At 70.3% G+C, this 111,746-nt stretch carries 108 protein-coding genes (2 of these 108 cut by a window edge); 70 read left to right on the forward strand and 38 right to left on the reverse strand.

The features are described from left to right. The 17 genes from RAMLITH_RS19375 to RAMLITH_RS19450 all read left to right on the forward strand — a co-directional run. Positions 1–79, forward strand: partial view of a DmsC/YnfH family molybdoenzyme membrane anchor subunit gene (locus tag RAMLITH_RS19375; RefSeq protein WP_168109097.1) — the final stretch only. 776 nt of this gene lie to the left of the window's left edge; the window shows 79 of its 855 coding nt (coding positions 777–855); the start codon falls outside the window, past its left edge; it ends in the stop codon at positions 77–79. Between the two features lie 120 nt (positions 80–199). Then, complete coding sequence (locus RAMLITH_RS19380) at positions 200–1,468, forward strand: phenylacetate--CoA ligase family protein (RefSeq protein ID WP_238344292.1); 1,269 nt, start codon at positions 200–202, stop codon at positions 1,466–1,468. Between the two features lies 1 nt (position 1,469). Continuing rightward, positions 1,470–1,940, forward strand: a complete 471-nt coding sequence (gene hcrC / locus RAMLITH_RS19385) for a 4-hydroxybenzoyl-CoA reductase subunit gamma (protein ID WP_168109099.1) — start codon at positions 1,470–1,472, stop codon at positions 1,938–1,940. After that, the gene (gene hcrA, locus RAMLITH_RS19390; RefSeq protein WP_168109100.1) at positions 1,937–4,303 is read left to right on the forward strand and encodes a 4-hydroxybenzoyl-CoA reductase subunit alpha; all 2,367 of its coding nucleotides are present in this window, start codon (positions 1,937–1,939) and stop codon (positions 4,301–4,303) included. The genes hcrC and hcrA overlap by 4 nt, the downstream gene beginning before the upstream one ends. Continuing rightward, positions 4,303–5,283 (forward strand): 4-hydroxybenzoyl-CoA reductase subunit beta, encoded by a 981-nt coding sequence (gene hcrB, locus RAMLITH_RS19395; protein WP_168109101.1) that lies wholly within the window; start codon positions 4,303–4,305, stop codon positions 5,281–5,283. The genes hcrA and hcrB overlap by 1 nt, the downstream gene beginning before the upstream one ends. Before the next feature lie 33 nt (positions 5,284–5,316). Then, a complete protein-coding gene (gene gltA, locus RAMLITH_RS19400; protein ID WP_202883302.1) occupies positions 5,317–7,656 on the forward strand; it encodes an NADPH-dependent glutamate synthase in 2,340 nt (779 codons plus the stop codon). Positions 7,657–7,665: 9 nt separating this feature from the next. Further along, positions 7,666–9,834, forward strand: coding sequence for an AMP-binding protein (locus RAMLITH_RS25560; RefSeq protein WP_202883303.1), 2,169 nt, complete (start codon positions 7,666–7,668; stop codon positions 9,832–9,834). Next, positions 9,831–10,616 carry an enoyl-CoA hydratase-related protein gene (locus RAMLITH_RS19405; protein ID WP_202883304.1) on the forward strand — a complete coding sequence of 262 codons (786 nt, stop codon included), beginning with the start codon at positions 9,831–9,833 and terminating at the stop codon, positions 10,614–10,616. The genes RAMLITH_RS25560 and RAMLITH_RS19405 overlap by 4 nt, the downstream gene beginning before the upstream one ends. A 31-nt stretch (positions 10,617–10,647) precedes the next feature. Further along, on the forward strand, positions 10,648–11,394 hold the full coding sequence (locus RAMLITH_RS19410; RefSeq protein ID WP_168109102.1) for an SDR family NAD(P)-dependent oxidoreductase: 747 nt from the start codon (positions 10,648–10,650) through the stop codon (positions 11,392–11,394). A gap of 28 nt (positions 11,395–11,422) precedes the next feature. Beyond that, positions 11,423–12,241 carry an enoyl-CoA hydratase family protein gene (locus tag RAMLITH_RS19415; RefSeq protein WP_168109103.1) on the forward strand — a complete coding sequence of 273 codons (819 nt, stop codon included), beginning with the start codon at positions 11,423–11,425 and terminating at the stop codon, positions 12,239–12,241. After that, the gene (locus RAMLITH_RS19420; RefSeq protein ID WP_168109104.1) at positions 12,241–12,822 is read left to right on the forward strand and encodes a TRAP transporter small permease; all 582 of its coding nucleotides are present in this window, start codon (positions 12,241–12,243) and stop codon (positions 12,820–12,822) included. Before RAMLITH_RS19415 ends, RAMLITH_RS19420 begins: the two co-directional genes overlap by 1 nt. After that, positions 12,819–14,150, forward strand: a complete 1,332-nt coding sequence (locus RAMLITH_RS19425; protein WP_168109105.1) for a TRAP transporter large permease subunit — start codon at positions 12,819–12,821, stop codon at positions 14,148–14,150. Before RAMLITH_RS19420 ends, RAMLITH_RS19425 begins: the two co-directional genes overlap by 4 nt. Positions 14,151–14,199: 49 nt before the next feature. Continuing rightward, on the forward strand, positions 14,200–15,243 hold the full coding sequence (locus RAMLITH_RS19430; protein ID WP_168109106.1) for a TRAP transporter substrate-binding protein: 1,044 nt from the start codon (positions 14,200–14,202) through the stop codon (positions 15,241–15,243). A gap of 16 nt (positions 15,244–15,259) precedes the next feature. Next, positions 15,260–15,568 carry a DUF2249 domain-containing protein gene (locus RAMLITH_RS19435; RefSeq protein WP_168109107.1) on the forward strand — a complete coding sequence of 103 codons (309 nt, stop codon included), beginning with the start codon at positions 15,260–15,262 and terminating at the stop codon, positions 15,566–15,568. Continuing rightward, positions 15,565–16,851 carry a hypothetical protein gene (locus RAMLITH_RS19440; RefSeq protein ID WP_168109108.1) on the forward strand — a complete coding sequence of 429 codons (1,287 nt, stop codon included), beginning with the start codon at positions 15,565–15,567 and terminating at the stop codon, positions 16,849–16,851. Before RAMLITH_RS19435 ends, RAMLITH_RS19440 begins: the two co-directional genes overlap by 4 nt. Before the next feature lie 67 nt (positions 16,852–16,918). Beyond that, positions 16,919–17,398, forward strand: a complete 480-nt coding sequence (locus tag RAMLITH_RS19445) for a hemerythrin domain-containing protein (protein ID WP_168109109.1) — start codon at positions 16,919–16,921, stop codon at positions 17,396–17,398. Positions 17,399–17,409: 11 nt separating this feature from the next. After that, entirely contained in the window at positions 17,410–18,426 is a 1,017-nt protein-coding gene (locus RAMLITH_RS19450; protein ID WP_168109110.1) for a GNAT family N-acetyltransferase, read from the forward strand. Between the two features lie 133 nt (positions 18,427–18,559). On the opposite strand, the gene RAMLITH_RS19455 is transcribed toward RAMLITH_RS19450, so the two are convergent. Together RAMLITH_RS19455 and RAMLITH_RS19460 are read right to left on the reverse strand one after the other, a co-directional pair. Further along, positions 18,560–20,329: an MFS transporter gene (locus RAMLITH_RS19455; protein ID WP_168109111.1), complete on the reverse strand. Its 1,770-nt coding sequence runs from the start codon at positions 20,327–20,329 to the stop codon at positions 18,560–18,562. 74 nt (positions 20,330–20,403) lie between these two features. After that, positions 20,404–20,601, reverse strand: coding sequence for a hypothetical protein (locus RAMLITH_RS19460; protein WP_168109112.1), 198 nt, complete (start codon positions 20,599–20,601; stop codon positions 20,404–20,406). A gap of 230 nt (positions 20,602–20,831) precedes the next feature. Here RAMLITH_RS19460 and RAMLITH_RS19465 point away from each other — a divergent pair, with 230 nt between their 5' ends. Further along, positions 20,832–22,223 (forward strand): FAD-dependent oxidoreductase, encoded by a 1,392-nt coding sequence (locus tag RAMLITH_RS19465; RefSeq protein WP_168109113.1) that lies wholly within the window; start codon positions 20,832–20,834, stop codon positions 22,221–22,223. Positions 22,224–22,403: 180 nt separating this feature from the next. Here RAMLITH_RS19465 and glgC read toward each other — a convergent pair whose 3' ends face one another. From glgC to RAMLITH_RS19485, 4 genes are all read right to left on the reverse strand, one after another. After that, positions 22,404–23,651 carry a glucose-1-phosphate adenylyltransferase gene (gene glgC, locus RAMLITH_RS19470; protein ID WP_168109214.1) on the reverse strand — a complete coding sequence of 416 codons (1,248 nt, stop codon included), beginning with the start codon at positions 23,649–23,651 and terminating at the stop codon, positions 22,404–22,406. A 136-nt stretch (positions 23,652–23,787) separates the two neighbouring features. Further along, complete coding sequence (locus RAMLITH_RS19475) at positions 23,788–24,414, reverse strand: DedA family protein (RefSeq protein ID WP_168109114.1); 627 nt, start codon at positions 24,412–24,414, stop codon at positions 23,788–23,790. Between the two features lie 52 nt (positions 24,415–24,466). Then, positions 24,467–24,730, reverse strand: a complete 264-nt coding sequence (locus RAMLITH_RS19480; RefSeq protein ID WP_168109115.1) for a hypothetical protein — start codon at positions 24,728–24,730, stop codon at positions 24,467–24,469. A 178-nt stretch (positions 24,731–24,908) separates the two neighbouring features. Continuing rightward, positions 24,909–27,146, reverse strand: a complete 2,238-nt coding sequence (locus RAMLITH_RS19485; protein ID WP_420376927.1) for a PhoX family protein — start codon at positions 27,144–27,146, stop codon at positions 24,909–24,911. Between the two features lie 172 nt (positions 27,147–27,318). Between RAMLITH_RS19485 and phnC the strand changes: the two genes are divergently transcribed. The 3 genes from phnC to phnE are packed head-to-tail and all read left to right on the forward strand — an operon-like array spanning position 27,319 to position 30,008. After that, the gene (gene phnC / locus RAMLITH_RS19490) at positions 27,319–28,191 is read left to right on the forward strand and encodes a phosphonate ABC transporter ATP-binding protein (protein WP_168109116.1); all 873 of its coding nucleotides are present in this window, start codon (positions 27,319–27,321) and stop codon (positions 28,189–28,191) included. Between the two features lie 48 nt (positions 28,192–28,239). Next, on the forward strand, positions 28,240–29,205 hold the full coding sequence (gene phnD / locus RAMLITH_RS19495) for a phosphonate ABC transporter substrate-binding protein (protein WP_168109117.1): 966 nt from the start codon (positions 28,240–28,242) through the stop codon (positions 29,203–29,205). An 8-nt stretch (positions 29,206–29,213) separates the two neighbouring features. Then, positions 29,214–30,008 (forward strand): phosphonate ABC transporter, permease protein PhnE, encoded by a 795-nt coding sequence (gene phnE, locus RAMLITH_RS19500; protein WP_420376928.1) that lies wholly within the window; start codon positions 29,214–29,216, stop codon positions 30,006–30,008. A gap of 28 nt (positions 30,009–30,036) precedes the next feature. On the opposite strand, the gene RAMLITH_RS19505 is transcribed toward phnE, so the two are convergent. The 3 genes from RAMLITH_RS19505 to RAMLITH_RS19515 are packed head-to-tail and all read right to left on the reverse strand — an operon-like array spanning position 30,037 to position 31,773. Further along, positions 30,037–30,483: a GNAT family N-acetyltransferase gene (locus RAMLITH_RS19505; protein ID WP_168109118.1), complete on the reverse strand. Its 447-nt coding sequence runs from the start codon at positions 30,481–30,483 to the stop codon at positions 30,037–30,039. Beyond that, positions 30,467–31,036 (reverse strand): phosphonate metabolism protein/1,5-bisphosphokinase (PRPP-forming) PhnN, encoded by a 570-nt coding sequence (locus tag RAMLITH_RS19510; protein ID WP_168109119.1) that lies wholly within the window; start codon positions 31,034–31,036, stop codon positions 30,467–30,469. The genes RAMLITH_RS19505 and RAMLITH_RS19510 overlap by 17 nt, the downstream gene beginning before the upstream one ends. Further along, the gene (locus tag RAMLITH_RS19515; protein WP_168109120.1) at positions 31,033–31,773 is read right to left on the reverse strand and encodes a DUF1045 domain-containing protein; all 741 of its coding nucleotides are present in this window, start codon (positions 31,771–31,773) and stop codon (positions 31,033–31,035) included. Before RAMLITH_RS19515 ends, RAMLITH_RS19510 begins: the two co-directional genes overlap by 4 nt. A 101-nt stretch (positions 31,774–31,874) precedes the next feature. On the opposite strand from RAMLITH_RS19515, the gene phnG reads away from it, so the two are divergent. Genes phnG through RAMLITH_RS19550 form a run of 7 tightly spaced genes read left to right on the forward strand, consistent with a single transcriptional unit; the run spans position 31,875 to position 37,616 of the window. Then, on the forward strand, positions 31,875–32,330 hold the full coding sequence (gene phnG, locus RAMLITH_RS19520; RefSeq protein WP_168109121.1) for a phosphonate C-P lyase system protein PhnG: 456 nt from the start codon (positions 31,875–31,877) through the stop codon (positions 32,328–32,330). Then, positions 32,327–32,941 (forward strand): phosphonate C-P lyase system protein PhnH, encoded by a 615-nt coding sequence (gene phnH / locus RAMLITH_RS19525; RefSeq protein ID WP_168109122.1) that lies wholly within the window; start codon positions 32,327–32,329, stop codon positions 32,939–32,941. Before phnG ends, phnH begins: the two co-directional genes overlap by 4 nt. Further along, positions 32,926–34,053, forward strand: coding sequence for a carbon-phosphorus lyase complex subunit (locus RAMLITH_RS19530; RefSeq protein ID WP_168109123.1), 1,128 nt, complete (start codon positions 32,926–32,928; stop codon positions 34,051–34,053). The genes phnH and RAMLITH_RS19530 overlap by 16 nt, the downstream gene beginning before the upstream one ends. Continuing rightward, complete coding sequence (locus RAMLITH_RS19535; RefSeq protein WP_168109124.1) at positions 34,053–34,949, forward strand: alpha-D-ribose 1-methylphosphonate 5-phosphate C-P-lyase PhnJ; 897 nt, start codon at positions 34,053–34,055, stop codon at positions 34,947–34,949. The genes RAMLITH_RS19530 and RAMLITH_RS19535 overlap by 1 nt, the downstream gene beginning before the upstream one ends. Before the next feature lie 11 nt (positions 34,950–34,960). Further along, positions 34,961–35,752 (forward strand): phosphonate C-P lyase system protein PhnK, encoded by a 792-nt coding sequence (gene phnK, locus RAMLITH_RS19540; protein ID WP_181956449.1) that lies wholly within the window; start codon positions 34,961–34,963, stop codon positions 35,750–35,752. An 11-nt stretch (positions 35,753–35,763) separates the two neighbouring features. Next, entirely contained in the window at positions 35,764–36,480 is a 717-nt protein-coding gene (gene phnL, locus RAMLITH_RS19545) for a phosphonate C-P lyase system protein PhnL (protein WP_168109126.1), read from the forward strand. Beyond that, positions 36,477–37,616 carry an alpha-D-ribose 1-methylphosphonate 5-triphosphate diphosphatase gene (locus RAMLITH_RS19550; protein WP_168109127.1) on the forward strand — a complete coding sequence of 380 codons (1,140 nt, stop codon included), beginning with the start codon at positions 36,477–36,479 and terminating at the stop codon, positions 37,614–37,616. Before phnL ends, RAMLITH_RS19550 begins: the two co-directional genes overlap by 4 nt. Before the next feature lie 33 nt (positions 37,617–37,649). Here RAMLITH_RS19550 and RAMLITH_RS19555 read toward each other — a convergent pair whose 3' ends face one another. Then, positions 37,650–38,729, reverse strand: a complete 1,080-nt coding sequence (locus RAMLITH_RS19555) for a patatin-like phospholipase family protein (RefSeq protein WP_168109128.1) — start codon at positions 38,727–38,729, stop codon at positions 37,650–37,652. Between the two features lie 486 nt (positions 38,730–39,215). On the opposite strand from RAMLITH_RS19555, the gene ppk2 reads away from it, so the two are divergent. After that, positions 39,216–40,121 (forward strand): polyphosphate kinase 2, encoded by a 906-nt coding sequence (ppk2, locus tag RAMLITH_RS19560; protein WP_168109129.1) that lies wholly within the window; start codon positions 39,216–39,218, stop codon positions 40,119–40,121. Positions 40,122–40,151: 30 nt separating this feature from the next. Here ppk2 and RAMLITH_RS19565 read toward each other — a convergent pair whose 3' ends face one another. Next, positions 40,152–40,688, reverse strand: coding sequence for an inorganic diphosphatase (locus tag RAMLITH_RS19565; protein ID WP_168109130.1), 537 nt, complete (start codon positions 40,686–40,688; stop codon positions 40,152–40,154). A 204-nt stretch (positions 40,689–40,892) separates the two neighbouring features. Here RAMLITH_RS19565 and RAMLITH_RS19570 point away from each other — a divergent pair, with 204 nt between their 5' ends. The 8 genes from RAMLITH_RS19570 (at position 40,893) to RAMLITH_RS19605 (ending at position 47,036) form a co-directional block, all read left to right on the forward strand. After that, positions 40,893–41,240, forward strand: coding sequence for a hypothetical protein (locus RAMLITH_RS19570; protein ID WP_168109131.1), 348 nt, complete (start codon positions 40,893–40,895; stop codon positions 41,238–41,240). Between the two features lie 2 nt (positions 41,241–41,242). Next, complete coding sequence (locus RAMLITH_RS19575; RefSeq protein WP_168109132.1) at positions 41,243–41,713, forward strand: hypothetical protein; 471 nt, start codon at positions 41,243–41,245, stop codon at positions 41,711–41,713. 236 nt (positions 41,714–41,949) lie between these two features. Then, positions 41,950–42,960, forward strand: coding sequence for a M14 family zinc carboxypeptidase (locus RAMLITH_RS19580; protein WP_168109133.1), 1,011 nt, complete (start codon positions 41,950–41,952; stop codon positions 42,958–42,960). Next, entirely contained in the window at positions 42,957–43,724 is a 768-nt protein-coding gene (locus RAMLITH_RS19585) for an alpha/beta fold hydrolase (protein WP_168109134.1), read from the forward strand. The genes RAMLITH_RS19580 and RAMLITH_RS19585 overlap by 4 nt, the downstream gene beginning before the upstream one ends. 89 nt (positions 43,725–43,813) lie before the next feature. Further along, positions 43,814–44,638, forward strand: coding sequence for a GNAT family N-acetyltransferase (locus RAMLITH_RS19590; RefSeq protein WP_168109135.1), 825 nt, complete (start codon positions 43,814–43,816; stop codon positions 44,636–44,638). Then, positions 44,639–45,499: a UDP-2,3-diacylglucosamine diphosphatase gene (locus tag RAMLITH_RS19595; protein WP_168109136.1), complete on the forward strand. Its 861-nt coding sequence runs from the start codon at positions 44,639–44,641 to the stop codon at positions 45,497–45,499. Then, positions 45,496–46,584 carry a glycosyltransferase family 4 protein gene (locus RAMLITH_RS19600; RefSeq protein WP_168109137.1) on the forward strand — a complete coding sequence of 363 codons (1,089 nt, stop codon included), beginning with the start codon at positions 45,496–45,498 and terminating at the stop codon, positions 46,582–46,584. The genes RAMLITH_RS19595 and RAMLITH_RS19600 overlap by 4 nt, the downstream gene beginning before the upstream one ends. After that, on the forward strand, positions 46,575–47,036 hold the full coding sequence (locus RAMLITH_RS19605; RefSeq protein ID WP_168109138.1) for a SixA phosphatase family protein: 462 nt from the start codon (positions 46,575–46,577) through the stop codon (positions 47,034–47,036). The genes RAMLITH_RS19600 and RAMLITH_RS19605 overlap by 10 nt, the downstream gene beginning before the upstream one ends. On the opposite strand, the gene RAMLITH_RS19610 is transcribed toward RAMLITH_RS19605, so the two are convergent. The 3 genes from RAMLITH_RS19610 to RAMLITH_RS19620 all read right to left on the reverse strand — a co-directional run bounded on the left by RAMLITH_RS19610 (position 47,033) and on the right by RAMLITH_RS19620 (position 50,227). Further along, complete coding sequence (locus tag RAMLITH_RS19610; RefSeq protein ID WP_181017796.1) at positions 47,033–47,473, reverse strand: hypothetical protein; 441 nt, start codon at positions 47,471–47,473, stop codon at positions 47,033–47,035. The two genes, RAMLITH_RS19605 and RAMLITH_RS19610, sit on opposite strands and share 4 nt — an antisense overlap. Before the next feature lie 74 nt (positions 47,474–47,547). Further along, entirely contained in the window at positions 47,548–49,017 is a 1,470-nt protein-coding gene (locus tag RAMLITH_RS19615; RefSeq protein ID WP_168109139.1) for a Ppx/GppA phosphatase family protein, read from the reverse strand. 73 nt (positions 49,018–49,090) lie between these two features. Continuing rightward, a complete protein-coding gene (locus RAMLITH_RS19620; protein WP_168109140.1) occupies positions 49,091–50,227 on the reverse strand; it encodes an ABC transporter substrate-binding protein in 1,137 nt (378 codons plus the stop codon). A gap of 159 nt (positions 50,228–50,386) precedes the next feature. On the opposite strand from RAMLITH_RS19620, the gene pstS reads away from it, so the two are divergent. The 9 genes from pstS (at position 50,387) to thiE (ending at position 59,190) form a co-directional block, all read left to right on the forward strand. Continuing rightward, positions 50,387–51,424: a phosphate ABC transporter substrate-binding protein PstS gene (gene pstS / locus RAMLITH_RS19625; RefSeq protein WP_168109141.1), complete on the forward strand. Its 1,038-nt coding sequence runs from the start codon at positions 50,387–50,389 to the stop codon at positions 51,422–51,424. 147 nt (positions 51,425–51,571) lie between these two features. Then, positions 51,572–52,537, forward strand: a complete 966-nt coding sequence (pstC, locus tag RAMLITH_RS19630; protein WP_168109142.1) for a phosphate ABC transporter permease PstC — start codon at positions 51,572–51,574, stop codon at positions 52,535–52,537. Next, positions 52,534–53,433, forward strand: a complete 900-nt coding sequence (pstA, locus tag RAMLITH_RS19635) for a phosphate ABC transporter permease PstA (protein ID WP_168109143.1) — start codon at positions 52,534–52,536, stop codon at positions 53,431–53,433. The genes pstC and pstA overlap by 4 nt, the downstream gene beginning before the upstream one ends. A gap of 16 nt (positions 53,434–53,449) precedes the next feature. Continuing rightward, positions 53,450–54,220: a phosphate ABC transporter ATP-binding protein PstB gene (gene pstB / locus RAMLITH_RS19640; protein WP_168109144.1), complete on the forward strand. Its 771-nt coding sequence runs from the start codon at positions 53,450–53,452 to the stop codon at positions 54,218–54,220. 284 nt (positions 54,221–54,504) lie between these two features. Then, the gene (phoU, locus tag RAMLITH_RS19645; protein WP_168109145.1) at positions 54,505–55,209 is read left to right on the forward strand and encodes a phosphate signaling complex protein PhoU; all 705 of its coding nucleotides are present in this window, start codon (positions 54,505–54,507) and stop codon (positions 55,207–55,209) included. A gap of 7 nt (positions 55,210–55,216) precedes the next feature. Then, positions 55,217–55,945 carry a phosphate regulon transcriptional regulator PhoB gene (gene phoB, locus RAMLITH_RS19650; RefSeq protein ID WP_168109146.1) on the forward strand — a complete coding sequence of 243 codons (729 nt, stop codon included), beginning with the start codon at positions 55,217–55,219 and terminating at the stop codon, positions 55,943–55,945. A gap of 6 nt (positions 55,946–55,951) precedes the next feature. Continuing rightward, positions 55,952–57,280, forward strand: a complete 1,329-nt coding sequence (gene phoR / locus RAMLITH_RS19655) for a phosphate regulon sensor histidine kinase PhoR (RefSeq protein ID WP_168109147.1) — start codon at positions 55,952–55,954, stop codon at positions 57,278–57,280. A gap of 432 nt (positions 57,281–57,712) precedes the next feature. After that, positions 57,713–58,546, forward strand: a complete 834-nt coding sequence (thiM, locus tag RAMLITH_RS19660) for a hydroxyethylthiazole kinase (RefSeq protein WP_168109148.1) — start codon at positions 57,713–57,715, stop codon at positions 58,544–58,546. A gap of 8 nt (positions 58,547–58,554) precedes the next feature. Further along, positions 58,555–59,190 (forward strand): thiamine phosphate synthase, encoded by a 636-nt coding sequence (gene thiE / locus RAMLITH_RS19665; RefSeq protein ID WP_168109149.1) that lies wholly within the window; start codon positions 58,555–58,557, stop codon positions 59,188–59,190. Between the two features lie 5 nt (positions 59,191–59,195). Here thiE and RAMLITH_RS19670 read toward each other — a convergent pair whose 3' ends face one another. Beyond that, positions 59,196–59,699: a tetratricopeptide repeat protein gene (locus RAMLITH_RS19670; protein WP_168109150.1), complete on the reverse strand. Its 504-nt coding sequence runs from the start codon at positions 59,697–59,699 to the stop codon at positions 59,196–59,198. Continuing rightward, positions 59,696–61,306 carry a hypothetical protein gene (locus RAMLITH_RS19675; RefSeq protein ID WP_202883305.1) on the reverse strand — a complete coding sequence of 537 codons (1,611 nt, stop codon included), beginning with the start codon at positions 61,304–61,306 and terminating at the stop codon, positions 59,696–59,698. The genes RAMLITH_RS19670 and RAMLITH_RS19675 overlap by 4 nt, the downstream gene beginning before the upstream one ends. A gap of 293 nt (positions 61,307–61,599) precedes the next feature. Here RAMLITH_RS19675 and RAMLITH_RS19680 point away from each other — a divergent pair, with 293 nt between their 5' ends. The 3 genes from RAMLITH_RS19680 (at position 61,600) to RAMLITH_RS19690 (ending at position 63,870) form a co-directional block, all read left to right on the forward strand. Further along, a complete protein-coding gene (locus RAMLITH_RS19680) occupies positions 61,600–62,112 on the forward strand; it encodes a DUF4396 domain-containing protein (RefSeq protein ID WP_168109151.1) in 513 nt (170 codons plus the stop codon). Positions 62,113–62,173: 61 nt separating this feature from the next. Next, positions 62,174–62,776 (forward strand): TetR/AcrR family transcriptional regulator, encoded by a 603-nt coding sequence (locus RAMLITH_RS19685; RefSeq protein ID WP_168109152.1) that lies wholly within the window; start codon positions 62,174–62,176, stop codon positions 62,774–62,776. Between the two features lie 203 nt (positions 62,777–62,979). Further along, positions 62,980–63,870 carry an alpha/beta hydrolase gene (locus RAMLITH_RS19690; RefSeq protein WP_168109153.1) on the forward strand — a complete coding sequence of 297 codons (891 nt, stop codon included), beginning with the start codon at positions 62,980–62,982 and terminating at the stop codon, positions 63,868–63,870. A gap of 10 nt (positions 63,871–63,880) precedes the next feature. Here the strand turns inward: RAMLITH_RS19690 and RAMLITH_RS19695 are convergent, their stop codons facing one another. From RAMLITH_RS19695 to RAMLITH_RS19710, 4 genes are all read right to left on the reverse strand, one after another. Beyond that, positions 63,881–65,017, reverse strand: coding sequence for a DNA topoisomerase IB (locus RAMLITH_RS19695; RefSeq protein WP_168109154.1), 1,137 nt, complete (start codon positions 65,015–65,017; stop codon positions 63,881–63,883). Positions 65,018–65,134: 117 nt separating this feature from the next. Next, positions 65,135–65,767: a class I SAM-dependent methyltransferase gene (locus RAMLITH_RS19700; RefSeq protein ID WP_168109155.1), complete on the reverse strand. Its 633-nt coding sequence runs from the start codon at positions 65,765–65,767 to the stop codon at positions 65,135–65,137. A gap of 57 nt (positions 65,768–65,824) precedes the next feature. Next, a complete protein-coding gene (locus RAMLITH_RS19705) occupies positions 65,825–66,820 on the reverse strand; it encodes a CvpA family protein (protein ID WP_168109156.1) in 996 nt (331 codons plus the stop codon). A 105-nt stretch (positions 66,821–66,925) separates the two neighbouring features. Beyond that, entirely contained in the window at positions 66,926–68,017 is a 1,092-nt protein-coding gene (locus RAMLITH_RS19710) for a LacI family DNA-binding transcriptional regulator (protein ID WP_168109157.1), read from the reverse strand. Positions 68,018–68,246: 229 nt separating this feature from the next. Between RAMLITH_RS19710 and RAMLITH_RS19715 the strand changes: the two genes are divergently transcribed. The 8 genes from RAMLITH_RS19715 (at position 68,247) to RAMLITH_RS19750 (ending at position 77,378) form a co-directional block, all read left to right on the forward strand. Beyond that, positions 68,247–69,659, forward strand: coding sequence for an ABC transporter substrate-binding protein (locus RAMLITH_RS19715; protein WP_168109158.1), 1,413 nt, complete (start codon positions 68,247–68,249; stop codon positions 69,657–69,659). Positions 69,660–69,664: 5 nt separating this feature from the next. Beyond that, positions 69,665–70,594 (forward strand): ABC transporter permease subunit, encoded by a 930-nt coding sequence (locus tag RAMLITH_RS19720; protein ID WP_168109159.1) that lies wholly within the window; start codon positions 69,665–69,667, stop codon positions 70,592–70,594. After that, positions 70,591–71,430 carry a carbohydrate ABC transporter permease gene (locus tag RAMLITH_RS19725; protein ID WP_168109160.1) on the forward strand — a complete coding sequence of 280 codons (840 nt, stop codon included), beginning with the start codon at positions 70,591–70,593 and terminating at the stop codon, positions 71,428–71,430. The genes RAMLITH_RS19720 and RAMLITH_RS19725 overlap by 4 nt, the downstream gene beginning before the upstream one ends. Continuing rightward, positions 71,427–72,485, forward strand: a complete 1,059-nt coding sequence (locus RAMLITH_RS19730; RefSeq protein WP_168109161.1) for an ABC transporter ATP-binding protein — start codon at positions 71,427–71,429, stop codon at positions 72,483–72,485. Before RAMLITH_RS19725 ends, RAMLITH_RS19730 begins: the two co-directional genes overlap by 4 nt. A 23-nt stretch (positions 72,486–72,508) precedes the next feature. Next, positions 72,509–74,149: an arylsulfatase gene (locus RAMLITH_RS19735; RefSeq protein ID WP_168109162.1), complete on the forward strand. Its 1,641-nt coding sequence runs from the start codon at positions 72,509–72,511 to the stop codon at positions 74,147–74,149. A gap of 7 nt (positions 74,150–74,156) precedes the next feature. Then, positions 74,157–75,107, forward strand: coding sequence for an SUMF1/EgtB/PvdO family nonheme iron enzyme (locus RAMLITH_RS19740; RefSeq protein WP_168109163.1), 951 nt, complete (start codon positions 74,157–74,159; stop codon positions 75,105–75,107). Next, a complete protein-coding gene (locus tag RAMLITH_RS19745; protein WP_168109164.1) occupies positions 75,088–76,269 on the forward strand; it encodes an anaerobic sulfatase maturase in 1,182 nt (393 codons plus the stop codon). Before RAMLITH_RS19740 ends, RAMLITH_RS19745 begins: the two co-directional genes overlap by 20 nt. A 131-nt stretch (positions 76,270–76,400) precedes the next feature. Next, positions 76,401–77,378: a Bug family tripartite tricarboxylate transporter substrate binding protein gene (locus tag RAMLITH_RS19750; protein WP_168109165.1), complete on the forward strand. Its 978-nt coding sequence runs from the start codon at positions 76,401–76,403 to the stop codon at positions 77,376–77,378. Positions 77,379–77,538: 160 nt separating this feature from the next. Here the strand turns inward: RAMLITH_RS19750 and RAMLITH_RS19755 are convergent, their stop codons facing one another. From RAMLITH_RS19755 to RAMLITH_RS19790, 8 genes are all read right to left on the reverse strand, one after another. Next, positions 77,539–79,086, reverse strand: a complete 1,548-nt coding sequence (locus tag RAMLITH_RS19755; RefSeq protein ID WP_168109166.1) for a UxaA family hydrolase — start codon at positions 79,084–79,086, stop codon at positions 77,539–77,541. 42 nt (positions 79,087–79,128) lie between these two features. After that, complete coding sequence (locus RAMLITH_RS19760; protein WP_168109167.1) at positions 79,129–80,481, reverse strand: ATP-binding protein; 1,353 nt, start codon at positions 80,479–80,481, stop codon at positions 79,129–79,131. After that, positions 80,478–81,149: a response regulator gene (locus RAMLITH_RS19765; protein WP_168109168.1), complete on the reverse strand. Its 672-nt coding sequence runs from the start codon at positions 81,147–81,149 to the stop codon at positions 80,478–80,480. The genes RAMLITH_RS19760 and RAMLITH_RS19765 overlap by 4 nt, the downstream gene beginning before the upstream one ends. Before the next feature lie 27 nt (positions 81,150–81,176). After that, positions 81,177–81,899 carry a cytochrome b/b6 domain-containing protein gene (locus RAMLITH_RS19770; RefSeq protein ID WP_168109169.1) on the reverse strand — a complete coding sequence of 241 codons (723 nt, stop codon included), beginning with the start codon at positions 81,897–81,899 and terminating at the stop codon, positions 81,177–81,179. Next, positions 81,871–82,344, reverse strand: coding sequence for a diheme cytochrome c (locus RAMLITH_RS19775; protein ID WP_168109170.1), 474 nt, complete (start codon positions 82,342–82,344; stop codon positions 81,871–81,873). The genes RAMLITH_RS19770 and RAMLITH_RS19775 overlap by 29 nt, the downstream gene beginning before the upstream one ends. Before the next feature lie 14 nt (positions 82,345–82,358). Beyond that, a complete protein-coding gene (locus RAMLITH_RS19780) occupies positions 82,359–82,763 on the reverse strand; it encodes a DUF1924 domain-containing protein (RefSeq protein ID WP_168109171.1) in 405 nt (134 codons plus the stop codon). 70 nt (positions 82,764–82,833) lie between these two features. Continuing rightward, entirely contained in the window at positions 82,834–83,187 is a 354-nt protein-coding gene (locus RAMLITH_RS19785; RefSeq protein ID WP_168109172.1) for a hypothetical protein, read from the reverse strand. 88 nt (positions 83,188–83,275) lie between these two features. Further along, positions 83,276–83,512, reverse strand: a complete 237-nt coding sequence (locus RAMLITH_RS19790; protein WP_168109173.1) for a DUF3079 domain-containing protein — start codon at positions 83,510–83,512, stop codon at positions 83,276–83,278. Between the two features lie 205 nt (positions 83,513–83,717). On the opposite strand from RAMLITH_RS19790, the gene glgP reads away from it, so the two are divergent. Next, complete coding sequence (gene glgP / locus RAMLITH_RS19795) at positions 83,718–85,574, forward strand: alpha-glucan family phosphorylase (protein WP_168109174.1); 1,857 nt, start codon at positions 83,718–83,720, stop codon at positions 85,572–85,574. Positions 85,575–85,590: 16 nt separating this feature from the next. Here glgP and RAMLITH_RS19800 read toward each other — a convergent pair whose 3' ends face one another. After that, complete coding sequence (locus RAMLITH_RS19800; protein WP_168109175.1) at positions 85,591–86,100, reverse strand: cupin domain-containing protein; 510 nt, start codon at positions 86,098–86,100, stop codon at positions 85,591–85,593. Positions 86,101–86,203: 103 nt separating this feature from the next. Between RAMLITH_RS19800 and RAMLITH_RS19805 the strand changes: the two genes are divergently transcribed. Beyond that, positions 86,204–86,563 (forward strand): hypothetical protein, encoded by a 360-nt coding sequence (locus tag RAMLITH_RS19805; RefSeq protein ID WP_168109176.1) that lies wholly within the window; start codon positions 86,204–86,206, stop codon positions 86,561–86,563. Positions 86,564–86,569: 6 nt separating this feature from the next. Here RAMLITH_RS19805 and RAMLITH_RS19810 read toward each other — a convergent pair whose 3' ends face one another. The 5 genes from RAMLITH_RS19810 to RAMLITH_RS19830 all read right to left on the reverse strand — a co-directional run bounded on the left by RAMLITH_RS19810 (position 86,570) and on the right by RAMLITH_RS19830 (position 92,907). Then, entirely contained in the window at positions 86,570–88,033 is a 1,464-nt protein-coding gene (locus RAMLITH_RS19810; RefSeq protein ID WP_168109177.1) for an N-acyl-D-amino-acid deacylase family protein, read from the reverse strand. Between the two features lie 103 nt (positions 88,034–88,136). Beyond that, entirely contained in the window at positions 88,137–89,171 is a 1,035-nt protein-coding gene (locus RAMLITH_RS19815) for a Bug family tripartite tricarboxylate transporter substrate binding protein (protein ID WP_238344285.1), read from the reverse strand. A 22-nt stretch (positions 89,172–89,193) separates the two neighbouring features. Further along, positions 89,194–90,357: a M20 family metallopeptidase gene (locus RAMLITH_RS19820; RefSeq protein WP_168109178.1), complete on the reverse strand. Its 1,164-nt coding sequence runs from the start codon at positions 90,355–90,357 to the stop codon at positions 89,194–89,196. Between the two features lie 7 nt (positions 90,358–90,364). Next, a complete protein-coding gene (locus RAMLITH_RS19825) occupies positions 90,365–91,336 on the reverse strand; it encodes a Bug family tripartite tricarboxylate transporter substrate binding protein (protein WP_168109179.1) in 972 nt (323 codons plus the stop codon). Positions 91,337–91,506: 170 nt separating this feature from the next. Beyond that, on the reverse strand, positions 91,507–92,907 hold the full coding sequence (locus tag RAMLITH_RS19830; protein ID WP_168109180.1) for an FAD-binding oxidoreductase: 1,401 nt from the start codon (positions 92,905–92,907) through the stop codon (positions 91,507–91,509). A 166-nt stretch (positions 92,908–93,073) separates the two neighbouring features. On the opposite strand from RAMLITH_RS19830, the gene RAMLITH_RS19835 reads away from it, so the two are divergent. The 6 genes from RAMLITH_RS19835 to RAMLITH_RS19860 are packed head-to-tail and all read left to right on the forward strand — an operon-like array spanning position 93,074 to position 100,304. After that, positions 93,074–95,320, forward strand: a complete 2,247-nt coding sequence (locus RAMLITH_RS19835; protein ID WP_168109181.1) for an ATP-binding response regulator — start codon at positions 93,074–93,076, stop codon at positions 95,318–95,320. A 59-nt stretch (positions 95,321–95,379) separates the two neighbouring features. Then, positions 95,380–96,396, forward strand: coding sequence for a thiamine pyrophosphate-dependent dehydrogenase E1 component subunit alpha (locus RAMLITH_RS19840; protein WP_168109182.1), 1,017 nt, complete (start codon positions 95,380–95,382; stop codon positions 96,394–96,396). Further along, the gene (locus RAMLITH_RS19845) at positions 96,387–97,352 is read left to right on the forward strand and encodes an alpha-ketoacid dehydrogenase subunit beta (RefSeq protein WP_168109183.1); all 966 of its coding nucleotides are present in this window, start codon (positions 96,387–96,389) and stop codon (positions 97,350–97,352) included. The genes RAMLITH_RS19840 and RAMLITH_RS19845 overlap by 10 nt, the downstream gene beginning before the upstream one ends. A gap of 52 nt (positions 97,353–97,404) precedes the next feature. Continuing rightward, on the forward strand, positions 97,405–97,932 hold the full coding sequence (locus RAMLITH_RS19850) for a TRAP transporter small permease (protein ID WP_168109184.1): 528 nt from the start codon (positions 97,405–97,407) through the stop codon (positions 97,930–97,932). After that, positions 97,929–99,227: a TRAP transporter large permease gene (locus RAMLITH_RS19855; protein WP_168109185.1), complete on the forward strand. Its 1,299-nt coding sequence runs from the start codon at positions 97,929–97,931 to the stop codon at positions 99,225–99,227. The genes RAMLITH_RS19850 and RAMLITH_RS19855 overlap by 4 nt, the downstream gene beginning before the upstream one ends. Before the next feature lie 42 nt (positions 99,228–99,269). Next, the gene (locus RAMLITH_RS19860) at positions 99,270–100,304 is read left to right on the forward strand and encodes a DctP family TRAP transporter solute-binding subunit (protein WP_168109186.1); all 1,035 of its coding nucleotides are present in this window, start codon (positions 99,270–99,272) and stop codon (positions 100,302–100,304) included. A 164-nt stretch (positions 100,305–100,468) separates the two neighbouring features. On the opposite strand, the gene RAMLITH_RS19865 is transcribed toward RAMLITH_RS19860, so the two are convergent. The 4 genes from RAMLITH_RS19865 to RAMLITH_RS19880 form a co-directional block, all read right to left on the reverse strand. Beyond that, positions 100,469–100,636 (reverse strand): hypothetical protein, encoded by a 168-nt coding sequence (locus RAMLITH_RS19865; protein WP_168109187.1) that lies wholly within the window; start codon positions 100,634–100,636, stop codon positions 100,469–100,471. Positions 100,637–100,860: 224 nt separating this feature from the next. Then, positions 100,861–101,805, reverse strand: coding sequence for an aldose 1-epimerase (locus RAMLITH_RS19870; protein WP_168109188.1), 945 nt, complete (start codon positions 101,803–101,805; stop codon positions 100,861–100,863). Positions 101,806–101,825: 20 nt separating this feature from the next. Then, the gene (locus RAMLITH_RS19875) at positions 101,826–102,518 is read right to left on the reverse strand and encodes a hypothetical protein (RefSeq protein ID WP_168109189.1); all 693 of its coding nucleotides are present in this window, start codon (positions 102,516–102,518) and stop codon (positions 101,826–101,828) included. Positions 102,519–102,639: 121 nt separating this feature from the next. Beyond that, a complete protein-coding gene (locus RAMLITH_RS19880) occupies positions 102,640–103,551 on the reverse strand; it encodes a glycine reductase (protein WP_168109190.1) in 912 nt (303 codons plus the stop codon). Positions 103,552–103,727: 176 nt separating this feature from the next. On the opposite strand from RAMLITH_RS19880, the gene RAMLITH_RS19885 reads away from it, so the two are divergent. The 5 genes from RAMLITH_RS19885 to RAMLITH_RS19905 all read left to right on the forward strand — a co-directional run. Beyond that, complete coding sequence (locus RAMLITH_RS19885) at positions 103,728–104,912, forward strand: ATP-binding protein (protein ID WP_168109191.1); 1,185 nt, start codon at positions 103,728–103,730, stop codon at positions 104,910–104,912. Further along, positions 104,909–107,938, forward strand: coding sequence for a PAS domain-containing protein (locus tag RAMLITH_RS19890; RefSeq protein WP_168109192.1), 3,030 nt, complete (start codon positions 104,909–104,911; stop codon positions 107,936–107,938). The genes RAMLITH_RS19885 and RAMLITH_RS19890 overlap by 4 nt, the downstream gene beginning before the upstream one ends. Positions 107,939–108,226: 288 nt before the next feature. After that, a complete protein-coding gene (locus tag RAMLITH_RS19895) occupies positions 108,227–109,567 on the forward strand; it encodes an anaerobic C4-dicarboxylate transporter (protein ID WP_168109193.1) in 1,341 nt (446 codons plus the stop codon). 122 nt (positions 109,568–109,689) lie between these two features. After that, the gene (locus tag RAMLITH_RS19900) at positions 109,690–110,202 is read left to right on the forward strand and encodes a hypothetical protein (protein ID WP_168109194.1); all 513 of its coding nucleotides are present in this window, start codon (positions 109,690–109,692) and stop codon (positions 110,200–110,202) included. 195 nt (positions 110,203–110,397) lie between these two features. After that, positions 110,398–111,746: the 5' portion of a methyl-accepting chemotaxis protein gene (locus RAMLITH_RS19905; RefSeq protein ID WP_168109195.1), read on the forward strand. The gene runs 334 nt beyond the window's last position; only the first 1,349 of its 1,683 coding nucleotides appear in the window; its start codon is at positions 110,398–110,400; its stop codon lies off the right edge, out of view.

A 111,746-nucleotide genomic window follows, 5' to 3' on the forward strand; every position in this document is an offset into this window, starting at 1 on the left:
GTTCACCCTCGTCACGCGGGCCGCCTTCAACCAGGGCTTCCGCCTGCCGCACCTGCCGGTGCGGGGCGTGCCGCGCTGACGCGGCCAGAAAAGATTCCAGAACGATCCAGGAGACAACATGGGCGCCCTTTCGAGAGCAGAAACCGGCCAAGGCAGCCACACCGGCGAACGCAGTTACCTGCACGCCGACATCGAGACCATGCCGCGCGAGCAGCTCGCGCGGCTGCAGCTGGAACGGCTGCAGGCCACGGTGGCCAATGCGTACGCCAACGTGGCGCTGGTGCGCCAGCGCTTCGAGTCCGCCGGCCTGCGGCCCGCCGACATCCGCAGCCTCGACGACATCGCGCACCTGCCGTTCACGGTGAAGACGGACCTGCGCGACCAGTACCCGTTCGGCCTGTTCGCGCGTCCGACGCAGGACCTGGCGCGGCTGCATGCCTCCTCGGGGACGACCGGCAAGCCGACGGTGGTGGGGTACACGCTGCAGGACATCTCCAACTGGTCCGACCTCATGGCGCGCTCGATGCACGCCGCCGGCGCGCGCCGCGGCGACATCATCCACAACGCCTACGGCTACGGCCTCTTCACCGGGGGCCTCGGCGCGCACTACGGCGCCGAGCGGCTGGGCGCCGTGGTGGTGCCGATGTCCGGCGGCTCGACCGAACGGCAGGTCGCGCTGATCATGGACTTCAAGGCCCGCGTGCTGTGCGCCACGCCGTCGTATGCGCTGGCGATCGCCGAGGTCGCCGAGCAGCAGGGCGTCGACCTGCGCCAGAGCAACCTGCAGATCGGCCTGTTCGGCGCCGAACCGTGGAGCGCCGCGATGCGCCACGAGATCGAGGAGCGCATCGGCGTCAAGGCCGTGGACATCTACGGCCTCTCGGAAATCATGGGGCCTGGCGTCGCCTGCGAATGCGAATGCCAGGAGGGCCTGCACGGCTGGGAGGACAACTTCCTGTTCGAGGTGATCGACCCGGAGACCGGCAAGGTATTGCCCGAAGGCCAGGCCGGCGAACTGGTGATCACCACGCTGACCAAGCAGGCGCTGCCGATGCTGCGCTACCGCACCCGGGACATCACGAAACTGACCACGCAGCGGTGCGACTGCGGCCGCACCCACGTGCGCATCCTGCGCATCACCGGCCGCAACGACGACATGCTGATCATCCGCGGCGTCAACGTCTACCCGTCGCAGATCGAGTCGGTGCTGGTCGGCCGGCCGCACATCGCGCCGCACTACCAGCTGATCGTCGAGCGCGAAGGCAGCCTGGACAACGTGCGGGTCGAGGTCGAGGTGCTGCCCGGCACGCCCGAGGCCCAGTTCCCCGCGATTTCGCGCGACGTCAGGCACCACATCAAGTCGATGATCGGCATCACCACCACGGTGGCGGTGCAGGCGCCCGGCACCGTCCCGCGCTCGCAGGGCAAGGCGGTGCGGGTGCGCGACCTGCGTCCGAAGGGAGCGTGACATGGCCAAGGAAGTTCTTGCGCTCACGGTGAACGGCCGCGAGCGCCAGGTGGCAGTTCCCGGCAGCGCGCTGCTGCTGGAGGTGCTGCGCGATGACCTCGGCCTGACCGGCACCAAGCAGGGGTGCGACGGCGGCGAGTGCGGCGCCTGCACGGTGCTGGTGGACGGCCAGCCGCGGCTGGCCTGCCTCACGCTTGCCGCCAGCGTGGCGGGCCGCGAGATCGAAACCGTGGAAGGGCTGGTGCGCTCGGGCCGCATGAGCCGGCTGCAGCAGGCGTTCCACGAGAAGCTGGGCACGCAGTGCGGCTTCTGCACGCCCGGAATGATCATGGCGGCCGAGGCACTGCTGCGGCGCGAGCCGAACCCCAGCGAGGCTCAGATCCGCGAAGCGCTCTCGGGCAACCTGTGCCGCTGCACCGGCTACGTCAAGATCATCGAGTCGGTGCAGGCCGCCGCCGGAGTGGCGCCATGAAGCGCGAACCGCACGCGCTCGAGCGGCCGGTCGCGCCGCCCACGCACTCCGTCGGCGAGCGCACCCCGCTGGTCGACGGGATCGAGAAGGTGACGGGGCGGGCCCGCTACACCGCCGACCTGCCGGTGGGCATGGCGCTGGTCGGCCTGATCGGCCGCAGCACCGTCGCCCACGGCCTCATCCGTTCCATCGACGCGTCGCGCGCGCTGGCGCTGCCCGGCGTGCGCGCCGTGATCACCGGCGAGGACTTCTCGGCGCCTTACGGTGTGATCCCGATCGCGCAGAACGAATGGCCGCTGGCCCGCGGCAAGGTGCGCTACCGGGGCGAGCCGCTGTTCGCCGTGGCCGCCGACGACGAGGTGGCCGCGCGCGCGGGCCTGGCGGCGGTGCAGGTGGACATCGACGAACTGCCGGCCCATTTCAGCGCTGCCGACGCACGGGCCGAAGGCGCCGTGCTGCTGCACGACAACAAGCCCGGCAACCTCGAGCGCGAGGTGGTGCAGGACTTCGGCGACGTCGACGCCGGCTTCGGCGAGGCCGACCTGGTGCTGGAACGCCGCTACGAGTGCCCGGAGATCGCGCACGGCCAGATCGAGCTGAACATGACGATCGCGCAGTGGGAGCCCGAGCGCGAGCGCCTGATCGTGCAGTCTGTCACCCAGGTACCGTACTACCTGCACCTGATGCTGGCGCAGACGCTGGGCCTGGACGAATCCCAGATCCGCGTCGTCAAGCCGTTCGTGGGCGGCGGCTTCGGCCACCGCGTCGAGCCGCTCAACTTCGAGATGGTGGCCGCGGCGCTGGCCCGCGCCGCCGGCGGCACGGTGAAGCTGGAGCTCACGCGCGAGGAAGTGTTCCTCACGCACCGGGGCCGGCCGCACAGCGAGATGCGGGTGAAGATCGGGCTGAAGAAGAGCGGCGAGATTACGGCGCTGGATGCGGAGGTGGTGCAGCGCGGCGGTGCCTATGGCGGCTACGGGCTGGTCACCATCCTGTACGCCGGCGCGCTGCTGCACGCCTTGTACAAGGTCGGCGCGGTGCGCTATCGCGGCTATCGCGTCTACACCAACCTGCCGCCTTGCGGCGCGATGCGCGGCCACGGCGCCGTGAACGTCCGCTTCGCCGTCGAATCGCTGCTGGACGAGATGGCGGGGCAGCTGGGGCTCGATCCGTTCGCGTTGCGGCGCGCCAACCTCATCGAGGCGCCGTACCGCACGCTCAACGACCTGCAGGTCAATTCGTACGGACTGCCGCAGTGCCTGGACGCCGTGGAGCAGGCTTCGGGCTGGCACCAGCGGCGCGGCAACTTGCCGCCCGGCCGCGGGCTGGGCCTCGCCTGCTCGCACTACGTCAGCGGCTCGGCCAAGCCGGTCCACTGGAGCGGCGAGCCGCATGCCGTCGTCAACCTCAAGCTCGATTTCGACGGCGGCATCACGATCCTCACGGGCGCCTCCGACATCGGGCAGGGCTCCAACACGCTGCTGACGCAGGTGGTCGCCGAGGTGCTGCTGCTGCCGATGACGCGCATCCGCGTGGTCTCGGCCGACAGCATGCTCACGCCCAAGGACAACGGCTCGTACTCGTCGCGGGTCTCGTTCATGGTCGGCAACGCCGGACTGCGGGCGGCCGAGGGACTCAAGCGAACGCTCGTCGCCGCCGCGGCGAAGAAGCTGGAAGTCACCCCCGACGAGATCGAATGGGGCGGCGAGTCGTGCTGGGTTGTCGGCACCGACAAGGCGCTGACCTGGGCCCAGTGCGTGCAGGCCGCGCTGGCCGAGGACGGGACGATGACCATCAAAGGCACCTGGTCCACGCCGCCCGAGACGCAAGGCGGCAAGTTCCGCGGCGCCGCCGTCGGTTCCACCGCCGGATTCAGCTACGCGGCGCAGGTGGTGGAAGTGCAGGTCGACGAGGACACGGGCGCCGTGCGCGTGGAGAACGTGTGGGTCGCCCATGACTGCGGGCGGGCGCTCAATCCGCTGGCCGTCGAAGGCCAGGTGCAGGGCGCGGTCTGGATGGGCATGGGGCAGGCGCTGCAGGAGGAGACGCAGTACCACGAGGGCCTGCACCTGCGGCCGAACATGCTCGATTACCGGATCCCGACGATCGCCGAATCGCCGCCCATCCATGTCACGCTGGTCGAGAGCATGGACCCGCTCGGGCCCTTCGGCGCCAAGGAAGGCAGCGAAGGCGGCCTCCACGGTTTCCCCCCGGCGCTCACCGCGGCCATCGCCGACGCCCTGGGGCTGCGCCTGAACGCGTTGCCGGTCACCCCCGACCGCGTCTTCGATGCGCTCCAGGAGCGGCGCCGCGAGCGCAAGCGCCAGGCCGCGAAGCGCCAACCCTCGCCGGAGCCAACCTGATGCACGCCCTGCCCGAATTCACCTTGCGCCGGCCGTCGACCCTTGCGGAGGCCGCGGCCCTGCTGGCTGCCGAGCCCGGGGCACGCCTGGTCGCCGGCGGCACCGACCTGCTGCCCAACCTGCGGCGCGGCCTGGAGCGTCCGGCGCTGCTGGTCGATGTGTCACGGCTCGCCGGTTTCGCCGGCTTCGAGGCGCTGGCCGACGGCAGCATGCTGCTGGGCGGCGGCACGACGCTGGCGGCGATCGCCACCGATCCCGCCATAGGCGCACGGCTGCCGGCGCTGGCACAGGCGGCCAACGCCGCCGCCGCGCCGACCCATCGCAGCGCGGCGACGCTGGGCGGCAACCTGTGCCAGGACACGCGCTGCGTGTTCTACAACCAGAGCGAGTGGTGGCGGGCCAGCAACGATTACTGCCTCAAGCGCGGCGGCGACACCTGTCACGTGGCGCCGCAAGGCAACCGGTGCCATGCCGCCTTCAGCGGCGACCTCGCCCCGGTGCTGCTCGCGCTCGGCGCCCAGGTGGAACTGCAATCGCCGACCGCCAGCCGCTGGCTCGCGTTGCAGGACCTCTATCGCGACGACGGCGCCGCCCACCTGACGCTCGGCCGCGACGAGGTGCTGGCCCGGGTGCGCGTGCCGGCGCCGCCGAAGGACCTGCGCAGCGGCTACCGCAAGGCGCGGGTCCGCCAGGCGATCGACTTCCCGCTGGCCGCCGTGGGCATCGCCATGGTGCTGGAGCAGGGCCTGGTGCAGTCGCTGGCCGTCGGCCTGTCCGGCACCAACTCGCATCCGCTCCTGCTGCAAGGCACCGGTGAGCTGGTCGGCCGGGTCGTCGACGACGAGCTGCTGCGCAAGCTGGGAAAGCTGGTGGCGCAGCAGGCGAGCCCGATGCGCAGCACCGTCACGCCTTCGAATTACCGGCGCCAGGTGGCGGCCACGCTCACGCAGCGGCTGCTGCGCGAACTCGCCGCCGGCTGAGCGCTTTTTCTTGCAGACCCGGGAGGGACGACCATGGTCCGCATCGTGCGCCGCGAGCAGTTCTCCGACCAGACCTTCCTGTGGGAGGTCGACGCCCCCGACGTAGCGCAGGCGGCGCAGCCGGGCCACTTCGTCATGCTGCGGCTGGACGAGGAGGGCGAGCGCATTCCGCTCACCGTCGCCGACTACGACCGCGAGCGCGGCACGATCTCGCTGGTGGTTCAGGCGCTGGGCAAGACCACGCGCCAGATGCGCGACGAATTCGGCGAAGGCGACGAGTTCGCCGACTTCGCCGGCCCGCTGGGCCTGCCGCAGCACATAGAACGCGTGGGCCATGTGGTGGTCGTCGGCGGCGGCCTCGGCGTCGCGCCGATCTTCCCGCAGTTGCGCGCGTTCAAGGAGGCCGGCAACCGCACGACCTGCATCGTCGGCTTCCGCAGCGCGGATCGCGTGTTCTGGACCGAGAAGCTGGCGCAGTTCAGCGACGAACTGATCCTGTGCACCGACGACGGCAGCGCCGGGCGCGCCGGCTTCGTCGACGCCGCGTTGCGTGACGTGCTCGCGAAGGAGCATGCCGACCTGGTGGTGGCCATCGGGCCCATGCCGATGATGCACGCCTGCACCGAGGCCTCGCGCCCGTTCGGCGTGCGGACCATGGTGTCGCTCAACACCATCATGGTGGACGGCACCGGCATGTGCGGCTCGTGCCGGGTCACGGTCGGCGGGGAAGTGAAGTTCGCCTGCGTCGACGGCCCCGACTTCAACGGCCACCTGGTCGACTTCAACGAGCTGCACGCGCGCCAGAAGCGGTTCAGGAAGGAAGAGACGCAGGCCAACGAAGACCAGGCGCACGTGTGCAGCCTGGAGGAACTGCTCGTCAAGCAAGGCAAGCGGACCTACAAGAAGTACTCGGCGCTGGAGCGGGTGCAGGTCAGGATGCCGGAGCGCGACGCGGCCGAGCGCGCGGCCTGCTTCGAGGAAGTGAACCTCGGCTACGGCCATGCCGAGGCGCTGCGCGAGGCCGAGCGCTGCATCCAGTGCAGCAAGCCCACCTGCATCGAGGGCTGCCCGGTGCGCATCGACATCCCGACCTTCATCCGGCACCTGATGCTGCGTGACCTGGAAGCGGCGGTGGACACCATCCACGAGTCCAGCCCGTTTCCTTCGGTGTGCGGCCGGGTCTGCCCGCAGGAAAGCCAGTGCGAGGCGCAGTGCGTGCTGGTCAAGGCCAAGATGGAGCCGGTGGCGATCGGCCGGTTGGAGCGCTTCGTCGGCGACAACGCCAGGCCGCGCCCGGTGCAACTGCCCGCCTTCGAGCGCCGCCTCGGCAAGGTGGCGATCGTCGGTTCGGGCCCCGGCGGCCTGGCCGCCGCCGCCGACCTGCTCAAGTACGGCTGCGCGGTGACCGTGTTCGAAGCGCTGCACGTCGTCGGCGGCGTGCTGCGCTACGGCATTCCCTCGTTCCGGCTGCCGCGCGACATCATCGACCGCGAAGTGCAGCGGCTGCGCGACGCCGGCGTGCGCTTCGAGACCAACAAGGTGATCGGCAAGACTTTCACCATCGCCCAGCTCACCGGGGCGATGGGCTTCGACGCCGTGTTCGTGGCGGCCGGCGCCGGGGCGCCCGCGTTCCTGGGCATCCCCGGCGAGTTCGCGGGCCAGGTCTATTCGGCCAACGAGTTCCTCACCCGCGTCAACCTGATGGGCGGCGACCGCTTCCCGTACCGTGACACGCCGGTGGGGCTCGGTGAGCGCGCGATCGTGATCGGCGCCGGCAACACGGCGATGGACTGCCTGCGTGTTGCGCGCCGGCTGGGCGCCGCCGACGTGCGATGCGTGTACCGGCGCTCGGAGGCAGAGGCGCCGGCCCGCATCGAGGAACTGCGCCATGCGCGCGAGGAAGGCATTGCGTTCAGCTTCCTGCATGCGCCGGCGGAGATCCTGCTGAACGAAGAGGGCAACGTGCGCGCGCTGCGGGCCCAGAAGATGGCGTTGGGCGACCCGGACGAACGGGGGCGGCGATCGCCGGTGCCGCTGGGCGAATTCGTCGAATGGGAGTGCGACACCGTGATCTACGCGCTGGGCACGCGGGCCAACCCCATCGTCGGACAGGCCACGCGCGGGCTGGCCCTGGACAAGCGCGGCTACATCGTCGCCGACGAGGCGACGCAGTCCACCAACCTCCCCGGCGTGTTCGCCGGCGGCGACATCGTCACCGGCGGCGCCACCGTGATCCTGGCCATGGCGGCCGGACGCCGCGCGGCGCGCTCGATCGGCGCCTGGCTGCAGCAGGGCAAGGCGACATGGCCGGTGGGCGTCGACGCGGCGCAGGCCTTCACCGCAGGCGCCGGCGCGGTGCCGACAACGACGTGAGGAGACATCATGCAGTGCCCAAAGTGCCATGCGCCGCTCGCGGACGAGAGCGACGGCCGCTACATCTGCTGCGCCCACGCGCCGATGCAGTGGCAGTGCGGCCAGTGCGGCAAGGTGAGCGAAGGCTTCGCCTTTCCCTACGGCAGCTGCCCGCTGTGCGGCGGCAAGCTGGCGCTGCGCCACGATGACCGCACGCCGCCGGCGGACCGCGCGGCGCTCGATGCCGTGCGCATGGCGTTCGAGATCGAGCTGGGCGGCCGCGCCTTCTACCAGCGTGCTGCCGTGGAGACCGCCGACGAGGAACTGAAGACGCTGTTCGGCCGGCTGGCGGTGGTCGAGGGCCAGCACATGGAGACGCTTTCGCGGCGCTACCACGTCGCGATTCCCGAGCATTCCCCGGCCTTTCGCCTGGAGGTGGCGGCGATCTTCGCCGACGTCGACCACCGGCCGCAGGACCCGGACAACCTGTTCCGCATCGCCATCGCGCTGGAGAAGCGGGCGGCCGCCTTCTTCGCTTCACGCGCCGCCGCGGCGCCGGCCGGCTCGGCCGAACAGCGGCTGGCGATCGAACTGGGCGCCGAGGAACGCGAGCACGCCGAGCTGCTCGCCACCGAATACGACCGCTGGCGCGCGCGCAAGCCGGGCCTCTTCAGCGGCGCCGGCCTGCTGGAGGCGGCGCGCAGCCCGCGCGAAGCCGGTGCCGCGGGCGAGCCGCTCAACGCCGCCGCCTTGCTGCTGGCAGGGCAGGACGCGGGGCGCCTGGCGCTGGTCTGCGGCGAGCAGCGCCTCACCTACGGCGAGCTGCGCGACCGCGTCGCACGCGCTGCCGCCGTCTGGCAGTCCAAGGGGCTGAAGCCGGGGGACCGGGTCGCGATCAAGCTGTTCGACGGCGTCGACTGGGTGGTCGCCTTCCTCGGCACCATCTGGGCCGGCGGCGTCGCGGTCGCCGTGAATCCGCAGATCCCGGCGCCGGAGTGGCAGTACATCCTGGAGGAAGCCGGATTCAACGTGATCCTGGCCGAGAACGCCGACGACACGCCGGCACCCTGGCGCGAGCGCGTGATCCTGGTGGAGGAGGGGCGCCATGCCGTCGCCGCCGCGACGCCGGCCCCGCCTCATGCGGCCAACGCCGATACACCGGCGTTCTGGTGCCACTCGTCCGGCACCTCCGGCAAGCCCAAGGCGGTCGTGCATGCGCACGGCTTCGCGCGCGAGATCGAGCGCGTGTCGCGCGAGCGCCTGGGCATCCAGCCCGGCGACCGCCTGTTCGCGACGTCGCGCCTGTTCTTTTCGTACCCGCAGACCAACAGCCTGTTCGCCGGGCTGAAGATCGGCGCCGCGGTGATCCTCGACGCGCGCTGGCCGACGCCGGCATCGGCGGTGGAGACGGTGGAGAAGACGCGGCCGACGATCTTCTTCAGCGTCCCGTCGCTGTACCGCAGCATCCTGCACGCGGGACTGGCGCCGCGCCTCGCCGCCGCCGGCGTGCGGCTGTGCGTCTCGGCCGGCGAAGCGTTGCCGGCGAGCCTGCGCGAGGCATGGCGGCAGGCCTGTGGGCTGCCGATGGCCGACGGCTACGGCGCGTCGGAGACCCTGGTCCTCGTGCTCACCGGGATGGACGGCGACGACGGCCTGCAGCCCTCGCCCGGCGTCCAGGTCCACCCCGCCGATCCCGAGGCCGCAGCCGCCGGCATTCCGACGCGGCTGCGGATCCGGGTGTCGACGCTGGCCCTCGGCTACCTCGACCGGCCGATCGCGCAGGCCGAGACTTTCCGCGACGGCGCCTTCTGCCCGGCCGACCTGTTCCTGCGCACGCAGGGCGGCGGCTGGCGCTTCGCCGGGCGCGAAGACTCGCTGATCAAGATCAAGGGCCGCTGGGTCAACCTGGTGGAGCTGGAAGAAAAGCTCGCTGCCGGGACCCCGGGCCTGCTGGAGGCCGGCTGCGTGTGCGTGCCCGACCGCGACGGCGTCGACACCGTCGCGCTCTTCTACGCGGCGCGCGAAGGGCAGGGCACCGAGGTCGAGCGGCTGCTGCGCGAGCGCGCGGCCGCCATGCCGCCCTACCAGCGGCCGGGCGTGTGGCAGTGCGTGCCGCAGTTGCCGCGCACGCCCACCGGCAAACTGCTGCGGCGGCGGCTCGCGGAACTGCTGGCGCCCCGGCCCGGGAGCGTGTCGTGAGCACGGCGGCCGCGGCTGCGTCGTTGCACGCCGCCGTCGAGGCCGGCGTCTGCACCGTCACGCTCGGCCGCCCGCCCGTGAACGCGCTCGACGACGCGCTGGTCGACGCGCTGCTCGCTGCCATCGATGCCGCCTGCCAGGACGACGCCGTGGCGGTGCTGCTGCTGCGCAGCAGCACCAAGGTGTTCTGCGCCGGCGCCGACCTGGCCCTGATGCAGGAAAGCATCCGCACGCCGCGCGGCCTGGAAGACATGCTCGCCCTGGTGCGCCGCCTGCAGGAACTGGCGCGGCGCATCGAGGCGGCGCCCGTGGTGACCATCGCCGAGATCGGCGGCGCGGCGCTGGGCGGCGGGTTCGAGCTGGCACTGGCCTGCGACCTGCGCATCGCGGCGCACGAGGCGCGCGTGGGCCTGCCGGAGGCCGGACTGGGCCTGCTTCCCGCGGCCGGCGGCACCCAGCGCCTGACGCGGCTGGTCGGGCCGGGACTGGCGAGCCGTCTCATTCTTGGGGCCGAGACGGTTGACGGCGCTGCCGCCGAACGCCTGGGCCTGGTGCAGTGGGCCGTGCCGCGCTCTGAACTCGAACCGGCCGCGCGCGCGCTGGCGGCGCGCGTGGCCAGGCTGCCGCGCGCGGCCAGCGCCGCCGCCAAGCAATGCATTGCGGCCGCGCTGGATGCCGCGCGCGACGGCTTCGCCGAGGAAGTCGCCTTCACGCGGCACCTCTACCAGCATCCGGCGACACGCGAGCGGGTGGCCGCCTTCCTGGCCCGCAGCGCCCGCTGACCCAAGACTTCCTTCACTTCCGGAGAACAGCATGAAGCTCGACAACCGCACCGCCATCGTCACGGGCGCCGCCTCCGGCATCGGCCGGGCCACGGCGCAGGCCTTCGCGCAGGCCGGCGCGCGGGTGCTGCTGGCCGACATCGACGAGGCCAAGGGAGCGCAGGCGGCCGCCGAACTGCGCGCGGCCGGCCACGACGCCGAGTTCCTGGCGGTGGATCTCACCTCCGCCGGCTCGGTCGATGCCCTCGCCACCCGGGTGATGGAGAAGTTCGGCGTGCCGGATGTGATCGTCAACGGTGCCGGCTGGGGCAAGACGCATCCGTTCTGGGAGGGCACGCCCGAGCTGTGGGACCGCGTCATCGCGCTGAACTTCGTCGGGCCGATGCGCCTGGCCAAGGCGTTCGTGCCGGCGATGATCGAGCGGCGCAGCGGCCACATCATCAACGTCGCCAGCGATGCCGGCCGCGTCGGCAGCCTCGGCGAGACCGTGTACTCGGGCGCCAAGGGCGGCCTGATCGCCTTCACCAAGGCCCTGGCGCGGGAAGTGGCCCGCTACGGCATCAACGTCAACTGCGTCTGCCCCGGCCCCACCGACACGCCCTTGATGGCGGCGGTTCCCGACAAGGTGAAGGAGGCGCTGACCAAGGCCGTCCCGTTCCGCCGTCTCGGCCAGCCCGAGGAGGTGGCCGACGCGATCCTGTTCTTCGCCACCGAGCGGTCCCGGTACGTGACCGGCCAGGTGCTCAGCGTCAGCGGCGGACTGACCATGGCCGGCTGACCGCCCCCTCATTCCAAGGAGACTCCCGATGAAGCGCATCCAGCTCGCCAACTACCGCGCCACCCACTTCGGCTACAGCGTGCAAGGCAAGGTCGCCACCATCACGCTCAACCGGCCCGAGCGCAAGAACCCGCTGACGTTCGATTCGTACGGCGAGCTGCGCGACCTGTTCCGCGAGATGGTCTACGCCACCGACATCAAGTCGGTCGTGTTCACCGGCTCCGGCGGCAACTTCTGCTCCGGCGGCGACGTGCACGAAATCATCGGCCCGCTGGTGCAGATGGACATGCCAGAGCTGCTCGAGTTCACGCGCATGACCGGCGACCTGGTCAAGGCGATGCGGGCCTGCCCGCAGACCATCGTGTCGGCCATCGACGGCGTGTGCACGGGGGCCGGCGCGATGATCGCCTGCGCCTCCGACATGCGGGTGGCGACGGCACGCAGCAAGCTCGCCTTCCTGTTCGTGCGGGTCGGGCTGGCCGGCGCCGACATGGGCGCCTGCACGCTGCTGCCGCGGCTGATCGGCCTGTCGCGCGCGGCCGACCTGCTGTACACGGGACGGGTCGTCGGCGGCGAGGAGGCAGAGCGCTTCGGCTTCCATAACCGGCTCGTCGAGCCGGACGCGCTGCTGGAGACGGCCACGGCCCTGGCGCGCGAGCTCGCGGACGGCCCCACCTTCGGCCATGCGATGACCAAGACCATGTTGTGGCAGGAGTGGAACTCGGGCCTGGGCGAGTGCATCGAGGCCGAGGCGCAGGCCCAGGCCATCTGCATGCAGACCAGGGACTTCGAGCGCGCCTACCGCGCGTTCGCGGCCAAGCAAAAGCCCGTGTTCGAAGGCAACTGATGGACAGCCTTGCCGTCGCGGCGACGTCGCCGGGCGCCGCCGGCCCGCACGGAAGGGCGCCGGCAGAGGGCGCACCGGATGCGTTCGGTCCCGGCGGCCGGGTCCTGCTGCGGGCGTGCGAGGCGGCGGCCGTCGCCGGAGCGCTCGTGTTCACGGTCCTGGTCGGCATGTCGATCGTGTCGATCACCGGCCGCAAGCTGTGGGCGGCGCCGGTGCCTGGCGACGTGGAACTGCTGCAGATGTGCTCCGCCTTCGCCGCATCGTCGTTCTTCGCCTACTGCCACCTCAATCGCGGCGACGTGAAGGTGGACTTCTTCACCGAGCGGCTGCCCGACCGCTGGGTGCACGGCCTGGACGCCGCAGGATCGCTCCTGGTCGGCCTGTTCGGCGCGCTGATCGCATGGCGCACCGCCGCCGGCGCGCTGATGGTCGGCGCGGCGGGCGAGACCTCGATGATCCTGGGGGTGCCGCTGTGGATCGGCCAGGCGCTGATGGTTCCCGGCTTCGTGCTGCTGGCGCTCGCCGGCCTGTACATGGCCGCCTGGCATTGGCGCCGGGCCAGGGCGGAGGCGCGGCCGTGAGCGGCATCGCGTCGGGGATGACGCTGTTCAGCGCGCTGATGCTGCTGCTGCTGGTGCGCGTGCCGATCGGCGTCGCCATGTTCATGATCGGCGCAACCGGCTATGTCTGGTTTACCGGCTGGGAATGGACGCCGCTGCTCAACTCGCTGAAGAACCTGGCCTACGCGCGCCTGTCGAACTACGACCTCATCGTGATTCCGCTGTTCCTGCTGATGGGGCAGTTCGCGACCCACGGCGGCCTGTCGCGTTCCCTGTTCCGGTTCGTCAGCGCGTTCCTGGGCCACATGCGCGGCGGCATCGCCATGGCCGCCGTGGGCGCCTGCGCGGCCTTCGGCGCGATCTGCGGGTCGTCGCTCGCGACGGCGGCGACCATGGGCCAGGTGGCGCTGCCGGAACTCGAACGTGCGAAGTACTCCGGCTCGCTGGCCACCGGGGCGCTCGCCGCCGGCGGCACGCTGGGCATCATGATCCCGCCGTCGGTGCCGCTGGTGATCTACGCCATCCTGACCCAGGAGTCGATCGGCAAGCTGTTCATGGCCGCGGTCGTGCCAGGCGTGATCGCCATGGTCGGCTACATGGTCGTGATCCAGATCATGGTGCGATTGAATCCCGGCAGCGGCCCGGCCGGCCCGCGGGTCGGCTGGGGCGAACGCGTGCGTTCGCTGCTCGTCGTGCTGCCGGTGCTGCTGGTGTTCGTGGTCGTCATCGTCGGCATCTACGGCGGCTGGGCCAATCCGACCGAGGCGGCCGCGATCGGCGCGGCAGCCTGCGGCGTGCTGGCCGTGGTGAACGGCGGCCTGCGCTGGCGCGGCCTGTGGCATGTCGGCCTGGGCACGGCGCAGACCACCGCGATGATCTTCCTCGTACTGCTCGGCGCCGACCAGCTCAATACGGCGCTGGCGCTGTCGCAGATGCCGACCGAGCTGGCCGCATGGGTCAAGGATGCCGGCTTTCCGCCGCTGCTGGTCATGACCGCCATCCTGCTGGTGTACGTGTTGCTCGGCTGCGTGATGGACTCGCTGGCGATGATCCTGCTCACCATTCCGGTCTTCTACCCGGTGGTGATGGGACTCGACTTCTGGGGGCTGTCGCCCACCGACAAGTCGATCTGGTTCGGGATCCTGGCGCTGATGGTCGTCGAGATCGGCCTGGTGCACCCCCCGGTGGGCATGAACGTGTACGTGATCAACCGCATCGCGCGCAACGTGCCGCTCACCGAGACGTTCAAGGGCGTCGTGCCCTTCCTGCTGTCGGACTTCGTGCGCATCGCCGTGCTGCTGTTCTTTCCGGTGCTCTCGCTGGTGCTGGTGCGCACGTTCCAGACCTGATTTCCCCGTTTTTTCCCGCGCTTCCCATCACAACCACAGGAGACAAACCATGCAGATCCCATCCACTGTCCGCCTCGTCGCCGCCGCCGCCTTCACGGCCTGCGCCATGGTGCCTGCCATGGCGCAGCAGGTGGTGCTCAAGGTGCACCACTTCCTGCCCGGCACGTCGAACGTGCACAGGAACCTGATCCAGCCCTGGTGCGACAAGGTCGCCAAGGACTCCGGCGACAAGCTCAAGTGCCAGATCTATCCGGCCATGCAGCTGGGCGGGACGCCGGCGCAATTGTTCGACCAGGCCCGCGACGGCGTCGCCGACATCGTCTGGACCATTCCCACCTATTCGGCCGGCCGCTTCCTCAAGAGCGAAGTGTTCGAGCTGCCGTTCTTCACCCGCAGCGCCAAGGGCTCCAGCACCGCGTTCTGGCACTTCGTGCAGAAGAACGCGCTGGATGAATACGCGGGCGTGAAGCCGCTGTGGCTGCACACCAACGACGGCTCCTCGTTCCACCTCACCAGCGCCAAGGGCGTCAGGAGCCTCGACGAGCTCAAGGGACTGAAGATCCGTGCCGCCACCCGGCTCAACTCGCGGATGCTGGCGGCGCTTGGCGCGACCCCGGTGCAGATGCCGTTGCCGGCGGTGCCCGAGGCCATGGCCAAGGGCGTGATCGACGGCGCGATGGTGCCGTGGGAAGGCGTTCCCGCCGCCAAGCTGCAGGAGATCGCCAGGAGCCACGTCGACGTCCCGGCGGGCGAGCCGAAGTTCGCCAACTCGATCTTCGCCTTCGTGATGAACAAGGCGAAGTACGACGGCCTGCCGGCCGACCTGAAGAAGGTGATCGACGCCAACAGCGGCGCCGAAACCTCGGCCTGGGCCGGCGAGAAGGGCTTCGACAGCGTGGTCGTGCCGTTCCACAAGCTGGCGACCGATCGTGGCAACCAGGTGCTGGCGCTGCCGGCGGCGGAGCTGGCGCGCTGGACCAAGGCCACCGCCGACATCGACGAGCAGTGGGTCAAGGAAGTCTCGGCCAAGGGCGGCAACGGCGCGGCGCTCCTGGAAGATGCCAGGGCGCTCAGCCGACAATACGACAAGTGACCACGCCGGACCGCCGATGACGCCCGAGACCGATCGCCCCTGCTCCCCGCCGGACGATGGCGAGTGCCCGCCGCCCACGCGTGCTGCGGCGGAGCAGTGGCACGACGGGCAGACGGTGCACATCGACGTGCGCGGCATGGTGCCGCCGCAGCCCCTGGTCGCGATCCTGCGACTGGTGCGTTCCATGCCGCCGGCGCAGGTCGTGGCCCATCTCGACCGCGACCCCGTGATGCTGTACCCCGAGCTTGCCGAGCTCGGGTGGGAGGCGTCGCCCATGCCCGGCGACGCCGGGGAGGTCCGGCTGTTGCTGCGGCGCATTCCGTGAGCGCCGGCGCCAGCGTCTTCCTGGGCGGCGCCCGCGGCCGATTGCTGCCGGCGTGGACGACGCTGCGATTCTTCGCGGCGGCCGTGGTCTTCCATCTGTTCGCGTGGCTGGCCCTCGCGGCCGGCGCCGCGCAGTGGCTGGCTTTCAGCGGCGGCCTGGGCTGGCCGCTGGCCGCCTTGCACCTGCTGACGCTGGGCGTGCTGGGCATGACCGCGCTGGGCGCCGGCGCGCAGCTGGTGCCGGTCGCAACGCGCCGGGCGGCGCCGGGGCACAGCCTGCTGAGCGCGATCTGGTGGGTCTACACCCCGTCAGTGGCCGTGCTGGCGCTGGGCATGGGCTGGCCGCAGCCGCAATGGCTCGCCGCCGGTGCCGTCGCCGTGGCGCTGTGCTTTCTTGGCTGGGGCGCGCTGATGCTGCGCAACCTGCACGGCGGCCGCGGCATGCCCGGCGTGACGGCGCACGGCTGGGCGGCGCTTGCATCGCTGGCGGTGGTGCTCGCCAGCGCGCTGTCGCTGGCCGCCACCTGGCTCGGGCTGCCCGCGCCCAGCCGCACCACCGCCGTGGCGCTGCACCTGGTGTTCGCGCCCTTCGGCTTCATGGGGCTGCTGGCGCTGGGCCTCGCCTACATCCTGGTGCCGATGTTCGCGTTGGCAGAAAGCCCGCGCGAGCGCGACCAGCTGGCGTCCTGCGCGCTCGCGGTGGGTGGCCTGGGGCTGGCCGGCGCCGCCGCCTTCGGCCTGGCGCCGATACCGCTGCGCGTTGCCGCGATCGCGTGCGGCGCGCTGGCCACCGCATTGCACCTGCGGACGATGCGGAACGCGCTGCGCAGCGGGATGCGCCAGGAACTGGGCCGGTCGTTCGTGCTGGTCAGGATCGGCTGGGCCGGGCTGGCCGGGAGCCTGGTGCTGGCGCTGGCCCTCGCGCTCGAATGGCCGGTGCCGCGCCTCGAGGCCTGGTTCGGCCTGGCCGTGATCGGCGTGTGGCTGCTCAGTTTCGTGCTCGGCATGCTGCAGCGCATCCTGCCGTTCCTGTCCGCGATGCATGCCGCGGGCGCCGGCCGCCGGGCGCCGACGCCATCGAGCCTGACGCACGAGCGGGCGCTGGCCATCCACTTCTGGTGCCATGTGACGGCGCTGGGCGGGCTGGCCGCCGCCATCGCCCTCGACAGTGCCTGGGTCGCCACGGCGGCGGCCGCCGTCGGCGCCGCCGGCGCGGCGGCATTCTGCTGGTTCGCCGCCGTCGTGCTGGCGCGCCTCGCGAAAAAGAAGGCGACCTTGAGCTAGCGCAAACCCACGCCACCCGCGCGCCGCGATATTCCGGTATCCAGATACCAGAATCAGTGGAGACGCCATGAATTCCTCGCAGGTCAGCCGCATGCTCGACGACGAGCACCGGGCCAACATCGCCTTGCTCGGCCAGGTCGAGCAGCTGCTCTCGCGCAGCCCCCGCTACGACCCGGCCTGCGCCGGACTGCTCGGCCAACTGGTGCGGCTGCTCGAAAACGACGTCGACCGTCACTTCGCGTTCGAGGAGGAGCAGTTGTTCCCGCGGATGGCGGAGGGCGGCGACGGCGGCATGGCGGGCCTGCTGCAGGAGGAGCACGACGCGATCCGCGAGGTGTGCGCCGAACTGCTGCCGCTGGCGCGGGAGGCGGCCAAGGGGGCCATCGACGAAGCCGGCTGGAGCGCGCTGCGTCCGCTCGGCATGGAACTCGTCGAGCGCCAGGTGGCCCACATCCAGAAGGAGACCATGGCGCTGCTGCCGCTGCTGGACGACCTGCTCGACGAGGAGTCCGATCGCGAACTGGCGTTCGCCTACTCCGCCGCCTGAAGGAGCCCGCCATGACGACCGCTGGATCCGCCGTTGCCTTCACCATCCGCGCGCTCGCGCGCGACGACCTCCCCGCCGTGGTCGCCATCGACGCGGCGCTGGAAGGCCGATCACGGCGCAACTACGTGGAGCGCCGGCTCGCGGCCGCGCTGCGCGAGCCGAAGCTGCACGCACAGTTCGCCGCGTGCGACGAGCGCGGACTGGCCGGCTACATCCTGGCGCGGGTGCTGGAGGGCGAGTTCGGGCGCAGCGAACCGGGGCTGCGGCTGGAGATGGTCGGCCTGCGCGAGGGAACACGCGGTCAGGGCGGCGGCACGCGGCTGTTCCAGGTGCTGGCGGACTGGGGCCGGCGCCACGGCATCCGCGACGTCCACACGACGGCGACCTGGCGCGACCGGGCCATGCTGGGCTGGCTCGATGCCATGGGCTTCCGGCTGGCACCGAGCTACGTCCTCGACGCCGGACTGCGGCAGGCGGCGAGCCGCGAGCCGGACGAGCCGGTGACGCTGCCGCGCGGCCACGGGCCGGGGGGCGAGGTCGACTTCGGCGCGCCGCAGGCCAACGACGACGAACGCATGGCGCTGGACCGTCCCGAGGTGCGGCCGATGGCGTCAGGCGACCTGCGCGAGATCGTCCGCATCGATCGCGGCATCACCGGTCGCGACCGCGGCGGCTACATCGCGGCCCGTGTCGCGGAGGCGATGGACGACTCGGCGATCCGGGTGTCGCTGACGGCGCGGCGCGACGGCGCGATCGTGGGCTTCGTGATGGCGCGTGCCGACCTGGGCGACTATGGCCGCGCCGAGCCGGTGGCGGTGGTCGACACGCTGGGCGTGGACGTCGGGCACTCGCGGCGGCAGGTCGGGCGTGCGCTGCTGGAGCAGTTGTTCGCCAACCTGGCGGCGCTGCAGATCGAGCGGGTGGAGACGCAGGTGGCTTCCACGCAGCTGCCGCTGTTGTCGTTCTTCCAGCAAAACGGCTTCCAGCCGTCGCAGCGGCTGGCGTTCGCGCGGCGGCTGGACGTGTAGAAAGCCGACAGTCGAACCCAACAGCCGAACGCACAAGCCGCAGAGATTACGCAGAAGCCGCAGAAAAGACAGCAGGAAGCATTTTGAATCTTGGAAAAGCCTCCTCGGAGGAGCCTCTCCTATCCTACCTTCCTCAAATCTTCTGCGGCTTCTGCGCTTCCTTTGCGGCTTCTGCGTTCGGATGTCCGCTTTGCCCCGTTGAAGGTTCGTCGTCGCCCGCCGCGTCCAGCGCCGGCCACTCGCGCCGGGCCAGCGCCAGCAGCACCACGCCGGCGCCCAGTGGAACGAGATACACCAGCACTTCGGCCGCCGTGCGCAGCGCCGGCATCGCGTCCAGCTTGCCCAGCCAGTAGCGACCGTACATCGCCAGCAGCAGCGGCGCCATCCACAATGCCGCACGTCGCCAGCCACCGGCCGCCTGGCCCAGCACCTCGCGCCCGGCCAGCAGGAACAGCGCCGACGCGATGAACACCAGCGTGAAGAAGGTGCCGACGATCGGCTGCGCCCGCCCCAGCAACTCGTGGCTGGACCAGTAAGGCAGCCAGGCCAGGCACGCGAGCCCCAGCACCAGCGAGGACTTGCGCGCGCGACCCTGCGCCAGCGCGTCGGTGAACGTGCCGGGCGGCCGCTTCATCATCGGCAGCAGCGCCAGCGCAAGCAGGCCGACGATGGCGTCGACCAGCAAGGTGCGCGGGTAGCCCCACGCCTCCACCGCCACCCCTTGCCAGCTGGCGCTGATCGCGATCGCCAGGTTCATCATGGCCATGTACGCGGTGAACTGGGTCGCGGCCACCCTGGGGTTGGTCACGTCCATCATGATCGCGGCGTGGGTGCCGTACATGAGGCCCTGGAACACCGCGTAGGCGAGCGAAGCGATCCACAGCGCGGTGACGAGTTCGGGCAGCGGCGCGCCGCCGGGCGCGCGCGGCATCACGTAGCCGTGGCCCTGCAGCACCCACATCAGGTAGACGACCGGCAGGCTCATGGCCGCGGTGTAGGCGAACAGGGTGCGCCGCCGCCCCAGGCGGTCCGACAGCAGGCCGCCGACCACCATCGCCGAGCCGGAGATGATCATGGCCCACAGGTTGATGGCCGCCACCTCGTCGTCCGTCATGCCCACCTCGACGGCCAGGTTGGACTGCAGCGCGAGCCCCAGCGACATCGCGCCGGCCGGCAGCAACGAGAAAAACACGCCGGCGAACGCACCGCGCGTGCCGACGAACGCGCGGAATGACTGCACCGCGAAGGCCTTCATCTCGGCGCCAGCGCGGCGCCAGCCGGCGGCGGCATCGCGCGCCCGCTCCACCGCCGCCTCCTTGATCGGCAGCACGACGAACACGGTGACGGCCAGGATCGCGGCGGCGACGAAGACGAAGCTGCCCTGGAAGCCGATCACGTCGACCAGGAACAGCACGCCGGCGCCGCCGATCGCCTGGCCGACCGACGCGCCGGCGAACATGAGGCCGTTGGCGAGGCCGCGCTCGTGCTCCTGCAGCGTGTTGACGGCCAGCGAGTCGATGGCCACATCCTGGATCGCCCCGAAGATGTTGTGCACGAACAGCACGGCGGTGAACAGCCACAGGCCTTGCGGCAGCGGCACCAGCACCAGCGACAGCAGCGTGAGCGCCATCACCAGCTGCGTGGCGAGGATCCAGCCGCGGCGGTGGCCGAAGCGCTGCGAGCGCATGACGTCCACCAGCGGGCCGAACGCCCACTTGAACGCCCACGGCAGGTAGAGCGACGCGACGAATGCGCCGATCTCGGCCGGGCCGATCCCCTGTCGCCGCAACTGGGTGGCGACCGCGGTGGCGGCGAAGCCGAGCGGAATGCCTTCCGTGACGTAGAGGCCGAAAAAGGCGGCCAACCGGCCGCGCCGCGTCGCCAGGAGATTGGGAAGTCGCATGCCCCGATTGTCGGGGCGGCGGGACGGTGCTCAGCGCGGATGGGCCGCAGCTGCGGCGTCCGGCGACGCGGCGCTTACCAGAGCGCGGAGTCGCGCAGTTCCTGCAGCTTCTGGCGCTGGCGGCGGCGCGCCACGAAACGCCAGCGCGCCACGACGACAGTGACGGCCAGCGCGGCGAGCACCCATTCGACATGCGTCGCGCCGCCGAGGACCGACGGCGCGAAGAACACCGCCGCCAGGGCCAGTGCGGCAACGCAGAGGAGAGTGATCACGATTTTCATGTCGCGCAAGAGGCAGGCGTCGGGGCAGCAGAACGAGGATGTTCAGTCGTTATACGAACAAGGGGAGGTGGGAACTGTAGCGTTTTCCCGAAAGCGTTGCAGGATGGGGACTCTCGGCGTGCGGGATTGACGCGCGCGTGACTTATTGCCGAGCGCGCGCCACCCGTGCCGAGCATGCCGATTGCCTATGATTGCCCGACCATGACAAGGGACAAGGCAGCATGAACGCAGGGCGGAGACTCACCACCGATGTACTGGTGTCGGGCGGGGGCATGGCCGGCCTGTGCGCCGCGCTGGCCGCCGCGCAGCAAGGCGCGAAGGTGCTGCTGCTGGAGAAAGGCAACCGCTTCGGCGGCTCGATGTACCTGTCCAACGGCATCGTGTGGACGTACGCGGCCAGCGACGAAGTGCGCCGGCGCATCCCGGACGGCGATTCCGCATTGCAGGACGTGCTGGTGTCGCGTCTTGGCGACGGTCTCGACTGGCTGGAGGCGCAGGGCGTCGCGCTCGAGGCCGAGCGCGTCTACCTGCAGGCCGGCCGCGGCCGTGCCGCCAGCGGTCCGCAGATGACGCAGGCGCTGGTGGATGCGTTGCGCGAGCGCGGCGGGCAGCTGCTGGCGAGCACGGCGCTGCAGCAGTTGTCGACGCAGGGCGGTGCCGTCACCGGCGCGCTGGCGTTCGGCGCGGACGGCCCGCTGCACGTCGACGCGCGCGCGGTGGTGCTGGCAACCGGCGGGTTCCAGGGCAATGCGGAGCTGCTCGCGCGTTACGTGAGCCCGCATGCCGCGTCGATGTACTTGCGGGCGAACCCCTGGAGCACCGGCGACGGCCTGCTGGCGGCACTGGACTCGGGGGCAGCCACGACGCCATGGCTCGACACGTTCTACGGCCATGCCTTGACGGCGCCGCCGGCGCGGTTCGACGCGTCCGGGTTCCAGGAGATGAGCCACAAGTACGGGCCGCTCGCCGTCGCCCTGAACCTGCACGGCCAGCGCTTCACCGACGAGTCCGCCGGCACCGGGGAGGAGTGGCTCAATTCGCAGATCGCCCGCCAGCCCCAGGCGAGCGCCGCCTACGTCTTCGACGCCGTGACCGCGGAGCGTGAATACGAGGGCGGCGCGCTGGCTCGCGTCGTGCTCGAACGCGCGCGCCGCGCCGGCGGGCCGGTGGCGCAGGCGGCCACGCTGGACGAACTCGCCGTGCAGATGCACGCCTGGGGGCTGCCGCCGATCGAAGTGCTCAGGACGCTGGATGCCTACAACGCGGCGATCCGCGGCGGCCGCGGCGAGCTGATGCATCCGCCGCGCCGCGGCAATCCGTTCCCGGTGCTGCAGCCGCCGTTCAGCGCGGCGCTGGTGCGGTCGGGCATCACGTTCACCTGCGGCGGGTTGCGCTGCGACCTCGACATGCGCGTGCTGCGGCGCGCCCAGTCGGTGTCGACGCTGCCGCTGGTGACGGCGGGAGCCGATGAATTCCAGTTCGCGTCGGTGCCCGGCCTGTTCGCGGCCGGCTGCGACGTCGGCGGGTTCAGCACCAATGCCTATCTGGGTGGCCTCGCGCAGGCGCTGGTGAGCGGGCGCATCGCGGGGGCTGGGGCGGCGGAACGCGGGTAACCCAACAGCCGAACGCAGAAGCCGCAGAGGTCACGCAGAAGCCGCAAAGAACACCGCGGAAGAATTGAAGATGGGGCGCCCCATTCGTCCTTCGTTCCTGCAAATCTTCTGCGGTTTCTGCGAAACTTTTGCGGCTTCTGCGTTCGGCTGTCCGACCTCGACTGGCGGGCTGACTGCGACCTAAAGGTTCTCCAGCATCTCGCACGTCACCAGCACCACGCCGTTGCCGGTGCGGTGGAAGCGCTTCGCGTCCATCTCCGCGTCCTCGCCGATCACCATGCCCTCCGGGATCCTGCAGCCGCGGTCGATCACCACCTTCGTGAGGCGGCAGTTCCGCCCGATCTCGGTATTGGGCATGATCACCGCCTGCGTGATGGTGCAGCCCGAGTGCACCCGCACGCTGGAGAACAGCACCGCCTCGCGCAGGACCGAACCAGACACGATGCAGCCGCCCGACGCGATGACGTTCGCCGTCACGCCGTGGTTGCCGCGGATGTCGGGCACGAACTTCGCCGGCGGCAACTGCTCCTGGTAGGTCCAGATCGGCCACTCGCGGTCGTAGATGTTCAGCTCCGGCATGTCCGACGCGAGGTCCAGGTTGGCGGCCCAGAAGGCGTCCACCGTGCCGACGTCGCGCCAGTACGGCCGGTCGCGCGTGGCGTACGGCACGCTCGACAGGTTGAGCGGATGGGCCAGCACGTTGTCCTCGCGCACCACGCGCGGGATGATGTTCTTGCCGAAGTCGTGCTCGGACGTCTCGTCCGCGAGATCCTGGGTCAGCAGCTCGTAGAGGTAGTCGGCGTTGAAGACGTAGATGCCCATGCTGCCGAGCGCGCGGTCCGGCTTGCCGGGGATCGGCGGCGGGTCCTTCGGCTTTTCCAGGAAGGCCGTCACGCGCCGGTGCTCGTCGACGTGCATCACGCCGAGCGCCGTGGCTTCCATCCGCGGCACCTCGATGCAGCCGACGGTACAGCGGCTGCCGCTTTCCACATGGTCCAGCAGCATCAGCGAGTAGTCCATCTTGTAGACGTGGTCGCCGGCCAGGATGAGGATGTACTCGGGACCGTACGACTTGAGGATGTCGATGTTCTGGTAGACCGCATCGGCTGTGCCCCGGTACCAGTAAGCCTCGTTGACGCGCTGCTGCGCCGGCAGCAGGTCGATGAACTCGTTGGCCTCGCCCCGCAGGAAGTTCCAGCCGCGCTGCAGGTGACGCAGCAGCGAGTGCGACTTGTACTGCGTCAGCACGCCGATGCGGCGGATGCCCGAGTTGATGCAGTTCGACAGCGCGAAGTCGATGATGCGGAACTTGCCGCCGAAGTAGACGGCCGGCTTGGCGCGCTTGTCGGTCAGCTCCATCAGGCGCGATCCCCGTCCGCCGGCCAGTACCAGCCCCACGGTCCGGTTGGGCAACTGCCGTGCCAGCATCAAACGGTCGGCGGTCCCCGCCACGCTGTTGCCTTGTGCATTCTTGCTTTGCTGGTCGACCATGGCTTCGAGTCCTTGTCGCCCGACTGTCGTTCAGCACGGGTGGCGGCCATGTAGGACGCGATCTCTTCTGCGGCTACTGCCGAGGTGGGCGGCCGCGCCGGCGCCAGAGGAAGAGCAGCACCGCGGACGCCGCGAGCAGCAGCGCGGCCGGAATCAGCACCGCCTGGAAGCGCTGCACGCCGGCCAGGATGTCCTGCCAGCGGCCGCCGACATACCGCACGCCATAGACCAGCAACGGCAGTTCCACCAGCGCCGCCGCGCCGTCGAAGACGAACAGGTGGCGGTACGGAATCCTGAGCGAACCGGCGGCGAAGAACAGGGCGGTGCGCATGCCGGGCATGAAGCGGACGGCAAAGATGGAAGCCGGACCCCAGCGGCGCATCCGCTCCTGCATCGCGGCCAGGCGGGCCGCGGGCAGCACCCGTTGCGCCGCGCGGTGCCGCAGCAAAGGCGCGCCGAAGCGGTGGCCCCAGTGGAAGACCAGCGCGTCCGCGGTGAGCAGGCCACACCAGGCGACAGCGATCAGCGGCACCGGCTCCATCACGCCGCGCAGCGTGAGCGCGGCCGCGACCAGCAGCAGGATGTCTTCGTTGATCGGCAGGCCGAAGCCGCTTGCCGCCAGCGCGCCGAACAGCAGGCCGTAGGCGGGCAGTCCCTGCAGCGATTGCAGGAAGGCCATCACCGACTCCATCGTGCTCATGGCGCCATTCTGGCGCGAGGCGCTGCCGTCCCGTTTGCCGCGCCGGCCGGCGTCACTCGTCGATGGGCTCGGCGCTGGGTTCCGCGGCCGCCGCGGCCGCGTGGTCCGGCGTCCTTATCGCGGCGGCCGGCGCGAGGTAGCCATCGCGCAGCAGGTCGCTCACGATCTGCTCGCCCATGCCGTGGAAGAGGCGCCGCAACCGGGTTGCGGGGGCGCGCCGTTCAGCCAGCAGCAGCAGGCTGCGTTCGCGCAGCGCCAGCGTCTGGACGCCCGAGCGCAGCGCCCGGTCGGCCTTGGGGGTGGTGTGCAGGAACATGGGAAACCTCCGTGGTGCATCGCATTGGACGGGAACTGCATGACGCCCCGATGACGGCGCGGAGCGCACCGCCGCGAGGCGCCCGGCGCCGCGTGCCGGGCCGCATGCCGTCTCCATGCAACGAGCGTGCCGAAACAGAACGGCCGCCCCGGGGCGGCCGTTTTTCGGCGCGGCAGGATCAGCCGAGCACGTCGTCGCCGTCGGCGGCGATCAGCCCGCCGTCGTTGCGGCTGATCGCGATCGTCGCCGAACGCGGTCGCGCCGCGGCACCGCCGGCGCCGTAGCCCGCATTGCCGGGCCAGTGGCTCAGGTACCTGGACGGGTCGGCAAGGTCGGCCTTGGCCACCGACTCGCCGGGATGCTGGATGTTGACGAAGATGGTCCGCCCGTCCGGCGTTTCGGTGATGCCGGTGATCTCGCAATCGACCGGGCCGACCAGGAAGCGCCGCAGGTTCTGCGTGGTCGGCCTGGCGCCGACGCGGGTCTGCACCGCCAGGGTGCTGCCGTCCGCCTTCTGGTAGTTGATCGTCTGCGCTGCGCCGTCGCCCACCTGGCCTGCCTTGGCGACCAGCATCATGCAGTTGGTGACGTCGGTGTAGGCGCCGTCGTCGGTCTGGATGAACGCCAGGCCGGTCTTGCGGCTGAACCAGATCCCATCCGGGCTCGAGAAGTCGTTCTCGGGGTTCAGTGCCGACAGGTTGATCCGGGCCGGGTCCATGCCGGCCTCCGCGCCGAACAGGTAGATGTCCCAGGTGAAGGTGGTGGCGCCGCTTTCGTTGCCGGCCTCGCGCAGCCGCACGATGTGGCCGTTGACGTTGCCGGACGAGCTTGTCGCCGTGGGCGCGTCGGTGTAGGAACGCGGGTTCACGGCGTCGACCTGGTGCTGCGAGGAACTCGAAGGTTCCACCTTGCGGTTGCTGTTGTTGGTCAGCGTGACGTAGATCTCGCCGGTGACCGGGTGCACCGCGCACCATTCCGGCCGGTCCATCTTCGTGGCGCCGACGGCATCGGCGGCCAGGCGCGCGTTGACCAGCAGGTCGGCCTGGTCCGCAAAGCGGTAGCGCGAGTAGCCTGCGATCGTGGCGTTGCCCAGGGTCAGCTCGATCCACTGGCCGCTGCCATCGGCGTTGAACTTCGCCACGTACAGTTTGCCGTTGTCCAGGTACTTGTCGCCGGTGGTGATGCGGTTGGCCGGGTTGGCATCGGCGTCACTCCAGGTAGCTGCGGACACGAACTTGTAGATGTATTCGCCGCGCGAGTCGTCGCCCATGTAGACGGCCAGCGGCTTGCCCGCCCTGGCCGGCCCGAACACGCCCATCTCGTGCGCGAAGCGGCCCAGCGCCGTGCGCTTGCGCGCCGCCTGCCCCTTGTCGTAGGGATCTACCTCCAGCATGTAGCCGTAGGTGTTCATCTCGTTGCGGTAGTCGTCGCTGCCGTCTGCCGAGGTGCCGGTCTGGCTGATGTTCCAGCGCGCGTACCTGTCGTCGGCGCCGGCGGTTTCCCAGCCGTGCCGGCTGGACGCGCCCTGCGCCTTGCCGTAGCGCACCAGCGATACCACGCTGGGGGCCGCACTGCCGCCCCGGGCGGCGTCGTCGGTTGCCGAGCGGGTGAAATAGCCGTTCCAGTTCTCTTCGCTGGTGAGATACGTGCCCCATGGCGTCACGCTCGCGCCGCAGTTGTTGATGGTGCCGCGGGTCTGCGTGCCGGCCGGCGAGTACTTCGTCTTCAGCAAGGCGCTGCCGCGCGCGGGGCCGTTCAGCTGGATCGGCGTCAGCGGCGTGATGCGGCGGTTGAACGCCGAGTCGCGGCGGTACGCGAACCTGCCGCCCGCCTGCTGCACCTCGACGAAGGACAGGCCATGGGCGTCCACCTCCTTGTCGGCCTCGGCGGCGGGGCGGGGCCGCGCCGTCACGCCGGCCTGGTGCAGGAACTGGTCGGTGATGGCCTCGTGGTTGACGGCGAGGATGCCGCGCTGGGAGCCGGCCGCATCGCGCGCCGTGCCGGCGGCGTTCAGCGGGAAGAACTCCATCCCGTCGTGGTGATCGCCGGCGCGGTTGGCGAAGTCGGTGTCGGTGCCGTCGTTGCGGTAGGCCGGCGTCGCCGCGGTGAGCGGATCGCCCAGCGCGTACAGCACCGTCGCGGTGTAGCCGGCGGGCACCGTGACGGCGTCCGCCTTGTTCTTCGCGACCGGGTTGAAGCCGAGCGTGATCGGCGTGGGACCGTCGCTGCCGCCGCCGCAGGCCGGCAGGGAAGCGAGCATCGCGGCGCCCGCGGTGCCCAGCCCGACGTGCAGCAGGTTGCGGCGCGACAGCCGCGCTTCCAGCACGTCCATCAGCGAGGGGTTGCCGCTGGTGTTGCTGTCTTCCTCGTCGATCCGGTGCAGCGCCGCCGCTTCCGTCTTCGTCGTCATGTTCATTGAAGTTCCTTCCTGGTGTGGTTGTCGTCGCGAGAGCTCGGCAGCGTAGACATGCTTCGTGACAGCGGCGTGGCAGCAAGGTGACGGTTGGGTGACGGAGAACCACCTCGCGCTGCCATCAGCCCGTCACATTTCGGCCGCAGCATGCAGCCATCTTTTGAAGGGGGAAACGATGGAGACTGCAATTCGCGTCAGCGCACTGAGCAAGACCTTCGGCAACGGACGCAAGGCGCTGCAGGAGATCGAGCTGGAGATCGCCCCCGGCGAGATGGTGGCGCTGATCGGAGCCTCCGGTTCCGGCAAGTCGACGTTGCTGCGGCACCTGGCCGGGCTCACGGCCGGCGACACGGGACACGTCGAGGTTCACGGCCGCACCGTGCAATTGCATGGGAGCGTGGCAGGCGACATCCGCTCGGTGCGCGCGGGGATCGGCTTCGTCTTCCAGCAGTTCAACCTGGTCGCGCGTCTGCCGGTGCTGGTCAACGTGCTGGCCGGGATGTTGCACAAGGTGCCGCTGTGGCGCAGCCTGGCGCTCGTCTTCACGCGCGAGGAAAAGGCCCGCGGGGTGGAGGCGCTGCGCCGCGTGGGCATCGCGGAGTGCTGCTTTCAGCGCGCCTCTACCCTGTCGGGCGGGCAGCAGCAGCGCGCCGCGATCGCCCGAGCGATGGTGCAGGGAGCGCGGGTGATCCTGGCCGACGAACCGATCGCATCGCTCGATCCGGAGTCTTCGCGCCGAGTGATGGACATCCTGGCCAAGGTCAACCGCGAGGATGGCTGCACGGTCGTCGTCTCGCTGCACCAGGTCAACGTGGCGATGCGCTACTGCGCCCGGACGGTGGCGCTGCACCGCGGCCGGGTGGTGTATGACGGTCCTTCGTCGGCGCTCACGCCGCAACTGCTGCGCGAGCTGTACGGCGCGGACGCCGACGAGATCCTCTCGCTCGGCGACCACATCGGCAGCCTGCACGGCGCGCACCGCCCGGCGGAGCCCCGGCCGTCCTGGACCGTACCGCGGCCGGCGGTCAGCGCGGCCCAGCCTGCCTGAGCCGCGGTGGCCCCGGCACTTCCAACCCCAACCAAAGAGGAAAGCTCCATGATCAAGAAGATCGCAAGCGCACTGGCTGCCGTCGCGGCACTGGCCTGCGTGCCGGCCGCGGCGCAGGACCTGAAGGAAATCAACTTCGGCATCATCTCGACCGAGTCGTCGCAGCACCTCAAGTCCGATTGGCAGCCGGTGCTGGACGACATGGGCCGCAAGACCGGCTACAAGGTGAATGCCTTCTTCGCGTCGGACTATGCCGGCATCATCGAGGGCATGCGCTTCGGCAAGGTGCACGTCGCCTGGTTCGGCAACAAGTCGGCGATGGAGGCGGTGGACCGGGCCGGCGGCGAGGTGTTCGCCCAGATGGTCAACGCCGACGGCACCCAGGGCTATTACTCGCACCTGATCGTGCACAGGGACAGCCCGCTCAAGTCGCTGGACGACGTGCTGAAGAACAGCAGGAACCTGTCCTTCGGCAACGGCGACCCCAACTCCACCTCGGGCTTCCTGGTGCCCGCCTACTACGTGTTCGCGCAGAACAGGGTCGATCCCAAGACTGCCTTCAAGGTCACGCGCAGCGCCAACCATGAAAGCAACGCGCTCGCGGTGGCCAACCGGCAGGTCGACGTGGCGACCAACAACAGCGAGAACCTCGCCAAGCTCGGCGATCGGATGCCGGAGAAGTTCCGCGAGATCCGCGTCGTCTGGACCTCGCCGCTGATCCCGCTCGATCCGCTGGTCATGCGCAAGGACCTGCCGGAGGCAGCCAGGCAGAAGGTCAAGGACTTCTTCTACAGCTACGGCCAGGGCGGCCAGCAGGAGAAGGACAACCTGATGAAGCTGTCCAAGCTGTCTGCGTTCAAGCCGTCCACGAATGCGCAACTGGTGCCGATCCGCCAGCTCGAACTGTTCAAGGACCGCAACAAGGTCGAGGCCGACGCCGCGCTGCCGGCGGCCGAGAAGCAGGCCAGGCTGGCGGACATCGATCGCCGGCTCGCGCAGCTGGGGACCCACTGAGCGGGGCCGTGCACTCCCCCGCCCAACTGCGCGTGGTGCCGCCGGCGCCGCGCGCGAACCTTGCCGCGCTGCTCGCCTGGGGCGTGCTGGCGGCGCTGCTGGCCGCCTCCTGGAAGGGCGCGGACATGCGCCCGGCCGATCTGTGGCGCGATTCGTCCAACATGGGGCAGTACGCCGCCAGCTTCTTCCCGCCGGACTTCCGCGAATGGCGCTACTACCTCGAAGAGATGGTGGTGACGCTGCAGATCGCGCTCTGGGGGACAGCACTGGCGGTCGTCTGTGCGGTGCCGCTGGGCCTGCTGTCGTCCGCCAACATCGCACCGGTTTGGGTGCGCCAGCCGGTGCGGCGGTTGATGGATGCGGCGCGCGCCATCAACGAGATGGTGTTCGCCATGCTGTTCATCGTGGCCGTCGGGCTTGGACCGTTTGCCGGCGTGCTCGCGCTGTGGGTCCATACCACCGGCATCCTCGCCAAGCTGTTCTCCGAGGCGGTGGAGGCGATCGATCCGCAGCCGGTGGAAGGCATCCGCGCCACCGGGGCCAATGCGCTGGAGGAGATCCTGTACGGCGTGATCCCGCAGGTGCTGCCGCTGTGGATTTCCTATTCGCTGTACCGCTTCGAGTCGAACGTGCGCTCGGCATCCGTCGTCGGCATGGTCGGCGCCGGCGGCATCGGCGTGGTGCTGTGGGAGATCATCCGCGGCTTCCAGTACGCGCAGACCTGCGCCGTGATGATCGTGATCGTCGTGACGGTGAGCCTGATCGACCTGGTGTCGGCCCGCATCCGGCAGGCGCTGGTCTGAGCTCGCCGGTGCGGGGCTTGGGGAACTGCTAGGGCGTTCCGGCCAGCCGCTTCACCAGGTACTTCGGCGACTCGTCGTAACCCTGGCGCGCGTAGAAGCGGTGCGCGTCGTGGCGCCGTGCATGCGAATGCAGTTCGATCCGGTCGCAACCGCGGGCCCGGGCTTCCGTCACGGCGCGCTGTTCCAGCAGCGCCCCCACGCCGAGCGAGCGAGCGGCCTCGTCGACGCACAGGTAAGCGATGCGGCAGAAGTCGCCGGCCAGCGCGATCTGCGGCATGAAGTGCAGCGAGATGAAGCCCAGCACCTTGCTGCCGGCGTGCGCCACCAGGAGCAGTGCGTCGGGATGGACTCGCAGTTGCCGGATACGGTCCGCGAGGAAGGAGTCGCTGCCCGGATAACCGAGTTGCGCCAGCAGCTGCGCCAGCGCGGGCAGGTCGTCGGGTGTCGCGTCGCGGATTTCAAGCTGTGGCGGCATGGGCGGATTCCGTCCTGGTGGTCAGTGTTTCAAGATAGCGCAGCAGAAGCTCGCCGGCGGCGGCGATGGACGCATCGTTGTGGATCACCAGGTCGGCGTCCAGCGTGACCCGGGCGTTGCGGGCCAGCCGCGAAACGATCGCGGCCGGCGCCTCCCGGCCGCGGTGGCGCAGCCGCGCGACCAGCTGCGCTGGCGGGGCCGTGACCAGGACCCGCCGCATCCACGGGCTGGCGAGCAGTTCCTGCGCGTGTTCGCGCGAACCGTTCACGACCACCACCCGGCCCCAGGCGACCTGGTGCGCATAGCGCAGCGGCACGGCGTAGCCGAAGCCGTGCGCCTGCCAGTGCCAGGCGAACGCGCCGCTGCCACGCAGGAACGAATAGTCCTCGGGGTCTATCGGGTCATGGTCCGAACCGGGCTGCGCAGGGCGGGTGACCAGACGGCGGGCGAACACGATGTCGCTGCGCGCCGCCAGCGCTCCCCGGGCCCAGTCCAGCACGCTGTCCTTGCCGGCGCCGGACGGGCCGCACACGAACACCCAGCACCCGCTCATGGCGCCAGCTCCGCTTCGGCGACGCGGCGAAACGGCGCTCGCGGATCGGGCTGGACGAACAGGCACAGCCGGTCCAGCACCAGGGGTGCCTGCGCGTTGAGACTGGCGACCGGGTCCGCCACCTGAGCGATGACCTCCCGCGCGGTGGCGGCGTCGACCGGCCCGGTCAGCGTCATGTGGAAGCGGAAGCGCTCCAGCACGTGGGGATACCCGAACCGCTCCAGCAGTTCGTGGCCGCGCAGATCCTGCGCCGCCAGTGGACGGCGCGTGCGTTCGGCCTCGCTCAGCGGGGCCCGGAGATCGTCCAGTCCGGTGACGCAGGCCGCCGCCAGCGCCTGCAGCGCAGCGGGCGGGGCCGCCGGCACCAGTGCCACGAACCCGTCCATCCACTGCGGCTCCAGGCGGCCGAGCGGAATGCGCCGCTGGCCGGCCGCGAAGTGTTCCAACCGGGCCACCAGGTCGTCGCCGCTGTGGCGGCCCGAAAGCCGGAACGGCGCCTTCAGCGTGGCGTGGAAACCGTAGCGGCGCGGCTCCGCGGTCAACGCCTCCAGTTCCGCCCGGCTGCGTGCAGCGGTCGCCGGCTGCGCCACCGGGGCATCCCGGATGTCGTCGCGGCCGAGCCACGATGCGCCGAACGCCCACCACGGCGACTCGCGGCCCGGCGCGAAGTACACGGCATGGCGGATCGTGGCGGCGCCGCAGCTCGCCGTCGCGGGACTTCGTGATTCGCTTGTCATATCAGGGTCATGTTGCGGTGTTGAACTTGGGCGCATGGCGGCACGGTACCGACCGGGCCGCGCCTCATCCGACCAATCTAGCGATTCATGGCGACACTCCTATGACAACACCGCAGGCGGCACAGGCAAGGCGTCGCGACTGGCTGTCTGTACTCACGCGCGCACCCACCGAAGATCTAGAGGCCTGCGCGGGCCGCGCCGGGCCCCTGCCGCCGGTCGAGACCGTTCGGCGGGCCGAGGTCGGAATGGTGATGCTGCGCGGGCGCGTGGGCGGGACGGGCGATGCCTTCAACCTGGGCGAGGCGAGCCTCACGCGCTGCGCGGTCCGGCTCGGCGGCACGCTGGGCGTCGGCTACGTACTGGGGCGGGACCGCCGCAAGGCCGAACTGGTGGCGCTGTTCGATGCCTTGCTGCAGGACGAGCAACGCCATCCGGCCTGGATGCGCGAGGTGGTCGAGCCGCTGCGCGAGCGCCAGCAACGCGAGCGCGGTGCCGCCAGCCGGGCTGCGGCGAGCTCGCGCGTCGATTTCTTCACGATGGTGAGGGGGGAAGCATGACGGGATCCGCATGGCGCGCGGGGCTGGCCGATCCGGTGCACGACGCCCAGCAGACGTACCGGGCGGTGCTCGACGCGTTCGCCCGGCCCGGGCAGCGCGTGAGCGTCGGGCAGCCGGTGGCAGGCCTGCCGCTGGGCGCGGCGATGGCGCATCTGCTGCTGACCCTGACGGACGACGACACCGCCGTCTGGTGGCAGCACGATGTGGACGCGTGCGCGCCCTGGTTGCGGTTCCATACCGGCGCCAGGCTCTCGGCGTCGCCGCATGAGGCCTCGTTCGTGGTGCTGACGGATCCGCGGCGGATGCCGGCGCTGGAGGAATTTGCCCAGGGCACCGCCGCCGCGCCGGAGCGTTCCGCCACGCTGCTGATCGAGGTGCCGTCGCTGGACGACGGGCCCGCGCTGCACTGGCATGGTCCGGGCATCCGCGGCTCGCAGACCGTGCGCATCGACGGCTTGGCGCCAGCCTTCTGGAGCCAGTGGCAGGCCAACCGCGCGGCCTTTCCGCAGGGCGTGGACATCGTCTTCACCTGCGGCGCGGCGGCCATCGGCCTGCCGCGCACGACCCGCGTGGCCCGCCTGGAGGAACTCTCGCCATGTACGTTGCCATAAAGGGCGGTGCCGCGGCCATCGAGGCGTCCTGGGCCCTGCTGGCCCGCCAGCGGCGCGGCGATCCCACCCTGCCGGTGCTGGACGTGGAGCAGATCCGCGAGCAACTGCCGCTGGCCGTCGACCGCGTGATGACCGAGGGGTCGCTGTATGACCGCGAGCTTGCCGCCCTGGCGATCAAGCAGGCGGCGGGTGACCTGGTCGAGGCGATCTTCCTGCTGCGCGCCTATCGCACCACGCTGCCGCGCTTCGGCCCGGCCGAGCCGCTGGATACCGCGCGGATGCATCTGGTGCGCCGGATTTCGGCCGCGTTCAAGGACGTGCCCGGCGGCCAGGTGCTGGGGCCCACCTCGGACTACACGCAGCGATTGCTCGACTTTTCGCTGCTGGCGGACGGCGCCGAGCCCGAGCCGCCCGCCCTGCCGCCGGCGCAGCCGCTGCCGCCGCGGGTGCCGCGCGTGCACGAGCTGATGGCGCGCGAAGGCCTCATGGAAACGCCGCGGGCGCCGCTGTCCGAACCGCCGGGCGACCTGACGCGCGAACCACTGATGTTTCCCGCCGATCGGGCGCTTCGCCTGCAGGCGCTGGCCCGCGGCGACGAGGGCTGGCTGCTCGGCATGGGCTATGCGAGCCAGCGCGGCTATGCCCACGGCCATCCGTTCGCCGGCGAGATCCGGAGGGGCGCGGTGGCGGTGGAGGTGGTGGCCGACGAACTCGGTTTCGCCATCGACGTCGGCGACATCGAAGTCACGGAGTGCCAGATGATCAACCAGTTCGCCGGCAGCCAGGAGGTGCCGCCCCAGTTCACCCAGGGTTACGGGCTGGCCTTCGGCGGCTGCGAGCGCAAGGCGATGGCGATGGCACTGGTCGACCGCACGCTGCGCGCGCGCGAGCTCGGCGAACCCGCCGTGGCGCCGACCCAGGACGAGGAGTTCGTGCTCGCGCATGCCGACAGCCTGGAGGCATCGGGCTTCGTGCAGCACCTGAAATTGCCGCACTACGTGGATTTCCAGGCGGAGCTGGAACTGGTGCGCCGGCTGCGGGCCGCCCGGGCCGACGACAAGCCGGCGCGGCAGCGCGAGCCGCACGACAACCCCGGCAAGAAGGCCGCCTGATGGACGCGAACTACAACTTCGCGTTCCTCGACGAGCGCACCAAGAAGATGATCCGGCGGGCCATGCTCAAGGCCGTGGCGATCCCCGGCTACCAGGTGCCCTTCGGCTCGCGCGAGATGCCGTTCGCCCATGGCTGGGGCACCGGCGGCATCCAGGTGACGGCCAGCGTCATCGGACGCGGCGACGTGCTCAAGGTGATCGACCAGGGCAGCGACGACACCACCAACGCGGTGAACATCCGCCGCTTCTTCGCCCGCACGACCGGCGTGCGGACGACCACGAGGACGGCCGAGGCGACGATCATCCAGACCAGGCACCGGGTGCCGGAGGCGCCGCTGAAGGAGGGCCAGATCCTGGTCTACCAGGTGCCCATGCCCGAGCCGCTGTTCCGGCTGGAGCCGCGGAGGCGCGAAACGATCACGCTGCATGCGCTGGCCGAATACGGCCTGATGAACGTGAGGCTGTACGAGGACATCGCCCAGCTCGGCGCGATCTCGCGCACCTACGACTACCCGGTGCTGGTGGACGAACGCTATCTCGCGTCGCCTTCGCCCATCCCGAAGTTCGACAACCCGAAGCTGCACATGAGCCCGGCCCTGCAGCTGTTCGGCGCCGGCCGCGAAAAGCGCCTGTACGCCATCCCGCCGCACACCCCCGTGCGCAGCCTGGATTTCGAGGACCATCCTTTCGAGGTGCAGCGCTGGTCGCAGGCCTGCGCGCTGTGCGGTGCGCAGGACAGCTTTCTCGACGAGATGATCGTGGACGACGCCGGCGGGCGGCTGTTCGTGTGCTCGGACAGCGACTATTGCGGCGAGCGCCGCGCCGCCGGCCATTCCGGAGCGCAGCAGGCGGTGCCGGCCGAACACCCGCTGGCGGCGGCAGGGAGCCTGCCGTGAACGGCGAGGTCCTGCTCAGCGCGCGGGGGGTCGGCAAGTCGTTCGTCCAGGCGGGGCGCAGGCGCTGGGCCTGCCGCAGCGTGAGCTTCGATCTGTATCCGGGCGAGGTGCTGGCGGTGGTCGGCGAATCCGGATCGGGCAAGACCACGCTGCTGCGCCTGCTGGCGGCACGCCTGGCCTGCGACGAGGGCTCCGTGCACTACCGGGTGCGCGACGAGGGAGCCGCCGCGGCCGACACGCTGGTCGATCTGGCCGGCCTGTCCGAGGCGCGCCTGCGCTGGCTGGCCCGCACCGACTGGGGTTTCGTCGAACAGCACGCCCGCGAGGGATTGCGCATGAACGTTTCCGGCGGCGCCAACATCGGCGAGCGGATGATGGCGCTGGGCGCGCGGCATTACGGGCGGCTGCGGTCGCAGGCCAGCGCGTGGATGCAGCGGGTGGAGCTGGACCCGGCGCGCATCGACGACCTGCCGGGCATCTGGTCCGGCGGCATGCAGCAGCGCCTGCAGATCGCGCGCAACCTCGTCACCGAGCCGCGCCTGCTGTTCATGGACGAACCCACCACCGGACTGGACGTGTCGGTGCAGGCGCGCCTGCTGGACCTGCTGCGGGCCCTGGTGGACGAGCTGCAGCTGGCCGCCGTGGTCGTCACGCACGACCTGGCGGTCGCCCGGCTGCTGGCGCACCGGATGGTGGTGATGAAGGACGGCCTGGTCGTGGAGCAGGGACTCACCGACCGCGTGCTCGACGACCCGCAGCATGCCTACACCCAGTTGCTGGTGTCCTCCGTGCTCACACCTTGAACCGCGCCGCCATGACACCCGTGCTCGAAGCCGCCCGGCTCGCCAAATCGTTCGTCCTGCATGGCCGGGGCGGGGTCGAACTGCCGGTGTTCGCCGGCGTGGACCTGCAGCTGCACGCGGGCGAATGCCTCGCGCTCACGGGCCGCTCCGGCAGCGGCAAGAGCTCGCTGCTGCGTTGCCTCTACGGCAACTACGGCGCCAGCAGCGGCGCGATCCGCATCCGCCACCGCGGCCGCTGGCTGGACCTGGCGGCGGCCGCGCCGCGCGAGGTCATCGATGTGCGGCGCCACACCCTGGGCTATGTCTCGCAGTTCCTGCGCGCGATTCCCCGCGTGCCGGCACTGGACGTGGTGGCCGAGCCGTTGCGGCGGCTGGGACAGGACGCCGATGAAGCGCGTGCGCAGGCCGGCCGCTGGCTGGCCCGGCTCAACCTGCCCGAGCACCTGTGGCAGTTGCCGCCGGCCACCTTCTCGGGCGGCGAGCAGCAGCGGGTGAACATCGCCCACGGCCTGATCGCGCAGCTGCCGGTGCTGCTGCTCGACGAGCCTACGGCTTCGCTGGACGCCGCGAACCGGCGCGTGGTGGTGGACCTGATCCGCGAGGCCTGCGAGCGCGGCGCCGCGGTGATCGGAATCTTTCACGACGACGAAGTCCGCACGGCGGTCGCCGACCGCTGCCTGGACGTGGAGCAGCACCGCTGCGCAGCCAACCTCAGGAATCCGACATGAAGCAGCGCCTCATCCGCAACGCCCGCATCGTCACCGCGAGCGAAACCTTCACCGGTTGCGTCGCCATCGAGGGCGATACCATCCGCTCGGTGGAGCGCGACGGGACGTCGGCCTGCGGCGCCGAGGACTGGGACGGCGACTGGCTGCTGCCCGGCCTGGTGGAACTGCACACCGACAACCTGGAGAAGCACCTGGTGCCGCGTCCCGGCGTGCTGTGGAACGCGACGTCAGCGACCGTGACCCACGACGCGCAGTGCGCGGCGGCCGGCATCACCACGGTGCTCGACTCGATCGTGATCGGCGACATGGACCAGGGCGGGGCGCGCAGCCAGACCTACGAGCCGTCGATCCAGGCCCTGCACGGCTGCCGCCAGCGCGAGCTGCTGCGCGTCGAGCACCTGCTGCACCTGCGCTGCGAAGTGTCGGCGCCCGACCTGATGGACGTGTTCGAACGCTACGCCGACGACCCGCTGGTGGAACTGGTCAGCGTGATGGACCACACGCCGGGCCAGCGCCAGTGGCGCAACCTGGCCAAGTACCGGCGCTACACCGAGCGCAACGGCAGCCTGCGCGACGACGACTACGAGCGGCTGGTGGAGGATCGCCGCCGGGACCAGGAGCGGTTCGCCGCGAGCCACCGCGCGGCCGTCGTGGCCGGCAGCCATGCCCGGCGCATTCCGCTGGCCAGCCACGACGACACCGAGGTCGAGCATGTGGAACAGGCCCGCTCGGAGCAGATCGACCTGTCGGAATTTCCGACCACCGTGGCAGCGGCGCAGGCGGCCCGCGCCGCCGGCCTCGGCATCATCATGGGCGGGCCGAACCTGGTGCAAGGCGGCTCGCACTCCGGCAACGTCTCGGCGGCCGAGCTGGCGCAGCGCGACCTGCTGGACATCATGTCGTCCGACTACGTTCCTTCCAGCCTCATCCATTCGGCCTTCCTGCTGCGCCAGCAACTGGGATGGAGCCTGCCCAAGGCCGTGAACACGGTCACGCGCAATCCGGCCCAGGCCATCGGCCTGGCAGACCGCGGCGAAATCGCGCCGGGGCGGCGGGCCGACTTCATCCGCGTCAAGGAAGCCGCCGGCATGCCGGTCGTGCGCGGGACCTGGTGCCGCGGCGAGCGGGCTTTCTGAAGAGAGGAGAGCCGCGCGCGGCCAGGCCGGCGCTCACTTCCGGGCGCGGTGCCGCAGCGCCTCGAGCATGCCTCGCCAACGGGCAATCGCGCGCTGTCGCCACGAGCCGGCACCTGACGCGAGCGCGCCGAGGCGCAGCCAGGTGTCGTCCGCATAGTCCTGCGCGTCGAGCGTGGCGCGAATGCCGACGTCGGCCGCGTGGGCCGCGATCCAGCGCGCTGCTGCCTCCCGGCCGAGGGAGAACAGCTCGAGGATCATGCCCGCATCGGCCGAGGCGCGGCTGGAGGGCGGAAAGCGCAGCAGTTCCTCGCTGCCGCCGATGCGGTGCAGGCGGATCAGCCGCCGCGCGGGGAGCAGGCCGAGCGCCACCAGCTGGTTGGCGTGGGCGACGGTCCTGACCTGCGACAAAAGGCTAGCGTTGAATGCCAGTTCCTGGGCGCGTTGCTGCACGTCATGCATGCTGGCAGGAACCGCCGAGCACATCGGGTTGATCTGCACCAGCAGGACGTCGATGGGGCCGTCGATGGCGAGAAACGGCGACAGTGGCGGATTGATCGAATAGCCGCCGTCCCAGTAGGCTTCCCCATCCACCAGGGCCGTGGGGAACAGCGTCGGCAGGCAGGTCGACGCAAGCACCGCATCGAGCGTGACTTCCGTGCCGCGGAAGATCTTGGCCCGGCCGCTGCGCACATGGGTGGCCCCGAGGTGCACCGCCGGAGCGCGGCTGTCCTGCAGCGCCGCGAAATCGACGTGGCGCTGCAGCAGGTTCTGCAGGGGATGAAACGAGAGCGCCGGCCCGCCCGGCCAGCCGATCAGCGAGGCGGTCCCGACCCAGGCCGACAGCCACTGGCGCTGTACCGAGCCATAGACGCCGAGTCCCATCACTTCTTCCCACACGCGGCGCAGCGCCTCGCGGGCGCCGGTCTGGCGGTCGGCGCCGCTGCGAGCCGCGACCGACCAGCCGCTGGCCAGCGCGACGGCATTGACGGCGCCGGCGCTCGACCCGGTGAGCACGGGAATGACGGCCCGAGCCTCCAGGATCGCATCCAGCACGCCCCAGGTGAACGCGCCATGCGAGCCACCGCCCTGCAGGGCAAGATGAAGCGGCTTCATGACGCAGTCATGCAAGAAGCGTTCACTTTCGGAGGCACTGACCTGGTGCGCGTGGGTGCAGGACGGCCTTGCCAAGGTCGACCGCGACCGGCACTTGCGCGAACTTCCTGGTGCCACAGGTGCATGTTGAAGACGTATTGCGGTGGACAATTGGTCGAGGTTAGGTGGACCGTGTGACGCGACGGTGACTCGGCGGCGGCCTGTTCCGGAACGCACGCGGGTCGCCGCGGTGTCATCACGTCGTCACACTGGCGTGGCAAATTTGTTTTGCCGCTGCGCAAGCGCGGTTGTCTGCCGGCCTCCACGGGGCCCTTGGCGTGCCCGGCCAGCGCCGGGCGCGCTCCTTTTTCCCCGCGTCATCGGACGGCGCCAGCGCCGGCTGCTGCTGCGTCCTGGGCGCCCACGTCATTCGGTGTCACGACAATGACATATTTGCGTGGTCTGCTCTCGACAGAGGGTGTCGCGTGGGACATCGGCAGGGACGATATGGGGAACGAAGAGTTCGCACAGCGCATGCAGCGTGAGGTGCTCGACAGCTACGACGAGGAGCTCGAACTCGAACTCGAAGACCGGCCATTCGACGCCGCCGGCAACGAGATCGCGCTGACGGAGCAGGAGAAGCTGGAGCGCCGGCACTATTTCGCCGAGCTGCTGCGGTTGCAGGGTGAACTGGTCAAGCTGCAGGACTGGGTGGTAGCCACCGGCCACAAGGTCGTGATTCTGTTCGAGGGCCGCGACGCGGCTGGCAAGGGCGGCGTCATCAAGCGTATCACCCAGCGGTTGAATCCGCGCGTCTGCCGGGTGGCGGCCCTGCCGGCGCCCAACGACCGCGAGCGCACGCAGTGGTACTTCCAGCGTTACGTGACGCACCTGCCCGCGGCGGGCGAGATCGTGCTGTTCGACCGCAGTTGGTACAACCGCGCGGGCGTAGAGCGCGTGATGGGCTTCTGCTCGGACGAGCAGTACGACGAGTTCTTCCGGACGGTGCCGGAATTCGAGAAGATGCTCGTGCGCTCGGGCATCCAGCTGATCAAGTACTGGTTTTCCATCTCGGACGAAGAGCAGCACCTGCGCTTCCTCAGCCGCATTCAGGACCCGCTCAAGCAGTGGAAGCTCAGCCCGATGGACCTGGAGTCGCGCCGCTGCTGGGAGCAGTACACGCGGGCCAAGGAAGTGATGCTGGAGCGCACGCACATCCCGCAGGCCAAGTGGTGGATCGTCGAAGGTGACAACAAGAAGAAGGCGCGGCTGAACTGCATTGCCCATCTGCTGTCGCAGGTGCCTTACCAGGAGGTTGAGCATGCCGCGGTGCAGTTGCCGGAGCGGGTCCGGCACAAGGACTACTCGCGGCGGCCGCTGCCCAAGAGCATGTTCGTTCCCGGCAAGTACTGAAGCAGTCCCGACGGATTCCCCGCGTCGCGCTCAGTTCCGGCTTGCTAGTCCCTGCGCGAGCAGCTCGTGCGCCCGGGCGCGGTCGCGGCGGCCCAGCGGGGTGAAGCGCTGGCCGCGCTGGTGGTTGTAGAAGACGAAGAAGCGCTCCAGTTCCTCGAGCAGCCCCGGCGGCAGATCGGCCAGGTCGCGCCAGCCGCCGTGCAGGTGGCTGTGGACGGCGACCGCCAGCAGCCGCTCGTTGCGGCGGGGCGGCTGGGACGGCGCGGCCTGCTGCGCCTCGATCACACCCACCAAGCGGCAGGCGGCCACCGTGCCGGGGAGCAAGGGTTCGTCCGCGAAGACAAGAATGTCCAGCGGGTCGCCGTCCTCGCCGCGCGTCGACGGCACGAACCCGAAGTTGCAGGGAAACGCCGTGCCCAGGGGGAGCGCGTGATGCAGTTCGAAGGCGCCCAGGCTCGCCTGGTACTTGAGCTTGTGGCGACTGCCGGTCGCCACTTCGATGACCGCACGCACCGCGTCGTCACCGTCCAGCGGCTCCAGCTTGTCGAGGGTGGGGACCGAGGACATGCGCCGCAGCATCGGTTTCCATGGCCCGCCATCCTGTAGTCGCCGGCCGCCAGCCGTTGTCGTCCGCCAGCACCGGCGACCGGCAAAGACCTGCTCCGGGCCGGGCTGTCACGGAGTGTTCATGTTGGGAGCGCATCCTGTGGTTCTGCGCCGCGGGGCGACCTGCGGCGACGCTCCTTTCCATGTCTTGCAGAAGGATTCCCGGTGTTCATTTTCAATCCGGTCGTCGCGTTCTTTGCCGGCGCCCCCGCCTGGAAGGTGTCCGAATTTGCGGAGTTCCCCGAACTGCCCGCTGGGGCGGACGACTCGCTGCGCGATGAATTCCTGATCGCCGGCGGACTGGCGCTGGTGTTGTCGCGCTGTCCGCGCCCGGCAGCACCCCGGCGCTTTCCAGCCGCGATGCGTGTGTACGAAGCCCTCAAGCGCGGTGGCCGCCGCCGCGGCGTCGTATCGCCCCAGTTGCTCAGCGACGCCAGCCATGAGGTGGCGGAGTTCGCCGACCAGGCCACGCGCGACGCCCTGCGGCGGCGCATGCGTGCCGCGCTGAGCTGACGATGGGTGCCCGGTCGGGCTTGGCGCTCAGGGCCCTGGCCGTCGCGGGCCTGCTGCAGGCGCTGCACGTCGCCGCCACAGCCGCCACAGCCGCTCCGTGTGCCACAACGGTCGGTGAACTGCGCTCGCTCGCGGGCGACGCCGCGTTCCCCTTGCGCTGGGAAGAGACCTCGATGTCGGATGGCAAGCCGCTGGTGGTGTCGATCGCGGACCGGGACGACGGGCTGTTCCTCGAGTTCGTCAAGGCCCGGGAGGGATTGTGGGCCGAGGGTGCGGCGACGATCTGCCAGGCCGGCGCGCAGCTGCAGGCGCGGTTGAAGGCGAGGCGGCTGCGGGTCGGCCCGTCGGCGCACTGGATCCTGCGGCATTCCATCGGCCAGGGTGGCACGTTCATGCTGTCGCGGCAGCCTGGCGGGCAGTTGCGGATCGCGACACCGGGCTGGAGCGGCCTGTTCGTGCCGCTTCGGGACTGAAGCCGGCCGCGTTTGTCATCTCGCTGTCATGCATCCAGGCGAAACTGCGCCAAGAATGATCGCGGAGACGGGCATGAACAAATGGTCGGCCGCCAGCGCGCTGGCGCTCGCGCTCGCGGTCGCTGGTGGGCTCCTGGAGTTCGCGCGCCTGCAAGTCTGGCGCTTGCGGTCCCGGGTGCTGCGCTGACGCGAACCGGACCCGCCTGGCGGCGTGCGCGCCGCGCCGCAACCGCTGCATGAATCTGCCCGAACTGGCACAGCTCGAACGCCTGATCGCCAGCGCCGGCGGCGAACTCGAGGTGCGCATCGAGTGCACCGTCCGCCATGAAGGCCAGGAACTGCCGGTCTACGTCCTGGCCCTGGGCACTCCTGCGCCGGAGGCACCCGCAGTCGGGTTCTTCGGCGGCGTGCACGGCCTGGAGCGCATCGGTACGCGCGTGGTGATCGCCTTTCTGCACAACCTGGTGGCGCGGCTGCGCTGGGATGCCGCGCTGCACGGCTTGCTGGCCCGGGTGCGGGTGGTCTGCATGCCATTGGTGAACCCAGGTGGCATGGCGCGCGGCACGCGGGCCAATCCCGCCGGGGTCGACCTCATGCGCAACGCGCCGGTGGAGGCGGCCGACCCCGTGCCTTTCCTCGTGGGCGGCCATCGCATCAGCGCCGGCTTGCCGTGGTACCGCGGCCGGGCCGATGCGCCGATGGAGCCGGAAAGCCGCGCGCTCTGCGCCGCTGTGCAGCGAGAGCTTCACCGCAGGCCATTCAGCATCGCCCTGGATTGCCACTCCGGGTTCGGCATGCGCGACCGCCTCTGGTTTCCCTACGCGCACCGTCGCCAGCCCATGCCGCAGCTGGCCCAGTTGCATGCGCTGCAGGAGATCTTCCGCGAGTCGCAACCCTTCCACCCGTACGAGTTCGAGCCGCAAAGTCGCCAGTACCTGGCGCATGGCGATCTCTGGGATCACCTGCACCGGTGCGCGCCGGACGGCTTGGGCGAGGTGTTCCTGCCGCTGACACTCGAAATGGGTTCCTGGCTGTGGGTGAAGAAGAATCCCCGCCAGGTGTTCCGCCGCGACGGCATCTTCAATCCGCTGATCGAGCACCGGGAGCACCGGGTGCTGCGCCGCCATGTGCCGCTGCTCGAATTCATGCTGCGCGCCGCGGCGGGATACCGTGGCTGGCTGCCGGACGGTCCGGCGCTCGAGGCGCATCAGCGGCAGGCGCTGGCCCGCTGGTACGGTGTGCGATGACGACCTGGGTGCTGCTGCGGGGCTGGGCGCGCGAGGCGCGCCATTGGGAGGAATTTCCGCAGGTACTGGCCGCCGCCCTGCCGCCCGGGAACCGCGTGCTGGCGCTGGACCTGCCCGGCAACGGCGCGCGCAATGGCGAACCGAGTCCCGCCAGCGCCGCCGCGATGGTGGGCGCGCTGCGTGCCGACCTCCAGCGGCATACGCCTGGCGGCCCTTACGGCGTCGTGGCGCTGTCGCTGGGGGGAATGGTCGCCTGGCAGTGGGCGTGCGAGCGTCCGCAGGAGCTGGCCGCCTGCGTGCTGATCAACACCAGTGTCGGCGCCCGCTCGCCCTTCTGGCGGCGGCTGCGACCGGCGGCGTATCTGCCATTGCTGGGATTGCTGCGGCCGGGGCTCGGTCCTCTGGAACGCGAGCACGCCATCCTCGCACTGACCAGCAACCACCGCGCCGCGGACGCCGCCCTGGCCGAGCGCTGGGCGGCCTACGCGCGCGAGCGGCCGGTCACGGTCGCCGACGCCGTGCGCCAACTGGTGGCCGCCGCGCGCTACCGGGCGCCGCCGGCGGCGCCCCGGGTCCCGATCCTGCTGCTGGCCGCGCGGGCCGATCGCCTGGTGTCGGCGCAATGCTCGCGCAGCATGGGGCAGCACTGGCAACTGCCGGTTCGCACGCATGAATCGGCGGGACACGATCTGCCGCTGGACGCGCCGCAGTGGGTGGCGGCGGAAGTGGCGCGGTGGTGGGGCGCAGCAGGCGTCGGGTGCTGAGCGGCGCTGTCACATGCGCGCCATGGAAGTGCCATCAGGGTGTCATGCGCCGACTCGACACTGGGCGGCGTTCACACAGGAGTCTTCGGATGAACGAGCTGCCGATCCCCACGTTGCCCTTGTCGCCGGCGAGGCGGTCCCGGGCGGCGCTGCACCGTCCGCATCATGGCCAGCCTGCGGCGCCGGGCGGTGCCATCTCGGCGACCTGGGCACGCCACCAGGACGAGGTGCGCGAGGCCCAGCGCCTGAGGTACCAGGTGTTCGCGGGCGAGATGGGTGCGCGACTCGACGCGCGCATCGCGGGCCATGACATCGACCTGTTCGACGAGTACTGCGAGCACCTGATCGTGCGCGAACTGGAGTCGGGGCAGGTCATCGGCACCTACCGCGTGCTCACGCCAGCCCAGGCCCGCCGCGTCGGCAGCCTCTACAGCGACACCGAGTTCGATTTGGTGCGGCTGCGCGCCTTGCGCGAGCGGATGGTGGAACTGGGGCGCAGCTGCGTGCATCCGAACCATCGGAACGGCGGCGTCATCATGACGCTGTGGGGCGCCCTCGGCGCCTTCATGGTGCGCAACGACCTGGACGTGATGATCGGCTGCGCCAGCATTCCCATGCTGCACAACGGCATCGTGAGCGGCGACGTCGCGGCCAGCATCTGGCGCCAGCTGCGCGAGACGCACCTGGCGCCGGTGGAGGACCAGGTGCGCCCGCGCCTGCCGCTGCCGGTGGAGGCGCTGGACGGCTGCCTGCCGGTCGAGCCGCCGCCGCTGATCAAGGGCTACCTCAGGCTGGGGGCGAAGGTGCTGGGACCGCCGGCGTGGGATCCCGACTTCAACAGCGCGGACCTGCCGCTGATGATGCGGCTGTCCGACCTTCCGGCCCGTTATCGCAAGCACTTCCTGGGCGACTGAATGCGCGCGGCCTTCGACGGACTCGGCCCGCTGCTGCCGCAGCTCGGAGCGCCGCCGTGGGCGGACGCCGACGAGGCGGCCGGCGCGCGCCGCGTGCGCAGCGTGTTCATCTCCGACGTGCATCTGGGTACGCGGGGCTGCCAGGCAGTCGCGCTGCTGGACTTCCTGAAAGCCCATCCGAGCGATCATCTCTACCTGGTCGGCGACATCGTCGATGGCTGGCAGTTGCGCAAGGGCTGGTACTGGCCGCAGGCGCACAACGACGTGGTGCAAAAGGTGCTGCGCGCCGCCCGCAAGGGCTGCCGTGTCGTCTTCGTGCCCGGCAACCACGACGAATTCGCGCGCCAGTTCGCGGGCCATTCGTTCGGCGGAATCGAGGTCCTGCACGACGCGGTGCACGTGACGGCCGACGGGCGCCGCTTGTGGGTGATCCACGGTGATGCCTTCGACGCGGTGGTGCAATGCGCGCGCTGGCTCGCCTATGTCGGCGACACCTTGTACGAGTTCAGCCTGCGCCTGAACCGCCACCTCAACCACCTGCGGGCCCGGCTGGGGCTGCCGTACTGGTCACTGTCCGCATGGCTCAAGCACAAGGTGAAGAAGGCGCTCAGCTACGTCACCGATTTCGAGCATGCCGTCGCGCGCGAGGCGCGGCGGCGGGGCCACCACGGCGTCGTCTGCGGCCACATCCATCGCGCGGAGATGCGGATGATCGACGGGGTGCTGTACTGCAACGACGGCGACTGGGTCGAGAGCCTTACCGCCCTCGTCGAGCACCACGACGGGAGGCTCGAACTGGTGACGTGGGCGCCGCCGATCCATGGGCGAGCGGGCCACACCATCAAGGAGCATGTCGAATGAAGATCGCGCTGGTCACCGATGCCTGGGCGCCGCAGGTCAACGGCGTCGTCACCACCTTGCTCGAACTGGTGAAGGAGCTCACCGCCGCCGGGCATGAAGTGCTGGTGGTGGAGCCGGGCCAGTTCCGCACCCGGCCGTGCCCGGGGTATGCAGGCATCGACCTGGCCATCCGTCCGGGGCGGCAGCTGGCGCGGCAGATCGACGCGTTCGCGCCCGATGCCATCCACCTGGCGACGGAAGGGCCGCTGGGGTGGGCGGGGCGCAGGTACTGCCTGCGACGCGGCCTGGCCTTCACCACGGCATTCCACACCAAGTTCCCCGAGATCGTGAACGCGGCGGTGAAGCTCCCGGTGTCGTGGGGCTATGCGTTGATGCGGCGCTTCCACGGTCCTTCGTCGGGGATCATGGTGCCGACCCGCAGCGTGCTCGGGATGCTGGAGCAGCGCCGCTTTCACAACCTGCGCGCCTGGACCCACGGGGTCGACACGCGCCTGTTCCCGTTCCAGCGGGAGCCGCAGGCGCATGAACTGCTCGCCGGGCTGCCGCGGCCGATCGCGCTCTTCGTCGGTCGCGTCTCCTACGAAAAGAACATCCAGGCCTTCCTCGACATGGCATTCACTGGCAGCAAGGTGGTCTGCGGCGTCGGGCCGGTGGCCACCCGGCTGCAGCAGCGGCATCCACACGCGCGCTGGATCGGCCTGCTGCCGCGGGCCGAACTGGCCCGCCTCTACGCGGCCGCCGACGTCTTCGTCTTCCCCAGCCATGCCGACACCTTCGGCCTGGTGATGGTGGAAGCGATGGCCTGCGGCACGCCGGTCGCGGCGTTTCCGGTCGACGGGCCGCTGGAAGTGCTGGGCCGGCTGCACCCTGACGGCACGCGGCCGTTGGGCGGAGCTCTGCACGACGACCTGCGCACCGCGTGCGCCGCGGCGCTGTCGGTGCCGCGCGAAGAGGCGCGCGAGCGCGCGATGGATTTCAGCTGGCGCGTCGCGAGCGAGATGTTCGAGGCGTTCCTGGTGCCCGCGCGGCGCGCGCGGATGGTCCGGGAGCACGCGCCGGGCAAAGGGGTGGCGACATGGATCTGATCCTCTGGCGCCATCCGGAAGCCGAGGACGAGGCGGAGGGGCAGGACGACCTCGACCGCGCATTGACGTCGCGTGGCGAAAAGCACGCGGCACGGGTGGCCGCGTGGCTGGACCGGCACCTGGGCGAAGGGGCGCGCGTGCTGTGCAGCCCGGCCCGGCGCTGCGAGCAGACGGCGCTGGCACTTGCGCGCAAGTACAAGGTGGTGGATGCGCTGGCGCCGGAGCGCGGGGGGGCGGCGCTGCTGGATGCGGCGCACTGGCCGTCGGCGCGGCAGCCGGTGGTGGTGATCGGCCACCAGCCGACGCTCGGCGAAGTCGTGTCGCAGCTGCTGCGGATCCAGGGCGACCAATGCGCTTTCCGCAAGGGAAGCGCCTGGTGGCTGCGCACCCGCGAGCGCGACGGCCACGTCCAGACAGTGGTGTGGGCGGTGCAGACGCCGGAACTGGTCTAGGACGCTTTTTCCTCGGTCTTCACCTTCGCGGGCCGGCCGGTCTTGATCGCGGGCAGGCCCGCCAGCAGCCCCAGCAGCTGTGCATCCGGCATCGCGCTCAGTGCCATCACACCGGCGCGCAGCATCTCGCTCTTCTTCGAGGGGCGGCCGAGCCGGGCGGCGCGCGCTTTCAGCACGTCGATCGCAGCGTACTCGGACTTCGGCATGGTGAAGCTGTCGCGCACCAGCTTGACCTTCTTTTCCTTTTCCACGCCGGCCACCAGGCCCGCGCCTTGCGGCGCCGCCGGCGCTTGCGGTGCGGCGGCCGGTTTCGCAGCGACGGCCGCCGGTGCTGGCCGCGCGGGTCCGGCTGGCGCGCGCTTGACGGCGGTTCGCCTGGCGGCGCCGGCCTTGGGCGGCGCTTTCGGTTTGCTGGCGGAGGATCGGGCGACGGCCATGTAAGCTCCTTGAAACGGTATAAATAGTTTATACGGTTTGCGCGGCGCCGTCGAGCAACACCGGCGAGGCCGCCTCAGGCCAGGGCCAGCGACCAGGGCGTCTTCTGCCAGGCCAGGGATTCCTGGCGCAGCAGGTGCGCGGACTGCGGCCAGGCGGCGGTCCACCCCTCGCGCACGGACAGGCGCAGTTCGCGGCCCGCTCCCTGCAGCAGCAGCCCCTTCACATCGGGATCGCGTCGCGCGTGGCAGAGAATCACGGCCAGCCTCAGGCACAGCAACTGATGGACGAAGGCCTCGTCCTCGAAATCCGCCTGCAGCTTGCGCAGCTTGCCGCGGTGTCCCAGCACCAGCAGGCTCAGGCGGTGCAGCTCGTCCTGTGTGAATCCGAGCGCGTCGACGTTGTCCAGGAGATACGCGCCGTGCTTGTGCGAGTCGCTGTGCGAGACCGCGTTGCCGATCTCGTGCAGGCGTCCTGCCCACATCAGGGCGCTCTCGGGGGCGGCCGCGCCCGGCCGCAGCTGGCGAAAGAGATGGCAGGCCAGGAGGCCGACGCGATCGCCTTGGCGGGGGTCGGCCTCGAACCTGGCCACCAGACGCGAGACCGTGGCCTCGCGCACGTCGGTGGCGCGGTGCTCCCGGTCCAGCATGTCGTACAGGACGCCGTGGCGCAGCGCGCCGGCTGCCGGACGCATCTCGTCGATCTCGAGCAGCCGGAACAACGCGCGCAGCACGCTGACGCCGCCGCCTATCACCGGCCGCCGGTCGTCCCGCAGGCCGCCGAGCCGCACCCTGTCGGCGCTGCGCGCTGCCAGCAGCCGGTCCACCAGCCAGTCGAGGCCATCCCACGAGATGACGCCTGGCGGTCTGCCCGCGGCGGCCACGATGTCGGCCACCGCGCCTACCGTTCCGGACGAGCCGTACGCCACCTCCCAGCCGACCGGGGCCGTTAGCGCCGCAGCCTCTTCGAGGATCGCCTGCGCGGCGATCTCGGCATGTTCGAACGCCGACGGCGTGAACTGCCCGTCTGGGAAATAGCGGGTCGACCAGGTGACGCTGCCGACGCGGTAGCTTTCCATCAGCCGCGCGTCGAACTGCCGACCCAGGATCAGCTCGGTGGAGCGGCCGCCGATGTCCACCACCAGCCGGTGTTCGTCCGACTGCGGCAGCAGGCGGGCGACGCCCTGGTAGATGAGGCGTGCCTCTTCACGACCTGAGATCACCTCGATCGGGAAGCCCAGCACCTGCCGGGCGCGCGCCAGGAAGACTTCACGGTTGCGCGCCTCGCGCAAGGTCTGGGTGGCGACGGCGCGGACCTGCCCGTCACCGAACCCGGCCAGGCGCTCGGCGAAGCGCGCGAGGCAGGCGTAGCCGCGGTCCATCGCCTCCGCGGTCAGGTTACGCGCCCCGTCCAGGCCGCCGCCCTGGCGCACCGTCTCCTTGAGGTATTCCACCCGGCGTACCTGGCCGTGCTCGTGGCGGCCGATCTCGAGCCGGAAGCTGTTGGAACCGAGATCGACTGCGGCGAGCAGCGTACCGTCTTGCATGCGTGGTGCCCAGGAGCGGTCAGGATAGCATCCGCTGGCACGGCGTGGGTGCGTGGCGCGCGGCCGGACCGCGTCAGCCCACGACCCGACCACCGGCGGTCAGCATGGTCTGCGTCACGTAGCCGCCGGCGCGTCGCCGCGCGTCGAAGCCCACCCGCAAGCCGCCGAGGTCGACCGGCTGTTGCCGCTGGCAGGCGGCCAGCACGGCGGAGCGCGTCAGCGGCCCGTCGATGCCCTGCAGCACCGCGAAGGTGGCACGCGCGGCCACGAAGCCCGCCAGGCTGAGCGGGACGGGCGGCTCGTCGAACAGGCGCGCCATCACTTCCCGGTAGTGCCGCACGACGGGCAGCGCCGAGGTGACCATTGGTACGGTCTGGGTCGCGATCACCGGCGTCGAGCGGGCGCCGCCCATCTGCTGCACGGCCTGCAGGTTGACGTCCGACAAGGCGATCACGAAGCGCTGCCGCTGCTGGCGGTCGAGGCCCTGCGTGAACTGCACCAGCTCGGGCGTGCCGCCGATGAACAGCAGCAGCGCGGGCGACTGCGGCCCGAGGCGCTGTCCCAGTGCGGAAAGGTCGCCGGTGCCGGGGTAGGCGCGCAGGCGCAGGTCCATGCCCGCGGCGATGCGTGCGATGTCGTCCTGGTGCCGCCCTTGTTCCGCTGCCGATGCGTACACCACCCCGACATCCTGCACGCCCACCAGGGCCAGGGATTTCAGCGCGTGCGCGACCTGCTCGGCGCGACCGGCAAACACCGGAAAAGTGCTGTCCCCCAGCGGGGCACTCGAGTTCTGCAGCCAGGGTGCGAGGTGGGCCAGCCCCGCGGGAGCCGTGGTGAGCAGCTGCGCGACCTGTGCAGCGACGGGGTCGCCGGCCGTTCCGGACAGGGCCACGCATGACGGATCGGCCACGGCCGCCTGCACGGCCTGGCGTACGGCCTTCGCGCTGCCGTCGATTTCCAGCGTTTCATGCCGCACCGGACGGCCGCGCAGGCCGCCTTGCGCGTTGATGTCCTGCCACGCGGCGCGCGATCCCAGCAGGAAATCCTTGGCCACGTCCTGCTGGGCCATCGACGTATCGAGGATCTGGACGACCGTGACAGGAGCGGCGGCGCTCTTGCGGGTCGGTTGGCCGATGGCGCTGCCGGCGACGGCGGCCAAGGCGCTGCCGCGCAGGAGAGTGCGACGGCTCAGGCGGGGGAGTTGGGGCATGGTCATGCGTGGGGAAGCCGATGGAGGATAGGGACCATCCATGACACGACGGTGACGCCGGAGGCCTGGCGCGGTCGCTTTCGGCTTGCACCTGCTGTCACAAAGCTGTCATGAAGGCCTCATAGAGTCCACACAACCGATTCACTCAGAGAGGTCACCATGAAGCTCACCAGCCGCATCCTTCCCGTCGGCATCGCCGCGCTCGCGTTCAGCGGCTTCGCGCTGGCGCAGGACGTCACCGGCGCCGGCGCCACGTTCCCGGCGCCGCTGTACGCCAAGTGGGCGTCGGACTACAACAAGGCCACCGGCGTCAAGATCAACTACCAGTCGGTCGGCTCGGGGGCGGGCATCAAGCAGATCGACGCCAAGACCGTCGCTTTCGGCGCGTCCGACATGCCGCTGAAGGACGAAGACCTGGCCAAGAAGGGTCAGATCCAGTTCCCCATGGTGATCGGCGGGGTGGTTCCGGTGGTCAACATCAAGGGCATCGAGCCCGGCCAGCTGCGCCTGAACGGTCAGGTGCTGGGCGACATCTACCTGGGCAAGATCACCAAGTGGACCGACCCGGCCATCAAGGCGCTGAACCCGAACCTGGCGCTGCCCGACGCCGCCATCAGCCCGGTGCGCCGCGCCGACGGCTCCGGCACCACCTTCATCTTCACCAACTACCTGTCCAAGGTGAATGCGGACTGGAAGGGCAAGGTCGGCGAAGGCACGGCGGTGAACTGGCCCACCGGTGCCGGCGGCAAGGGCAACGAGGGCGTGGCCGCCTTCGTCGGCCGCCTGCCCAACTCGATCGGCTACGTCGAGTACGCCTACGTGAAGCAGAACAAGATGAACTACGCGCTGATGCAGAACAGCGCCGGCCAGTTCGTCGCCCCTGACGACAGTGCGTTCAAGGCGGCCGCTGCCGGCGCCGACTGGTCCAAGAGCTACTACCAGATCCTGACCAACCAGCCGGGCGCGCAGTCCTGGCCTCTCACCGGCGCCACCTTCATCCTGATGCACAAGGTCCAGGAGAAGCCGGCGGAAGCCGCTGCCGCACTCAAGTTCTTCGAGTGGACGTACAAGAACGGCGACCAGACCGCCGCCGCGCTGGATTACGTGCCCATGCCCGACAGCGTGAAGGCGCAGGTCATGAAGCTGTGGACGGCCGAGATCAAGGACGGCTCGGGCAAGACGGTGGCGTTCAAGTAAGAAAACGGGCAAGGTGCCGCAGCCAAGGCCGGGACGTCGCGTCCCGGCCGTTCCGTTCCGACAGCAAAGGTGCTGGTGTCCTCTACACTTCCGGCCGATGAGGCCGTTCTCCATCTTTCCCCGCCGGCGCCCGGGCGCAGCCGCACGATGAGCTCCCCGCCGCCCGTCCGCAGCGCCCGCGCCGGGGCAGTCCTCGACCGCCTGTTCGGCTGGACCGCCCGCTTCGCCGCCCTGGTCACGTTGGGTCTGCTGGTGGGGATCCTGGTCTCCTTGCTGGTCGGCGCATGGCCGGCCATCCAGAAGTACGGGCTGGGCTTCCTCACCAACAGTGTCTGGGATCCGGTCAGCGGGGAGTACGGCGGCCTGGTCATGATCTACGGCACCGTCGCCACCTCGATCATCGCGCTCGTGATCGCCGTGCCCGTGAGCTTCGGCATTGCCCTGTTCCTGACCGAGCTTTCGCCCGCCTGGCTGAAGCGGCCGCTGGGCACCGCCATCGAGTTGCTCGCCGCGGTGCCGTCGATCGTGTATGGCATGTGGGGCCTGCTGGTCTTCGGCCCCATCCTCGCCACCTGGGTCCAGCAGCCGTTGCAGGCGCTGTTCAGCGACGTGCCTTACCTGGGGGCACTGTTTTCCGGCCCGCCAGTCGGCATCGGCATCCTGGCCGCGGGCATCATCCTGGCCATCATGATCATCCCGTTCATCGCGGCGGTGATGCGCGACGTGTTCGACGTCACGCCGCCGATGCTCAAGGAATCGGCGTATGCCCTGGGCTCCACCACCTGGGAGGTGGTCTACCAGGTCGTGCTGCCCTATACCAAGAGCGGCGTCATCGGCGGCATCATGCTCGGCCTCGGCCGCGCGCTGGGCGAGACCATGGCCGTGACCTTCATCATCGGCAACTTCAACCAGCTCGACACGCTGAGCCTGTTCGCGCCTGCCAACAGCATCACCTCGGCGCTCGCCAACGAGTTCGCCGAGGCCGCCGACGGCCTGCACCAGTCCGCCCTGATCTACCTGGGGCTGGTGCTGTTCTTCATCACGTTCGTGGTGCTCGCGCTGTCCAAGCTGCTGCTGTTGCGGCTGCGCCGCAACGAAGGGACACGCGCGTGAGCACGAATCCGTCCTCCACCGGCGAGCGTTTGATCCGCGCCGCAACCAGTGCCCAGGAGCGCGAGCGCAGGTATTCCGCGCGCAAACGGGTCAATACGGTGGCGCTGGCCCTCGCGCTGGCGGCCATGGCCTTCGGCGTCTTCTGGTTGATCTGGATCCTGTGGGAAACGGTGCGCCTGGGCTTTGCCGGCATGACCTGGGCCACCATCAGCGAGATGACGCCGCCGCCCAACGAGGCCGGCGGCCTGCTCAACGCGATGTGGGGCTCGCTGCTGATGGTGCTGCTGGCGACCTGCGTCGGCACGCCGGTCGGCATCATGGCCGGCATCTACCTGGCCGAATACGACCCGAAGGGCTGGCTGGGCAACAGCACCCGGTTCGTCAACGACATCCTGCTGTCGGCGCCGTCGATCGTCATCGGTCTGTTCGTCTACGCCGTGGTCGTGGCGCGGTACAAGCAGTTTTCCGGGCTCGCCGGCGCGATCGCACTGGCGCTGATCGTGATTCCGGTCGTCATCCGCACCACCGAGAACATGCTGCTGCTGGTGCCGGCGGCCCAGCGCGAAGCGGCCTATGCGCTGGGCGCACCCAAGTGGAAGGTCGTCGGCAGCATCACGCTGCGCGCGGCGCGTGCCGGCGTCGTCACCGGCGTGCTGCTGGCGGTTGCCCGGATCGCGGGCGAGACCGCGCCGCTGCTGTTCACGGCGCTCAACAACCAGTTCTTCACGTCGAACATGGGCGAGCCGATGGCGAGCCTGCCGGTCGTGATCTTCAAGTTCGCCATGAGCCCGTACGAGAACTGGCAGCAGCTGGCCTGGGCCGGCGTCTTCATCATCACGCTGGCCGTGCTGGGCCTGAACATCCTGGCGCGCGTGTTCACGCGCAGCAAGCTTTGAAACCATGAATGCTCCAATGACCGCCGGGCCCGACGCCGCCAAGCTGGCCGTGCGCGACCTGAACTTCTACTACGGCAAGTTCCACGCGCTGCGCGACATCAACCTCGAGATCGCGGAAAAGAAGGTGACTGCGTTCATCGGCCCGTCCGGCTGCGGCAAATCGACGCTGCTGCGCACCTTCAACCGCATGTTCGAGCTGTACCCGGACCAGCGGGCCGAAGGCGAGATCGTGCTGGACGGCGAGAACCTGCTGACGTCGAGACAGGACGTGGCGCTGATCCGGGCCCGCATCGGCATGGTGTTCCAGAAGCCGACGCCGTTCCCGATGTCGATCTACGACAACATCGCGTTCGGCGTGCGGCTGTTCGAGCGCCTCAACGAGGCCGACATGGACGAGCGCGTCGAGTGGGCGCTGCGCAAGGCAGCCCTCTGGGACGAGGTCAAGGACAAGCTGGGGCAGACCGGCTCCGGCCTGTCCGGCGGCCAGCAGCAGCGGCTGTGCATCGCCCGCGGCATCGCGATCCGGCCCGAGGTGCTGCTGCTCGACGAGCCGTGCTCGGCGCTGGACCCCATTTCCACCGGCAAGATCGAGGAGCTGATCGTGGAGCTGAAGCGCGACTACACGGTGGTCATCGTGACGCACAACATGCAGCAGGCCGCGCGGGTCTCGGACTACACGGCCTACATGTACCTGGGCAACCTGATCGAGGTCGGCGAGACCGAGCAGATCTTCTTCAAGCCCAAGCGGCAGGAGACCGAGGACTACATCACCGGCCGTTTCGGCTAAGGAAGCTCTGAATGAATCGCGTCGCGCGCGCTCGAGACGAAAGCGGGATGATTTGTCCGCCAAATTCCTGGCCGGTGCTGGTTGCACCGGCCAGGAATTTGGTGGGCAAAGGGCCGGCTTTTCGTCCGAGCCCTACGGGACGGCGCTTTTCCGGGCGACCTGGGGTGTTACGAGACCAGGCAAGCCGTCCAGGCTTGCCTTGGGTCTCGCGCCTACCATCTCATCCCGGAAAAGCACCGTCGCGCACGGCGGGATTCGTTCAGAGCTTCCTTTAGGAGCACGACATGGCTGACAAGCATCTTTCCACCCAGTTCGATTCGGAGCTCGGCTCGCTGTCGTCCCGCGTGATGGAACTCGGCGGGCTGGTCGAATCCCAGATCCGCCAGGCGATCGACTCCCTGGCCAACTTCAACGAGGAGGCGGCGCACCAGGTGCTCGAGAACGAGGCGCGGGTGAACCAGATGGAGGTCGACATCGACCGCGAGCTGTCGTCGGTGATCGCCCGGCGCCAGCCGACGGCGCGCGACCTGCGCCTGCTGATGGCGATCTCCAAGACCACCGCCAATCTGGAACGGGTCGGCGACGAGGCCGAGCGGATCGCGCGCATGGTGCGGTCGATCATCGAGAAGAGCGGCGCGGTGCGGGCGCTCCCCGCCAACGAGCTCTCGGTCGCCGCCGACCTCGCGTCGCGGCAGCTGCGCAAGGCGCTCGACGCCTTCGCACGCCTGGACACGCGCGCCGCGCTCGCCATCATGAAGGAGGACGACCTGCTGGACCAGGAGTTCAACGGCTTCGTGCGCAAGCTGATCACCTACATGATGGAGGACCCGCGCACGATCTCGAGCAGCCTGGACCTGCTGTTCGTCGCCAAGGCGATCGAGCGCATCGGCGACCACGCCAAGAACATCGCGGAATTCATCATCTACGTGGTCAAGGGCGCCGACGTTCGCCACACCTCGATGGAAGACATCGAGTCGGCGTTGAAATAGCCGGGCAATGAAGCAGCCGCCGCGCATCCTGCTCGTCGAGGACGAACCCGCCATCGCCGAACTGATTTCGGTCAATCTGCGGCATAGCGGCTTTCTTCCGGTCTGGGCAGCGGAGGGCGCGGCGGCGCAGCGCGAGATCGACAACGCGTTGCCTGACGCCATCCTGCTGGACTGGATGCTGCCGGGCCCCAGCGGCATCACGCTCGCCAGGCGCTGGCGCGCCGACCCGCGCACGCGCGCCGTGCCGATCCTGATGCTCACCGCCAAGGGTGACGAGCCGGACAAGGTGGCGGGGCTCGACGCCGGCGCCGATGACTACATCACGAAGCCGTTCTCGACCCAGGAACTGCTCGCGCGCATCCGGGCGGCGCTGCGCCGGCGCGCGCCGGAGCGGACCGAGGATGTCGTGTCCGTCGGCGAGCTGACCCTTGACGGCGCGACGCACCGCGTCAGCTGGCGGGGCCGGCCGCTGAAGGTGGGGCCGACCGAGTTCAAGCTGCTGCAGTACCTGATGAAGCATCCGGAGCGCGTCCACAGCCGCCAGCAGTTGCTGGACAAGGTGTGGGGCGACCACGTGTTCATCGAGGAACGCACGGTGGACGTGCACGTGAAGCGCCTGCGCGAGGCGCTGGGCGCGGAGGCCGGCGCCATGGTGGAGACCGTGCGCGGTGTCGGTTACCGCGTGACCGCGCAGCCGCAGGCGACGACCGCCGCCCCGCGGCAGCGCGCCGGCTGAGCGGCCATGGCGGTGCGCCTGCTTTTCTTCCTGCTGTTCCTCGGGGCCGGCGGGGGCGCCGGCTGGTGGAGCGGCGGCAGCCGGGGCGCGCTGGCCGGATTGGCGGCGGGCGCCGTGCTCTGGTTCATGTTCGAGACGGCGCGTGGGTTGCGGGTGCTGCACTGGCTGCGCCGCGGGCCGGCCGCGGCTGCGCCGCGGCTCGGCGGTCTGTGGGGCGAGGCGTGCGATCGCATGCAGCGGGCGCTGCTGCAGCGCGAACGCGAAGTGCAGCAGGCGCAGCGCCGCCTGGACGAGTTCCTGTCCGCCATCCAGCGTTCGCCCAATGGCGTCGTCCTGCTGGACCCGCAGGGTCGCATCGAATGGGCGAACGACACGGCGGCGGCCCAGTTCGGCCTCGATCCCCAGCGCGACCTGCAGCAGCACATCGTCAACCTGGTGCGCGAGCCCGATTTCAACGCGTACTACCAGGCGCGCAGCTTCGCCGCCGACATCGTCATCGCCGCGCCTGGCAGTTCCGCCGCCCGGCCGCGAAAGCTGTCGGTCCGCCTGCACCCGTACGGCGAGGGCCGGCTGCTGCTGCTGGCGCGCGACGTCACGGCGGTGGAGCAGGCCGAGGTGATGCGCCGCGATTTCGTCGCGAACGTTTCGCACGAGATCCGCACGCCGCTGACGGTGCTCGCGGGTTTTGTCGAGACCTTGCAGACGCTGGAGCTGCCGGCCGATGAACGGGGCCGCTACCTGCAGATGATGGCGCAGCAGGCCCAGCGCATGCAGACGCTGGTCGCCGACCTGCTGACGCTGTCGCGCCTGGAGGGCAGCCCGCTGCCCGGCGCCGGCGAGTGGACGGCTCTGGCGCCGCTGCTGGGCCAATGCGAGCAGGAGGCGCGCTCCGTTGCCCTCGCCTTGGGCAAGACGCTCGACCTGCACTTCGAGCCCGCTCCCGGTGCCCGGATCGGCGGCGTGGCCAGCGAATTGCTCAGCGCGTTCTCCAACCTCGTGAGCAACGCCGTGCGCTACACGCCCGACGGCGGCAGCGTCACGGTGGGGGCCCGGGTGCTGCCCGGCGGGCGCCTCGAGTTCACGGTGCGCGATACCGGCCCGGGCATCGCGGCGGAACACATCCCCAGGCTGACCGAGCGCTTCTACCGCGTCGACCGCAGCCGGTCGCGCGAGACCGGCGGCACCGGCCTGGGACTGGCGATCGTCAAGCACGTGGTGCAGCGCCACGGCGGCGAGCTGAGGATCGAGAGCCGGCCCGGGGCCGGGTCCACGTTCGCGATCGAGCTGCCGGCGGCGCGGGTGCGCACCGAGCCGGCGGCGGCGCTTCAGGGATAATCGAAACCAGCCGGGCTCGTCCCGGAAAGCTCGGGAAGCTCTGAACAAATCCCGCCGTGCGCGACGGTGCTTTTCCGGGATGAGATGCAAGGCGCCAGACCGAAGGCAAGCCTGGGCGGCTTGCCTGGTCTGGTAACGCGGCAGGTCGCCCGGAAAAGCGCCGTCCCTTCGGGCTCGGACGAAAACGGGCCCTTTGCCCACCATGTTTCTGGCCGGTGCGTCCAGCACCGGCTGCGAAACCTGGCGGACAAATCATCCCGTTTTCGTCTCGCGCGCGCGCGACGCGATCTGTTCAGAGCTTCCCCGGGGTGTCCCGCCGTGCGCGGACTGAGAAATACCCTTTGAACCTGAACTGGGTCGTACCAGCGGAGGGAAGCCACACGCGCACCGTGCGCCTTCCGCCTCCGACCCGCCTCGAGCAAGGATTGACGGATGGGCCTCCAACACATCGACGCCGCCGCCCTGTGGGCCGACCTGCAGGCGGTGCGCGAGCGCGCGCCGCTGGTGCACAGCATCACCAACTTCGTCGTGATGAACTACAACGCCAACGCCTTGCTGGCGCTGGGAGCCTCGCCCGTGATGGCGCACGCACAGGAGGAAGTGGCCGACATGGCCGGCATCGCGCAGGCGCTGGTGCTCAACATCGGCACGCTGGAGCCGGACTGGATCCGCGCCATGAAGACGGCGCTGCAGGCGGCGCGCGCCCGCGGCATCCCGGTCGTGCTGGACCCGGTCGGTGCCGGCGCCACGCCGTACCGCAACGCCGCGCTGGCCGACCTGATGGCTGCCGGCGCGCCCTCCATCGTCCGCGGCAACGGCTCCGAGATCATGAGCGTGGCCGGCGTCGCCGCGAAGACGCGCGGCGTCGACAGCAGCGCGTCGTCGGGCGAGGCCGTGGACGCGGCCAGGGCGCTGGCGCGAGACATCGGCGGGGTGGTGTGCGCCAGCGGCGCCGACGACCACGTGGTGGACGCGGCCGGCCGCTGGGCGGTGCTGTCCAACGGCCACCCATGGATGACGCGCGTGACCGGCGTCGGCTGTTCGGCGAGCGCCCTGGTCGGCGCCTTCGCGGCGGTGCAGCCGGATGCGTGGCGCGCCACGGTCTCCGCGATGGCCTGCCTGGGCGTTGTGGGCGAACTTGCCGTGGAGCGCACGCAGGCGGCCGGCGCGGGCGTGGGGCGGCTGCAGATTGAATTGCTCGACGGCCTGCAGCTGCTGGAACGCGAGGCGTTCACGTCGCGCCTGAAACTCGACGTGCGCGGGTGACGGGCGCGATGAAGTTCCAGGCCGATGTCCTTCGGCTGTGCCTGGTCACCGACAGCACGCTCTGCGGCGAGCGCGGCGTGCTGGCGGTCGTCGAGGCCGCGGTCCAGGGCGACGTGAGCTGCGTCCAGCTGCGCGAGAAGGCGCTGGACACGCGGGCGTTCGTGGAGCGCGCTCGCGCGCTGAAGGCCCTGCTCGAGCCGCGCGGCGTGCCGCTGGTCATCAACGACCGCGTCGACGTCGCGCTGGCCTGCGGTGCCGACGGCGTGCACGTGGGCCAGAGCGACATGCCGCCGCAGGACGTGCGCCGGCTGATGCCGCACGCGCTGGTGGGGCTGTCGATCGAAACGCTGGCGCAGCTGCCGGCGGCCGAACTGGCGCCGGTGGACTACTACGGCGTGAGCCCGGTGTTCGCGACCGGGACCAAGCCCGATGCCGCACCGGCCCTGGGGCTGGACGGGCTGCGCGCGATCCGCGCCCGCACGGCGCGGGCGCTGGTCGCCATCGGCGGCATCCACGCCGGCAACGCCGCCGCCGTGATGGCTGCCGGGGCCGACGGCGTCGCGGTGGTCAGTGCCGTGTGCGCCGCGCCCGATCCGGCGGCGGCGGCCCGCCTGCTGCGCGACAGCATGGGGCGGGCCGGCTGAGGCGGCTACTCGTACTGCGCCGCGATCCCCTCGCGACCGGTCCCGACGTCGCCGGCAAGGGCGCGCTCCAGCCGCGCGGCCAGCGCGCGATCGAGCGTGCGCAACATGGCCAGGTCGGCGCGCGCCCGCTCCATGTCTCCCTGTTGCGAGAACAGCACGCCGCGGTACATGTAGGCCTGTGCGAGGTTCGGCTTCAGCGCGATCGCGCGGTTGTAGTGCGCGAGCGAGGCTGCAAAGTTGTGGCTTCCCTGCATGCGCAGCGCATAGGCGAGGTTGTTGTGCGCCTCGGCCAGTTCGCCGTCCACGGCCAGCGCCGCCTCGAAGCGCGCCTGCGCCTCGCGGAAGTCGCGCGCCACCAGCAGCGCAACGCCGTCGTTGTAGAGGCGGACTGCGTCGGCGCGGCCGCCGCCCGCCGGCACCGGCAGCGGATCGCTCTCCACCGCGGCGGCGGCGGCCGTCGCCAACGCCAGCAGCGCTGCCACCGCGGCACTGCGCGACGAGGCCTTCATCGCGTGACCGACATCCGCGCCAGTTGCAGGCCTTGCGTGCCGGCGTCGGCCTCGGCCGTCTGGCGCGTGATGTGCTGGCTGTATTCGCGGCTCTTGCCGGCGTCGCCGGCGCGCTCGGCGGCAACCGCCGCACCGGCCAGCGCCCGCAGGCGGTTCGGCTCCTTCTTCAGCACGGCCTCGAATTCGCGCAACGCTTCTGGCGCCTTGCCGGCTTCCAGCAGGGCGCTGGCCAGCACCTCGCGTGCCGGCAGCAGCGGTCCCGGCGTCACGGCATGCTTCTCGCTGGCGTCCTCGCGGTCGGCCGCCTGGCGCAGGCCGGCCAGGCCGGCCTCGGCATCGCCGCGCTTGAACGTGCCGAAGCCGCCGACCACGTCGAGCTGGATCCCGATCTGTTCCACCCAGTACCCGAGCTTCAGCTCGCTGGCGCGGTCGCGCAGCGCCTGGAGCCGGGTGACCTCGGCAGCGACGGCGGCGGCGTCCCTCGTGGCGGCGGCGCCGAGCGCGCGGGCGTAGGCGTTGGCCGCCTCAGCCTGCGGATACTTTGTCCACGGATAGCTGCCGGCGGCCGGCGCCAGTGGCAGTTTCGCGGCCGCCGCCCAGTCGCCGCGTTCCAGTGCCAGGCGTGCCGGGATCGCGGCATAGGCGTACGCCGCGGCAAAGTGATCGGGCGGCGTGGCCAACGCCAGCGAGCGTTCCCGCACCTGCTGCGCGGCCCGATCCTGTCCCATCTGCAGGTGGGCGTAGACCATGTAGTCGTACGCGTGCAGCGTGTTCCAGCCAGTGGCCGAGTCGGCTTTCGCGGAGGCGTCGTTCGCCGCCACCGAGTCCTTCCAGGCGCCGACGCGCGTGAAGATGTGCGACGGCATGTGCTGCGCGTGCGAGGCCGCCGGCGCGATCTTGCTGTAGCGCTGCGCCGCCGTCAGGCCCTGGCCGGCGAGCGGCGGATAGTCGTAGCTGTGGATCAGGTAATGCGCCACGCCCGGGTGTTCGGGGTGCTTCTTGAACACCGGCTCGAGCTGCTGCGCCGCCTTGAGCTGGTTGGTGTACTTCTTGTCGGCCGGATCGAACGTGGCCGACAGCACCAGGCTGTGCAGGATGACGGCCTCGGGATCGTCCGCATGCCTCGCGGCGACGCCTTGCAGGGCGCTCTCCAGCGCCTTCGCGCGGGTTGCGTGATTGAGCTTGTCGGCGTCGCGGAAGAACACCGAAAGCGCATCCACGTAGTCACGTTCGCGCTGCGACTTCAGGCCCGTCCTGCGCGCCTGCTCCATCAGCTCGGCGCCTTCGGCCAGCGTCCTGGCCGAGACGTTGCCCGGCCAGCCGAACGGGTTGTCGAGCGACGCGAGCGCCCGCACCCAGTGCGCCATGCCGCAGGAAGCGTCGGCCTGCAGGGCCCGCTCCAGCGGCGCCTTGACCCGTTCCATCGCAAACGAGTGGAAATAGGCCATCGCGAGGTCGATCTCCTGCTGGGCCTCGGCGCTGCAGTCCACCTTGAAGTGGACCGATCCGAGCTTGCCGGGCGCGGCTTGCGTGCCGTGCGCCAGCACGGTGCCTGCAGCGCAGGCGGCCGCCACGGCGACGGCGGACCGGACGAGACATGAACGCATGGTTGCCTCCTTGTTTGGCACCCGCCATCTGGGTCTGGCGGAGCGGCGATTTGGAGCTTCCACGCTGAGCCGGTCAATCGCGCATATGCGGGAGTTGTCACACCGGTCGGGCTGCCTTCGCCGCACCGTGCTCGTACCGGACTGGCATCCGGTAACCGAAGTTGCACCGGATGCGATGTCGCGCCCCGGCGAAAACGTGAATGGCCGCGCCCGCGACAGGGATTTCCTCGCGATCCGGGTTGACCTTGACATCGTGTCAAGGTCAACACTCCATGCCTCCAAGGAGATCGACGATGAAAGATGCCTCCCATGCTGCCCATACCGCCCGACCCGCCCACGGGGGCCACGGGGGCCACGGTGCCGCCCCGCCAGGCCTGAACGCCACGGCCTTCCAGGCCACGCTCCACTGCCTGTCGGGCTGTGCCGTTGGCGAAGTCCTGGGCATGGTGATCGGCACCGCGCTGGGCCTGTCGAACGGCGCCACGATCGCGCTCGCCGTCGTGCTGGCATTCCTCTTCGGCTACGCCTTCACCATGGTGCCGCTGCTGCGCACGGGGATGGAGTGGCGCCGGGCGGCGAAGCTGGCGCTGGCCGCCGACACCGCGTCGATCGCCATCATGGAAATCGTCGACAACCTGGTGATGCTGGCCGTGCCGGGCGCGATGGACGCGCCGCTGTCGTCGCCGCTGTTCTGGGGCGCCCTCGCGTTCGCGCTGGTCGTCGCGGGCGTCGCCGCGTATCCGGTGAACCGCTGGCTGATCGGCCGCGGACTCGGCCACGCGGTGGTGCACGCCCATCACCATTGACCGGGCCGCCTGTCGTGTCGACGGAAAAACCATTTCGCACGTATGTGCTATTCTTGCACCCATGGACGCCAGGACGCAGAAAAGCGAGCTGACCCGCGCCGCCATCGTCGGCGCGGCGCTGGACATGGCGTCAGCGCAAGGGCTCGAATCGATCACGCTCCAGGCGGTGGCCGACCGGCTGGCCCTGTCGAAGAGCGGCGTCTTCTCCCGCGCAGGATCGCGCGAGGCGCTGCAGAAGGCGGTGATCGAGGAGTTCGGGCGCCGTTTCCTGGCCGACGTGTTCGTGCCCGCCATGCAGCGGGCGCGCGGGCTGCCGCGGCTGGACGACATCGTCGAGCGCTGGATCGGGCGCATCGGGCACGCGGCCGCCAACGAGGCCTGCATCTTCTCGGCCGGCGCCTTCGAACTCGACGACCGGGACGGGCCGCTGCGCGACCTGCTGCACGGCGAGGTGACGCGCTGGCGCGGCGTCCTGCGCCGCACCGTGCTGCAGTCGGTCGAAGCCGGGCACCTCAAGCCCGACACCGACGCCGACTTGCTGGTGGCCGAGATCTACGCGCTGATCCTGGGCCTCATGCACGACACCCGCTTCCTGCGCGACCCGCGCGCACCGGAGCGGGCCCGCGCCAGCTGGCGGCGGCTGCGCAGCAGTTACCTGGCGTAGACCGCCACCGAGCGACGCCGCCACGTTTGTTTCGTCATATTTCGCACAGTCGTGCGAATAACCAAGGAGGTTGCCATGTTCACGCTCTTCATTCTTGCCGCCGCCTGGGGCGCCTGGCGCGTCGCCACGGCGGCGCTTGCCTCGTTGCGCGACCTGCCGCGCAGCAACCAGGACATGATCTTCTACTGAAAGGCAAGGCCGCCATGAACGACACCATCGCGCCGGCCGCGGCGCTGTACGGATCGAGCACGGGCGTGCGCCTGTTGCGCCTGGCGATGGCCGCCACGCAGCGGTTGTGGCCGGGCCTGGCGGTACGCGCCGCCGCGCGCCTGTTCGCAACGCCGATGCCGCCGCGCTGGCTGCGCCGGCCGCCCGCCTGGGACGCCGCCTGGAAGGTCGAGCCGTGGGCCTTCGAGCAGGCCAGCCTCACGGTCTACTCGCCGGCATCCGTCGCACCGCGCTCGCGCATTGCGCTGCTGGTGCACGGCTGGGGTGGCCACGCCGGGCAGATGCTGCTGCTGGCGCAGGCGCTCTCGCAGCAGGGATTGACCCCGGTCCTGGTGGAGATGCCGGCCCATGGCCGCAGCGCCGGGTCGGTGAGCAACCTGCCGCAGTTCGTGCGGGCGCTCGAATACGTCGCCGCGCGGCTGCAGCAGCAAGGCCATCGGCTGCAGGTGGTGGTCGCGCACTCGCTGGGCGCGAACGCGGCTGCCTATGCCGCCGGCCGCGGGCTGCCGGCCGAGCGCCTGGTGCTGATCGCGCCACCGGCCTCGGCGCGCGAGTACACGCGGTTCTTCGCGCGGGTGTTCGGCCTCAGCGAAGCGACTCGCGCGGCGCTGCAGGCGCGCATCGAGGCGCGCGAGGCGATCGTGATGCCGGAACTGGAGCCGCCGGCGGTGGGGCCGCGCATCCGCGTGCCGACGCTGGTCGTGCATGACCGCGCCGACCGGGTCAACCCGTTCAAGGACGGCCAGGCCTTCGCCCACGCGATCCGTGGCGCACGGCTGCTGGCGACCGAGGGGCTCGGGCATGGCAAGGTGCTCGGCGACGCCGGCGTGGTCGGGCAGGTGACGCTGTTCGCCGCCGCGGGCTGACCCGCTCCGCTCAGCGCGCCGCCGGCGCGGAACGCTGCGCCGTGCGCCTGCGTCCGCCCTGGCGCAGCGCGGCGAGACTGTCTTCGAGCTCACCCGACAGCGTGCGGCTCAGCCGCGACTCCAGCAGCGCGAGCACGGCCGCCTCTTCGGGCTTGAGCGACGCGAGGTCTTCGCGCAGTTCGTCCTGGACCTCGCGCCGGATCTCCAGCAGCAGCGCGCCTTCGGCGTACGACTGCAGGATCTCCGGATGCACGTAGCACTTGCGGCAGATCGTCGGCGTGTTGCCCAGGCGCGCGGCCACCCGTTCGATCGCCGCCTTGACGTTCTTCTTCTGCGCCGCCTGCGTGTCGAACGCCTCGACCTCCTGCAGTGCCAGCGCCGCCATCACGGTGCCGGCCCAGGTGCGGAAGTCCTTGGCCGTGATGTCCTCGCCGGTGATCTCGCGCAGGTAGGCGTTGACGTCGGCGGAGCTCACCTGCCTGAGCTCGCCGTTCTCGTCGACGTACTGGAACAGCTCCTGGCCCGGAAGGTCCTGGCAGGCCTTGACGATCTTCGCCACCCGCCGGTCCTTCAGCTGCAGCTGCCAGGTCCTGCCGCTCTTGCCCTTGAACCGGAAGCGCAGCTGGGAGCCATCGACCTTGACGTGCGGATTGCGCAAGGTGGTCAGGCCGTAGCTGTCGTTGCGCTTCGCATAGTCGTCGTTGCCGACGCGGATCAGCGTCGTCTCCAGCAGGTGCACCACGGTGGCCAGCACCTTCTCGCGCGGCAGGCCGCGCAGCGCCATGTGCTCCGCCACCCTGGCGCGGATGTTGGGCAGGGCGCGCGCGAACTCCATCATGTGCTCGTACTTGGTGGCTTCGCTGAACTCGCGGAACTGCGGGTGGTAGCGGTATTGCTTGCGGCCGCGCGCGTCGCGGCCGGTCGCCTGCAGGTGGCCGTTGGGCTTGGGGCAGATCCACACGTCGCTCCAGGCGGGCGGGATCGCGAGCTTGCGAATGCGCTCCAGTGCACCCTCATCCTCCAGCGCCTTGCCGTTGGGCCTGAGATAGCGAAAGGTATCTCCCGCACGCTCGCGCCGGATGCCGGGGTCTTCGTCGGAGACGTAGACCAGGCCGGCGGACTCGGCGACTTCGCTGGGATCGGTCATGCGGTGTCGGATGGGCGCGCCTCGACAGTGAAGCGCCCAGCCATTGTGGAAGCGCCGCCACGACGGGCGTGTAGGACCGCAGGCGCGCGCGCTGTCCGACCCGGACCGCGATGGTTCCTATCGCCGCCGCGCCACCAACCCGATCAGGGCCGACATGCCTTTGTGGCCCGTGCCTTCGGCGACTTCGGCCTCGTACTCGCGCAATTCGAGGATGTCCCAGTCCGCGAAGGCCTGGCGCAGCATGGCCTCCGTGTACAGATGGGCCAGGTACGGCGGCCCCCCGGTCTTGTACTCGAGCTGCCTGGGCGTATAGCCCTGCAGCAGCAGCAGCCCGCCGGGCCTGAGCGTGCGGCGGCACTGCGCGAAGAGCCGCTCGCGCAACGCTGGATCGGCGAACTGCACGAAGATCGCGACCACCGCGTCGTAAGTCGCTTCCGGCCACGCGAAGCCGTCGACGTCGCTGACCGCGAAATCCACCTTCACGCCGCGCTCCGCCGCGAGCGCGCGCGCCTTGGCCACGCCCACCGGCGAGATGTCGAAGGCGTCGACGGCCAGCCCCTGCTGCGCCAGCCAGACGCTGTTGCGGCCCTCGCCATCGGCCACGGAGAGCACGCGCTGGCCCGCCTGCAGCAGCCCGCGGTGTTCGCGCAGCCAGGCGTTCGGCGCCGTGCCGAACAGGTATTCGTCAGTCTGGAAGCGCCGGTTCCAGGTCTCGGCGGCGTCGGTGAAGGCGGTGGGCGGGGTGGACATGATGGCGATTGTGCATGCCGGTGCCGTCCACCTGGCGGTCGGCTGTTGGGCCCGCGTTCAGTTCCGGAAATTCTGCGTCACCATCAACCCATGCACCCCGCCGTCCAGCACGCCGATCCCCACCCGGCCGAACTGCGGCCGCAGGATGTTCGCGCGGTGCCCGGCCGATTCCATCAGCCCACGGTGCGCCGCCGGCAGCGTGCGCGCCAGTGCCAGGTTTTCGCCGGCGACCAGATAGCGCACCTTCGCTTCGCGCATGCGGTCGAACGGATCGTCGCGATCCGGGCTGACGTGCGAGAAATAGCTGCGCGCGAACATGTCCCGGCTGTGCGCGCGCGCCAGCGGCGTCAGTTCGGGGTCGGCCTGCAATGGCTTGAGGCCGCGCTGCACCCGTTCGGCGTTCACCATCGCCAGCATCCGCGCCTCGAGGTCGGGCCGCTCCCGCCCCTGCGTCACGCGAAACGGCAGCGGCACCGACGTCTTCGATTCGACCGGCACGATCAGCGCGTGAAGCGTGCGCCGGATCGGCCGCTCGAAGATCGGCTCCAGCCTGGCCTGCAGCCACTCGGCCGGCGCCGACAGGCGGCTCGCGATCGCGCTGTCGCGCGCCACGCGCGTGAGCTGGTCGAACGCGGGCACGGCGAGCAGCAGCAGCGCGACCACCGTGGCGTTGATCAGGCCGTTCAACACGCCGGGGGCGAGCCCCAGCAAACGGTTGCCGACATGGGCGTGGGCGGTGCGCGGCAACGCGGCGATGGCACGCCCGGCCAGGATTGCCAGCGCCGCATACAGGACGGCGAAGATCGACAGGAAGGCCAGCGGCGGCGCCCAGTCGCCCAGCACCGGGAACCGCCCTTGCAGCCAGGCCGCCGGCTGTGCGTAGCCCGCCAGCGCCACCGCCAGGCTGATCGCCAGCGTCAACAGCTGCAGCGCCGTGGCGACGAAGCCGCGGCGCCAGCCGCCGAGCGCGCCCAGCAGCACGACGGCGACCAGCAGCCAGTCCACGGCATTGGTGGCGGAGAGCGGAGGCAGCCAGGTGGAAAGTTGGTCCATGGAGGGCGGGGCGCAGCCACGACAGTATCCCCCGCAGCCTGCCGCCGCCCGGTAGGACGCCATTGACGGTGGCGCCCTCGCGCCGTTGCGTCGATGCGTGGCCGATCAGGCCTTCGCGCGCGGCGCCCGCGCGGTGCTGCGTGCCGGCGCTGCGGGGGCTTGCGGCGGCGGCGCCGTGCTGCCGCGGAACACGAGGTCGAACGGGAGCGTCTGGTTGGCGACGTATTCGCGCCCGTCCAGGCGGGCGACCAACTGCTCCGCGGCCGCCCGCCCGATCTCGACGATCGGCGTGCGCACGCTGGTCAGGCCCGGCGTCTGCGTGGCGCCGAGGTCGGTGTTGTCGACGCCGGTGATCGACACGTCCTGCGGAATGCGCACGCCGGCGGCGCGGCACGCCATCATGGCGCCCACGGCCAGCACGTCGTTGGTCGCGAGCACCGCCGTCGGCCGCTGCGGCAGCGCGAGCAGCCGCTCCATGGCCTCCTGCGCCGAGGCGAGCGCGATCGGCGCGTATTGGACGTGCGACTCGTGCAGGGCGAGCCCCGCCTCGGCCAGCGCCGCCCGGATGCCCGCGCCGCGCTCTCGGCCGCGGTCGTTGCCGTCCAGCGGCGCGCTGATCATGCCGAAGCGGCGGTGCCCCAGCGCGATCAGGTGGCGCGCCATCTGGTGGCCGGCGGCGCGGTTGTCGAATCCGATGCAGGGGCGGCGGCGCTCGGGGTCGACGCCCCAGGTGAGCACGAACGGGCGGCCGTAGTCCTCCAGCAGCGCGAAGAGCCGCGGGTCGTGCTCCACGCCGACGAAGACGAAAGCGTCGACGCCGTGCTCGATCAGGTGCCGCGCGACCTGCAGTTCCTGCGCCAGGTCGTAATGGTGTTCGGCCAGCACCACGGCATAGCCGTGCTGGCTCAGCGTCTGCTGCAGCGCGCTGGTGGTGCGTGCGTACAGCGCGTAATCGAACGACGGGACGATGGCGCCGACCATGCGGCTGCGCTGGCTGCGCAGCGACCGCGCCACGCCGTGCGGCACGTAGCGCAGCTTGGCCATGGCGTCGCGCACGCGCTCCAGGGTGGCGGGGTCGACGTGCTCCGGATTGTTCAGCGCGCGCGACACGGTCGCGGTCGACACCCCGGCCAGCAGGGCGACATCCCTGGCAGCGGTGCGGGTGCGGGTGCGGGTGGCGGGCGGTGGCGCATCCATCACCGGTGAGCTTATCCGCTTTGCAATCGATTGCATATTCGGTCGACCCGGCGAGGGAAATCCCTGACGCCAGGGGGCTGGAGCCGCTGGGCATCGACCGGCAGAATGCATGTAATCGAATACACGGGCAGGGCGGTCCCGCCGGCCTGACGCTGCGGCTTTCCCCGCGCCGGGTGATGCACGAGCCCGGCCGGTTTTCGCCAGTGCACAAGAACCAGGAGACAAGCCCATGAGAGACCGCATTCCGCAGATCCCGCACCAGCCGGGGCGCCGGCGCGCGCTGAAGCAGGCCGCTTCGGTGGGCATGTTGGCCGCCGCCGCGCCGCACCTGCTGACCAGCGCCCACGCGCAGGCCGACGACCTGGGGCCGTACCGCAGCGCGAAGATCAACTGGAAGCAGGTCGAGGGCGAATCGATCTCGGTGGCCGTCATTCCGGCCAGCTATTTCGACAACCTGGGCACGCTGCTGCCGCAGTTCGAGGCGCTCACCGGCGTCAAGGTGCGCATCGAGAAGGTGCCGCCGGGGCAGATCCGGCAGAAGGCGATGCTGGACCTGTCGTCGAAGACGACCACCTATGCGACGCATGCGGCCGACCCGATGTACTACCCGCTGTACGTCGCCAACAAGTGGGTCGATCCGCTGGACAAGTACCTGAACGACAAGACGCTGACGGACCCGGCGTGGTACCAGTACGAGGACATCATCAAGGCCTGGCGCGAGGCCGACTCGGTCGACGGCAAGCCGTACGGCATCCCGTACGACGGCGAAGTCACGGTTCAGGTCTACCGCAAGGACCTGTACGACGCCAAGGGCCTCAAGCCGGCCGACACCTACGACCAGCTGCTGGCCAACGCGAAGGCGGTGCACGACCCCGCCAACCGCATCTATGGCCTCGCGCTGCGCGGCTTCTCCGGCGCCGGGCAGAACATGTACATCTACCCGTCGCTGTTCCGCGGCTTCGGCGGCGAGTGGTTCAAGGGCAAGGACATCGTCGTCAACTCGCCCGAGGCCGTGAAGGCGCTGGAGTGGTACGTGAACGCGCTGACCCAGTACGCGCCGCCCGCGGTGCGCAACTGGAACTGGCCCGACATCGCCGACGCCTTCTCGCAAGGCACGGTGGCGACGTACATCGATGCGCATTCGTCGGCCGCGGTGTTGAACAACCCGGAGAAGTCGAAGGTGATCGGCAAGATCGGCTTCGCCCGCTGGCCCAAGGGGCCGAACGGCAAGCGCGTGACCTCGATCTGGAACTGGGGCTTCCCGATCAACTCGGCCCTCACCGAGAAGCAGAAGAAGGCCACCTGGCTGTTCATCACCTGGGCGACGTCGGCCGAGACCCAGGCCCGCACCTCGTGGAAGTTCGCCGGCCCGGCCAAGCGATCCGGCCTGAACCGGCTGTCGTCGTGGAAGTCGCCCGACTTCGCCAAGGCGATGGGCAGCGCCGGCGTCAACTTCATCCCGGCCGCGCTCGAATCGCTGGAGCAGGACACCGACGTCGAATGGCGCCCGCGCGTGCCGCAATGGCCGGCCGTCGGCGAGACCATGGCGACCGCGATCCAGTCGGCACTGGTGGGCCAGAAGAAGCCCAAGGAAGCGCTCGACGAGGCCCAGGCGCGCATCCAGCAGATCCTCAAGGGCTGATCCCGGTGTCGGTTCCGGCAGCCTCGATCCCTGCGGCGGGCGGCAGCGCCGCGCCGCCGCTCGACACGCTGGCTCGGCAGGAGCGGCGCTTCGCGCTGGCCCTGCTGGCGCCGGCGCTGCTGGTGCTGCTGGTCACGACGACGGCCCCGTTGTTCTACCTGGCGTGGAACAGTCTCAACCGTATCGACCTCGGCATGCCCTGGCTGTCGGGGTTCGCCGGGCTCGAGAACTACGCCAAGATGGGCAGCGACCCCCGCTTCTGGAACTCGCTGTGGCTGACGTTCGTCTACACCGCGTCCACCGTCGTGCTGCAGGTGGTGCTGGGGCTGTCGCTGGCGCTGCTGGTGCTGCAGATTCCCAAGGGCCAGGGCGTCCTGCGCGTGGCCGCCATCCTGCCGATCGTGCTGGCGCCGGTGGTGGTGGGCCTGTTCTGGCGCACGCTGGTGCTGTCGCCGGAGTTCGGCCTGGTCGACCTGGTCACGCGCGCGCTCGGCCTGGGGTCGCACAACTGGCTGGGCGACCCGCAGCTGGCGCTGATCTCGGTGATTGCGATCCACACCTGGCAGTGGACGCCGTTCGCCTTCCTGGTGCTGCTCGCGACCCTGGCGACGCTGCCGCCCGACGTCTACGAAGCGGCGCGGCTGGACCGCGCCACGGCCTGGCAGCGCTTCCGCTACATCACGCTGCCCTTGATCCGGCCGGCCATCATGATGGTGGTGATCATGCGGATGATGACGGCGCTGTCGGCCTTCGCCGCCATCTTCGCGGCCACCGGCGGCGGGCCCGGTTCGGCGACCGAAATCCTCAACCTGTACGCGTACCGGACCTCGTTCACCGAGTTGAACCTGGGCTACGGCGCGTCGCTCGCGATGGTGCTGCTGGGGATCACGATGGCGATTTCCTATTTCATGTTCCGGCTGCGGAGGGCGCGATGAAGCGTTCCGCGATGCGACGCGTGGTCCTCGCCGTGGCGGCCGGCCTGATGCTGGCGGTGTGGGCGTTCCCGGTGGTGTGGGGCCTGCTCACCTCGTTCAAGACCGAGCGCGACGTGCTGGCCTATCCGCCGGTGTGGCTGTTCAAGCCGACGCTGGACAACTACCGCGAGGTGCTGTTCGGCACCTCGTCGATCCTGCCCAATCTCTGGTCCAGCCTGATCGTGTCCACGGCGTCCACGCTGCTGACGATGCTGATCGCCGTCCCCGCCGCCTACGCGCTGGCCCGCCTGCGCTATCCGGGCAAGAAGGCGTCCGGCTTCTACGTGCTGGCCACGCAGATGCTGCCGCCGGTGGGGTTGATCATTCCCTATTACCTCGTGCTGCAGAAGATCGGGATGCTCGATACGTATTCCGGCTTGACGGCGATCTACCTCACCTTCGCGCTGCCGTTCGCGATCTGGCTGATGGTGTCGTACTTCGAGGACGTGCCGTTCGAGATGGAGGAGGCCGCGCTGCTCGATCGCGCCGGCCGGCTGCGCACGCTCTGGTACGTGATCCTGCCGCAGGTGGGAGGCGGCATTGCCGTCACGACGGTGTTCGTGTTCCTCAACGCGTGGAACGAATTCCTGTTCGCCGTCGTGCTGGGCGGCAACAACGTGCGCCCGGTCACCGTGGCGATGTTCAATTTCATATCCGTGGAGCAGACCCAGTGGGCGCGCCTGGCGGCCGGGGCCATGCTGGCCATGGCCCCGGTGATCCTGATCGGCCTGTTCGCGCAGCGCCACATCGTGAAGGGACTGACGATTGGCGCCGTGAAGGGAGGAGGCCGCCGATGAACCAGTCCGCCAACGTCAGGCTCGAGGGCGTCGTCAAGCGTCACGGGACCTTTACCGCGCTGCATGGCGTCGACCTGGAGATCCGCCCCGGCGAGTTCTTCGCGCTGCTGGGACCGTCGGGTTCGGGCAAGACGACCACGCTGCGCATCCTGGCCGGGCTGGAGCCGGTCAACGCCGGCCGGGTGCTGATGGACGGCGCCGACGTCACCAACACCCAGCCGGGCGAACGCGACGTGGCCATGGTGTTCCAGAGCTACGCCTTGTATCCGCACATGACGGTGGCCGGCAACATCGGCTTTCCGCTGCGCATGGTCGGCCGGCCCCAGGCCGAGATCGACGGCGCGGTGCGCGAGGCAGCGGACAAGGTCGACATCGGACACCTGCTCGACCGGCGGCCCGGCCAGCTGTCCGGCGGCCAGCAGCAAAGGTGCGCGCTGGCGCGCGCCATCGTGCGCCATCCGCGCCTGTTCCTGCTGGACGAGCCGCTGTCCAACCTCGACGCCAAGCTGCGCCTGGAGACGCGGGCCGAGCTGCGCAAGCTGCAGCGCTCGCTGGGCGTCACGGCGGTCTACGTCACGCACGACCAGGAAGAGGCGATGACCGTGGCCGACCGGATGGCGATCTTCATGGAAGGCCGCATCGTGCAGACCGGCACGCCCAAGGAGGTATTCATGAAGCCGGCGACCGTGACCGTGGCCGGCTTCATCGGCACGCCGCCGATGAACCTGCTGCCCGGATCGCTCGCGGGCGGCGAGGTGCTGGTGGCCGGCGCGCGCCTGCCCGTGCAGGGCGCCGCGGGCGGCGCGGCGCGCGACGTGACGCTGGGCGTGCGGCCGGGCGACATCCGCATCGCCGCGCAGGGCATTCCCGCGCAGGTGGAGCTGATCGAGGACTACGGCGACAGCACGGTCGTCGACCTCGACGTGCAAGGCCAGCGCGTGAAGATGCGTTCCGGCGCGCGTCCCGGCGTCACCGAGGGCGAAGCCGTGTTCCTCTCGTTCGAGCCCGAGGCCGCGCACCTGTTCGATCGTGCGTCCGGGCTGCGGATTCAATAGCCATCAAGGAAGGTGACCACGCCATGACCGGCAAGCCGAACATCCTGCTCATTCTCAACGACGACATGGGCTACTCCGACATCGGCTGCTACGGCGGCGAAGTCGAGACGCCCAATCTCGATCGCCTCGCCGCCAACGGCATCCGCTTCTCTCAGTTCTACAACACGGCGCGCTGCAGCCCGTCGCGCGCGTCGCTGCTCACGGGCCTGCATCCGCATCAGACCGGCATCGGGGTGCTCACCTACAACATGGGGCCGGAAGGCTATGCCGGCAACCTGAACCGGCGCTGCGTCACCATCGCCGAGGCGCTGAAGGCGAGCGGCTACCGCAGCTACCTCAGCGGCAAGTGGCACGTGGCGGGCAACCTGACGCAGCCCACCGACAGCTGGCCGCTGCAGCGCGGCTTCGACGAGTTCTACGGCACCATCATCGGCGCGGGCAGCTTCTACGATCCCAACACGCTCACCCGCGGCAACGCCAACATTGAGCACGAGGCGAAGGAGCCCGGCTTCTTCTACACCGACGCCATCAGCGACAACGCCGTGGAGTTCATCCGCCGCCACCAGCGCGAGCACGCCGGCAAGCCGTTCTTCCAGTACGTGGCCTACACGGCGCCGCACTGGCCGCTGCACGCCCACGATGAGGACATCGCGAAGTACAAGGGCCGGTTCGATGCGGGCTGGGACAAGCTGCGCGAGGACCGTCTCGAGCGGCTGGTGAAGTCCGGCATCCTGGACCAGGCGTGGCCGCTCACGGACCGCGATCCGACCCAGCCGGCGTGGACACAGGCGCAGCACAAGGAATGGCTGTTGCGCTGCATGGAGGTGTACGCCGCGCAGATCGACCGCATGGACCAGGGCATAGGCCGCATCCTGCGCTCGCTGGAAGAGACCGGCCAGCTGGAAAACACCTTGGTGATCTTCCTGTCCGACAACGGCGCCTGCGCCGAGGACATTCCGGACAACCTCACCGTCGACGAACTGGTCGACAAGCTGATGATCGCCAAGGAGCGCACGCGGGCCGGCGAGCCGGTGCACTTCGGCAACGATCCGTCGCTGATGCCCGGTCCCGAGAACACCTACCAGAGCTACGGCCGGGCCTGGGCCAACCTCTCGAACTCCCCGTTCCGCCTGTACAAGCACTGGATCCACGAAGGCGGCATCTCGACGCCGCTGATCATGCACTGGCCGGCGGCGATGGGGCAGCGCAACGCGATCCGCCACACGCCCGGCTACCTGCCGGACATCATGGCGACGGTGCTCGACGTCACCGGCACGCCGTATCCGCAGGAGTGGCAGGGGCACAAGATCGAGCCGCTGGAAGGGCACAGCCTGCTGCCAGCCTTCAATCGCGAGCTGACCACCCGCCCGCCCATGTTCTGGGAGCACGAAGGCAATGCCGCGGTGCGCATCGGCAAGTGGAAGCTGGTGCGCAAGTTTCCCGATCCCTGGGAGCTGTACGACATGGAGCTCGATCGCACCGAGCTGAACGACGTGGCGGCGCAGCACCCGGACCGGGTCAAGGACATGTTGGCGCAGTACGAAGCCTGGGCGAGGCGCTGCGGCGTGATCCCCAAGGAGCGGATCGACCAGTTGCTGCGCGACCAGAAAGTACCTACCGCGTTCTGGGAACGCGACGACTTCAGGGCGCCTTACCTGCCGTGAGGCTGTCGTGAACGGCAAGGCCTGCTGCGTGCCGGCACGCGCCGGCGGGGCGACGACGACGCCGGCCGAGCACCGGAGCGCCGTCGCGACGCAGTCCGCCCCGCACGGCCTGCTGGCGCTGCCGGGGGGCCAGTTCGTCATGGGCAGCGACGACCGTGAAGGCTTTCCGGCCGATGGCGAAGGGCCGGCCCGCCGCGTGATGCTCAGCCCGTTCCGGATCGCTGCCGCGGCGGTGACCAATGCGCAGTTCGGCGACTTCGTGCGCACGACCGGCTACATCACGCAGGCCGAGCAGGCCGGCTCATCGTTCGTTTTCTACCTGCAGGTGCCGCAGGCGCTGCGCACCGCCATCCGGAAAGTGCCTTCCGGCCTGCCCTGGTGGCTTGACGTGCCCGACGCCTGCTGGCAGCGTCCCGAAGGTCCGGGGTCGCACATCCGCGACCGCATGGACCACCCGGTGGTGCATGTGTCGTGGCACGACGCGCGGGCCTACTGCGCCTGGGCCGGCGGCCGGCTGCCCACCGAAGCGCAGTGGGAGTTCGCGGCGCGGGGCGGCCTGGCGGGGCGTCGCTTCCCGTGGGGCGACGAACTGCCGGCCGATCCGCCTTGCAACATCTGGCGCGGCGCGTTTCCCAACCAGCCGGCCAGTGGCTGGCAGCCGGGCACCGTGCCGGTCCGCTCGTTCGCGCCGAACGGATTGGGCCTGTACAACGCCGCCGGCAACGTGTGGGAATGGTGCGAGGACTGGTTCAGCCCCGATTACCATCGCGGCACCGCCGCAGCCGATCCGCTGCAGTCGCAGGAGACGGGTCGGCGGTCCAGCCGCGGCGGCTCCTTCCTGTGCCACGAGTCCTACTGCAACCGCTACCGCGTAGCCGCGCGCGGCTCCAACACGCCGGACAGCTCCGCGAGCAACCAGGGCTTCCGGATGGCCGGCCATGGTGAGCCGCTCGCCTGAGCCCGGCGCGCCCGCCGGCCCGCATCCCTTCCACGTGATGGCGAAGCCGGCGGGGCCGGCCTGCAACCTGCGCTGCGACTACTGCTTCTATCTGGCGAAGGACAAGCTGTTTCCGCCGCGCCAGCCGCGCCGCATGAACGACGCCACGCTGGAAGCGTTCGTGCGCCAGTACATCGAGGCGCAGCCCGGCGACCGGGTCGTCTTTTCGTGGCAAGGCGGCGAGCCGACGCTGCTGGGCGTCGAGTACTACCGGCGCGCGCTGGCGCTGCAGCGGCGCCATGGGCGCGGGCGCCGCATCGAGAACACCTTGCAGACCAACGGCACGCTGCTCGACGACGAATGGGGCCGGTTCCTGCAGGGCAACGGCTTCCTGGTCGGCATCAGCATCGACGGCCCGCCGGCGCTGCACGACCGCTCGCGCCTGGACGCGAAGCAGCGGCCTTCGTCGGCACGGGTGCTGCGCGGGCTTCAGGTGCTGCAGCGCCACGGCGTGCCCTTCAACACGCTGACCTGCGTGAGCGCCGCCAACGCCGGCTCGCCGCTGGAGGTGTACCGGTACCTCAAGGAGATCGGCTCGCGCCACCTGCAGTTCATTCCGGTGGTGGAGCAGGCGCCGGGACGGCCCGGCGCCGTCACGCCGCAGTCGGTGACCGGCGAGCAGTGGGGCCGCTTTCTCACGGCGATCTTCGACGAGTGGGTGCGCAGCGACGTCGGCGAGGTGTACGTCGACATGTTCGAGCTGAGCCTGGCGAAATGGGTCGGCGTGCCGGGCGGCGTGTGCGTGCATGCCGAGAACTGCGGCGACGCGCTCGCGATCGAGCACGATGGGTCGGTCTATTCATGCGACCACTACGTGGATCCGGAGCATCGGGTCGGCTCGATCCATGAACGTTCCCTGGCGCAACTGGCCGTCGGCGCGCAGCAGACGAAGTTCGGACAGGACAAGTCGCACCGCCTGCCGGACGCCTGCTATGCGTGTCCCGTGCTGTTCGCGTGCAACGGCGGCTGCCCGAAGCACCGCTTCGCCGGCCCGGACGGCGCACACAACCATCTGTGCGAGGGATACCGGGCGTACTTCACGCACGTCGACGCGTCGATGCAGCAAATGGCGGACCTGTACCGGCGCGGGCAGAGCCCGGCGCAGGTCATGAGCATGCTGTAAGGAATTCGCATTTCCCTGCACACGATCGCCTTACCGGCGGGCCGCCGCGGCACGGGGAATCCCGGGGGCCGAACGCGGCCGTACCATGCCAAGATGCTCTTCTTTCGATAGCAACCGGAGACCCGAAGAAGATGGATCGCAATCGCCGACTCACGACCCTCGCCTGCCTCGCCGCCCTCGGCAGCGCCGCCTTCCCGGTGCGCGCGCAGGGCAAGTGGCCGTCCAAGCCGATCACCTACGTCGTGCCGTTCGCGGCCGGCGGGACGACCGACGTGCTGGCCCGCACCTTCGGCCAGCGGTTGTCGGTGCTCCTGGGCCAGCCGGTCGTCGTCGACAACAAGCCGGGCGCCGGCGGCAACGTCGGTTCCGCGTTCGTCGCCAAGGCGCCGGCGGACGGCTACACGATCCTGGGCGGCACGATCAGCTCGCACTCGATCAACGTGAGCCTGTATCCGAACATGCCGTACGACCCGGTGAAGGACTTCGTCCCGGTCGCCCTGTACGGCACGCTGCCCAACGTGCTCGTCGTCAAGGCCGACTCGCCGTTCAAGAGCGTCGCCGACGTGGTCGCGGCGGCCAAGGCGAAGCAGAACCTGTCGTACAGCTCGTCCGGCGCCGGCACCTCGCAGCACCTGTCGGGCGAGCTGTTCAAGAACATGGCGGGCGTCGACATCCTGCACGTGCCGTACAAGGGCAGCAGCCCGTCGATGCAGGCCCTGCTGGGCGATCAGGTCACGATGTGCTTCGAGAACATCCTCTCGTGCATCCCGCTGATCCAGTCCGGCAAGCTGCGCGCGCTGGGCGTGACTTCGACCACGCGCGCCAGCGGCCTGCCCGACGTGCCGACGATGGCGGAGGCCGGGCTGAAGGGCTTCGAAATCGTGTCGTGGCAAGGCGTGTTCGCGCCGGCCGGCACGCCGGCGCCGGTGGTGGAGCAGTTGTCGACGACGATCCTGAAGATCATCCAGGAGCCGGAGATCAAGGCCAAGCTGCTGGGCCTGGGGCTGGAGCCTTCGACGATGACGCAGGCTCAGTTCGCGGCGTTCCAGAAGGCCGAAGTGGCGAAGTGGGCGAAGCTGATCAAGGCGGCGAACATCAAGCTGGATTGAAGGCGGAAGGCAGGAGCGGACTTCCGGACGCGGAAGCCGCAGAGGTCCCGCTGAAGCCGCAGAAAAGTCAGAAAGAAAAGGGAGGGGCTCCCCTCCTTTTTTGCATTGGATTTCCTTTGCGGCTTCTGCGTTCGGATGTCCTGTGCGCGTCCGGGCGACCTCAGCTCATGATCCCCACCTGCCACGGCACGAACTCGTGGTCGCCCAGGCCCAGCAGTTCGCTCTTGCTGCGCTCCCCCGACGCCGTGCGCAGGAACAGCTCGAAGATCCGCTGACCCATTTCCTGCACCGACGCCGTGCCGTCCAGGATCTCGCCGCAGTTGATGTCCATGTCCTCTTCCAGCTTGCGGTACATGGGCGTGTTGGTCGCCAGCTTCAGGCACGGCGCCGGCTTGGAGCCGAACATCGAGCCGCGCCCGGTCGTGAACGCGATCAGGTTCGCGCCGCCCGCGATCTGGCCCGTTGCCGACACGGGGTCGAAGCCGGGCGTGTCCATGAACACGAAGCCCCTGGCCGTCACCGGCTCGGCGTAGCGGTACACCGCCATCAGCGGCCCGGTGCCGCCCTTCATGGACGAACCCAACGACTTCTCGAAGATGTTCGCCAGTCCGCCGACCTGGTTGCCGGGGCTTACCTGGCCGTTGATCTGCACGTCGCGGCCCGGCGAATAGACGTCCTTCCACCAGCGCACGCGCTCGATCAGCTTCTCGCCGATGGCACGGCTCGCGGCGCGCCGCGTGAGCGTGTGCTCCACGCCGTAGATCTCAGGCGTCTCCGACAGGATGCCGGTGCCGCCGTGGCGGGCCAGGATGTCGATGGCGGCGCCCAGCGCCGGATTGGCGGTGATCGAGGAGAAGCCGTCGGAGCCGCCGCACTGCAGGCCCACGCACAGGTGGCTCGCCGAGACCGTCTGGCGCTTCGCCGCGTTCGCCTCGGGCAACAGCGCCTTCACCGCCGCTATGCCGGCCTCGATGGTCTTCCGGGTGCCGCCGCTCTCCTGCATGATGAAGGTGTGCAGCTTCGGGCCCGGTGCCAGGCCTTCCTGCTCCAGCAGGCCGGCCAGCTGGTTGCGCTCGCAGCCCAGGCCGATGATCATCGCGGCCGCCAGGTTGGGATGGCGCGCGTAGCCCGCCATGGTTCGCCGCAGCAGCTGCATCGGCTCGCCCGACATCTCCATGCCGCAACCGATGCCGTGCGCGAAGGCGACGACCCCGTCGACGTTCGGGTAGTCCGCCAGCCGCTCCGGCGTGAACCACTCCGCGATCTTCTTGACCACCGTGGCCGAGCAGTTCACCGTCGACAGGATGCCGATGAAGTTGCGCGTGCCCACCTGGCCGTTCGCCCGCACGTACCCCTGGAACGTCGCGCGCTGCGCTTCGGGCAGCAGTTGCACCGGCTGGTATTGCGTCGCATGGGCGTAGTCGCGGTCGAACTCGCGGAACTCCGTGTTGTGGCTGTGCACCATCGTGCCGGGTTCGATGTCGGCGTTGGCGAAGCCCACGGTGGTGTTGTACTTGAGGATCGCCTCGCCCTTCGCGATGCGGCGCGCCGCGATCTTGTAGCCCGCCGGCGTCTGGCTGCGGCTCGTGAAGTTCTCGGCGGGCACCTCAGTGCCGATCGCCACGTCCATCCGCGCGACGACGACGTTGTCCTCGGGATGCAGGCGGATCACGGGACCGATGATGCGTTTGGCGGCGGTGGCTGTCATGGTGTGCTGTGGAAGTGGGGTACTGCAGGGGGGCAAGCGATTCTAGGCGGCGTGCCGCGCCGCCGGCAGCGATATCCGCACGGCCAGTCCGCCCAGTGCCGCCGACTGCCGCACCGCCACCTGGGCGCGGTGCAGGTCCGCGATGCGCCGCACGATCGACCAGCCGAGCCCGCTGCCGCTGGCTTCGTTGCCGGCGACGCGGAAGAACCGCTGTCCCAGGCGCGCGAGGTCGGCGTCGGGCAGGCCGGGGCCGCTGTCTTCCACCGTCAGCACGACCTGGCCGGCTTCGGCCGCGAGGCGCACGGCGATGCGGGCCCGCGGCGGGCTGTAGCGGGCGGCGTTGTCGACCAGGTTGCGCACCAGCACGTACAGCAGAACCTCGTCGCCCACCACCACGCTGGCCGCGCCGGCGTCGACGTCGAGCATCTGGCCACGGGCGAGCGCCGCCGGCGCGACCTCGGCGACCGCGCCGCGCACCACGGCGGCGAGGTCGACGCGTTCGCCCGCCGCAGCCGCGTCCGCTTCCAGCCGCGACAGCGTCAGCAGTTGCTCGACCAGGCGCGCGGCGCGGTCGCAGCCGGCCAGCGTGTTGCGCAGCGCGTGGCGGCGGCGCTCGTCGTCGGCTTCGGCCAGCGCCACCTGTGCCTGCGCCCGGATCGCGGCGATCGGCGTGCGCAGTTCGTGCGCCGCGTCGGCCGTGAAGCGGCGCTCCGAATCCAGCAGGGCCGCGATGCGCGCGAACAGTCCGTTGAGCGCGCCGACCATCGGTGCCATCTCGGAGGGCGCGCCGCCGAGCGCGACCGGTTGCAGGTCGTCGGCCGCGCGGCCGGCCAGCGTGCGGCCCAGCCGCCGCAGCGGCGCCACGCCGCGCGCTACGGCCCACCACACCGCCAGCCCCAGGACCGGGAGCGCCAGCAGCATCGGCCAGGCGGCGCTGCGCAGCACGGCGCGCAGGATGGAACTGCGCGAATCCATCCGCTCACCGACATAGACCTGCACGTCGCGCTCCGCACCCTGCGCCGCGAACACGCGCCAGTCCGCGCCGGCCACCGACACCGTGCGAAAGCCGCGCTCGAAGCCCGTGCCGGCACCGACCGCCGGCCAGGCCGGGGCATTGGCCGAGCGCAGCACCAGTTCTCCTTCATGGAACACCAGGAATGCCACCTTCGGCGCGTAGCGGTGCAGCGTCGGCGCGTCCAGCAGGCCGTCGTCGTCCAGGTCGGCCTGTTGCACCACCAGCAGTGCCGCCGCCTGCGCCAGATGGCTGTCCAGGAGCTCGTCGAGTTCGTGGCGGGCATCGACCCAGGTCAGCGCCGCGACGGCGGCCCAGACCAGCAGCACCATGCCCAGCACCAGTGACACCAGCCGGCCCTGCAGCGATGCCGGCTTCGTCATGGCGCCGCCGCTTCCCGCGCGATCATGTAGCCGACGCCGCGCACGGTCTGGATCAGCCCGGCGCCGAGCTTGCGCCGCAGGTGGTGCACGTGGACCTCGATCGCATTGCTTTCCACCTCGCGGCCCCAGCTGTAGAGCTGCTGCTCGAGCTGCTCGCGCGAGAGCACGCGGCCGGCGTGCAGCATCAGGACGTGCAGCAGATCGAACTCGCGCGCCGGCAGCAGCAGCGCCTCGCCGCCCCGGCGGACCGTGCGCGACGCCGGATCCAGCTCGACGCCTTGCGCGCAGAGGCGCTCACGAGGCTGGCCATGGGCACGCCGCACCAGTGCCCGCAGGCGTGCGGCGAGTTCGTCCAGGTCCACGGGCTTGACCACATAGTCGTCGGCACCGACGTCGAGGCCGCGGATGCGGTCGGCCACCGCGTCGCGCGCGGTGAGCACGAGCACCGGCAGCGTGACGCCGGCGCGGCGCACGGCCGCCAGCACGTCCATCCCGTCCTTCATCGGCAGGCCCAGGTCCAGCACCGCCGCGGCGTACGGCTCCGCGCGCAGCTCGCGCTCGGCGGCGTCGCCGGTGCGGACCCAGTCGACGTGGAACCCCGACTGCCGCAGCCCGGCCCGCAGGCCGTCGCCCAGCAGGGGATCGTCTTCGACCAGCAGGATGCGCATGGACCGGGACGGCAGGCGCCGCCTTCCTCAATCGTCGTCGTCGTGTTCGATTGTGCTCCACGCTCGCTGACCGCCGGCCAGCAGGCCCTCGCCCGGCGCCGCCTGCCACTGCAGCCACCAGAAGCCCAGCACCGCCACCAGCATCAGCGCGGCCACACTGCGCCAGGCGCCGTGGATCGCTTCCTCGCGTGGTGCGCTCTTGCGTCCGGTGACCATGGAGGCGACCAGGTTCTCGCGATGCAGCCAGCTGCTGATCGCCACCGCGGCGACGTGCACGGCCACCAGCGCCAGCATGGCGTTGGCGACGCCTTCGTGCACGTCCTCCAGCCACTCGCCGCCCATGTCGTTGAACAGCGCCCAGCCGGTGGCCGGCACCGCGACGGCCAGCAACAGGAGCGCCACGATGGCGAGCGCGCCGGCGGGGTTGTGGCCGACGTGGTGCTCCGGGCGGCCGCGCAGCAGCGACTTCAGGTAGCCCGCGACGGCGGCCGGGCCGCGCACGAAATCGGTGAACCGGGCGTGGCGCGTGCCGAACAGGCCCCACAACACGCGGAAGGCGACGAGCCCAGCCATCGTGTAGCCCAGGGTCACGTGCGCCAGGCGCCAGCGCTCGCTTTCGGCGGTGAGCCAGGCGCCGGCGAAGGTCAGCACCAGCAGCCAGTGGAACACCCGCACCGGGGCGTCCCAGACGAGGACGCGGGTGGGGGCGGCGGACCGCGCGTCAGCGCGGGATGCGGACTCGGTGTTCATCGAAATCTCCCTGGTTGGCTTGGGAATGGCAGGCGCCGCAGTTGGCGGGGCTCTTGACGGCGGCCGAGCGCCATGTCGCGGCCGGCACTTCGTCGTGCTCGCGGACGAACCACGCCGAGCGGGTGATGCGGTCCTGCGGCGGCGCCTCGCGCGCGTGCCGCGAGCTGCCGGCGTTGGCGGCGAGCCAGGACGACAGTTGCTGCGCGGTGGCCGCGTCCAGCGACGCGTCCGTGGCGTAGTGGCGCGACAAAGTGCCCATGACGCGCTGCCACGACGACGCGGGCAACAGGCCGGGCGGGTACGGTGCATGGCAGGTTCCGCATTCCTCTTGGTAGGCGGGCAGCAATCCCACGCCGCGCGATCCGTGGTCGCCCGCGTGCAGCGCGCCGGCGAAGAGGGCGAGGGCCGCCGCCGCGAAGGCGGGCCATGGTCTGGACTGGTTCATCGGTCCGCCTTGCGTCAGGGCTTGAGCGTCAGCAGCCAGGCGAGCACGTCGGCTTTCTCGGCCGGCGTGCATTCGCGTCCGGCCACGTCATTGCAGTTGCGGCGGAACCATTTCTCCACCTTGGCGGGATCGGTGAAGCGTGCGGCCCTCGCGGCCGGGGCCAGGGCCGCGATCGGCTTGCCGGTGCCCGCGTGCCGGCCGGGTTTGGTCGGCAGCTGGCCGTGACAGGACGCACAGCTCCATTCCCGCCCGTGGGTGGTGGTGAAGAACTGCTGGCCGCGCGCGGGCGACGCCGCGGCGCCCGCCTGCGCCGTGTAGCCGGACAGCAGTTGCGCCGGTGTCGCCGCCTGCGCGGTGGCCGCGGTGAGGCCCGAGAAGATGATGGCCGCCAGCCGGCGGCCTGGTCGTGGATGCGTCATGGCAACTCCCTGGCTGCCATGGTCGCGGGGCGGGCTTATCGGTTTCTTAAGCCTCCCCCCGGAGGCGGCGCTACTTCGCCGTGCAGGGCTTTTCGAGGTGGACGCCCGACGCCATCTGCGAATTGGCCTTCTGGCAGGCGGCGAGGTCCTGGTAATGCGCCAGCACCTGCAGGTCCGGCGGGTTGTACCAGAGCGTCGCCTGGGCCCGCAGCACGCCGGCTGTCGAGGCCGGTTCGCATTTCGCGTTGGCGGCGGCGACCGACTCGACCCGCCGGCAGAAGTCCTCCGACGGGTAGTCGATCTGCATCACCGGCGCGCCGCCAGCATCGCGGTACACGAGGTGCTTGCCCCAGGAGATCTTGCCCTGGCTGGCGCAGCCGGCCAGCAGGACGGAAAGAAGGAAGAAGCTCGTCAGCGTCCGCATGGATTCTCCGCGGGCCGGCACGGATGGCCCGGTGTGCGGACGTTTGTACGACATCGCGCCCGGCCGCGGGGCGCGTCGTAACCAGGCGTCAGCCCTTCGCGAGCGCGATCCGGATCACAGGACGCGGCCCGGCGTCGGCGGCCGCGCCTTGCGGTGCCACCGGATCGAGCCCCCAGGTGTCCCAGCCCTCGCCGAAGATCTCCACCGGGTGCTGGGTGCGGTCCGAGCCGTTGCCGCACTGCATGTCGTCGGCGGGGCAGTACTTGTCGCAGCCCCAGCAGTTGCGCTCGGGGTGGGCGGGGTTGACGGGAAACTTCTTGGCCATGTGGGCGGGTGATGCCTCATCCGCGCCGGCGGCGCGGCAGACTTTGAAAGTACCTATTCTGCGCACCTTGGGCGGGGAAAACTTGCGTTTGCGCAACTGGCGGGCCTCGTGGCCGCAGCCGGCGCGCCACGCCCGAGCCGACCCAAAAGAGCAGCCGCAGCGGCTATAGTGCCTCTCCGTTTCCGGCACGAGAAAGGCCCTGGCTGTGAAAAAGAGTGCGACGGATCCCGTCTGCGGCATGACGGTGCTGCCCGACAGCCAGCTGTCGGCGCATCACAAGCGAAGGACCGTGTACTTCTGTTCGGAGTACTGCCGCGACAAGTTCGTCGAACAACCGGAGCGCTACCTGCCGGCGCTGGTCGCTTCCGGCGGCGACGGCGACAAGGCCCGCCGCCGCATCGCGTACTTCTCGATGGAAGTGGCCGTGCAGTCCGACATGCCGATCTATTCCGGCGGGCTGGGCGTGCTGGCCGGCGACATGCTCAAGTCCTGCGCCGACCTGCGGCTGCCACTGGTCGCCGTCTCGCTGCTCTACCGCAAGGGGTATTTCGACCAGTCGCTGGACGCCAGCGGCGGCCAGAAAGAAGCGCCCGTCCAATGGGATGTGGAGAAATTCGTCAAGCCGCTGTCGCCCGTGATCGAACTCGAGATCGAGCGCCGCACGGTCAAGGTGCGGGCCTGGCAGTACGACGTGGCCGGACAGGCGGGGCACAGCGTGCCGCTGATCCTGCTGGACACCGACATGGAAGGCAACGCGCCGGCCGACCGCGCGCTGGTGCACCACCTGTACGGCGGCGACCAGAAGTACCGGCTCGCGCAGGAGGTGCTGCTGGGCATAGGCGGCGTCAAGATGCTGCGCGCCCTGGGCTACGCGGGGCTGCAGAAGTACCACATGAACGAGGGCCACGCGAGCCTGCTCGTGCTGGAACTGCTGGGCGAAGGCAACTGGGCCGTCGAGTCGCCGGATTTCGCCAGCGTGCGCAACCGCTGCGTGTTCACGACGCACACGCCGGTGCCGGCCGGACACGACCATTTCGGCTACGACCTGCTGCAGAAGGTGCTGCCCGCACGCATGCCCAAGTCATTGCTGCAAATGCTGGGCGGACGCGAGGAACTGAACATGACGCGGCTGGGATTCAACCTCAGCCGCTACGTCAACGGCGTGGCCAAACGCCATGGCGAGGTCTCGCGGGAGATGTTCCCCGGCTACGCGATCCACCACATCACCAACGGCGTGCACTCCGCCACCTGGACCTGCGACAGCTTCAGGCGCCTGTTCGACAGGTTCCTGCCCGGCTGGTCCAACGACCCGTCCATGCTGCGCCATGCAGTGGGCATTCCGCGCGAGGCCGTCTGGGCGGCGCATGTGGAGGCCAAGGCCAGGTTGCTGGCCCTGGTGCGCGAACGCAGCGGCGTGGCGCTCGACCCGCAGGCCCTCACCATCGTCTTCGCGCGCCGCGCCACCGCGTACAAGCGCGCGGACCTGGTGTTCAGCGACGTCGCGCGGCTGCGCCAGATCGCGAAGCAGCACGGGCGGCTGCAGTTCGTCTTCGCCGGCAAGGCGCACCCGAAGGACCTGGACGGCAAGAAGCTGATCAAGCGGGTGGTCGGCGTCGGCAAGCAGATGGCCGGGGATGTCTCGGTCGTGTACCTGCAGAACTACGACATGGACCTCGCGAAGGTGCTGGTTTCCGGCGCCGACGTCTGGCTCAACACGCCGCAGCGCCCGCTGGAAGCATCCGGGACCTCTGGCATGAAGGCGGCGCACAACGGCGTGCCCAGCTTCAGCACGCTGGACGGCTGGTGGCTCGAAGGCTATCTCGAGGGGCTGACCGGCTGGGCCATCGGCTCGAGCGAGGCGGGGCAGGGCGACGCGGCCAAGGTCGACAGGCAGGATGCCGAAGACCTCTACCGCAAGCTGGAAACGGCGCTGGTGCCCACCTTCTACGAGCGCCGCGAGCACTGGATCGACGTGATGCGCCACGCCATCGCCCTGAATGCCTCGTACTTCAACACCCACCGCATGGTGCAGGAGTACGCGACCAACGCGTATCTCGGCTGACGCGGGCTCTCGGTACCTACAGCCCGCCCTTGGGGTGGGTGGGGTCCACCCACAGCACCTGTTCCGGTTTCTCCACGGGCTCGATGTCGAGGTTGACGGCGACGGCCTCCCCGTCGCTGCGGCACAGCACGCATTCCAGCGCTTCGGTCGGGCTGGCGTTGATCTCCTGGTGCGGCACGTAGGGCGGCACGTAGATGAAGTCGCCGGGGCCGGCCTCGGCCGTGAACTCGAGCTGCTCACCCCACCTCATCCGTGCGCGACCCTTGACGATGTAGATCACGCTCTCCAGGTGCCCGTGGTGATGCGCGCCGGTCTTCGCGTTCGCATGGATGGTCACCGTGCCGGCCCACAGTTTCTGCGCCCCGACGCGGGCGAAGTTGATCGCCGCCTTGCGGTCCATGCCCGGCGTCTGCGCCGTGTTCGGATCGAGCTGGTGGCCCGGGATCACGCGGACGCCGTCGTGCTTCCAGGGCGCGGCGTGCCCGTGATCGTCATGGCCGTGGGGGTGGTGGTCGTGATTGCTCATTGCCGGCAGCGTACACGGGCGGCTGCCGCTTGACGCGGGTCATGGAAATTGACCGCGCCCGCATTAGCGTTGCGGCAGTGATCACCCTGCCGAGGAGGGGGCCGTGAAAACCTTGCCTGCCCTGCTGTTGAGCGCGCTCTGTGCGATGCCGGCGTCCGCCTGCGACCGGGTCGACGCCGCACGGATCCAGCTGGCTTTTACCGAGATGGGCGCATGGTGGTCGGAGCAGGGCGGCCGCGTCGTGGTGGAGTGGGGCCGCGCCTGGGACGGTGCCGGGCCGCAGCGGCGGGCCCAGCTCCTGCGGACCTTCGCGCAGGCGGACGCGTGCCTGGCCGGCGCCGTGCGCACGATCGATTTCCAGCGCCATGCGCGGCTGGTCGGCACCGCCTCGGCGGCCGGCGTCGAACTGGCGCCGGCCGTCAGCCGGGTGGGCGCCGCGGCGCCCGCTCCCGCCTGCCAGTGAAGCGCCTCAGGCGGACTGCTTCGCGCGCGTGAGGACGCGCCCCGGGTGCGCCCCCGTCGAGCGGCCGTCCTTCCACACCACGACGCCGTTGACGATCACGGTCTCGATCCCGCGCGACGGCGCGATCGGATGGTCGTAGCTGGCGGCCTCGTCGACCTGGTCGGCATCGAACAGGGTGAGGTCCGCGTACGCGCCTTCGCGGATCACGCCGCGGTCCTTCAGCCCGAAGTTCTTCGCCGTCAGGCCCGTCATCTTGTAGACGGCGGTCTCCAGCGGGAACAGCCCGAGCAGCCGGCCGTAGTGACCGAGCACCCGGGGGAAGGTGCCCCACAGGCGGGGATGCGGCGACGCGTCGTGCGGCAGGCCGTCCGAGCCGATCATGGTCTCGTCGAACTTGAGGATGCGCTGCACGTCCTTTTCGTCCATCCGGAAGTAGATGGCGCCGGCGGGCAGCAGGCGGCCGATCGCCTCTTCCTCGCTCACGCCCATCTGCCTGGCGATGTCCGCCAGGTCCTGGCCCGAGTACTGGGGCAGCGCCTTGGACCAGGTGACGATGGTGCGGGCCGAACCCTGCGCGCGGTCGACGGAGAGCACGGTGGAGCCGGCCGTGTAGGGATAGCAGTCCAGGCACACCGCCTGCTCGCCCATGGTCTTCCTGATGAACGCCAGCGTCTCCTCAGAGCGCCCGTGGTTGTTCGCGCCCACCACCTTGTGGTGCGAGATCACCACCGGCACGCCCACTTCGCGGCCGATGCGGAAGGTCTCTTCCAGCGACTCCATCACCTGGTCGCCTTCGTTGCGCATGTGCGTGCAGTAAACGCCGCCATGCTCCTTGAGCGGCTGGCAGGCCTCGATCACTTCCTCCGTCGGCGCCGCGATGGCCGGCTCGTAGAACAGGCCGGTCGACACGCCGATCGCGCCGGCTTCCAGCGCTTCGTCGACCAGATCGCGCATCTGCGCGATCTGCGCCGGTGTCGCCGGCTTGCCCAGGTCGTCCATGGTCGCCACCCGCAGCGTGGTATGGCCGACCAGCATCGCGGCATTGGTGGCAGCCGGCCTGGCGCGCAGGGCCTCCAGGTACGACTTGAAGGTCTTGAATCGGAACCACTCGCCGTTGCCGTCGAGCAGGTTCAGCGGCGGCGTCACCGGATCGGGAATCGCCCGCGGCATGGGCGCCAGCGAGATCCCGCAGTTGCCGCCGACCACCGTGGTCACGCCCTGGCTGACCTTGGGCGCCATGTCGGGGTCGGACAGCATCGCCCGGTCGTCGTGGGTGTGGGCGTCGATGAAGCCGGGCGCGGCGATGCGCCCGGCGAGGTCGATCTCGACGTCGCCGCGGGCGCCGGCCAGGTCGCCGATTCGGGCGATGCGGTCGCCGCGGATGCCGATGTCGCCGGCGAAGCGCGGCGCGTTGCTGCCGTCCACGATGGTGGCGTGGCGGATCAGGAGGTCGTAGTGCTCTTGTTGCATGGCTGCTGCGGGAGAGAAGAAAAAAGGAAGCCGCGACCGGTGGCCGCCGCAGCGGCCGCCGTCGCGGACAGGCATCAGGCGCCGTCGGCGCCGAGCCGGTGCGTCAATCGACCTTGGCGCCGGAGAACTTGATCACCTGGGCCCACTTCACCGTCTCGCGGCGCGCGTGCTCGCGGAACTCTTCGGGGGAGCTCGGGTCCGGCTCGGCGCCGAGCACCTTGTAGCGGTCCTTGACGGCCTGGCTGGCCAGGGCGGCGCGCATCTCCTTGTTGATGCGTTCCACGATGTCCTTGGGCATGCCGGGTGGCCCGATCAGGCCGCCCCAGGAGATCACCTCGAAGCCCTTGACGCCTGCTTCGTCGAGCGTCGGGATGTCGGGGTACGAAGGCGAGCGGGTCCTGGACGATACGGCCAGCGGCCGCACGCGCCCGGCCTGGGCCGGCGGGCCGGCCAGCGGCGTGTTGGACATCATCAGCTGGATCTGCCCGCCCTGCAGGTCGGTCAGCGCCGAGGAGGTGCCCTTGTACGGCACGTGCAGCAGGTGCGTGCCGGTCATCGACTTGAACAGTTCCACGCCGAGGTGGTCGGTGGTGCCGTTGCCGCCGGAGCCGAACGCGATCTTGCCCGGGTTCTTCTTGGCGTAGGCGATCAGCTCCTTGACGTTCTTCACCGGCAGGTCGTTGTTCACGATCATCATGTTGACGACCTTGAACGAGTTGCCGATCAGCGTGAGGTCCTTGTCGAGGTCGTACGGGATGTTCGACATCAGGCCGCGGTTGGTCGCCAGCGACACGATGTTGCCGTAGCCCAGCGTGTAGCCGTCCGGCGCGGCCTTCACCACGTCCATCGTGCCGATCACGTACGAGCCACCCGGCTTGTTGTCGATGACGATCGGCACGCCCATCTGGACGGACATCTGCTGGGCCAGGCTGCGCATCAGCACGTCGGGCGCGCCGCCGGGAGCGGACGGAACGACCAGCCGGATCGGCTTGTCCGGGTAGGCGGCGAGCGAGTGGGAGGACACGAAGGCCGCGGCGGCGGCGACGAAGGAGAGCAGGAAGGTACGTGTGCGCATGATGGAAGTGAAGAAAGCCTGGACGTTGTAGCCGAGGGCGCTGCGGTGCAGCAATCGGGTCATTCCCGCAGGATTGCAACGGTTTTCAGCGTGACAGTCGTAAGGCCGTGAGCGCGATCGCCTGCGCCCGCGGCACCATCGTGCCGACCTTGAGCCATTCGTCGGCCGTGTGGACCTTGCCGCCGACCGGGCCGGTGCCGCACAGCGTCGGCACGCCGGCGGCCGCGGTGAAGCCGGAGTCCGCCGAGCCGCCGCTGTATTCGCCGCCGGCGGCAAACCCGATGGCGCGGGCGGAATCGACGTAGGCCTCGAACAGGGCATTGCTTGCGGCGGACTGCACGAACGGCAGGAAGTAGCGCTGCTGCGTGATGTGCCCGCAGGTGCCGGGCACCTCTACCTGGCCCATGATCGCCGCCAGCTTCGCCTTGACGGCTTCCATCGCCTCGGTGGTCTTGTAGCGCACGTCGATCGAGGCGCTGGCCCATGGGGCCACCGTGTTGACGGAACTGCCGCCCTTGATCAGGCCGACGTTCACGGTGGTGCCCGATTCGTAGTCGGTGAGCCCATGCAGCTGCACCACCTTGCGGCAGATCGCCTCGATGGCGCTGGCGCCTTCGTGGTGGTTGCCGCCCGAGTGCGCGGGGATGCCGGTCACCTCGCAGTCGACGAACATCGCGCCCTTGCGACCCGTCACCACGTTGCCGCTGGGCCGGCCCGGCTCGCCGTTGAAGACGGCGCGGGCGTCGGTCGCGTGCGCTTCGATGAAGGAGCGCGAGGCCGGCGAGGCGATCTCCTCGTCGGCGGTGTACAGGCCCACCAGCGGCACGCGCAGCCCGGCCTGCGCGAACGCGGCGAGCACGAACGAGTTGACGACGAGACCGGCCTTCATGTCGGCTACGCCCGGACCGTAGGCCAGGTCGCCTTCGATGCGGAACGGCCGCTGGGCCGCAGTGCCCTCGGGGAACACCGTGTCGCAATGGCCCATCAGCAGCACCGGCTTGCCCGCCTGCGCCCCCGGCACCGCCGCCCGCAGGCAGTTGCCGGCGGTCTCGTTGCGATGCACTTCACAGGAGACGCCGTGCTGCACCAGCCAGCCGCGCAGCTCGGCGACCACCGCGTCGACCCCCGCCTTGTGGTAGCTGCCGGAGTCGATGTCGACGATGCGCTGCAGCAGGTCGAGCATCGCCGGCTGGGCGCCGGCGAGGAATTCCATGACCGCCTGCTGGCGGTCGGTGAGCGATTCGATCATTGCCTGCCTACGCCTTGATGCCGGCCTCGTCGATCACCTTGGAGTACCTGGCGAACTGGTCGGCGATATGGGCCGCGAACTTCGGCGGGTCCATCAGGTACGAATCGAGGCCGATCGCCTGCAGCTTCTTCCTGACCTCGGCATCCGCCATCGCTCTCCTGGCGGCGTCGGCGATCTTCGCGACCGCGTCGGCCGGCGTGCCCTTGGGCGCCACCAGCCCGAACCACGCGGCGGCCTCGTAGCCCGCGATGCCGGATTCGGCCACCGTAGGCACGTTCTTCAGCGACTCCAGGCGCTGCAGCGTCGTGACGGCCAGCGGCCGCATCTTGCCGGCCTCGAGGAAGCTGTTCATCTCCGACAGGTTGGCCAGCACCGTGTCGACGTGGCCGGCCAGCACGGCCTGCACCGCCGGGGCGCCGCCGCCGAACGGCGTGTAGATCAGCTTGATCCCGGCGGCGCGCTGCAGCATCTCGCCGGCGATGTGCTGCGTCGTGGCCGGACCGACCGTGGCGTACGAGATCGTGCCGGGCTTGGCCCTGGCGGCGTCGACCCAGTCCTTGAAGCTCTTGTACGGGCTCGCGGCGTTGACGGCGATCACCTGCGGCGAGTTCGTCAGGCAGGCGACGCTGTCGAAGGCCCTGATGCCGTCGTAAGGCAGGCTGGCATGCAGCTTGGCGTTGATCACGAAGCTGTTCGCCATCAGCAGCAAGGTGTGGCCGTCGGCCGGCGCCTTCGCCACCAGCGCGGTGGCGATGACGGTGCCGCCGCCCGGCTTGTTCTCGACGACCACCGGCTGGCCGAGCGTCTGCGACATGTGCTGCCCGATCAGGCGCGCCTGGATGTCGCCGGTTCCTCCGGCGGTCCACGGCACGACGATCTTCACGGGCCTGGAGGGGAAGGCCTGCGCCAGCGCGGCGGGCGCGAAGGTGGAGGCGGCGGCGGCTGCACCGGCAGCCAGGAGTTCACGGCGATTCAGCATGGTTCGAGGTCCTCGGTAGGCGGCGCGAATTGTCCGTTCATTTGCGCCGGCTTGTCATCGGCGTTTTGCCGGTTGCATGTCGCGCGCTTGACCGGCGGCAAGGTGCCGGGGAGAACTTTCGTCGTGGGCTGCCGGCGAAATGAGAACGAGCGACTGCCCCGGCGCGCGCTTCACGGCGCGGCGCGGTGCTCCAGCACCCGCCCTCGATTGAGGAGGTGCTTCGGATCGAGGGCGTTCTTCAGCGCATGCATCGCGGCGATCTCCTCGCGGCTGCGCGAATGCGGCAGGAACTCGCGCTTGGACACGCCGATGCCGTGCTCGGCGGAGATCGAGCCGCCGTATTCGCCGACCAGCCCGTACACCGCTTCCTGGATCGCCTGGAAAGTCTCCGGGCGGTCCGGCGGCTGGTGCACGCCCAGGTGCAGGTTGCCGTCGCCGAGATGGCCGTACACGACGGTGTCGCAGCGCGGGTCGATGGTGCGCACGGCGGCCTCGAACGCCGGAACGAACGCCTCCATCGCCGGGATCGGCAGGCTCACGTCGAACGGCACCGCCGGCATCAGGCTGCGCGTCACTTCCACCGAGATGTCGCGCAGTTTCCACAGCGCCTCGTTCTCGGCCCCCGACTTCGCGATCACGGCATCCGACACGGTGCCGTCCTCCAGCACCTGCTGCAGCAGGTCCTCGAGGCTGGCGGCGCCGCCGGCGCCCGCGCTCGAGGCCTCGATGAGCGCGTAATAAGGCTGTCCCGCCGGCAGCGGGGCGGCCTTGCCGGCGATGCGCACCGCGCGCGAGAAGTAGGAGTCCCACATCACCTCGAACGCCGTGAGCTCGCCGCCGAGGCGCTGGCGCGCCTGCCGCAGCAGCCCGCGCACCTGCCCGAAGCTTCCCAGTGCGCAGAGGGCCACGGTGCGCTCCCCGGGCTTGGGCACGAGGCGCAGCACGGCGCGCGTGACGACGCCGAGGATGCCTTCGCTGCCGATGAACAGCTGCTTCAGGTCGACCCCGGTGTTGTTCTTGACCAGGGGCTTCAGGCCGTCCAGCACCGTGCCGTCGGCGAGCACCGCCTCCAGGCCGACCACCAGGTCCCGCGTCATGCCGTAGCGGATCACGCGGTTGCCGCCGGCGTTGGTCGAGATGTTGCCGCCGACGGTGCAACTGCCGCGCGCCCCGAGGTCCAGCGGGAACATGAGGCCCTCGGCGTCGAGGCGTTCCTGCAGCGCCTGCAGCACGACGCCCGACTGCACCGTGGCCATGGCCGCGTCGGAATCGATGTTCTCGATCGCGTTCATGCGCTCCAGCGACAGCACGATCTCGCCCTCGCACGGGACGTGCGACTGCACGAGCCCGGTGCGGCCGCCCTGCGTCACGACGGGAATGCCGGCGGCGTGGCACAGCGCGAGCGCGCCCGAGACCTCCTGCGTGCTGGCAGGCCGCAGCACCGCGAGCGGCATGGCGCCGCGGGTGCCCTTGATATCGACGAGGTAGCGCTCGTCGGTCTCCTGGCCGGGCAGGTAGCCGCGCGGTCCAAGTCGTTCCTGCAGCGCCCGCAGCGCTTGCGCGGTGTCCATGGCTTGCCTCCGACGCCGCCTGCCGGCGGCCAGAAAAGAAAAAGAAGTACCGAATGGTGCCATGGGCCAGGGTCCGCTCCGGTGCGGCGCGTGGCCCGCAGGCCCCTCCGGTACCATGGCTGAGTGTGGCGCCGGTTCCGGTATCCGCCACCGAAAGCGGAGGTCCATGGCACCTTCAGTACCGTCGCCGGTCGCTCCAGCTGCCGCTCGCCAGCTCAAGTGGCGGCTGTTCCTGCTTGCGGCCAGCGGGCTGCTGCCGCTGGCCGTCATGGTGGCGCTGGCGCTCGCCTACCTGGTGGACGAGCGGCAGCAGGCGACGCAGCGCTCCGCGATGGCCTTGTCGCGCGCCCTGGCCAGCGCGGTGGACGCGGACCTGAACGCCGCCATCGCGGCACTGCGCACGCTCGGCCAGAGCGACGAACTGCGTCTTGCCGAATTCGAGGCGTTCTATCGCATGGCATCGCGTGTGGCACGGCAGGAAGGCTGGCGTGCCATGGTGCTGATGGACCGGCAAGGGCAGGTCCTCTTTCGCACCACGCGGCCGTTCGGCGCTCCGGACCCGGGACCGGTGGAGCCCGAGAGCGTCGGCCAGGCCCTTGCCCTCGACCGGCCCGTGGTCGGCGTGGTCACCCGGGGTTCGCAGCCGGGGCTGGCATTCGCGGTCCGCGTGCCGGTGCAGGCCGGCGGGACCTATGTCCTCACCGCCGTGCTGCCGACGGACCGGGTCCTGAACGTGCTCAAACGCCAGTCGGTGCCGGCGACCTGGGTCGTGGCAGTGTTCGACCAGAGCGGCGGCCGCGTTGCGCGCACCCGGCCAAGCTCCAGCTCGCGCGCCTCGCCCAGCCTGCAGGCAATGCTCGCCACCGGCCGGCCGGAAGGCATGGGCGTGACGACCACCCTGGAGGGCGACCAGAGCCACACCGGCTATACCCGGCTGGCCGCTTCGGGCTGGGCGGTGGCGGTCGCCATCCCGGCGGCCGAGGCGATCGCCACCGCGGTCGGGCCCGCGCTCGCCGTGCTGACCGGCCTGCTGGCGTCGCTGGCGCTCTCCGCCTGGCTCGGCCGCTACTTCGCCGGCAATGTCACCCAGCCGATCGATTCCCTGAAACAGGCAGCCGCCGCGCTCGGCCGGGGCGAGCGGGTCGAACACTCGCCGCTGGCGGTGGCGGAGCTCGACGAGGTCGGCGCCGCCCTGGCCGCGGCTTCGGAGCAGCGCGAGCGCTTCATGCGCGAACTGCAGGCGGGGCAGGCGGAGCGCGAGGCGCTGCTGCGGCAGGTGACGGATGCGCTGCAGGCGGCACAGGAGGCCGGCCGCGTCAAGGACGAATTCCTCGCCATCCTTGGCCACGAACTGCGCAACCCGCTGGCGCCGATCTCGATGGCGCTGCAGCTCATGGCGCTCAAGGGCGACGAGGCCACGGCGCCCCAGCGACGCATCGTCGAGCGCCAGCTCGCCCACATGACGCGCCTGGTCGATGACCTGCTCGACCTGTCGCGCATCACCGGCAAGCGGCTGGCCATGCGCATGGAGCCGCTGCGCGTGGCCGACCTCGTGCAGCGCGCGGCCGAGGCGATCCGGCCCGTGCTGGGCGCACGAACGCTGCACACGCAGGTCCACGGCGATGTGGCCGAGGCCTGGGTTTCCGGCGACGAAGCGCGGCTGGCGCAGGTGTTTGGCAACCTGCTGGGCAACGCCGTGAAGTTCACCGGCGAGCACGGCCGGATCGCGCTGGAGTCGCATCGGGCCGGCGACTCGGTGGAAGTCACGGTCGCCGACGACGGCGCGGGAATGGCGCCCGAGGTGTTGCAGCGCGCGTTCGAACCGTTCTTCCAGGCGCGCCAGGCGCAGGACCGGTCGCGCGGCGGCCTGGGGCTCGGACTGGCCATCGTCAGGAGCCTGGTCGAGATGCACGGCGGCAGCGTCGCGGCGCAGAGCGATGGCCCGGAATGCGGTGCGACGGTGCGCGTGCGCCTGCCGCTCGCGTCGGCGCCGGCGCCCCGCGAAGAGCCCGGACCGCCGCCGGCCGCGCCGGGCGCCGGCAAGGTGCTGGTGGTCGACGACAACCGCGATGCGGCGGACACCACCGCGGCGCTGCTGGCAATCAGCGGCTACGAGGTGCACGTGGCCTACGAGCCGGACGCCGCGCTGGCGCTGGTCGAGCGGCACGCACCGCAAGTGGCGTTGCTGGACATCGGGCTGCCGGGCATGAGCGGCTACGAACTGGCGCGGCTGGTCCGGGCGCATCCGCAGGGCGCGCGCTGCCGGCTGATCGCGCTCACCGGCTACGGCCAGGCCGATGACGTCCTCATGGCACGGCGCAGCGGCTTCGACCTGCACCTGACCAAGCCGGCGGGCGCCGACGTGCTGCTGGAAGGCGTGTCCCGGCTGATGGGAGGGCCTGGCCCGCAGTAGCGTCCAAAGGTACGGACCTATACTCGATGCTCATCCATGACTGGAGGAGCGGCATCTTGATGGAGGATCCGGCACCGGCGCTGGCGGCGCTGTACCGCACGATGGTGCGCATCCGGGCGTTCGAGAACGCGGCCGAAGCAGCCAGCCAGGGCGGTGTCAGCGCCTTCGGCACCACGGCCGGCACGGCCGCCAAGGTGCGCGGGCCATTGCATCTTTCCACCGGGCAGGAGGCGGTCGCGGCCGGCGTCTGCGCCCACCTGCGCCGCGACGACTATCTCACCTCCACCCACCGCGGCCACGGCCACACGCTGGCCAAGGGCGCCGACCCGCTGCGCATGATGTGCGAGCTGTTCGGCAAGGCGCCGGGCTACAACGGCGGCAAGGGCGGCTCCATGCACATCGCGGATTTCTCGGTGGGCATGCTGGGCGCCAACGGCGTCGTGGCCGCCGGCCTGCCGATCGCCGTGGGCGCGGCCCATGCGCAGAAGCTGCAGGGCCGCGAGGCGATCACCGCCTGCTTCTTCGGCGATGGCGCGATCAACCGCGGCCCGTTCCTGGAGGCGCTCAACTGGGCCCAGGTGTACCGGCTGCCGGTGCTGTTCGTCTGCGAGGACAACCGCTGGAGCGCGACCACCGCCAGCGGCCCGGTCACGGCTGGCGACGGCGCGGCCGCGCGCGCCGGCAGCGTCGGCATCGAAGCGGTGCAGGTGGACGGCAACGACGTGCTCGCCGTGCACGAGGAGGCCGGCAGGCTGGTGCGCGAGGTGCGCGGCGGCGACGGACCGCGCCTGCTGCACGCGCTGACCTACCGCATCAAGGGCCATGTCTCGGTCGACCCCGCGGCCTATCGCGATCCGGCCGAAGTGCAGGCGGCGCTCGAGCGCGATCCGATCGTCAGCGCGCGCCGTCGATACCTGGCGCTGGCGGGAACGCACGCGGCCACGCTCGACGCCTGCGACCGCGAGGCGGCGCAGGAGGTCGCGGCGGCACTGGCGGCTGCCGACGCGGCGCCGTGGCCGCAACCCGCCGCGGCGTACCAGGACGTCCAGGACACGGGAGCCGGCCAATGGCGCTGATGACCTATGCCCAGGCCGCGGCGCTGGCGCTGCAGCGCGGGATGGACGCCGATGGCGCCGTGGTGGTGCTCGGCGAGGACGTGGGGCGCGGCGGCATCTTCGGCCAATACCGCGGGCTGCAGGAGCGCTTCGGGGCGCAGCGGGTGATCGACACCCCGATCAGCGAGGCCACCATCCTCGGCGCCGGCGTCGGCATGGCGCTGGCCGGCCTGCGGCCGGTGGTGGAGATGCGGGTGGTGGACTTCGCCTTGTGCGCCATGGACGAACTGGTCAACCAGGCCGCCAAGAACCGCTTCATGTTCGGCGGCCAGGGGCGGGTGCCCATGGTCGTGCGCATGCCGGTCGGGATCTGGGATTCGTCGGCGGCGCAGCACTCGCAATCGCTGGAGAGCTGGTTCGCGCACATGCCGGGGCTGGTCGTGGTCTGTCCCGCGACGCCGCAGGACAACTATTCGATGCTGCGGGCCGCGCTGGCCAGCGGCGACCCGGTCGTCTACATGGAGCACAAGACCTTGTGGGGCGCGACCGGCGAGGTCGACGAGGCCCAGGCGGTGCCGCTCGGCACGGCCCGCGTGGTGCGTCGCGGCGATGCGCTGACGATGGTGAGCTGGAGCCGCCAGGTGCAGGCCTGCGCCGAAGCCTGCGAGCAGCTCGCCGCCGGCGGGATCGAATGCGACCTGATCGACCTGCGCAGCATCTGGCCCTGGGATCGCGCTGCCGTGCTCGAATCCTGCGCCCGCACCGGCCGGCTGCTGGTGGTGCACGAGGCGGTGCAGGCCGCCGGTTTCGGCGCCGAGATCGCAGCCACCGCCGCAGAGGCGACCGGCTGCCGCGTGATGCGCCTGGGCGCCCCCCGCATCCCGGTCGGCTACGCGCCGGTGCTCGAAGCCCAGTCGCGGGTGACCGCCCCCGACATCGTGGCCGCGGCGCGATCGCTGTCGCAGTCGCCGCGCTAGAGATATCCACTATGGCCAGCCGATCGCCGCCGGCCTAACCTTGCGTCCGTTCATGTCCGTGTCCCCCGACCTCCCGCCCGTCCCCGGTGAACTGCCCGATCCGGCCGGCATCGAAGAGCCCACCCGCGTGCCCCTGGCCATCGAGGACTGGCTCACCGTCGTCGTGATGGGGCTGCTGGCGCTGATCACGTTCGCCAACGTGCTGGTGCGCTATTTCACCGACCAGTCGTTCGCCTGGACCGAGGAGTTCTCGGTCTTCCTGATGATCGTGCTGGCGCTGGTCGCCGGTTCGGCTTCGGTGGCCCGCAACCTGCAGATCCGCATCGAGTATTTCGCCGACAACGGGTCACCCGCGCGCCAGCGGGCGCTGGCGATGTTCGGCGCGGCCATGGTGTTCCTGCTGTTCGCGCTGATCGCGGTGCTCAGCACGCGCATGGTGTACGACGACTTCACCTATGGCGAGACCTCGCCGGGCATCGGCGTGCCGCAGTGGTGGTACACGATCTGGCTGCCGGTGATGTCGGTGGCGATCGCCGGGCGTGCCCTGGGCCTGTTCATCCGCCGGAAGCGCCAGGCATGATCACCACGCTCCTGTTCGTCGCCTTCGTCGTCATGCTCTTCGCGGGCGTGCCGATCGGTGCCGCGCTGGGCCTGGCCGGCGCCGTGTGCATCGCCATCGCCAACCGCGACGTCCAGTGGTTCGGCCTGCTGGCCGTGCCCCAGAACTTCTATGCGGGCCTGGGCAAGTACCCGCTGCTGGCGATCCCGATGTTCGTGCTGGTCGGCTCGATCTTCGACCGCTCCGGCGTGGCGCTGCGGCTGGTGAACTTCGCCACCGCGATCGTCGGCCGCGGGCCCGGCATGCTGCCGCTGGTGGCGATCGGCGTGGCGATGTTCCTGGGCGGCATCTCCGGCTCGGGGCCGGCCAACGCGGCGGCGGTGGGCGGCGTGATGATCGCCGCGATGCGCCGCGCCGGGTATCCGCCGGCGTACTCGGCCAGCGTGGTCGGCGCCGCCGCGGCCACCGACATCCTGATTCCGCCGTCGGTGGCGTTCATCGTCTACTCGGTGCTGGTGCCGGGCGCCTCGGTGCCGGCGCTGTTCGCCGCCGGCATGGTGCCAGGGGTCATGGCCGGCCTCGCGCTGATGATCCCCGCCGTGTGGATGGCGCGTCGCCACAAGATGGGCGCGCAGGAGGCGAGCCTGCCGCGGCCCCCGTTCTGGAAGAGCCTGCGCGAGGCGGTGTGGGGGCTGGCCGCCCCGGTGCTGATCCTGGGCGGCATGCGCGCCGGCTGGTTCACGCCGACGGAGGCGGCCGTCGTCGCCGTGTTCTACGGCCTGTTCGTCGGCATGGTGGTGCACCAGACGATCCGCGTGCGCGACCTGTTCGTGATCCTGCGCGAATCGGGCGAACTGTCGGCGGTGATCCTGCTGGTGGTGTCGCTGGCAGGCATCTTTGCCTATTCGCTGTCGACGCTGGGGGTGATCGATCCGCTGACCCGCGCCATCGTCAATTCCGGGCTCGGCGAATACGGCGTGCTGTCGCTGCTGATCCTGATGCTGGTCACGCTGGGCATGTTCCTGGACGGCATCTCGATCTTCCTGATCTTCGTGCCGCTGCTGCTGCCGATCGTGCACCACTACCAGTGGGACGTGGTCTGGTTCGGCGTGATCCTCACGCTGAAGGTGGCGCTGGGCCAGTTCACGCCGCCGCTGGCCGTGAACCTCATGGTGTCGTGCCGCATCGCGCGCGTGCCGATGGAGGACACGGTGCGCTGGGTCGGCTGGATGCTGTTCTCGATGTTCCTGGTGATGGTGGCCGTGATCGCCTGGCCGCCGCTGGCCACCTGGCTGCCGCACCAGCTCGGCTACTGACTTTCTCCCCGCAACTTCATTCACCCCCGAAGGAGACCACCGATGAAATTCCGCCGCACCGTCCTTGGCCTGGCCATCGCCGCCACCGCGCTCGCCTTCGGCACCGGCGCCATGGCGCAGGCTGCCTACAAGCCCGAATACAAGATGTCCCTGGTGCTGGGCCCGCCGACGCCGTGGGGCATGGCCGGCAAGATCTGGGCCGACCTGGTCAAGGAGCGCACCCAGGGCCGCATCAACATCAAGCTGTACCCGGGCGTGTCGCTGATCCAGGGCGACCAGACCCGCGAGTTCAGCGCGCTGCGCCAGGGCGTGATCGACATGGCCATCGGCTCGACCATCAACTGGTCGCCGCAGGTCAAGGAGCTGAACCTGTTCTCGATGCCCTTCCTGATGCCAGACTACGCGGCCGTGGACGCGCTGACGCAGGGCGAGGTCGGCAAGAAGATCTTCCAGGTGGTCGAGAAGGCCGGCGTGGTGCCGCTCGCCTGGGGCGAGAACGGCACGCGCGAGCTCACCAACTCCAAGCGCGCCATCAAGTCACCAGAAGACCTGAAAGGCATGAAGATCCGGGTGGTCGGCTCGCCGCTGTTTTCCGACACGTTCAACGCGCTGGGCGCCAACCCGACCCAGATGAGCTGGGCCGACGCGCAACCGGCGCTGGCCAGCGGCGCCGTGGACGGACAGGAGAACCCGATGTTCCTGTTCACGATCCTGAAGATGCACACGGTGGGGCAGAAGTATGTGACCACCTGGGGCTACGTCACGGACCCGCTCATCTTCGTGGTGAACAAGGAGATCTGGAACTCGTGGACGCCGGCCGACCAGAAGATCGTGCGCGAGGCGGCGATCGAGGCCGGCAGGCAGGAGATCGCGCTGGCGCGCAAGGGCCTGGTGGAAGCCGACAAGCCGCTGCTCAAGGAAGTGGCCGGCATGGGCGTGACGGTGACCCAGTTGTCGCCGGCTGAGCGCGAGGCGTTCGTCAAGGCGACGCGGCCGGTCTACGAGAAGTGGAAGAAGACCGTGGGTGCCGACCTGGTGAACACGGCCGAGAAGGCGATCGCGGCTCGGAAGAAGTAAACCCAACAGCCGGACGCAGAAGCCGCAAAAGTTGCGCAGAAGCCGCAGAAAGTTGGAAGGAACGAGGGCGATCCCCGTCTCTCATCTTTCCCTCTGATTTTTTGCGGCTTCTGCGTGATCTCTGCGGCTTTTGCGTTCGGCTGTCCGCCTCAACACGCGAGGCGTCACCGCGAATAACTGCCGACCGGGAACATCCGCCGCGCCTTGTCCGCGAGCTCCTGCTGCCGCAGCATGATGCGCGGCAGGTCGGGGTGCAGCGGGTTGATCTCGCGCATCGCCCAGCGATAGAAGGCCTGCGCGACCATGACATGGATGAGGCTGAGGATTTTCATGGGCGTATGGTCCGGGGGCGTCCGCCGGCGCCGTGTAGGCGCCAGACCCGTCCACTGCTGGGGTTCGGACCGACACGCGATGTCGGACGAAGCAGACGCTCTCGCGCGCAGCCGCTTGTTGCCTTGTTCACCGACTGTTGCGCTGCCTCAGCGGCAGGCATTGGTGCTTTCCCTTGTCCGGCTGGGCCCGGCGTCGCGCCGGAAGCGGGTCTCGGCCCGCCGGGCTATTCCCAGCGCGGCGCGAGCGTGAAACGCGCCTCCAGCGTCTCGCCGGGCGCGAGGCGCGCGCCGCCGAGCGGCCCGCGGCCGTAGTGCGGCAGCAGGTTGAGCCAGTCGGTGCACTGGCTCACCGGCTCGGCGCAGAAGTGGTCGTAGCCGCGCGGGCAGTACAGCACGAAGTAGTCCAGCGGCGGGTGCGCCTCCATCACCAGGCTGCGCCGCGGCCCGTGCTGGTCGAGCGGCCATTCGACGAGCGTGCGGTGCTCCCAGCCGACGAAGTTGTTGTCCAGGTCGAGGTCGGCCAGCACCACGCCTTCGCGCAACCGGGCCACGACGTCGTTGGCCTCGAGCGTCGTCGGCATCACCTGCGAGTCGCCCATCCACATGGCTGCGGCCGGGCTGGTCAGGCGCGTGCCGGGCGGGTGCGGAAAATACGGGTGGTGCCCGATGCCCACCGGCATCGCTGCCGTGTCGTGGTTGGTGACGGTCATGGTGACCCGCAGGGCCTGGTCCGTGAGCTCCAGGTGCTGCTCGGCGGCAAAGCGCCACGGCCAGGCCGCGCTGGCGGGCTCCTCCAGGCGCAGCGATGCGTGGTGGCCGCCCGCCAGCGTCACGGTCCAGGGCCGCAGCCAGCCGATGCCGTGCAGCGGATGCGGCGACGACGGATCGCCCGGATGGTTGGGCGGCATGCGGATGTCGCGTCCCTCGAAGCTGGCGCGCCCGTCACGGATGCGGTTGCAGAAGGGCACCAGGGGGAAGCTGGCCATCGCCAGCGGATTGCGCCGCGCGAGGCCTTGCTCGCTGGCCGGCCGCAGCCAGTCGACCCGGCCTTGCCGGCCGCCCCGGTCCCACGTGCCTTCGAAGCGGGCGATGGAGCCCCCGGCATCGGGCGCCACGTCGAGGCGCAGCGTGCCGGCCTGGAGCCGGAGCAGTCTGGGCGAATCGGCCATCGGTACGGTTGTGACGCGGCTCAGCGGCCGTCGCCGTCCGCGTCGCCGGGGAGCTTTCGCTCGAAGCGTTCCCACCCGGCGCGGGCCGCATGCCGCGCTTCGGCCCAGGTCAGGCGCGACTGGCCGCGGTACGACTCGTCCCAGTCGTTGCGGAAGGACGGCTCATAGCTGTCGAAGTTGCCCTGGTCGTAGCGCGCGCGGCTCTCCCACCCCATGCGATAGGCCGGGCCGTAGTCGTCGTACGTGCGCTCGGGGTCGTAATACGGCTCGCGGACGTGGTTTTCGCGCCAGTACGCGTCTTCCTCGTCGTGGTTCACCGCGTGGGCCGCGCCCTTGCCGGCGGCCCCGCCGGCGACGGCGCCCACCACCGCGCCGACGCCGGCGCCCACCGGTCCGCCGAGGCTGCCGCCGGCCATCGCGCCGGCCGCGGCGCCGCCGCCGACCCCGACGCCCTTGCCGACGTTGTGTTCGTGCTGGAAATCCTGCGGCTCGGGGTTTGCGGCCTCGGCGGCGCCGCGTCCGACCAGTCCGCCGGCGACGGCGCCGATCACCCCGCCGACGACCGCGGCCACCGGGCCGCCCATCGCCGCGCCTGCGGTCGCGCCCGCCACCGCGCCGCCGGCGATGCCGACGCCGGTGCCGACCGGGTGGTCGCCGGCGAGGGAGCGGTCGTGGTTCAGTTGTCCGGTTTCGTCTGTCTTTTCCTTGGCCATGGGTACTCCTTCAGGGGATGCGAGAAGGAACCATGGTCCGGCGCGCCGCGCCAGCCCGGCGTCAGCCGGGGGCCGGGCTGGCCGTAGGACCAGGATGCGGGGACCGGCCTGGCGCGGCGGTTCAGCGCTGCGATCGCGCCTCGACCTTGGCGGCATCGAATTCGGCGCGCAGGCGCGCCAGTTCGTCCGCGCCCACGCGAGCCGGGTTGCAGTAGTCCTGCTTCCACTCGGCCGACTCGCTCCAGCGCTGCGGCGACTGCACGGTGGTGCGCGGTGCCGGCGCCGACTCGAGCAGGCGCAGCGCCAGCTCCAGCGTCGCCGCCTGCGACGCGGCATCGTGGGGCTTGCCGGCCGCGTTGCCCAGCGGAAAGTCGCTGAACAGGAGGCGCGGCACTCCCACGTGTTCGACGACGTCCTTGGCGCAGCCCATCACGACGGTGGCGATGCCGGCCGCTTCGAGCTGTCGCGCGGCCAGGCCCAGCGTCTGGTGGCAGACCGGGCAGTTCGCGACCAGCAGCGCGGCGTCCACGCCGTCCGCGCGACAGCGCGCGACGATCTCCGGCGCGTCGACCTCGACGGTGCGGCGCTGGCTGCGGTTGGTGGGCGCACCATGGAAGCGCGGCGCGACGCGCCCGATGCGGCCGGCCGCCGCCGCCCGCCGCAGCGCCGGCAGCGGAAACCAGGCCCCGCTGTCCTCCATCGAGGTGTGCCGGCGGTCGATCGCGACGTGCGCGATGCGCAGGTCGTGGTCCCCGGCCGTGTCGCCCGAATAGACCTCGTGGAACTTCGCCGCGCCGTTGTACGGCGCGCCGGGGCCTTGCGGCCCCTTGGCCGGATCGAACGGCACTGCCGTCGTGACGATCGCCACCGTGCATTGCGCCAGCGGCTTGCCCAGCGGCTGGAACGGCACCTCGGCGTGGTGCGCCCAGCGGTAGGGATTGCCGTAGCCGAGCGCCAGGTACCAGTCGCGCGTGCGTTGCATGTACGCGATCGGCCGGTCGTCGTCGGGCAGCGGGTCGGCAGCGGGGTCCATGCGCGCATTGTCACTCCGGCACTCGTGGCCGATACCATCCGCGAGGCCGGCACGCGGGGCCGGGGGCGGAAATACCGCACGCTGCCCGCGCAACCCCGCCACGGATCCGGGTTCCACCGGCGGCGGCCGGCCGGCCGCGCGGGTAAGCTGGTGCGAGAAGAAATACAGGGACTGGAATGAATCATGGAGACCGCGCCTTGCGGCTGGAGCACGCGCGCCTGCACCGCGACCTGGCGGATTCGCGCCGGCAACTCGAGGAAGTCCGCGCCGAATTCGATCGCTTCGCGGGACGCCTCGCCCATGACCTGCAGGCCGTGATGCAGGTCAACGAGGGCTTCGCGGCGGCCTTGTCACGCACGGCCGCGACCAAGCTCGACGACCGGGAGCGGCATTACCTGGAGCGGATCGCCGCCACCAGCTTGCGCGGCAACCGCCTGGTGCACGAGGTACTGGCGTTCGCCCGGCTCGGCGTCCACCCGATCGAGCGGCGACCGGTGGCCCTGGCCGACGCCCTGGCGCGGGCGCGGCGTTTCGTGCAGGACCAGGCCGAGGACCGCCACGTCGAATGGATCACGGGCGAGCTGCCGACGGTGGCCGGCGATGCCTCGCTGCTGCAGCAGGTGCTGGCGGACCTGCTCGCCAACGCGCTGCACTCCAGCCGTGAGCGCGCGAAGGCGGTGATCCGCGTCGAGGGCGCGGCCACGGATGGCGGCTGGGAGATCCGGGTCGCCGACAACGGCAGCGGCTTCGACCCGAAGGCTGCGGACCGGCTGTTCCAGTCGTTCGAACGCCGGCCCGGCGCCGGTGGCGAAGCAACTGGCCTGGCGCAGGCGCGCCGCATCGTGGAGCGCCACGGCGGCAGCATCCGCGCGGAAAGTGCACCCGGGGGCGGCACGCTGTTCGCGTTCACCTTGCCCGCGACCGGCGGGCTGGAACCTGATGCGCCGCCGCCGGACGCAGCGCGCCAGGCGGACCCGCCGCAGCCCGCCGCGCTGCGCGTGTTGCTGGTGGATGACGATCCGATGGTGCTGCTGTCGCTCACGAACATGGTGCAGCTCGATGGCCACCACGTGGACAGCGCCGCGGGCGGGCAGGCCGGCGTCGAGGCCTTCCGGCAGGCGCTGGCGCAAGGGCAAGGCTACGACGCCGTGATCACCGACCTGGGCATGCCCCACGTGGACGGGCGCGAAGTCGCGCGCCTGGTCAAGCAGGCCAGCCCCGCCACCCGCGTCATCCTGCTGACCGGCTGGGGCAGCACCGGCAGCGCGGAGGGCGACGGCAGCGAAGTCGACGGCATCCTGGCCAAGCCGCCGCGCCTGGCGCAGCTGCGCGAGATCCTCGCGCCGGTGCGGCCGGCATGAGCGACCGATCGCCGGCCGGACCGCGCGAACAGGCCGCACTGTTGCTGGCCGCGCAGCGCATTGCGCGCATGGGCAGCTGGCGCCTGGACCTGCGGTCCGGCCGCCTGGCCTGGTCCGACGGAACCTGCGAACTGTTCGGGCTCGACGCCGGCCAGTTCGAAGGAACGCTCGAACATCTGCGGCGCCTCGTGCTGCCCGAGGACCGGCCGGCGTTCGAGCGCGCCTGCGCCGCCCGGGCGGGGGAGGAAACGGACTACCGCATCCGCCGGCCCGACGGGGCAGTGCGCTGGCTGAACGCCCGCGGCGACGTCGAGTGCGATGCTTCCGGCGTCGCGACCGCGCGCGTCGGCGTCGTGGTCGACGTGACCGAACGGCGCGTCGCGCGCCAGGCGCACGAACGCGATGCGTGGTTGCTGCGCATCGCCAGCGAAGCGGCGCGCGTGGGCGGCTGGACCATCGAGCTGCCGGAGCGCAAGCTCACGTGGTCCGACGAGAACTGCCTCATCCATGACGTGCCCCCGGGCTACCAGCCCACGCTGGAGGAGGGACTCGCCTACTTTCCTCCCGAGTACCGCGAGGACGTGATCCGGCTGGTCGGCACCTGCGAACGCGACGGGACGTCCTACGACTTCGAGGCCGAGAAGTACACGGCCAAGGGGCGCCGGATCTGGGTGCGCTGCTGCGGCGAGGCGGTGCGCGACGCCGCCGGCCGGATCGTGCGCCTGCAGGGCTCCATCCAGGACATCTCGCGGCAGAAGGCCGCCGAAGCCCAGATCCGCAGCCTCGGCGTGCGCCTCACCGCCACCCTCGAGAACATCACCGACGGCTTCTTCACGCTGGACCGGCACTGGCGGTTCACCTACGTCAACGCGGCGGCCGAGCGCGTCCTGGAGCGCAGCCGCGACGAACTGCTCGGCGGCAACATCTGGGACAAGTTCCAGCCCGCGGTCGGCACCCCGTTCCAGCACCATTACGAGCGCGCGCTGGCGGAGAACGCCACCCGCAGCTTCGAGGCCTTCTATCCGCAACTCGCGAAATGGTTCGAGGTGCGCGTCTATCCGAGCCCCGACGGACTGGCGGTCTACTTCCGGGACGTGACCGAACTCAGGCGCCACCGCGAGGCCTTGCACGAGAGCGAGCGGGAACTGCGGGCGCTGGCCGAGTCGATGCCGCAGATGGTGTGGATGGCCGCGCCGGACGGCAGCAACATCTATTGCAACCAGCGCTGGATCGGCTACACGGGCCTGGGTGCCGCGGAGAGCGCGGGCGCCGGCTGGCTGCAGGCCGTGCATCCGGACGACCGGCAGGCCATGGAGCTCGCGCGGCCGCGCGCGGCGCCGTCGCGGGAGGATTTCACCGTCGAATGCCGGCTGCGCCGCGCGGACGGCGAATACCGTTGGATGATCGTGCGCGGCACGCCGTACCACGACCAGGGCGGGCGAGTCGTCAAGTGGATGGGAACGTGCACGGACGTGCACGACCTGAAGCTGTCGATGGAGGCGATCCGCATCAGCGAGGAGCGCTTCCGGCTGCTGGCCAAGGGCACGCAGGATGCCATCTGGGACTGGGACATGCGCGCCGACCGGCTGTGGTGGAACACCGGCGTCGAAACGCTGTTCGGGTTCCGGCCCGACGAGGGACAGGCGTCGATCGAGTCCTGGTCGCGTGGCGTCCATCCCGACGACCGCGAGGCGACGATCGGTGGCGTGCGCCAGGCCGTCGCGGCGGGCGCCGATGCCTGGTCCGGGAACTACCGGTTCCGCCGTCGGGACGGCACTTATGCGTGGGTGTCGGGGCGGACGCACGTCATTCGCGGCAGCGACGGCGCGCCGGTGCGCATGATCGGCAGCATCGCCGACATCACCGAACGCGTCGCGCTGGAGGAGCAGCTGCGCCAGGCGCAACGGCTGGACTCGCTCGGGCGGCTCACCGGCGGCGTGGCGCACGACTTCAACAACCTGCTGACGGTGATCGTGGGCAACGCCGAACTCCTCACCGAGCAGCTGGCGGCGCAGCCGAGGCTGGCGGCGCTGGCCGGCATGGTGGTGCAGGCGGCCGACCGCGCGGCGGAGCTCACCCGCCACCTGCTGGCGTTCGCGCGCAAGCAGCCGCTGCAGCCGCGCGCCGTCGACGCCAACGAACTGGTGGCGAACATGGCACCGCTGCTGCAGCGCACGCTCGGCACGCACGTCGAGATCGTGCTGGCGCCGGCCGACGGGCTGTGGCGCGCGCTGGTCGACCCGGCCCAGCTCGACAACGCCTTGCTCAATCTTTGCGTCAATGCCCGCGATGCCATGCCGCAGGGCGGGCGGCTGACGATCGCCACCGCCAACCGCGAGGTGTCGGCGCAGGAGGCGCGGCTGCATCACGGCCTGCAGGCCGGCGCTTACGTGGTGCTCTCCGTGTCGGATACCGGTACCGGCATCGCGCCGGAGCACCTGCGGCGGGTGTTCGAGCCGTTCTTCACGACGAAGGTGCCGGGCAAGGGCATCGGACTGGGCCTGGCGATGGTGTACGGCTTCGCCAAGCAGTCGGAAGGCCATGTCGACATCTCTTCGGAACCGGGCCAGGGGACCACCGTGAAGCTGTTCCTGCCGCGCACCCTGGACGCCGGCGTGGCGGCGCCGCCCGAGGCCGATGCGGCGCCGGCGCCGGGGCAGCACGAAACCATCCTGCTGGTGGAGGACGACCGCATGGTGCTGCGCTACGCCCACGAGCAGCTGGTGGCCCTCGGCTACCGCGTGGTGCCGGCGGAGACCCCGGCACGGGCCCTGGAGATCATCCGCGGCCGCGAGCCGATCGACCTGCTCTTCACCGACATGGTGATGCCGGGCATGAACGGACGGCAGCTGGCCGAACACGCGGCGCGACTGCGGCCGCGGCTGAAGGTGCTCTATACCTCGGGCTACGCCGAGGGCGGCGTGGTGCACGGCGGCCGCGTCGACGAGGGCGTCCACCTCCTGAGCAAGCCGTACCGGCGCGAGGAACTCGCGCGGCGGCTGCGCGAGGTGCTGGCCCGGCCTTGATGCGGCGCCGCCCGGCCGTTGACGGTTGTCAACGGCTTCGGGCAACGGCGGCTCCACAATGAAGGCGTTGATCGGGTGGCCTGGCAGGCAGGCCCCGACAGCACATCCCGCATCCCCCCACAGGGCTGCAGACCCGAAGCCGATGCGGTGATGTTTCCCCGGCCGGCCGGGTGCAGCAGCGCCCGGCGGGAGCGAGCAGGTGGCCTGCCGCGCCCGCGAGGCCAGCCGGACCCTTGCAACTCGTACGGAACCGCCGTCCCGGCAATGGAGGCCGGGCGCGGACATGCCATGTCCTTCACGCTGCAACTCGCCATCGTCCTCGCGTGTCTCTTCTACGGAGCGCGCAAGGGCGGCATCGCCCTGGGCCTCCTCGGAGGCATCGGCCTCGTCCTCCTCGTGTTCGGATTCCACCTGCCGCCGGGCAAGCCGCCGGTGGAGGTGATGCTCACCATCGTCGCGGTGGTCGCGGCGTCAGCCACCTTGCAGGCCTCGGGCGGGCTGGAGGTGATGTTGCAGGCGGCCGAGAAGGTCCTGCGCCGCAACCCCCGGTACGTGTCGATCCTGGCCCCGTTCACGACCTGCACGCTCACGATCCTGTGCGGCACCGGACACGTGGTCTACACCATGCTGCCGATCATCTACGACGTCGCGATCAAGAACGACATCCGGCCCGAGCGGCCGATGGCCGCCTCGTCGATCGCGAGCCAGATGGGCATCCTCGCCAGCCCGGTGTCGGTGGCCGTCGTGTCGCTGGCCGCCTTCCTGGCCAAGGCGCCGGTCGGCGGCACCGTCGTCGATTTCGTCATGCTGCTGTCGATCACCATTCCGTCGACGCTGGCCGGCGTGCTGGCGATCGGCATCTTCAGCTGGTTCCGCGGCAAGGACCTGGACCAGGACGAGGAGTTCCAGGCCCGGATCGCCGATCCGGAGGTGCGCAAGCATGTCTACGGCGAATCCACCACGCTGCTGGGCAAGAAGCTTGCCGCCGGCCAGTGGCTGGCGATGTGGATCTTCCTCGGCGCCATCGCCGTCGTGGCGACGCTGGGCGCCTTCGAAGCACTGCGGCCGGCCGTCAACGGCAAGCCGCTGTCGATGATCCTCACGATCCAGATGTTCATGCTGCTCGCCGGCGCGCTGATCATCGTCTTCACGAAGACCGATCCGGCGGCCATCGGCAGGAACGAGGTGTTTCGCGCCGGCATGATCGCGGTGATCGCCGTCTTCGGCATCGCCTGGATGGCCGATACGGTGTTCGAGGCCAATCTGCCGGCGCTGAAGGCCGCGCTGTCCGAGGTGGTCAGGAACCATCCGTGGGCGTACGCGCTGGTGCTGCTGGTGGTGTCGAAGCTGGTCAACTCGCAGGCTGCCGCCGTCAGCGCGATGGTGCCGGTGGCGCTGTCCATCGGCGTGCCGCCCGGCTACATCGTCGCGTTCGCGGCGGCGAGCTACGGCTACTACATCCTGCCGACCTACCCGAGCGACCTGGCGACGATCCAGTTCGACCGCTCCGGTACCACGCGCATCGGCAGGTTCGTGATCAACCACAGCTTCATCCTGCCGGGCCTGATCGGCGTCGCCACCTCGTGCCTGGTCGGGCTGGTGCTGGCTTCGGCGCGCGGCCTGGTCTGAAGCCGGTTGCGGGCCGCGTCCGGCGGCCCGCCCGCGACTTGCGCACCGCCTCCGGCTGGCCGCGGCGTGCCGCCTGTGCTACTTTCCAGGGAGCGAATCGCAAGCACGACGAGGAGTTCGAAGTGGAAGCATCGACGACCGAAGGACCAGGCGCCGCGCAGGAAGTCTTCGAGCGCCTGGAGGCCGCCGTCTTCCAGCGTTACGACCAGAAAGGCGTGCCGGGCGTGGTGCGGCTGCTGCAGACGCTGCAGAAGTGGGTCGGCCTCTTCACCGCGTTCGGCCAGGAGGATGGCCGCGACCTCGACGCGATCGCGACCAGGAAGCTGCTGGAGCGGCTGGCGGCGCCACAGGCCGGCTCCACCTGGGCCCGGGAGCAGCTCGCCGAGGACCAGAGGCGGTTCGACGAATCCACGCTGCGCCTCCTGCTCGACGAACTCGAGCTGTTGCACGAGCACCATGGCATGGCGCGCATGCTCAGCGCGGACCCGGTCCTGTCGCTGATGGCGGTGTCCGGGGCCGACGCGACGGATCCGGTCGAGGCGAACAAGGCCGCCTCGCGCGCGCTCCACCAGTACCTGGAGCAATTGCGCGCGGCACGCTGCGCCGTCGGCGACAGCTGGTGGACCCGGTATTGACGCTGGTCAATGTTTCGGCCGCTCCCGGCCTTCATGTCCGGGCCGGACCGGCCGATATCGGGAGTGTCACCGCGCGACGACCTGCGCGGCCGACGCGCCGATGTCCAGCCGGGAAATTGCGGGCTGGGGCAAGAGGCCGCCGCCCGGATGGGCGCTGGCACCAGGGGTCGTCCGTGCGAAGTCTCAGGGTCCCAAATGTTTCTCTCCAATCTCAGAATCCGCTCGCGGCTGGCCGTCGGCTTTGGCGCGATGGCAGTCATCCTCGTTCTCATCGGGAGCGCGTCCTGGTACACGATCCGCTCGTTCTCGGCGACGCTGCGTGACATCGACGAAAAGAACACCCAGGCCACGATCCTGCTGGCCAGCGTGCAGAACGCCGTCTGGCAACTGCGCTACGGCATCTCGCAGTACATCGCCGTGCCGGACCCGGCGTCGCGATCGGCGATCGTCAACGACACGGCCAAATGGCAGGCGCAGATCGATGCGGCGCTCAGGAAGTACGGGGCGATGGACCACCAGGCCGAAGAGCGTGCGGCGCTCGAGGCGTTCTCGAGGCACTACAAGGAGTATGCGGAGGCCCGCCCGCGCTGGCTGCAGTTGTACGGCGAGGGCAAGCTCGAAGAGGCGGCCGAATGGCGCGGCAAGACCATCCTGAAGTCCGGCGCCGCGATGGTCAAGACGCTCGAGGCGCTGGTCGACGCCCAGCGCGACGACTCGCAGGGCACCCAGCAGGCGGCGCTGACCGCCGCGGCAAGGGCGGAACTGGCACTGATGGTCTCGCTGGCACTGGCGCTGGCGTTTGCCGCCGGAGCGGGGCTCCTGATCGGCCGCAGCATCGTCCTGCCCCTCGAGGAGGCCATGAAGACCACCCGCCGCGTCGCGGCCGGCGACCTGACGCTGCAGGCGCGCAGCCACGGCAGCGACGAACTGGGCCAGCTCATGGCTTCGCTGCAGGAGATGAACGACAGCCTGGCCCGGGTGGTGGGAAGCGTGCGCTCGGGTACCGACGCCATCGCCACGGCTTCCGGCCAGATCGCCTCGGGCAACCAGGACCTGTCGCAGCGCACCGAGGAGCAGGCCGCTTCGCTCGAAGAGACCGCCGCCTCGATGGAGGAGCTGACCGGCACCGTCAAGCAGAACGCGGAGAACGCACGCCAGGCCAACCAGCTGGCGCAATCGGCCTCGGGCGTGGCCACCAGGGGCGGCGAAGTGGTCGGCCAGGTGGTCGAGACCATGTCGTCGATCAACCAGTCGTCCAGGAAGATCGTCGACATCATCACAGTGATCGACGGGATCGCGTTCCAGACCAACATCCTCGCGCTCAACGCCGCGGTGGAAGCGGCGCGTGCCGGCGAGCAGGGCCGCGGCTTTGCCGTGGTGGCCTCGGAAGTTCGCAGCCTGGCGCAGCGCTCGGCGGCGGCCGCCAAGGAGATCAAGGCGCTGATCGACGACTCCGTCAGCAAGGTGGATGCCGGCAGCGTACTGGTCGGACAGGCCGGCGCGACGATGGCCGAGATCGTCGGCAGCATCCGCCGCGTGACGGA

Source organism: Ramlibacter lithotrophicus (genome assembly GCF_012184415.1).
In the GTDB taxonomy this organism is placed as follows: domain Bacteria; phylum Pseudomonadota; class Gammaproteobacteria; order Burkholderiales; family Burkholderiaceae_C; genus Ramlibacter; species Ramlibacter lithotrophicus.

Coding starts and splice junctions, on each gene's coding strand:
- RAMLITH_RS19380 (WP_238344292.1), top strand. CDS start 200: ATGCCGCGCGAGCAGCTCGCGCGGCTGCAGCTGGAACGGCTGCAGGCC.
- hcrC (WP_168109099.1), top strand. CDS start 1,470: ATGGCCAAGGAAGTTCTTGCGCTCACGGTGAACGGCCGCGAGCGCCAG.
- hcrA (WP_168109100.1), top strand. CDS start 1,937: ATGAAGCGCGAACCGCACGCGCTCGAGCGGCCGGTCGCGCCGCCCACG.
- hcrB (WP_168109101.1), top strand. CDS start 4,303: ATGCACGCCCTGCCCGAATTCACCTTGCGCCGGCCGTCGACCCTTGCG.
- gltA (WP_202883302.1), top strand. CDS start 5,317: ATGGTCCGCATCGTGCGCCGCGAGCAGTTCTCCGACCAGACCTTCCTG.
- RAMLITH_RS25560 (WP_202883303.1), top strand. CDS start 7,666: ATGCAGTGCCCAAAGTGCCATGCGCCGCTCGCGGACGAGAGCGACGGC.
- RAMLITH_RS19410 (WP_168109102.1), top strand. CDS start 10,648: ATGAAGCTCGACAACCGCACCGCCATCGTCACGGGCGCCGCCTCCGGC.
- RAMLITH_RS19415 (WP_168109103.1), top strand. CDS start 11,423: ATGAAGCGCATCCAGCTCGCCAACTACCGCGCCACCCACTTCGGCTAC.
- RAMLITH_RS19420 (WP_168109104.1), top strand. CDS start 12,241: ATGGACAGCCTTGCCGTCGCGGCGACGTCGCCGGGCGCCGCCGGCCCG.
- RAMLITH_RS19430 (WP_168109106.1), top strand. CDS start 14,200: ATGCAGATCCCATCCACTGTCCGCCTCGTCGCCGCCGCCGCCTTCACG.
- RAMLITH_RS19435 (WP_168109107.1), top strand. CDS start 15,260: ATGACGCCCGAGACCGATCGCCCCTGCTCCCCGCCGGACGATGGCGAG.
- RAMLITH_RS19445 (WP_168109109.1), top strand. CDS start 16,919: ATGAATTCCTCGCAGGTCAGCCGCATGCTCGACGACGAGCACCGGGCC.
- RAMLITH_RS19450 (WP_168109110.1), top strand. CDS start 17,410: ATGACGACCGCTGGATCCGCCGTTGCCTTCACCATCCGCGCGCTCGCG.
- RAMLITH_RS19455 (WP_168109111.1), bottom strand. CDS start 20,329: ATGCGACTTCCCAATCTCCTGGCGACGCGGCGCGGCCGGTTGGCCGCC.
- RAMLITH_RS19465 (WP_168109113.1), top strand. CDS start 20,832: ATGAACGCAGGGCGGAGACTCACCACCGATGTACTGGTGTCGGGCGGG.
- glgC (WP_168109214.1), bottom strand. CDS start 23,651: ATGCTGGCACGGCAGTTGCCCAACCGGACCGTGGGGCTGGTACTGGCC.
- RAMLITH_RS19475 (WP_168109114.1), bottom strand. CDS start 24,414: ATGAGCACGATGGAGTCGGTGATGGCCTTCCTGCAATCGCTGCAGGGA.
- RAMLITH_RS19480 (WP_168109115.1), bottom strand. CDS start 24,730: ATGTTCCTGCACACCACCCCCAAGGCCGACCGGGCGCTGCGCTCGGGC.
- RAMLITH_RS19485 (WP_420376927.1), bottom strand. CDS start 27,146: ATGAACATGACGACGAAGACGGAAGCGGCGGCGCTGCACCGGATCGAC.
- phnC (WP_168109116.1), top strand. CDS start 27,319: ATGGAGACTGCAATTCGCGTCAGCGCACTGAGCAAGACCTTCGGCAAC.
- phnD (WP_168109117.1), top strand. CDS start 28,240: ATGATCAAGAAGATCGCAAGCGCACTGGCTGCCGTCGCGGCACTGGCC.
- RAMLITH_RS19505 (WP_168109118.1), bottom strand. CDS start 30,483: ATGCCGCCACAGCTTGAAATCCGCGACGCGACACCCGACGACCTGCCC.
- RAMLITH_RS19510 (WP_168109119.1), bottom strand. CDS start 31,036: ATGAGCGGGTGCTGGGTGTTCGTGTGCGGCCCGTCCGGCGCCGGCAAG.
- RAMLITH_RS19515 (WP_168109120.1), bottom strand. CDS start 31,773: ATGACAAGCGAATCACGAAGTCCCGCGACGGCGAGCTGCGGCGCCGCC.
- phnG (WP_168109121.1), top strand. CDS start 31,875: ATGACAACACCGCAGGCGGCACAGGCAAGGCGTCGCGACTGGCTGTCT.
- phnH (WP_168109122.1), top strand. CDS start 32,327: ATGACGGGATCCGCATGGCGCGCGGGGCTGGCCGATCCGGTGCACGAC.
- RAMLITH_RS19530 (WP_168109123.1), top strand. CDS start 32,926: ATGTACGTTGCCATAAAGGGCGGTGCCGCGGCCATCGAGGCGTCCTGG.
- RAMLITH_RS19535 (WP_168109124.1), top strand. CDS start 34,053: ATGGACGCGAACTACAACTTCGCGTTCCTCGACGAGCGCACCAAGAAG.
- phnL (WP_168109126.1), top strand. CDS start 35,764: ATGACACCCGTGCTCGAAGCCGCCCGGCTCGCCAAATCGTTCGTCCTG.
- RAMLITH_RS19550 (WP_168109127.1), top strand. CDS start 36,477: ATGAAGCAGCGCCTCATCCGCAACGCCCGCATCGTCACCGCGAGCGAA.
- RAMLITH_RS19555 (WP_168109128.1), bottom strand. CDS start 38,729: ATGAAGCCGCTTCATCTTGCCCTGCAGGGCGGTGGCTCGCATGGCGCG.
- ppk2 (WP_168109129.1), top strand. CDS start 39,216: ATGGGGAACGAAGAGTTCGCACAGCGCATGCAGCGTGAGGTGCTCGAC.
- RAMLITH_RS19565 (WP_168109130.1), bottom strand. CDS start 40,688: ATGTCCTCGGTCCCCACCCTCGACAAGCTGGAGCCGCTGGACGGTGAC.
- RAMLITH_RS19575 (WP_168109132.1), top strand. CDS start 41,243: ATGGGTGCCCGGTCGGGCTTGGCGCTCAGGGCCCTGGCCGTCGCGGGC.
- RAMLITH_RS19580 (WP_168109133.1), top strand. CDS start 41,950: ATGAATCTGCCCGAACTGGCACAGCTCGAACGCCTGATCGCCAGCGCC.
- RAMLITH_RS19585 (WP_168109134.1), top strand. CDS start 42,957: ATGACGACCTGGGTGCTGCTGCGGGGCTGGGCGCGCGAGGCGCGCCAT.
- RAMLITH_RS19590 (WP_168109135.1), top strand. CDS start 43,814: ATGAACGAGCTGCCGATCCCCACGTTGCCCTTGTCGCCGGCGAGGCGG.
- RAMLITH_RS19595 (WP_168109136.1), top strand. CDS start 44,639: ATGCGCGCGGCCTTCGACGGACTCGGCCCGCTGCTGCCGCAGCTCGGA.
- RAMLITH_RS19600 (WP_168109137.1), top strand. CDS start 45,496: ATGAAGATCGCGCTGGTCACCGATGCCTGGGCGCCGCAGGTCAACGGC.
- RAMLITH_RS19605 (WP_168109138.1), top strand. CDS start 46,575: ATGGATCTGATCCTCTGGCGCCATCCGGAAGCCGAGGACGAGGCGGAG.
- RAMLITH_RS19610 (WP_181017796.1), bottom strand. CDS start 47,473: ATGGCCGTCGCCCGATCCTCCGCCAGCAAACCGAAAGCGCCGCCCAAG.
- RAMLITH_RS19615 (WP_168109139.1), bottom strand. CDS start 49,017: ATGCAAGACGGTACGCTGCTCGCCGCAGTCGATCTCGGTTCCAACAGC.
- RAMLITH_RS19620 (WP_168109140.1), bottom strand. CDS start 50,227: ATGCCCCAACTCCCCCGCCTGAGCCGTCGCACTCTCCTGCGCGGCAGC.
- pstS (WP_168109141.1), top strand. CDS start 50,387: ATGAAGCTCACCAGCCGCATCCTTCCCGTCGGCATCGCCGCGCTCGCG.
- pstC (WP_168109142.1), top strand. CDS start 51,572: ATGAGCTCCCCGCCGCCCGTCCGCAGCGCCCGCGCCGGGGCAGTCCTC.
- pstB (WP_168109144.1), top strand. CDS start 53,450: ATGACCGCCGGGCCCGACGCCGCCAAGCTGGCCGTGCGCGACCTGAAC.
- phoU (WP_168109145.1), top strand. CDS start 54,505: ATGGCTGACAAGCATCTTTCCACCCAGTTCGATTCGGAGCTCGGCTCG.
- phoB (WP_168109146.1), top strand. CDS start 55,217: ATGAAGCAGCCGCCGCGCATCCTGCTCGTCGAGGACGAACCCGCCATC.
- phoR (WP_168109147.1), top strand. CDS start 55,952: ATGGCGGTGCGCCTGCTTTTCTTCCTGCTGTTCCTCGGGGCCGGCGGG.
- thiM (WP_168109148.1), top strand. CDS start 57,713: ATGGGCCTCCAACACATCGACGCCGCCGCCCTGTGGGCCGACCTGCAG.
- thiE (WP_168109149.1), top strand. CDS start 58,555: ATGAAGTTCCAGGCCGATGTCCTTCGGCTGTGCCTGGTCACCGACAGC.
- RAMLITH_RS19670 (WP_168109150.1), bottom strand. CDS start 59,699: ATGAAGGCCTCGTCGCGCAGTGCCGCGGTGGCAGCGCTGCTGGCGTTG.
- RAMLITH_RS19675 (WP_202883305.1), bottom strand. CDS start 61,306: ATGCGTTCATGTCTCGTCCGGTCCGCCGTCGCCGTGGCGGCCGCCTGC.
- RAMLITH_RS19680 (WP_168109151.1), top strand. CDS start 61,600: ATGAAAGATGCCTCCCATGCTGCCCATACCGCCCGACCCGCCCACGGG.
- RAMLITH_RS19685 (WP_168109152.1), top strand. CDS start 62,174: ATGGACGCCAGGACGCAGAAAAGCGAGCTGACCCGCGCCGCCATCGTC.
- RAMLITH_RS19690 (WP_168109153.1), top strand. CDS start 62,980: ATGAACGACACCATCGCGCCGGCCGCGGCGCTGTACGGATCGAGCACG.
- RAMLITH_RS19695 (WP_168109154.1), bottom strand. CDS start 65,017: ATGACCGATCCCAGCGAAGTCGCCGAGTCCGCCGGCCTGGTCTACGTC.
- RAMLITH_RS19700 (WP_168109155.1), bottom strand. CDS start 65,767: ATGTCCACCCCGCCCACCGCCTTCACCGACGCCGCCGAGACCTGGAAC.
- RAMLITH_RS19705 (WP_168109156.1), bottom strand. CDS start 66,820: ATGGACCAACTTTCCACCTGGCTGCCTCCGCTCTCCGCCACCAATGCC.
- RAMLITH_RS19710 (WP_168109157.1), bottom strand. CDS start 68,017: ATGGATGCGCCACCGCCCGCCACCCGCACCCGCACCCGCACCGCTGCC.
- RAMLITH_RS19715 (WP_168109158.1), top strand. CDS start 68,247: ATGAGAGACCGCATTCCGCAGATCCCGCACCAGCCGGGGCGCCGGCGC.
- RAMLITH_RS19725 (WP_168109160.1), top strand. CDS start 70,591: ATGAAGCGTTCCGCGATGCGACGCGTGGTCCTCGCCGTGGCGGCCGGC.
- RAMLITH_RS19730 (WP_168109161.1), top strand. CDS start 71,427: ATGAACCAGTCCGCCAACGTCAGGCTCGAGGGCGTCGTCAAGCGTCAC.
- RAMLITH_RS19735 (WP_168109162.1), top strand. CDS start 72,509: ATGACCGGCAAGCCGAACATCCTGCTCATTCTCAACGACGACATGGGC.
- RAMLITH_RS19745 (WP_168109164.1), top strand. CDS start 75,088: ATGGTGAGCCGCTCGCCTGAGCCCGGCGCGCCCGCCGGCCCGCATCCC.
- RAMLITH_RS19750 (WP_168109165.1), top strand. CDS start 76,401: ATGGATCGCAATCGCCGACTCACGACCCTCGCCTGCCTCGCCGCCCTC.
- RAMLITH_RS19755 (WP_168109166.1), bottom strand. CDS start 79,086: ATGACAGCCACCGCCGCCAAACGCATCATCGGTCCCGTGATCCGCCTG.
- RAMLITH_RS19760 (WP_168109167.1), bottom strand. CDS start 80,481: ATGACGAAGCCGGCATCGCTGCAGGGCCGGCTGGTGTCACTGGTGCTG.
- RAMLITH_RS19765 (WP_168109168.1), bottom strand. CDS start 81,149: ATGCGCATCCTGCTGGTCGAAGACGATCCCCTGCTGGGCGACGGCCTG.
- RAMLITH_RS19770 (WP_168109169.1), bottom strand. CDS start 81,899: ATGAACACCGAGTCCGCATCCCGCGCTGACGCGCGGTCCGCCGCCCCC.
- RAMLITH_RS19775 (WP_168109170.1), bottom strand. CDS start 82,344: ATGAACCAGTCCAGACCATGGCCCGCCTTCGCGGCGGCGGCCCTCGCC.
- RAMLITH_RS19780 (WP_168109171.1), bottom strand. CDS start 82,763: ATGACGCATCCACGACCAGGCCGCCGGCTGGCGGCCATCATCTTCTCG.
- RAMLITH_RS19785 (WP_168109172.1), bottom strand. CDS start 83,187: ATGCGGACGCTGACGAGCTTCTTCCTTCTTTCCGTCCTGCTGGCCGGC.
- RAMLITH_RS19790 (WP_168109173.1), bottom strand. CDS start 83,512: ATGGCCAAGAAGTTTCCCGTCAACCCCGCCCACCCCGAGCGCAACTGC.
- RAMLITH_RS19800 (WP_168109175.1), bottom strand. CDS start 86,100: ATGAGCAATCACGACCACCACCCCCACGGCCATGACGATCACGGGCAC.
- RAMLITH_RS19810 (WP_168109177.1), bottom strand. CDS start 88,033: ATGCAACAAGAGCACTACGACCTCCTGATCCGCCACGCCACCATCGTG.
- RAMLITH_RS19815 (WP_238344285.1), bottom strand. CDS start 89,171: ATGACCCGATTGCTGCACCGCAGCGCCCTCGGCTACAACGTCCAGGCT.
- RAMLITH_RS19820 (WP_168109178.1), bottom strand. CDS start 90,357: ATGATCGAATCGCTCACCGACCGCCAGCAGGCGGTCATGGAATTCCTC.
- RAMLITH_RS19825 (WP_168109179.1), bottom strand. CDS start 91,336: ATGCTGAATCGCCGTGAACTCCTGGCTGCCGGTGCAGCCGCCGCCGCC.
- RAMLITH_RS19830 (WP_168109180.1), bottom strand. CDS start 92,907: ATGGACACCGCGCAAGCGCTGCGGGCGCTGCAGGAACGACTTGGACCG.
- RAMLITH_RS19835 (WP_168109181.1), top strand. CDS start 93,074: ATGGCACCTTCAGTACCGTCGCCGGTCGCTCCAGCTGCCGCTCGCCAG.
- RAMLITH_RS19840 (WP_168109182.1), top strand. CDS start 95,380: ATGGAGGATCCGGCACCGGCGCTGGCGGCGCTGTACCGCACGATGGTG.
- RAMLITH_RS19845 (WP_168109183.1), top strand. CDS start 96,387: ATGGCGCTGATGACCTATGCCCAGGCCGCGGCGCTGGCGCTGCAGCGC.
- RAMLITH_RS19850 (WP_168109184.1), top strand. CDS start 97,405: ATGTCCGTGTCCCCCGACCTCCCGCCCGTCCCCGGTGAACTGCCCGAT.
- RAMLITH_RS19855 (WP_168109185.1), top strand. CDS start 97,929: ATGATCACCACGCTCCTGTTCGTCGCCTTCGTCGTCATGCTCTTCGCG.
- RAMLITH_RS19860 (WP_168109186.1), top strand. CDS start 99,270: ATGAAATTCCGCCGCACCGTCCTTGGCCTGGCCATCGCCGCCACCGCG.
- RAMLITH_RS19865 (WP_168109187.1), bottom strand. CDS start 100,636: ATGAAAATCCTCAGCCTCATCCATGTCATGGTCGCGCAGGCCTTCTAT.
- RAMLITH_RS19870 (WP_168109188.1), bottom strand. CDS start 101,805: ATGGCCGATTCGCCCAGACTGCTCCGGCTCCAGGCCGGCACGCTGCGC.
- RAMLITH_RS19875 (WP_168109189.1), bottom strand. CDS start 102,518: ATGGCCAAGGAAAAGACAGACGAAACCGGACAACTGAACCACGACCGC.
- RAMLITH_RS19880 (WP_168109190.1), bottom strand. CDS start 103,551: ATGGACCCCGCTGCCGACCCGCTGCCCGACGACGACCGGCCGATCGCG.
- RAMLITH_RS19885 (WP_168109191.1), top strand. CDS start 103,728: ATGAATCATGGAGACCGCGCCTTGCGGCTGGAGCACGCGCGCCTGCAC.
- RAMLITH_RS19890 (WP_168109192.1), top strand. CDS start 104,909: ATGAGCGACCGATCGCCGGCCGGACCGCGCGAACAGGCCGCACTGTTG.
- RAMLITH_RS19895 (WP_168109193.1), top strand. CDS start 108,227: ATGTCCTTCACGCTGCAACTCGCCATCGTCCTCGCGTGTCTCTTCTAC.